Below are 113,806 nucleotides of genomic sequence, written 5' to 3' on the forward strand. Positions count from 1 at the left end.
CGTGGGGGGGGGGGGGTGTGGGGGGGGGGGGGGGGGGGGGGGGGGGGGGGGGGGGGGGGGGGGGCGGGGGGGGGGGGGGCGGGGGGGGGGGGGGGGGGGGGGGGGGGGGGGGGGCCCGGGCCCCCCCCCGCCCCCCCCGCTTCGGCCCTGAACGGGCCTCGTCCTCAATCGCCGGACAGGTCGGTTGGTGCCACCGACCGGCGCGGCAAGGCCCCGCACAGCGCCGCGCACACCACGAACCCGCCCGTCACCCAAGGCATCGCCGCAGCCAGCGCATCGGTCAGCCCCGACCCCGCATGGTCGAAGAACACGGTCCCGACGACCGCCGCCCCCACCGCTCCCCCGAACTGCTGAGCCGTGGAGAAGATCCCGGACGCGCCGCCCGCCAGCTCGCCCGGCACGGCGGACAGCACCACGTTCACCAGCGGCACCACCAGGAAGCCCAGCCCGGCACCGGCGATCACCAGGCCCGGCACCAGCGGCCACGCCCCGGTGTGCTCGGCGGGTGCGTCGGCCACCGCCGCCCACACCCAGCCGAAGCCGCCCGCCATCATCAGCGCACCGGTCCCGAGCACCAGCCGCCCGAACCGCACCGCGAGCCCGTCCGCGGCAGGCGCCGTAAGGAATCCGCCGACCGAGAAGGCCACGGTCACCACACCGGCCTGCATCGGCGTGTACCCCTCGCTCCCCTGCAGCCAGATCGCGAAGACCAGGAAGAACCCCTGCATGCTCACGGAGAACAGCAGCTGCACCAGCACCCCCACCGAGAACGCCGGCAACCGGAACGCCCCGGCCGGCAGCAGCGGCACCGTCCCCGCCCCACGCCGCCGCCCCGCCTCGAACACCCCGAGCCCGACGACGGCGCAGACACCCGCGGCCAGGCAGGCCCAGCCCCACACCGGCCACCCGTTCTCCCGCCCCTGCACGAGCGGCAGCACGATCGCCACCAGCCCGCCCGCGAGCACCAGGCTCCCCCACGCGTCCGGCCGCCCGGCCGCCCGCTCCTTGGTCGACGGCACCAGCACCAGCCCCGCCGCCAGCGTCCCCACCGCCACCGGCACGTTGACCAGGAACACCGACCGCCAGCCCCACCCGAACAGATCGGCATCGGTCAGCAGCCCGCCGAGCAGCAGCCCCACCGCCGAGGCGAACCCGGCGACGGCCCCGTACATCCCGAAGGCGGCCCCGCGCTCCTTGCCCCGGAACAGCGTGCGGAACGATCCGAGCACCTGCGGCATCAGCACCGCCGCCATCACCCCCTGCACGGCGCGCGCGGCGATCAACTGCCCAGGAGACTGGGCGAGTCCGCACCCGAGACTCGCCAGTCCGAACCCCGCGGTCCCGGCGAGGAACAGGCCCCGGCGCCCGAAGCGGTCCCCGAGGTGCCCGGCCACGATCAGTGTGGCGGCGAAGCCCAGCAGGTAGGCGGAGACCAGCCACTGCAGCGCGGTGTGCGAGGCGTGCAGGTCGCGGCCGATGGACGGGATCGCGACGTTCACGATCGTCACGTCCAGCAGGTCCATCAGCGCCGCGATCATCATCACGACGGCGGCCGCCCAGCGGCGCGGATGCGGGTCCGCCGCGGTGGGCGGGGATGCGGCAAGGGTCGTCGACATGAGGTCTCCCGTTGGCTCGGATTCGCCGGTTCCGGATTCGTCGGCCCGGATTCGTCGGCCCGGATTTATTTCGTTCGGCCTAACGAAAGACTTGCATCAGCCCGCCCCTGATCGCAAGTAGTTAGTTCGACCGAACGAAATATTTGCTAGGCTGACCCCATGAGCAGGAGCGAGACGGACCGGGAACCCGGGCGCGAGGCGCAGACGGCGGGTCACGGCCCGGTGCCCAACCTCGAGGCGGTCGTCCCGTGGGACGACAAGCGGCGGGCCGAAACGCTGCTGCGGCTGTTCACGGTGGGCCGGGAGCACAGCGGGATGACGGTGATGTTCCATTCCGCGGTGGCCGCCAAGCAGGGCCTGAACACCACGGAGGAGAAGGCCCTCGACCTGCTGGAGCGTTACGGCCCGCTCACCGCGAAGGACCTCTCCGAGCGCACCGGACTTGCGCCCGCGTCCGTCACCGGGCTGGTCGACCGCCTCGAGGGCAAGGGATTCGTACACCGCGTCAAGCACCCGACGGACAAGCGGCGCGTGCTCGTCGAGCTGAACCGGGAGAAGATCGCCCATCTCTTCGCGTTCTTCGAGGAGTGGGCGCGCGAAATCGCCGAGGCGTGCGAGGAGTTCAGCACGGACGAGCTGGACATCGCGATCCGCTTCCTGCAGACGATGACGGAGCAGCAGCGCAAGGCCGCCGCCCGCCTCACCGACTGAGCGCGCCTAGCCCCCGTACACCGCCCCCGGCACCTCGGCCTCCGCGAGCAGTTTCAGCGCCGCCTCTCCCGCCTCCCCCGGGCTCCACCGCGCCCCCTTGTCGGCGCTCGGTCCAGGGCGCCAGCCCGACATGACCGTGATCCGGCCGCCTTCGGCCTCGAAGACCCGCCCGGTCACGCCCGCGCTCGCGGCGGAGCCGAGCCAGACGACGAGGGGGGAGACGTTCTCGGGGGCCATCGCGTCGAAGCCGGCCGCCGGCGCCGTCATCGTCTCGGCGAAGGTGCGTTCCGTCATGCGCGTGCGGGCCGCGGGCGCGATCGCGTTGACCTGGACGCCGTAGCGGGCGAGTTCGGCCGCGGCGACGAGTGTCAGCCCGACGATGCCGGCCTTCGCGGCGCTGTAGTTACCCTGCCCGACCGACCCCAACAGCCCCGCTCCGCTGCTGGTGTTGACGATCCGGGCCACGGGTGTGCGTCCCGCCTTGGCCTCGGCCCGCCAGTGCGCGGCGGCGTGCTTCAGCGGCAGGAAGTGGCCCTTGAGGTGGACGCGCAGGACTGCGTCCCAGTCGTCCTCGTCGAGGTTGACCAGCATCCGGTCGCGCAGGAAACCGGCGTTGTTGACCAGGGTGTCGAGCCGGCCGTACGTCTCCAGGGCGGTCGCGACCAGGGACGACGCCCCTTCGGTGGTCGCGATGTCGCCGCCGTGGGCGACCGCCTCGCCGCCCGCCGCACGGATCTCGGCGACGACGGCCTCGGCCGGGCTGCCGGCCCCGGGCACCCCGTCAAGACCGACACCCAGGTCGTTCACGACGACCCGCGCGCCCTCCGCCGCGAACGCGCGCGCGTGTGCGCGCCCGAGCCCGCGGCCGGCACCGGTGACGACGACGACCCGCCCGTCGCAGATTCCGCTCATCTCAGGCCTCCTTGTTGGCGGTTGCCGCATCCAGGAACGCCAGCCGCTCCCCTCCCCCGTGCACCAGCAGACTCGCCCCGCTGATGTACGCGGCCGCGTCGGAGGCGAGGAACACGGCGGCCGCGCCGACGTCGGCCGGCGTGGCCAGCCGGCCGAGCGGCACCGTGCGCGAGACCGCCTCGATGCCGTCCTCGCCGCCGTAGTGGAGGTGGGCCAGCTCGGTGCGGACCATGCCGACGACGAGTGTGTTGACGCGGACCTCGGGCGCCCACTCCACGGCCATCGAGCGGGCGAGGTTCTCCAGGCCCGCCTTGGCCGCCCCGTACGCCGCCGAACCGGGCGAGGGACGGCTGCCGCTGACGCTGCCGATCATCACGACGGCGCCCTTCACCCGCCTGAGGTGCTCGTACGCGGCCAGAGAAGCCGTCAGCGGAGCGAGGAGGTTCAGCTCCACGACCCGTGCATGGCGCTCGGCGTCCGCGTCGGCCAGCAGCCGGTAGGGCCCGCCGCCCGCGTTGTTGACGAGGACGTCGAGCCGGGGCAGCGCGGCGAAGAAGGCGCGCACGGCGGGCGGGTCGCGCAGGTCGAGGGGAGCGAACTCCACATCGGCAAGGGGCACTTCGGGCGGTCTGCGCGCACAGACGACGACCTCCGCGCCGGCCTCGGCGAAGGCCTTCGCGATCCCGGCACCGACGCCCCGGGTGCCTCCGGTGACGACGACGGTCCTGCCGCTCAGCTGCGGCCGGCGCAAGTTATCCACAGGCCTTCCCGCTCCGATCCGACGGCTGCTAGCTTCGAAGCCTCACACCTAACAAATGTTTGGTGGAAAGGCGTTGGTTGGAAAGGTAGCTGATGCGCTCATGGGTGTCTCCACCTCGTCCCCGGAAAACGGGCCCGAAAAAAACGGCATCGCCGTCGTCACGGTCGACTTCCCGCCGGTGAACGCGCTGCCGGTGCAGGGCTGGTTCGCCCTGGCCGACGCCGTGCGCACGGCGGGCCGCGATCCGCAGGTGCGGTGCGTGGTGCTGGCTGCCGAGGGGCGTGGGTTCAACGCGGGCGTGGACATCAAGGAGATACAGGCACAGGGCTCGAGCGCGCTGGCGGGCGCCAACCGAGGCTGCTTCGAGGCGTTCGCGGCGGTGTACGAGTGCGAGGTGCCGGTGGTGGCGGCGGTGCAGGGGTTCTGCCTGGGCGGGGGCATCGGGCTTGTGGGGAACGCGGACGTGATCGTGGCGAGCGAGGACGCCACGTTCGGCCTGCCGGAGCTGGACCGGGGCGCCCTGGGCGCGGCCACGCATCTGGCCCGGCTGGTCCCGCAGCACCTGATGCGGGCGCTGTACTACACCTCGCGCACGGCGAGCGCGGCCGAGTTGCACGCGCACGGCTCGGTGTGGCGTGTCGTGCCGCGCGAGGAACTGCAAGCGGCCGCCCTGGAGTTGGCGCGCGAGATAGCCGCCAAGGACGGCGAGCTGATCCGGCTCGCCAAGTCCGCCATCAACGGCATCGACCCCGTCGACGTACGCCGCAGCTACCGCTTCGAGCAGGGGTTCACCTACGAGGCGAGCGCGGTCGGGGTGGCCGACCGGGTCCGGGACACATTCGGCAAGGAAGGGAAGGAGGGCGCGTAGGTGAGCGACAAGACGATGACCGCCGAGGAGGCCGTCTCCCGTCTGGAGAGCGGCATGACCCTCGGCATCGGCGGCTGGGGCTCGCGCCGCAAGCCGATGGCCCTGGTCAGAGCGCTGTTACGGTCGGACGTCAGCGACCTCACGATCGTCTCGTACGGCGGCCCGGACGTCGGCATGCTCACGGCGGCCGGGCGGGTGCGGAAGCTGGTGACGGCCTTCGTCACCCTCGACTCGATCCCGCTCGAACCGCACTACCGCGCGGCACGCGAGCGCGGCGCCCTCGAGCTGACGGAGATCGACGAGGCGATGTTCATGTGGGGGCTGCACGCGGCGGCGAACCGGCTGCCGTTCCTGCCGGTGCGGGCCGGGATCGGTTCGGACGTGATGCGGGTCAACCCCGGCCTCAGGACGGTCACTTCGCCCTACGGGGACGGGGAGACGTTCGTGGCGGTGCCCGCCCTGAGGATGGACGCAGCCCTGGTGCACGTGAATCGCGCCGACCGGCTGGGCAACGGACAGTATCTGGGCCCGGACCCGTACTTCGACGACCTGTTCTGCGAGGCGGCGGACATGGCGTACGTCTCGTGCGAACGGATCGTCGACACGGCCGAGTTGACGAAGGATGCGGCACCGCAGACCTTGCTCGTCAAGCGGCACACGGTCACCGGTGTCGTCGAGGCCCCGAACGGCGCGCACTTCACGTCCTGCGCGCCGGACTACGGCAGGGACGAGGCCTTCCAGAAGCAGTACGCGTCCACGCCCTGGCCGGAGTTCGCGGCACGCTACCTCGACGGGGACGAACAGGCCTACCAGTCCGCCGTCCAGGCCTGGCAGGGGGAACAGCGATGACCAGCGCCCCACTGCTCGCACCCACTCGCGCCGAGTACTGCGTGATCGCCTGCGCCGAGGCCTGGCGCGACGCGGGTGAGATCCTGGCGAGCCCGATGGGCCTGATCCCGTCGGCGGGAGCCCGGCTGGCCCGGCTCACCTTCTCCCCGGACCTGCTGCTGACCGACGGCGAGGCGATGCTCGTCCGCCCGGACGGGACACCCGAGGGCTGGCTGCCGTACCGCCAGCACCTCGCCCTGGTCTCCAGCGGCCGACGGCACGTGATGATGGGCGCGAGCCAGATCGACCGGTTCGGCAACCAGAACATCTCGTGCATCGGCGACTGGGAGCGGCCGAAGCGGCAGCTGCTCGGGGTGCGGGGCGCGCCGGTCAACACCCTCAACAATCCCACCAGTTACTGGGTGCCCAGACACTCCCGGCGAGTCTTCGTGGAGAAGGTCGACATGGTGTGCGGAGTCGGGTACGACCACGCGGCCGCCCATCCAGACACGGCCCGCTTCCACCGCATCCCGCGCGTCGTCTCCAACCTGGGCGTTTTCGACTTCGCGACCCCCGACCATTCGATGCGGCTGGCCTCGCTGCACCCGGGGGTGACTCTCGACGAGGTGCGGGAGGCGACCGGATTCGACCTGGTCGTCCCGGACAAGGTGCGGCCGACCCGCGAACCCACCGCCGAGGAACTGCGGCTCATCCGGGAGGTCATCGATCCCGCCAACACCCGTGCCAGGGAGGTCGGTTCGTGATGGAGACGGCGCTGACCCGGCTGGTCGGAATCCGCCATCCGATCGTGCAGACGGGCATGGGCTGGGTGGCCGGCCCGCGCCTGGTCTCCGCGACGGCGAACGCGGGCGCGCTCGGCATCCTGGCCTCCGCGACCATGACCGTCGACCGGCTGCGCGAGGCGGTACGGGAGGTGAAGTCCCGTACGGACGCGCCGTTCGGGGTCAACCTCCGCGCGGACGCGGGCGACGCGCACGACCGGGTCCGCCTGATCATCGACGAGGGCGTCCGGGTCGCCTCCTTCGCCCTTGCCCCCTCGCCCGAGCTGATCGCGGAGCTGAAGGAGGCCGGCGTGGTCGTCATCCCCTCCATAGGCGCCCGGCGGCACGCCGAGAAGGTCGCGGCCTGGGGCGCGGACGCCGTGATCGTGCAGGGCGGTGAGGGTGGCGGGCACACCGGTGAGGTGGCGACGACGGTGCTGTTGCCGCAGGTGGTGGACGCGGTGGACATACCGGTCGTGGCGGCGGGCGGTTTCTTCGACGGGCGGGGGCTGGTCGCGGCGCTGGCGTACGGGGCGGCCGGGGTCGCGATGGGCACGCGGTTCCTGCTCACCTCCGACTCGACGGTGCCGGACGCGGTGAAGGCGAGATACCTGGCGGCGACGGTCAGGGACGTCACCGTCACCACGGCGGTGGACGGGCTGCCGCACCGGATGCTGCGCACGGACCTGGTGGACTCCCTGGAGCACTCCGGCCGTGCGAGGGCTCTGCTGCATGCCGTGCGCCGGGCGGCGGGGTTCCGGAAGCTGTCCGGCCTCACCTGGCGGCAGATGGTGCGCGACGGGCTCGCCCTGAAGCACGGCAAGGAGCTGTCCTGGAGCCAGGTGCTGCTCGCCGCGAACACCCCGATGCTGCTCAAGTCGGCGATGGTGGACGGTCGTACGGACCTCGGGGTGATGGCGTCCGGACAGGTCGCCGGGGTCATCGAGGACCTGCCGTCGTGCGCGGAGCTGGTGGAGCGGGTGATGGCCGAGGCCGCGGAAATCGTCGGCGCGCTGTCGGCGGGCGGTGCTTCAATGCGCGCATGACGGAGACGATCAGAGAGCCCTGGGGGCTCAGTGTGTTCGGGGCGGGCAGCGTGCGGGCCGAGCCGCAGCTGGTGCGGGTGAAGCTGACGGTGGATGTGCTGGAACCCTTGCCGGACAAGGCGTTTCAGGAGGCGGGCGCGGCGGTGGCGCGGCTGCGGGAGGTACTGCGCGGACACGGGATACCGGACGCCGCGGTGTCCGGGTCGCGGCTCAAGCTCCAGTCGGAGTACGACGGTTACGGCGGCGACCGCAAGTTCCTCGGCTACCGCTGCCAGGCCTCGTACGCCATCGAGACCCCGGCGCTCGACGACCTCCAGCAGCTGATCGTGGACGCGGTCGACGCCGGTGCGCACCGGATCGACAGCGTCGAGTTCGACGTGCACGACAAGCCGGCGCTGCGGGACGAGGCGCGCCGGAAGGCGGTGGCCGCCGCCCGCCGCAAGGCCGAGGTGTACACGCAGGCGGCGGGCGTGCCGCTCGGTCCGGTGGTGCATGTCCAGGACGTGGACTCGGAGTCGTACGAGTTCCGTCAGTACCGGGGCCACGGCGGCGGGGGCGGCAACTCGGCGGGCGATCTCGCGCCGGGCATGGTGGAGGTGTCCGCGGGCGTGGTGCTGGGCTTCTCCCTCGGACGGTGACGGGCGGCGGCTGCCGCGGTCCAGGCGTCAGATCCGTTCGATGATCGTCACGTTCGCCTGGCCGCCGCCCTCGCACATCGTCTGCAGTCCGAACCGGCCACCGGTGCGCTCCAGTTCGTGCAGCAGGGTGGTCATGAGCTTGACGCCGGTCGCGCCCAGCGGGTGGCCGAGGGCGATGGCGCCGCCGTTGACGTTGACCTTCTCGGGGTCGGCGCCGGTCTCCTTCAGCCAGGCCAGGACGACCGGCGCAAAGGCCTCGTTGATCTCGACGAGGTCGATGTCGTCGATGGTCAGGCCGGTCTTCTTCAGGGCGTGGGCGGTGGCCGGTATCGGCGCGGAGAGCATGCGGATCGGGTCCTCGCCGCGTACGGAGAGGTGGTGGACGCGTGCGCGGGGTGTCAGCCCGTGCTCGCGCACCGCCCGCTCCGAGGCCAGCAGCATCGCGGCCGCACCGTCGGAGACCTGCGAGGAGCAGGCGGCGGTGATCGTCCCACCGTCGAGGACCGGCTTGAGCCCGGCCATCTTCTCCAGGGAGGTGTCCCGGCGCGGCCCCTCGTCGACGGCGACCTCGCCGTAGGCCACGGTCTCCCGCTCGAAGCGGCCCTCGTCGATGGCTCGCAGCGCCCGCCGGTGCGACCGCAGCGCGAACTCCTCCTGGTCCTGGCGGCTGATCCCCCACTTGGCGGCGATCGTCTCGGCGCCGACGAACTGGTTCACCGGCTGGTCCCCGTACCGCGCGCGCCAGCCCTCGCTGCCGGCGAAGGGGCCGGCGGTGAATCCGAGGGACTCGGCGGCCTGGCGGGTCGCGAAGGCGATCGGGATCTGCGACATGTTCTGGACGCCTCCCGCGACCACCAGGTCCTGGGTGCCGGACAGCACGCCCTGGGCCGCGAAGTGCACCGCCTGCTGCGAGGAGCCGCACTGCCGGTCGACCGTCACGCCCGGCACCTCCTCGGGCAGCCCGGCCGCCAGCCAGCAGGTCCGCGCGATGTCCCCGGCCTGCGGCCCCACGGTGTCCAGACAGCCGAACACGACGTCCTCGACGGCGGCCGGGTCCACGCCGGAGCGCGCGACCAGCTCCTTGAGCACATGCGCGCCGAGGTCGGCCGGGTGGACCCCGCTCAGCCCGCCCCCGCGCCGCCCGACGGGCGTACGGACCGCTTCGACGATATAGGCCTCGGCCATGGCAACTCCCCAGACTCCCCGATGAGTTATGTGCGTACGGCGATCCCGTCCAGCACCATCGACAGGTACTGCCGGGCGATCTCCTCCGGGCTGTGCTGTCCGCCGGGCCGGTACCAGGACGCGGCCACCCACACGGTGTCGCGCACGAACCGGTAGGTGAGGCGGACGTCGAGGTCGGCCCGGAACACCCGGGCGGCGACCCCGCGCTCCAGCGTGGACAGCCACGCCTTCTCGAACTTGCGCTGTGACTCGGCGAGGAACGCGAACCGCTCCTGCGCGACCAGCTGCTTGCTCTCCTTCTGGTAGATCGCGACGGCGGCGCGGTGCCGGTCGATCTCCCGGAACGACTCGGTGACCAGCGCCTCCAGGGTCTCCCGCGGTCCCAGCTCGGCGTCCAGGACGGTGTCGTAGCCGCCCCAGAGCTCGTCGAGGAAGGTGCGCAGGATCTCCTCCAGCATCGATTCCTTGGAGTCGAAGTGGTAGTAGAGGCTGCCCGCGAGCATGCCCGCGTGGTCCGCGATCTTGCGTACGGTGGTGGCGTTGTAGCCCTGCTCGGCGAAGACCTCGGCGGCGGTCTCGAGGAGTTCGCGGCGGCGCGCGGGCGCGGCGGTCACCTGGGGCTTCTTCTTGGTCGGCACGGTCCCATTGTCGTCCTACGCATGCTGACTGCTGACGGAGACGACTTCTCCGGTCATGTACGAGGAGTAGCCCGACGCCAGGAACACGATCACGTTGGCAACCTCCCAGGGCTCGGCGTAGCGCCCGAAGGCCTCGCGCGCGGTCAGTTCCTCCAGCAGTTCGGGCGTCGTCACCTTCACCAGGTGCGGGTGCATGGCGAGGCTGGGCGAGACGGCGTTGACCCGCACCCCGTACTCGGCGGCCTCGATCGCCGCACACCGGGTCAGCGCCATCACGCCCGCCTTCGCGGCGGCGTAGTGCGCCTGCCCGGCCTGGGCGCGCCAGCCGACGACGGAGGCGTTGTTGACGATCACGCCGCCCCGCCCCTCCGTGTGGAAGCGCCGCAACGCCGCCCGTACGCACCGGAACGTGCCGTTCAACGTCACGTCCAGCACCTTCGACCACTGCTCGTCGCTCATGTCGACGAGATCCGAAGTGCCGCCCAGACCTGCGTTGTTGACGACTACGTCCAGCCGCCCGTGCTCCCGCACGGCCGTGTCGAAGAGCTCCCGTACCTGCGCCTCGTCGGTCACGTCGCACGCCATTGCGCCCACCGCCTGCGCGCCGAACTCGCCGGCCAGCTCGGCCTCGTACTCCTTGAGCCGCCGTATGTGCGCGTCGCTGATCAGCACGCGCGCGCCCTCCTCGAGGAAGCGCCGTGCGGTCGCGCCGCCGATGCCCGCGCCCGCCGCCGCGGTGATGACGGCGGTGCGGTCTTTCAGCAGCCCGTGACCGGGAACCGGGGCCGGAGTCTCGACCGTTGTCATGGCACCACGCTAATCTACCAAACACTTGTTAGGGAAGGAGGGCGACGACCGTGGACCTCACTCACTCCCCCGCCGACGCGGCCTTCCGGGCCGAGGCCCGGGCCTGGCTCACCGCGCATGTGCCCGCCGACCCGCTGCCGTCCCTGGAGACCGCGGAGGGCTTCGCCGCCCACCGCGCCTGGGAGGCCGAGCTGGCCGCGGACCGCTGGTCGGTCGTCAACTGGCCCACGGAGTACGGCGGGAGGGACGCGGGCCTGCTCGGCTGGCTGGCCTTCGAGGAGGAGTACTGGGCGGCGGGCGCACCCGGCCGCGTCGGCCAGAACGGGATCAGCCTGCTCGCACCGACCCTCTTCGACCACGGCACGCAGGAGCAGCGAGCGCGCGTGCTGCCGTCCATGGCGACCGGCGAGGTGGTCTGGGCGCAGGCGTGGTCGGAGCCCGAGGCCGGGTCCGACCTGGCCTCCCTCAGATCAAGGGCCGTACGCACGGACGGCGGCTGGCTGCTGAGCGGGCAGAAGACCTGGTCATCGCGGGCCGCCTTCGCCGACCGCGCCTTCGGCCTGTTCCGCAGCGACCCGGCGGCTCCGAAGCCCCACCACGGGCTGACGTACCTGATGTTCGACCTGCGCGCGCCCGGCGTCACGGTCCGTCCGACAGGCCGCCTCGACGGGAAACCGGCGTTCGCCGAACTCTTCCTGGACGAGGTGTTCGTACCGGACGAGGACGTGATCGGCGAGCCCGGCGAGGGCTGGCGGATCGCGATGTCGACGGCGGGGAACGAGCGGGGGCTGATGCTGCGCTCCCCCGGCCGTTTCCTCGCGGCGGCGGACCGGTTGCTCAACCTCTGGAAGGAGCAAGGAAGTCCACAGCACGCGCACGACCAGGTGGCCGACGCCCTGATCGGCGCCCGCGCATACCAGCTCTTCACCTACGCGGCGGCCTCCCGCTTCCTGGACGGCGACGCGATCGGCCCGGAGTCCAGCCTGAACAAGGTGTTCTGGTCGGAGTACGACATCGCACTGCACGAGACGGCGCTCGATCTGCTGGGCGGGGAGGGCGAGTTGGCGGACTCGGACTGGGCCGAGGGCTATGTCTTCTCCCTCGCCGGCCCGATCTACGCGGGCACGAACGAGATCCAGCGGGACATCATCGCCGAGCGGCTGCTCGGCCTGCCGAAGGGACGCCGCTGATGCGCTTCCTGCTCGATGCAGAACAGCGGGCGTTCGCGGACTCGTTGGGCGCGATGCTGACAGCGGCCGACACGCCTTCGGTCGTACGGGACTGGAGCCGGGGCGAGCATGCGGGCGGACGGGCGCTGTGGTCCCGTATCGCAGACGCGGGTGTGTTCGCGCTGGCGGTTCCCGAGGAGTACGGCGGGCTGGGCGCCGGGGCTGTCGAACTCGCCGTCGCCTTCGTCGAGTTGGGGCGTCATGCGGTGCCGGGGCCACTGGTGGAGACGGTTGCCGCGGCCACGGTGCTCGCCGGCCTGGACGACCCGGGCCCGGCCAAACGGCTGCTGCCCGCGCTGGCCACCGGCGAGTCGACGGCCACGCTGGCGACGGGGGCGTACGCACTGGACGCGGACGTCGCGGACGTACGCCTGACGCTGTCAGGGACGAACACCGAACTGCGCCTCGCCCCGCCACCGGACGGTGCCCGCCCCTCCCTCGACCCCGCCCGCCGCCTCTTCCCCACCCCGTCCGGCGGGGAACTCCTCGCCGCCGGCCCCCAGGTCGCCGAAGCCGCCGCCCGTGCCCTCGGCCACGCCCGTCTCGCCACCGCGGCCCAGGCCCTCGGCGTCGGCCTCGCCCTGCTCGACCGGACCGTCGCGTACGTCAGGCAGCGCAGCCAGTTCGGCGTGCCCATCGGCTCCTTCCAAGCCGTCAAGCATCAACTGGCCGACGCGAAGATCGCGTTGGAGTTCGCGCGCCCCCTGCTGTTCGGTGCCGCGCTGAGCATGGCCCCCGCCGAGGTCGCCGCCGCCAAGGTCACGGCGTGCGAGGCGGCGTACGCCACCGCCCGTACGGCGCTGCAGCTGCACGGCGCGATCGGCTACACCGCGGAGTACGACCTGTCCCTGTGGCTGACCAAGGCCCGCGCCCTGCGCACCGCATGGGGCGGGCCGCGGGAGTGCCGGGCCCTGGTCGTCGGGGGCGGTGGTCAGTGGTGATGATCGCCGCTGGTGAGCTCCTGGTACTCCTCCGCCGTCGGCTTCGGGATGTGCGACTCGGACCCGAACATGACCCGCGCCAGCCGGGCCCGCATTCGCTGTCCGGCCTTGACCGGCCGGCGCACGCCGTTCGCGTCGACGAGCGGACCGATCTCGTACGGCGGGGCCTGCTCGTGCTGGGTGAGGGTGTGCAGCTGGTCCTGCGGGAGCGGTTCGTGGACCTCGACGAACTCGCCGTGCGGCAGCCGCCTGATGGTGCCGGTCTCCCTGCCGTGCAGCACCTTGTCCCGGTCCCGGCGCTGCAGGCCCATGCAGACCCGTTTCGTGATGAGGAAGGCGGCGACCGGCGCCACGAAGACCGAGATCCGCACGAACCAGGTGATCGCGTTGATGGAGAGGTGCAGATGGGTGGCGACGATGTCGTTGCCGCCGCCGATCAGCAGCACCGCGTACAGGCTCAGCCAGGCCACACCCAGACCGGTGCGGACCGGCACGTTGCGCGGCCGGTCCAGGATGTGGTGCTCGCGTTTGTCGCCGGTGACCCAGGCCTCGACGAAGGGGTACAGGCCGAGGGCCAGCAGGATCAGCGGGAACAGCGAGAAGGGGATGAAGACGCCCAGCTCCAGGGTGTGGCCCCAGAGGTTGATCTCCCATCCCGGCATCACCCGGATCAGTCCCTCGGAGAAGCCGAGGTACCAGTCGGGCTGCGCGCCGGTGGTCACCAGGTCCGGCCGGTACGGCCCGAAGGCCCACACCGGGTTGATGCTCGCGATGCCGCCCATGATCGCCAGCACGCCGAAGACGAGGAAGAAGAAGCCGCCCGCCTTGGCCATGTAGACCGGCAGGAAGGGCATGCCGACGACGCTCTTCTGGTCCCGTCCGGGCCCCGGGTACTGGGTGTGCTTGTGGTAGAAGACCAGGATCAGATGGGCGACGACCAGGCCCAGCATGATCCCCGGCAGCAGCAGGACGTGGATCGGGAAGAGCCGCGGGATGATGTCGTGCCCCGGGAACTCCCCGCCGAAGAGGAAGAAGGACAGGTACGTCCCGACGATCGGGACGGACAGGATCGCGCCGTCGGCGAAGCGGATGCCGGTGCCGGACAGCAGGTCGTCGGGGAGCGAGTAGCCGGTCAGGCCGGTGATGATGCCGAGCATCAGCAGGGTCCAGCCGAACAGCCAGTTCAGCTCGCGCGGCTTGCGGAAGGCTCCGGTGAAGAACACCCGCATCATGTGCACCAGCATGCCGGTGACGAAGACCAGCGCCGCCCAGTGGTGGATCTGCCGGATCAGCAGCCCGCCGCGCACGTCGAAGCTGATGTCGAGCGTGGACTCGTAGGCCCGGGTCATCGGGACGCCGTTGAGCGGGACGTACGAGCCGTGGTAGATCACCTCGACGCCGCTCGGCTCGAAGAAGAGGGTGAGATAGATGCCGGTGAGGATCAGGATGAGAAAGCTGTAGAGGCAGACCTCCCCCAGCATGAAGGACCAGTGGTCCGGGAAGACCTTGCGCATATTGGCCTTGGCCAGCCCATAGAGCCCCAGCCGCCCGTCGGCCCAGTCCGCGACCTTCTCGCCCTTGCTCGGCGGCTCCCTGCGGGTGGAGCCCGCCGTCTCGTTCCCCGTTCGTGCGCCGTCCATAGGTTCGTCGCCTCCCCGTCGGATCATCCTCAGGGTGGCACGACGGGGAGGCCAAGCCAACGGTGCGGACGGCCGAGGGGGTGACTCAGGCCCGTACGATGCCCTGCGCTCGCGCGGCGACCAGCCACTTCGGGAACTCCCCGACCAGCCGGTCGTACAGCTCCGCGTCGGACACCTTGCCCGGATCGGCGCCCGCGTGGAAGAACCCGGCGTTGTCCACGGCCCGCCTGGCCGGCACCGCCAGCTCGTCCAGTTTCCGCAGGAAGTCGAACTGCTTGCTGCCCGGGTCCCCGAAGCCCACGAACTGCCAGAACAGTGGCAGCTTCGCCGCCTTGCACAGATAGCGTTCCGCGGCGAGCTTGTTGATCGGGCCGCCGTCGGTCTGGAAGACGACGAGAGCGGGGGCCGTGGAGCCGCTGTCGAGGTAGTGGTCGATGACCGCGTCCATGGCCAGGTGGTAGCTGGTCTTGCCCATGTGCCCGAGCCCGGCCACGATCTTCTCGACACGGCCCTCGTGGTCGGCCAGCGCGATGTCGGTCTCGGCGTCGACGTCGGTCGAGAAGAAGACCACCGGCACGCGTCCGTCGTCGTCGAGGTGCGCGGACAGCCCGAGCACCCGGTCGGCGAGCGCCTGCACACTGCCGTTCCGGTAGTACGGCTTCATCGAACCGGAGTAGTCGACGACGAGGTACACCGCGGCCCGCAGCCCGTCCAGCCCGTGCTTCTCGAGCGACACCCCGGCGCTCTTGTACAGGCTGACCAGCGCGGGCGCGGTCTCCTCGACCTTGCGGAGACTGATCGCGGCCATGCTCCCCCCTTCGTTCGTGCCGAGGTTACGTCACACCGGCCCCACCACTCCCACCGTGCAGAGGCATTGGCTATTTTGATCGCCGCCGTCCCCACCGGCTCGCCGCCCGTCCCACCCCCTACCGAGGAGCCGGCAGTGGAACCCGAGTCCGCCGTCACCACCTGCTACCGCCACCCCAAGGTGGAGTCGCACGTCCGCTGCACCCGCTGCGACCGCTACATCTGCCCCGACTGCATGCGCGAGGCGGCCGTCGGCCACCAGTGCCCGGAGTGTGTGAAGGAGGGCGCCCGGTCGGTACGGCAGGCACGCACCGCGTTCGGCGGCCGGATCACGACGGCGCCGCTGGTGACGTACATACTGATCGGCCTCAATGTCCTCGCCTACCTGGGCGAGCTGGTGCGGCCCTCGATCGTGGACCGGTTCGAGATGCTGGGCCGCGGGCTGATGGGGCCCGACGGCGGCCACTACGTGTGGCTGGCCAACTACCCCTCCGACTACCACCTCGAAGGTGTCGTCGGTGGTGAGTGGTACCGCCTGCTGACCGGCGCGTTCCTGCATCTGCCGCCCACCGGGGGGTCGTTCGGGATCCTGCACATCGTGATGAACATGGTGTCGCTGTGGAACATCGGCCGGGTGGTCGAGTCCCAGCTCGGCCGGATCCGCTACATCACCCTCTATCTGCTCTCGGCGTTCGGCGGCTCGGTCCTGGTCCTGCTGATCGCGCCCGACACCCCCACGCTCGGCGCGTCCGGCGCGATCTTCGGACTCGGCGCCGCGTACTACGTCATGGCCCGCCGCCTCGGCGCCGACATGAGCACCGTCAACCGTTTCGTGGCGGGCCTGCTGCTGTGGCTGCTGATCTCCGCCGGCCTCACGTCCTGGCAGGGCCACCTCGGCGGCCTGCTGGCGGGCGGTGTGGTGACCCTGGCGTACGCGTACGCTCCGCGCGACAGCCGCCGCAACCTCGTCCAGGCGGGCGCTTGCGTGGCCCTGCTGGCCCTGCTGGTGATCCTGACGATCGCGAAGGTCACGGAACTGACAGCGTGAGCGGCCTGGGAATCGCCCGGGAATGACCTGGCCGTACCCTCTCCGCTATGCAGCGTTTTTCCGGGGGCCGCCCCCCGGGCCCCCGATATGCCGGTCTCCTGCTGTTCGCCGCGGTCCCCGTCGTCGTCACGGCCACGGTGTACTTCCTCATGCCCGCGGACTCGGACGACGGCGCCGCCAAGGCTCCCAGGTCCGCGGCCGAGCAGGCCCGCCAGGACGCCAAGGCCCGGGCCGAGCAGGAGCAGGCGCAGGACGACGAGGTGATCGCCGACCTGCCGCCGGGCCTGGCCGCGCCCGCCAAGAAGGAACTGGCGCAGGAGCTCGTGGCCAGCGCCGAGAACTCGACCCTGAACTGGCGCAGCGCGTACGGCTACATCGAGGACATAGGCGACGGCCAGGGCTACACGGCCGGCACCGTCGGCTTCTGCACCGGCACCCACGACCTGCTCACCCTGGTCGAGCGCTACACCAGGGCCCACCCCGACAACGGACTGGCGAAGTACCTCCCCGCCCTGCACAAGGTCGACGGCACGGACTCGCACAAGGGCCTGGACCCCGGCTTCAGCACGGCCTGGAAGGCGGAGGCGAAGCTGCCCGCCTTCCGCAAGGCCCAGGACGCCGAGCGCGACCGGGTCTACTTCGACCCGGCCGTCCGCCTCGCCAAGCTCGACGGCCTCGGCACGCTCGGCCAGTTCGTCTACTACGACGCCATGGTCTTCCACGGCCCCGGCACCGGCCCGACCAGTTTCTACGGCCTGCGCGAGCGCGCGATGCACGAGGCGGACACCCCGTCGGAGGGCGGCTCGGAGAAGTCGTACCTCGACATCTTCCTGGACGTCCGCCGGGCGGCCATGAAGACCAAGCGCGCCGGCATCGACACCACCCGCATCGACACGGCCCAGCGGCAGTTCCTGTACGACGGGAACCTGGGGCTCAAGACACCGCTGGTGTGGAAGGTGTACGGCGAGACGTACAAGGTCGCCTGACCGGCACCCCACTTCTCCCGCAGCACCTCCGCCCCCGGCGTGGGGCTGGAGGCCGCATCCGGCCGAGGACATGCGGCGGCGCCTGCCCATCGTCCGGTCGGGGACTGGAAGGGCAGGCGCCGTCTGTGTTCCGTACGCCTTTGTACGGGACGTTTTTGAGGGACCGTCAGATCCCTTGTGTCACCGTCAGACCATCAGCGAACGGTCCGTCGGCCGGATCGGTGCCGGCAGGTCGCTGGCTCCGGTCAGGAAGCGGTCGCAGCCGCGGGCGGCCGAGCGGCCCTCCGCGATCGCCCACACGATGAGGGACTGGCCGCGGCCCGCGTCGCCGGCGACGAAGACGCCGGGGACGTTGGTCTGGAAGCCGGCGTCGCGGGCGATGTTGCCGCGCTCGTCGAGGTCCAGGCCGAACTGCTCGACCAGGCCGTTCTCGCGGTCGGTGCCCGTGAAGCCCATGGCCAGCGTCACCAGCTGGGCGGGGATCTTGCGCTCCGTGCCCGGCTTCTGGGTCAGCTTGCCGTCGACGAACTCGACCTCGACCAGGTGCAGCCACTGGACGTTGCCGTCCTCGTCGCCCTCGAAGTGGGTCGTCGAGACGGAGTAGACCCGCTCGCCGCCCTCCTCGTGCGCGGAGGTGACCTTGTAGAGCATCGGGAACGTCGGCCAGGGCTGGCCCGGGTTCCGCTCCTCGCCCGGGCGGGGCATGATCTCCAGCTGCGTCACCGAGGCCGCGCCCTGGCGGTGGGCGGTGCCCACACAGTCCGCACCGGTGTCGCCGCCGCCGATGACCACGACGTGCTTGCCCTCGGCCGAGACGGGCGAGACCACGTAGTCGCCCTCCTGGACCTTGTTCGACAGGGGCAGGTACTCCATGGCCTGGTAGATGCCCTTGAGCTCGCGGCCCGGCACCGGCAGGTCACGCGCGGTCGTCGCACCGGCGGCGATGACGACGGCGTCGTAGCGCTTCTTGAGGTCGGTCGCCTTGAGGTCGCGGCCGATCTCGATGCCGGTACGGAAGCGGGTGCCCTCCGCGCGCATCTGCTCGATACGGCGGTTGATGTGCCGCTTCTCCATCTTGAACTCGGGGATGCCGTACCGGAGAAGGCCTCCGATGCGGTCCGCGCGCTCGTAGACGGCGACGGTGTGGCCGGCCCGCGTGAGCTGCTGGGCGGCGGCCAGGCCCGCCGGGCCCGAGCCGATCACCGCGACGGTCTTGCCGGACAGGCGCTCCGGGGCCTGCGGTGCGACGTCACCGCTGTCCCACGCCTTGTCGATGATCGAGACCTCGACGTTCTTGATGGTCACCGCGGGCTGGTTGATGCCCAGCACACAGGCCGACTCGCAGGGGGCCGGGCAGAGGCGACCGGTGAACTCCGGGAAGTTGTTGGTCGCGTGCAGACGCTCCGAGGCGGCGGCCCAGTCCTCGCGGTAGGCGTAGTCGTTCCACTCGGGGATCAGGTTTCCGAGCGGACAGCCGTTGTGACAGAACGGGATGCCGCAGTCCATGCAGCGGCTGGCCTGCTTGCTGATGATCGGCAGCAGGGAGCCGGGGACGTAGACCTCGTTCCAGTCCTTCAGGCGCTCCTCGACGGGACGGGACTTGGCGACCTCGCGGCCGTGGTTCAGAAAGCCCTTCGGGTCAGCCATTGATCGCCGCCTCCATCATCTTCTCGGTGATCTCGGACTCGGAGAGTCCCGCCTGCTCGGCGGCGTCCTTGGCGGCGAGCACTGCCTTGTACGTGCTGGGGATGATCTTGCTGAAGCGCTCGACGGCGGTGTCCCACTCGGCGAGCAGCTTCTCGGCGACCGTGGAGCCCGTCTCCTCCTGGTGCCGGCGCACGACGTCGTGCAGCCACTGCTTGTCGGTGTCGTCGAGGGCCTCCACGGCGCTGACGTTGCCGACGTTGACGTTGTCGATGTTCAGGTCGACGACGTACGCGATACCGCCCGACATGCCGGCCGCGAAGTTGCGGCCCGTCTCGCCGAGGACCACCGCACGACCGCCGGTCATGTACTCGCAGCCGTGGTCGCCCACGCCCTCGGAGACGACCGTCGCGCCGGAGTTGCGGACGCAGAACCGCTCGCCCGTACGACCGCGCAGGAACAGCTCGCCGCCGGTCGCGCCGTAGGCGATGGTGTTGCCCGCGATCGTCGAGAACTCGGCGAGGTGGTCGGCACCCCGGTCCGGACGGACGATGACGCGGCCACCGGAGAGGCCCTTGCCGACGTAGTCGTTGGCGTCGCCCTCCAGGCGCAGCGTGACACCGCGCGGGAGGAAGGCGCCGAAGGACTGGCCCGCGGAGCCGGTGAAGGTGATGTCGATGGTGTCATCGGGCAGGCCCGCACCGCCGAACTTCTTCGTCACCTCGTGGCCGAGCATGGTGCCGACCGTGCGGTTGATGTTGCGGATGGCGACCTGGGCGCGCACCGGCTGGGCGTCGGTGGCGCTGGACGCGGCCAGGGCGTCGGCGGCGAGCTTGATCAGCTCGTTGTCGAGCGCCTTCTCCAGGCCGTGGTCCTGCTCGATGATCTGGTGGCGCACCGCGCCCTCGGCCAGCTCGGGCACGTGGAACAGCGGCTCGAGGTCCAGGCCCTGCGCCTTCCAGTGGTCGACCGCGCGGGTCACATCGAGCGCCTCGGCGTGGCCGACGGCCTCCTCGATGGAGCGGAAGCCCAGCTCGGCGAGGATCTCGCGGACCTCTTGGGCGATGTACTGGAAGAAGTTGACGACGTACTCGGCCTTGCCGGAGAAGCGGTCGCGCAGGGTCGGGTTCTGGGTGGCGATGCCGACCGGGCAGGTGTCCAGGTGGCAGACGCGCATCATGATGCAGCCGGAGACGACGAGCGGCGCGGTCGCGAAACCGAACTCCTCGGCGCCGAGCAGCGCGGCGATGACGACGTCACGGCCGGTCTTCAGCTGCCCGTCGGTCTGTACGACGATGCGGTCGCGCAGGCCGTTGAGCAGCAGGGTCTGCTGGGTCTCGGCGAGGCCGAGCTCCCAGGGACCGCCCGCGTGCTTCAGAGAGGTAAGGGGAGAAGCACCCGTACCACCGTCGTGACCCGAGATGAGCACGACGTCCGCGTGCGCCTTCGACACACCCGCGGCGACCGTGCCGACGCCGACCTCGGAGACCAGCTTGACGTGAATCCGCGCCTGCGGGTTCGCGTTCTTCAGGTCGTGGATCAGCTGGGCCAGGTCCTCGATGGAGTAGATGTCGTGGTGCGGCGGCGGGGAGATGAGGCCCACGCCCGGCGTCGAGTGACGCGTCTTCGCGACCCACGGGTACACCTTGTGGCCGGGCAGCTGACCGCCCTCACCGGGCTTGGCGCCCTGGGCCATCTTGATCTGGATGTCGTCCGCGTTGACCAGGTACTCCGAGGTCACACCGAAGCGGCCGGAGGCGACCTGCTTGATGGCGCTGCGCCGGGCCGGGTCGTAGAGACGGTCCGGGTCCTCGCCGCCCTCACCGGTGTTGGACTTGCCGCCCAGCTGGTTCATGGCGATGGCGAGAGTCTCGTGCGCCTCGCGCGAGATGGAGCCGTACGACATGGCGCCGGTGGAGAAGCGCTTGACGATCTCGGAGACCGGCTCGACCTCGTCGATGGAGATCGGCGCGCGGCCTTCGACACCGGACTTGAAACCGAACAGGCCGCGCAGCGTCATCAGGCGCTCGGACTGCTCGTTCACGCGCTCGGTGTACTTCTTGAAGATGTCGTAGCGGCCGGTGCGCGTGGAGTGCTGCAGACGGAAGACCGTCTCCGGGTCGAACAGGTGCGGCTCGCCCTCGCGGCGCCACTGGTACTCGCCGCCTATCTCCAGCGCACGGTGCGCGGGCGCGATGCCCGAGGCCGGGTACGCCTTCGCGTGGCGGGCGGCGACCTCCTTGGCGATGACGTCGATGCCGACGCCGCCGATCTTGGTGGCCGTGCCGTTGAAGTACTTCTCGACGAAGGCGTCGTCGAGACCGACGGCCTCGAAGACCTGGGCGCCGCGGTAGGAGGCGACGGTCGAGATGCCCATCTTGGACATGACCTTCAGAACGCCCTTGCCGAGGGCGTAGATCAGGTTGCGGATGGCCTGCTCGGCCTCGATGTCCGAGAGGAAGGTGCCGGCGCGGACCAGGTCCTCGACCGACTCCATCGCCAGGTACGGGTTCACGGCCGCGGCACCGAAGCCGATGAGCAGCGCGACGTGGTGGACCTCGCGGACGTCACCGGCCTCGACCAGCAGACCCACCTGAGTGCGCTGCTTGGTGCGGATGAGGTGGTGGTGCACGGCCGCGGTGAGCAGCAGCGACGGGATCGGCGCGTGCTCGGCGTCCGAGTGGCGGTCCGACAGGACGATCAGCCGGGCGCCGTTCTCGATCGCGGCGTCGGCCTCGGTGCAGATCTCCTCGATGCGGGCGGCGAGGGAGTCGCCGCCGCCGGAGACCCGGTACAGACCGGACAGGGTCGCGGCCTTGAAGCCCGGCATGTCGCCGTCGGCGTTGATGTGGATGAGCTTGGCCAGCTCGTCGTTGTCGATCACCGGGAAGGGCAGGGTGACCGAGCGGCACGAAGCGGCGGTCGGCTCGAGGAGGTTGCTCGCGGGGCCCAGGGACGAGCGCAGCGAGGTCACGAGCTCCTCGCGGATCGCGTCCAGCGGCGGGTTGGTGACCTGCGCGAACAGCTGGGTGAAGTAGTCGAAGAGCAGACGCGGGCGCGAGGACAGCGCGGCGATCGGCGAGTCCGTGCCCATCGAACCGATCGGCTCGGCACCGGCCTTGGCCATCGGCGCGAGGATGACGCGCAGTTCCTCCTCGGTGTAACCGAAGGTCTGCTGGCGGCGGGTGACCGAGGCGTGCGTGTGCACGATGTGCTCGCGCTCGGGCAGGTCGGACAGCTCGATCTCGCCGGCCTCCAGCCACTCCGCGTACGGGTGCTCGGCGGCGAGGCCGGCCTTGATCTCGTCGTCCTCGATGATGCGGTGCTCGACCGTGTCGACGAGGAACATACGGCCCGGCTGCAGCCGGCCCTTGCGGACGACCTTGGCGGGGTCGATGTCGAGGACGCCGACCTCGGAGCCGAGGACGACCAGGCCCTCGTCGGTGACCCAGTAGCGGCCGGGGCGAAGGCCGTTGCGGTCGAGGACCGCGCCGACCTGCTTGCCGTCGGTGAAGGTGACACAGGCCGGGCCGTCCCAGGGCTCCATCATCGTGGAGTGGAACTGGTAGAAGGCGCGCCGGGCCGGGTCCATGGAGTCGTGGTTCTCCCACGCCTCCGGGATCATCATCAGCACGGAGTGCGGCAGCGAACGCCCGCCCAGGTGCAGGAGTTCGAGCACCTCGTCGAAGGTCGCCGAGTCGGAGGCGTCCGGCGTACAGATCGGGAAGACACGCTCCAGACCCTTGTCCCCGAACAGGTCCGAGACCAGCTGGGACTCGCGGGCGGCCATCCAGTTGCGGTTGCCCTTGACGGTGTTGATCTCACCGTTGTGCGCGACGAAGCGGTAGGGGTGCGCGAGCGGCCACGACGGGAAGGTGTTCGTGGAGAAGCGCGAGTGGACCAGGGCGACGGCCGAGCCGAAGCGGCGGTCGGACAGGTCCGGGAAGAAGGGCTCCAGCTGACCGGTGGTCAGCATGCCCTTGTAGACGATGGTGCGGGCCGAGAGCGACGGGAAGTAGACACCGACCTCACGCTCGGCGCGCTTGCGCAGCGCGAAGGCCTTGCGGTCGAGGACGATGTCCTTCGACGAACCGTCCGTGACGAAGATCTGGCGGAAGACCGGCATCGTCGAACGGGCGGTGGCGCCCAGCAGTTCGGGCGCGACCGGAACCTCGCGCCAGCCGAGGACGGTGAGGCCCTCGTCGGCTGCGATCGTCTCGATCTGTGAGACGGCCTCGGCCGTCCCCTCCTCCGGCAGGAAGGCGATACCGACCGCGTAACCGCCCGCCTCGGGCAGCTCGAATCCGGCCACCTCGCGGAAGAACGCGTCGGGAACCTGGGAGAGAATGCCGGCGCCGTCGCCGGAGTCGGGCTCGGAGCCGGTGGCGCCGCGGTGCTCGAGGTTGCGCAGAACCGTCAGGGCCTGTTCAACCAGGGTGTGGGACGCCTCGCCGGTGAGGGTTGCGACGAAACCGACGCCGCACGCGTCGCGTTCGTTGCGGGGGTCGTACATACCCTGCGCAGCAGGGCGAGCATCCATGAAGGACCAGTTCTGGCCATTCGCGGAGTGCTGGGACGGCTGGCGCGGCGTACGCATCGGCTCTCCCGTCGTCGTCTCAAGTGGCATATTCGCGTTGCCGAGGGACGACGCTGGCCCTCTGCGGAGTGCAAAATTTCGTGCAGGTTACATGATGGAGCGGTTCTCGGGAACCGGATACCGCGTTCCAGCATGCGGACACCGCGGGGTCGCGGTGGGGTACCGCGCTCGGCGGTGGAAGCTATGGGGACCGATGCGGACAGATCGGTGTCCGTCGGCCCGTGAGCGAGGGGAGCGTCGTCGCCACCCCGCGGTCGCGCGGCAGGCCTCATTGCCCACAGCGCTTACGGCTCATGCCCGGTGGTTAAGCATTCGAAACCAGCGAGTAACGGCTACTTATGCGGCCCAACGCATAACTTGTAGCCGCCCTATCCTACGGCCGTTCCGAACAGACTGCCCAGGGCGTACGTCACACCGGCCGCCGCACCACCCAGAGCGAGCTGCCGCAGACCGCTGAACCACCAGCTCCGCGCCGTCACCTTGGCCACCACAGCACCGCACGCGAACAGCCCGAAGAGCGCGAGCAGCAGGGCCGGCCACAGCACGGTCGCACCGAGCAGATACGGCAGTACGGGCAGCAGGGCGCCCAGCGCGAAGGACCCGAACGACGACACGGCCGCGACCAGCGGCGACGGCAGATCACCGGGGTCGATGCCGAGCTCCTCGCGGGCGTGTATCTCCAGGGCCTGCTCGGGATCCTGCGAAAGCTGCCGGGCGACCTCGCGGGCCAGCCCGGGCTCGACGCCTCGGGACTCGTAGAGCGCCGCGAGCTCGGCCTCCTCGTCCTTCGGGTGCTTTCGCAGCTCGGCGCGTTCCACATCCAGCTCGGCCTCGACGAGCTCGCGCTGCGAGGCGACGGACGTGTACTCACCGGCCGCCATCGAGAAGGCACCGGCGGCGAGCCCCGCAAGCCCGGTCAGCACGATGGCCTGCTGTCCCACGGCACCGCCGGCGACACCGGTCATCAGCGCGAGGTTGGAGACCAGCCCGTCCATCGCCCCGAAGACGGCGGGGCGCAGCCAGCCGCCGTTCACATCCCGGTGCGTGTGGTTGTCGCGGTGCGCCTCGTGCAGCGCGGCCTCGGTCTCGATGATCGCCATGTGCGGGAGCCTCCAGGGAAGCTAAGCCAAAGCTAAGTTTGGACAAGTTCTACTCTTCGACAACGCTGAATCTACAACCCGAATTCCACTCCTGCCAGCAAGGAAAGGCTGGGCTAACCTGCGCTTTTACATCCAGACGCTCATTCGATACGTCGACTGCACACATGTCGACCGGGTGACGCTCAGCCTTGTCCGGCTCTCCCGACGACCTCTCGGTGGGACACATGCGCAAAGGGTTCCGCGCCCCGCGTGGCGGCCCTGCGAGCAGCCCGGAGGAGAGGCCGCGTATGGCATCGATCGCCTGCATTCCCTCGGTCCCGTCCCCCGGGAACGCCGCCGAACTCCGCGAACGGGCCCGCGGCGCACTGCTCGGCCTGGCCGTCGGGGACGCCCTCGGGGCACCCGCGGAGAACCTGAAGCCGTCGGAGATCCGCGCCCGTTGGGGCCGTATCACCGGATATGTGACCGAGAAGCCGTCGGGCACGGACGACACGGAGTACGCGATCTTCTCCGGACTCCTGCTGGCCCGGCACGGCTCGGCCCTCACCCCGGCACACGTGGAGGCGGCCTGGCACGAGTGGATCGCCGACCGCGACGAGGGCCCCTTCCGGGGCGCGGGCTTCAGCGAGCGCGGCACGCTCGAGAACCTCCGCCGCGGCCTCGCGGCACCCATCTCGGCGCAGCACCGCCACGCCTGGAGCGACGGCCTCGCCATGCGCGCGGCCCCCTTCGGGGTCTTCGCCGCGGGCCGCCCCGCCGAGGCGGCCCGCCTCGCGGCGATCGACGGCTCGGTGAGCCACGACGGCGAGGGCATCTACGGCGGCCAGGCGGTCGCGGCGGGTGTGGCGGCGGCGATGGCGGGCGCACCGACGATCGCGGTGGTGGCCTCCGCGCTGGCCGTGGTCCCGGACGACTCCTGGACGGCCCGCTCCCTGCGCCGCGCCGTGGCCGTCGCCCACCGCGGCGAACGCGCGGTCCGCTCGGCGGTCGTCATCGGCGGCTACCCGTGGACCGACCTGGCCCCGGAGGCGGTCGCCCTGGCCTTCGGCGCATACGCGGCAGCCGACGGCGACTTCCGACAGGCCGTCCTCACGGCGGTGAACATGGGCCGCGACGCGGACACGACGGCCGCGGTGGCGGGCGCACTGGCGGGCGCGACACAAGGCGTCTCCGCGATCCCGCCGGAGTGGGCGGCAGCGATCGAACCTGCCCGGGGGAGCTGTCTGCCGGCGATGGCGGGGCATCACGTACTGGAGGTGGCAGATCTACTGGTGAACACGACCGCCTTCGCCTTGGCGGCGCCCGACGGGGCGGAGGCGGCCCGATGAGACCGCCGGGGCCGTGGGACGAGGGGGCGGACACCACTACGCCGGGCGCCACCGGACCGGGCGCCACCACGGCGGGCGCCACCGGCCCGGGCGCCGCCACTCCCGACGCCACCGCACCGGGCGCCACCACTCTCGGCACCGCCACTCTCGGCACCGCCACTCCGGGTGCCACCGCACCGGGCGCCACCACCGCGGGCACCGCCGCACCGGGCACCACCACCGCAGGCACCGCCGGACCGGGCGCCGCCACTCCCGACGCCGCCACTCCGGGTGCCACCGCACCGGGCGCCACCACTCCCGACGCCACCACTCCGGGCCCCACCGGGCCAACGATCACGGCGAAGCCGCACGAACCCGCGGTCGCCGACGGCGGGGGTGCCCCACCGGGGCCACCCGCACCCGACGACGAAAGTTGCACGGGCGGTGCGGGTGGGAGTGAACCCGCCGACGGCGAAGCCGAGGCGGGCGACGGCGCCCAGCGCCCGCAGGGAGCCGCCGAGGCCAAAAGAACCGTCGGCCTCCTCCTGGGGCTCGCCGCAGGCGACGCCGCAGGTTGGCCCGCCGCCCGCCACAGAGCCATCCGCCTGCCGGACTGGACCCGCCGCCTCACCCGTGAACTCGACACCTTCGCCGAGCAGAACGCCACGACCACCCTCCCCGTCCCCATCGCCCTGAACCAACCCCCGGAACCCCTCCTCCTCGGCCCCTCCGACGACGCCGAGTGGGCGGCCTTCGCCGCAGAAGCCCTCCTCCGCGCCGGAGACGACACCGCCCTGGGCGACCTCTCCCGCGAACGCCGTACGAGAGCCGCGATCGACCTGACCTGGAACGCGGTAGCCAGCGAAATCGCCGCCGCAGCGGACCGCGCACCGGAGGTCGAGTCCGCCGTCCTCCCCCTCCGCGCCCGCATCTCCGTCCGCGCAGGCCTCGGCAACCTCGCCGCCGGTCTGCGCCCGCCCGCCACCGGCCACGACAACCCCCACTACTTCGACGACGCGGCCTGCGTAAGGGCCTGCGTCCTCGCGGTGGCCCACCCCGGCGACCCCCGACCCGCCGCCGACCTGGCCGAGTTCGACGCCCGCTACACCCAGGACGGCGACGGAGTGCACGGAGCACGGGCGATGGCGGCGGCGCTGGCGCTCGCCCTGGTCGGCGCGGACGTCGGGGCGTGCGTGACGGCGGCCCTCGCCGAGCTCCCCGAGGGCACGGAGATCGGCCGCAACGCCCGCCACGCACTCGAGCTGGCCCACTCCGCCGACAACGCCTTCGCCCTGATCCCGCTCCTCGAACACCACATCGTCGACCACGTCTACAGCTACGGCATCGCCGCCGCCGAAACGGTCCCGGTCGCCCTCGCCCTGGCCACCGCGGCCCACGGCCGTATCTCGGAGGCGGTCCCGGCCGCGGCCTGTCTGTCCCGGGTCGCCGACTCGGCCCCCGCCCTGGCCGGCGCCCTCACCGGCGCGCTGGGCGGCGGCGACTCGATCCCGCCCTCCTGGCGGGAGGCCTGCCGCACCCTCTCCGGCTGCGTACTCCCCCGCCTCACCGGCACCGATCTGGTGGAACTCGCCGAACTCCTGGAAGCCGCGCAACCGGCCCGACCGAGAGGATGATTCGGGCCATGACGCCCAAACAAACAGAAACCAGTCTCGAGGACCGGATCACCGGGGCGCTCGTGGGCGCGGCGGTCGGCGACGCCCTCGGCGGCCCTGTCGAGGGCTACTCCCCCGACCAGATCCTCGAACGTCACGGCGGCCGCGTCCACGGCATCGTCGGCCCCTGGAACGGCGACGCCTGGCGCACCGCCCGCCCCGTCGCGCCGTACCACAAGGGCGACGGCCACGTCACCGACGACACGTTGCTGACGCACGCGCTGGTACGGGTCTACGACCGGGTCCGCGACCACCTCGACGCTTACGCCATCGCGGACCACCTGGTCCCGGACCTCATGACGACCCCGCGCTGGATCCCGGAGCTGGAGGCGGAGGCCCTGCCCCTCCACCGCATCTTCCTGGCGGAGAAATGGCTCGTGGCGCGCCTCCACTACGGCCACCTCGACCCTCGTGAGGCCGGCGTCGGAAACATCGTCAACTGCGGTGCCGCGATGTACATGGCCCCCGTCGGCCTGGTCAACGCGGCCAACCCGGCGGGCGCATACGCCGAGGCCCTGGACATCGCGGGCGCCCACCAGTCGTCGTACGGCAGAGAGGCGGCGGCAGTCTTCGCGGCGGCGATGGCTGCGGCCTGCGCACCGGGCGCCACCCCCGACTCGATCGTCACCACCGCGCTCTCCCTGGCCAAGGACGGCACCCGCACGGCGATCGAGCAGGTCTGCGAAGTGGCCTCCCACCACACGGACTTCGAGTCGGCGCTGGTCCCACTCCGCGAGGCGGTGGCCCCCTACGACACGGTCGGCCCGGACTACCGACACCCCTCCCTGGCCGCCCGCCGCCCCTCCCGCCTCCACGCGATCGAGGAACTGCCCATCGCCCTGGGCATGTTGACGGTCTCCGGCGGCGACTACCGCCACGCGGTCCTGGGTTCGGTCAACTACGGCCGCGACTGCGACTCCATCGCGACGATGGCGGGCGCCCTGGCAGGCGCCCTGGGCTCCCCGGTCCCGGAGACGTGGTCGAAGACGGTCGCGGAATCCAGCCGCCTGGACCTCTGGGAACCGGCAACCACCCTCACGGAGGTGACCCGGGAGATCTTCGAACGAGACGTACGCCGCCGCAGGGCCCACGAGTCGGCGTTCACGGAGATCGGAGGCCTGAGATGCTCCGACTGACGTGGGTCCAGCCGGAGGACCTGATCGGCCATGAGCTGCAACAGGCGGCCCTGGACGGCCGGGAACCCTCGACGATCGCGGCACGGTGGCGAGCGGCGGGGGGCACCGAAGCCCCGGCGCGAGCAGGCGCATCACCGGAACCGGCATCACGCTACCTACGCCTGCTGGCAAAGGACTTGCTGGACGAACTGGCGGACCTGCCAAGCAGGTTGCAGGAAGCCGAACCTACGGACCTCACAAGGATCAAGTCCCTGTGCCCGGACTGGCCGAGCGCCCCCACCCCCACGGCACCCCCCACCCAGCAGCACCTCGAAGCCGCCTGGCTGGGCCGAGCCGCCGGCTGCCTCCTCGGCAAACCGGTCGAGAAGCTCCCCCTCGAAGCCATCCGCCAACTCGCCGAATCCACCGGCAACTGGCCCCTGAACACGTACTTCACCGCCCGTGGTGTCCCTGAAGACCTCACCGCGAAGTACCCCTGGAACCGCCGCTCGGCGACAACCTCCCTCGCCGAGAACATCGACGGCATGCCCGAGGACGACGACCTCAACTACCCCCTCCTCAACCTCCTCCTGCTCCAACGCCACGGCAGAGCTTTCACCACCACGGACGTAGCAACCCTCTGGCTCGACGAACTCCCCGCCGGCCGCACGTTCACCGCCGAACGCATCGCCTACCGCAACCTGCTCCTCGGCCTGGAACCGCCCCGAACGGCCCGCCACCGCAACCCCTTCCGCGAATGGATCGGCGCCCTCATCCGCGCCGACATCCACGGCTGGACCAACCCCGGCAACCCGGCCGCAGCAGCGGAACAGGCCCATAGAGACGCCACCCTCACCCACACCGCCAACGGCGTCTACGCGGCGATGTTCACGGCAGCCGTCATCGCACAGGCCACCACCGGCACCCACGACATCCACGCCTGCCTGCGCACCGGCCTCACGGTCGTCCCCCCGCACTCCCGCCTCGCCGGGGCCGTCGCCCACGCCGTCCAACTCGCCCGTTCCACCGCCGACTTCGACACCGTCGTCGACGAACTCCACGCCACCCACGCCGCCAGACACCACTGGGTGCACGCCGTCCCCAACACCGCCCTCGTCGCCGCCGCCCTCACCCACGCGAACGGCGACTTCACCGGCTCCATCTGCCGTGCCGTCTCCGGCGGCCTGGATACCGACTCCAACGGCGCCACCGCGGGCAGCATCGCCGCCGTCCTCGCCGGCACCCCCGCCGCCCTCCCCGACCGCTGGACGGCGCCCCTCAAGAACCGACTCGCCACCTCCATCGGCGACTTCAACGGCATCGGCTTCGACACCCTCGCCCAGCTCACCCACCGGGAGGCATCCCGCCCATGACCCACGCCGACGTACCGCCCGGACACCGAGGCGCCGTAGACGTCATGAACGCCGCCCCCCTCACCGGCCTGCGCGTCCTCGACCTCGCCACCCTCTTCGCCGGCCCGCTCGCCGCGACGATGCTCGGCGACTTCGGCGCGGAGGTCATCAAGGTCGAACACCCGACGAAGCCCGACCCGTCCCGCGGCCACGGGCCCTCCAAGGACGGCGTCGGTCTCTGGTGGAAGCTCCTCGGCCGCAACAAGCACACCGTCACCCTCGACCTGTCGAAGCCGGGCGGCCGCTCCACCCTCCTGCGCCTGGCCGCCACCGCCGACGTCGTCATCGAGAACTTCCGCCCCGGCACCCTGGAGAAGTGGGACCTGGGCTGGGCGGAGCTCTCCGCCGCCAACCCGCGCCTGATCCTCACCCGGGTCACCGCCTTCGGCCAGTTCGGCCCCTACGCGCACCGCCCCGGCTTCGGCACCCTCGCCGAGGCGATGAGCGGCTTCGCCGCGATCACCGGCGAGCCGGACACACCCCCGACGCTCCCGCCCTTCGGCCTCGCCGACTCCATCGCGGGCCTGGCCACGGCCTACGCCGTCATGACCGCGCTGTCCGCCCGAGACCGCACCGGCGAGGGCCAGGTCGTCGACATGGCGATCATCGAACCGATCCTCACCGTCCTCGGCCCCCAGCCCATCTGGTACGACCAGCTCGGCCACGTCCAGCCACGCACCGGCAACCGCTCCCAGAACAACGCCCCGCGCGGCACCTACCGCACCGCCGACGGCACCTGGGTCGCCGTCTCGACCTCCGCCCAGTCGATCGCGGAACGCGTGCTGCGCCTGGTGGGCCGCCCCGAGCTGATCGACGAGCCGTGGTTCGCGACCGGCGCCGACCGCGCCCGCCACGCCGACGTCCTGGACGAGGCGGTCGGCACCTGGATCGCCGAGCGCCCCCGCGACGAGGTCCTCGCGGCCTTCGAGAAGGCGGAGGCCGCGGTGGCACCCGTCCAGGACGTACGGGAGGTGATGACCGACCCGCAGTACGCGGCCCTGAACACGATCACCACCCTCGACGACCCCGACCTCGGCCCCCTCCGCATGCAGAACGTCCTCTTCCGCCTCTCCGCCACCCCCGGCGCGATCCACTGGGCGGGCCGCCCGCACGGCGCGGACACGGAGACGGTCCTGACGGAACTCGGCCTGACCCCGGCCGAGCTGACGGCCCTGCGCGAGGAGGGCGCCGTATGAACGCGCCCCCGCTCGCGCCCCCACTCACCTGGCTCTACGCCCCCGGCGACCGCCCGCACATGGTCGCCAAGGCCCTGGTCTCCGGCGCCGACGTCATCGTCATCGACCTGGAGGACGCGGTCGCCCCGGACCGCAAGGACTACGCCCGCGCCGCCACCGCCGAACTCCTCACCACCCCGCAGCCGCTCCCGGTCCACGTCCGCGTGAACGCCCTGGACGGCCCCCTGGCACCGCGGGACCTGGAGGCGGTGGCCGCACTCCCCGGAACCTCGGGCCTACGACTGCCGAAGGTGACGTCTCCCGAACAGATCATCCGCATCGCGGAACGCACCGCCCCCGCGACCGGCGGCGCCCCCGCCCTGTACGCCCTCCTGGAAAGCGCCCTGGCCGTCGAGCACGCCCATGCCATCGCCGCGGCCCACCCCGCCCTGCACGGTATCTCCCTCGGAGAGGCGGACCTACGGGCCGACCTGGGCGTACGCGAGGACGCGGGCCTCGACTGGTCCCGCTCCCGCATCGTCGTCGCCGCGCGGGCGGCGGGCCTGCCCCCGCCGCCCCAGTCGGTCCACCCGGACATCCGCGACCTGGAGTCCCTGGCAGCCTCCTGTGCCCACGGCCGCGCCCTCGGCTTCCTCGGCGGCGCCGCCATCCATCCCCGCCAACTCCCCGTCATCGAACGGGCCTACCTGCCCACGAAGCGGGAGGTCGAGGAGGCAGAGGAAATCGTGAAGGCGGCGGCACGAAACCAGGGCGCCCAGGCACTCCCGGACGGAAAGTTCATCGACGCGGCAGTGGTGGCGGCGGCACAACGCACCCTGTCACTCGCCGGCCGAAACCAAAGATGAGGGCGCCCGCACTCTGCGGGCGCCCTCATCTCCGTACGACCAACCGTCAGCTCTTCTTCGCCGACTCTGCGTCGTCCTTCGCCTCTTCCTCGGCGCTTTCGGCTTCCTCTGGGGAGCCCTCCGCGTCCGCCTTCGGCTCCGAGGAATCCGCCTCGTCCTTCTTGAAGGACACGGCGGCCTCGCCGTCGGCCTCGGCCGCTTCCTCCGCGGCGCCCGGCTCGACCACGGTCTCCCGCCCCGGCCGCTTCTTCGCCGACACCACGATGTACGTCACCGCGAGCAGGAACACGACCAGCGCGGTCCAGTCGTTCAGCCGCAGGCCCAGGATGTGGTGGGCGTCGTCGACGCGCATGTACTCGATCCACGCCCGGCCCACGCAGTACGCGGCGACATACAGCGCGAACGCCCGTCCGTGCCCGAGCTTGAAGCGCCGGTCGGCCCAGATGACCAGGAACGCGACGCCGATGCACCACAGGGACTCGTACAGGAACGTCGGGTGGTAGTACCCGGGCACCCGGCCGTCCGCCGAGGACGTGATGTGCAGCGCCCAGGGAACGTTGGTCTCCTTGCCGTAGAGCTCCTGGTTGAACCAGTTGCCCCAGCGGCCGATCGCCTGCGCGAAGGCGATGCCGGGTGCGACGGCGTCGGCGTATGCGGGCATCGGGATGCCCCGGCGCCGGCAGCCGATCCAGGCACCCAGCCCTCCGAGCGCGATCGCGCCCCAGATGCCGAGGCCGCCCTCCCACACCTTGAAGGCGTCCACCCAGTCACGGCCCTCGCTGAAGTACAGCTCGTAGTCCGTGATCACGTGGTAGAGGCGACCGCCGACGAGGCCGAACGGCACCGCCCAGACAGCGATGTCGGCCACCGTGCCGGCCCGCCCGCCGCGGGCGATCCAGCGCTTGTTGCCGAGCCAGACCGCGACGAAGACGCCGATGATGATGCAGAACGCGTAGCCGCGCAGCGGAATGGGGCCGAGATACAGCACCCCGCGCGACGGGCTCGGAATGTAGGCAAGTTCTTCCATGGCAAGGTCGACGCTACCGTGCCGGACCGCGCCCACGGCAAGCAGCCCGGCTACGGGTCCATAACAGGCGGGTGTGAAACCGCCTTACCCCTTGTTCGCCGCCAGCACCATCTGCTTCAGCTTCGCGGGCGTCAGCGTCTGGTCCTGGTAGATGTTCTTGCCGCCCAGCAGCACGGTCGGCGTGCCGCTGAAGCCGCCGGACTTGAAGGCGGCGTTCGACTTGTCGACCCAGGCATCGTGCTTGCCGTCGTTGACGCAGGTGCGGAAGGTCGCCGTGTCGAGGCCCTTCACCTTGCCCGCCAGCTCGATCAGCTTGCTGTTGTTGCCGAAGGCGTCGTCGGTCTCCTTGGGCTGGTTCTCGTAGAGCACGTCGTGGTAGTCGCGGAACTTTCCGGCGTCCTGGGCGCAGGCCGCGGCATTGCCCGCGCGCAGGGAGCCGGTGCCGCGGAGGTTGTCGTCGATGAGCCTGACCAGGTGGTACTCGATTCTGAGCTGACCGGAGTCCGTCAGCTCGTGCAGCGTCGAGCGGTACGCCGTCTCGAAGGCCTGGCAGGCCGGACAGCGGAAGTCCTCCCAGATCGTGAGGGTCGGTTTGGCGTTGTCCTTGCCCACCGGGATCGCCAGGCCGTCCTTGCCCTGCGCGCCGGAGGGCGCCACGGCCGGGCCCGAGGCCTTGGAGTCCTTGTCCTTGCCCGCGTTCGCGGCGACCACGCCGATCACCGCCGCGAGGCCCAGGACGCAGACGACGCTCGCGCCGACGATCAGCGTCCGCCGTCGCTTCTCCGCGGACTTCTGCTTCTCACGCTCGACCGCCAGCCGCTCGCGGGCGGTGCGCTTTCCGTCACGATTCTTCTCGCTCACACCCCCAGAACGAACCGGGAAGGCGCATTGCGCCTCCCCGGTCCCAGGACCACTCGTTCGAGTGACCGAATTTTCCGTTACGAGCAGTAAAGCGAGTGGATCTACGCCTGCCCGCGCACACCCTTGGCGAGCTCACCGGCGAGCGAGCGGACGGCCTCGACACCGGCCGCGTCGTCCGGCGCGTCCAGCATTCGCTTGACGAAGGCCGAGCCGACGATCACGCCGTCGGCGAAGCCGGCCACCTCGGCGGCCTGCTCGGTGTTGGAGACGCCGAGCCCGACGCAGACGGGCAGGTCGGTGCCGGTGGCGCGGGTCCGCTCCACCAGGTCCTGCGCCTGTGCGCCGACCGATTCGCGCGTACCCGTGACGCCCATCAGCGAGGCGGCGTACACGAAACCGGAGCCCGCCGCGGTGATCTGGGCGAGCCGCTCGTCCTTGCTGCTGGGTGCGACCACGAAGACCGTGGCGAGCCCGTGCTTCTCCGCGTGCTCCCTCCAGAGCGCCGACTCCTGCACCGGCAGGTCGGGCAGGATGCAGCCCGCCCCGCCGGCCTCGGCGAGCTCGGCGGTGAAGCGCTCGACGCCGTAGCGGTCGATGGGGTTCCAGTACGTCATGACGAGGATCGGCTTGCCGGTGGCCTCGTAGGCCTCCTTGACCGTGCGCATGACGTGCGCGATCTTGACGCCGCCGCGCAGGGCGATGTCGTCGGCGGTCTGGATGACGGGGCCGTCGAGGACGGGGTCACTGTGCGGCAGACCCACCTCGACGACGTCCGCACCGCCGTCGAGGACGGCCTTGATCGCCTCGATGCCGCCGTCCACGGTCGGGAACCCGGCGGGGAGGTAGGCGATGAGCGCCGAACGCCCCTCGGCCTTCGCGCCGGCGAGGGTTTCCGTCAACAGCTGGATGTTCCCGCTCACTTGGCGTCCCCCTCGATCTCGGCGGTGTCGGCGGCGTTGGCAGCGACCTCGGCGTCGGTGTCGTACAGGCCGAAGTAGCGGGCGGCCGTGTCCATGTCCTTGTCGCCGCGGCCGGACAGGTTTACGACGATCAGGCCGTCCTTGCCCAGCTCCTTGCCGACCTCGAGGGCACCGGCCAGCGCGTGGGCGCTCTCGATGGCCGGGATGATCCCCTCGGTGCGCGACAGCAGACGCAGGGCCTGCATCGCCGCATCGTCGGTGACCGCGCGGTACTCACCGCGGCCGGTGTCCTTGAGGTAGGAGTGCTCGGGCCCGATGCCCGGGTAGTCCAGACCGGCCGAGATCGAGTACGGCTCGGTGATCTGGCCCTCGTCGTCCTGCAGGACGTAGGAACGGGAGCCGTGCAGGATGCCGGGCTCGCCCGCGGTCAGCGTGGCCGCGTGCTCGCCGGTCTCGACGCCGTGCCCGGCCGGTTCGCAGCCGATGAGGCGTACATCGGTGTCCGGGATGAACGCGTGGAAGAGACCGATGGCGTTGGAGCCGCCGCCGACGCAGGCGACGGCGGCGTCGGGCAGGCGCCCGGCGCGCTCCAGGAGCTGGCGGCGGGCCTCGACGCCGATGACACGGTGGAAGTCGCGGACCATGGCCGGGAAGGGGTGCGGGCCGGCGACCGTACCGAAGAGGTAGTGGGTGTGGTCGACGTTGGCGACCCAGTCGCGGAACGCCTCGTTGATGGCGTCCTTGAGCGTACGGCTGCCGGACTTCACCGCGACGACCTCGGCACCGAGCATGCGCATGCGGGCCACGTTCAGGGCCTGGCGCTGGGTGTCGATCTCGCCCATGTAGATGGTGCACTCGAGGCCGAACAGCGCGCAGGCGGTGGCCGTCGCGACACCGTGCTGGCCGGCGCCGGTCTCGGCGATGACCCGGGTCTTGCCCATGCGCTTGGTGAGCAGGGCCTGGCCGAGGACGTTGTTGATCTTGTGGGAGCCGGTGTGGTTGAGGTCTTCCCGCTTGAGGAAGATCCTTGCGCCGCCGGCGTGTTCGGCGAACCTCGGCACCTCGGTGAGGGAGCTGGGGCGGCCGGTGTAGTGGACCAGCAGGTCGTCGAGCTCGCGGGCGAACTCGGGGTCGTGCTTGGCCTTGTCGTACTCGACGGCCACCTCGTCCACGGCGGCGACGAGGGCCTCCGGGATGAACTTGCCGCCGAATGCGCCGAAGTAGCCTTCGGCGCTGGGGACTTGACCCTCCGGGTCGGGGATGAAGAACTCGCTGGGCATGCGGAAACCTCACGGTGAGTGTTTGAAATGACACTAATCGCCGTGGGGGCGGGGGTTGTCAGTCGGCCTCAGGCCGTCAGTGGCTTGTCGCGCAGTTCCCCGCGCCCCTAAGGGCGCGCTGCCATCGACGGCCGTTCACCTGCCCGGGTTCGTCACCGATGACGTACCGGACCCGTCGGCCGTGCACCCTGCGCGCGGGCGCGCGGCAACCGCGGGGCCGGCAGCCGCGCGCCAGGCAGGCATATCGGTCCGAGGTCGTCAGGGTGATCGGGAGAGTCATCGGGGCAAGCCTATCGAAAGATCAGCTGCGGCCGTGCCGCAGTGCCGGGTGCTCGCCCGCTGCCACCAGGTCGGAGACCGCGGACTTCGGGTCCTTGCCGGTGACCAGGGACTCGCCCACCAGGACCGCGTCGGCGCCGGCGTTGGCGTAGGCGATGAGGTCGTGCGGGCCGCGGACGCCGGACTCGGCGATCTTGACGATGCCCTCGGGGATCTCGGGCGCGACGCGCTCGAACGTCCCGCGGTCGACCTCCAGGGTCTTCAGGTTGCGCGCGTTGATGCCGATGACCTTGGCGCCCGCGTCGACCGCGCGCTCGACCTCGTCCTCGTCGTGCACCTCGACGATCGGGGTGAGTCCGATGGACACCGCGCGCTCGATGAGGGACTCCAGGGCCGGCTGGTCGAGGGCGGCCACGATCAGCAGCGCGAGGTCGGCGCCGTACGCGCGCGCCTCCCACAGTTGGTACGAGGTGACGATGAAGTCCTTGCGCAGGACGGGGATGTCCACGCGCGCACGAACCGCCTCCAGGTCGGCCAGCGAGCCGCCGAAGCGGCGCTGCTCGGTCAGGACGGAGATGACGGCCGCGCCGCCCGCCTCGTAGTCCGCGGCGAGTCCGGCCGGGTCGGCGATCGCGGCCAGCGCGCCCTTGGAGGGGCTGGAGCGCTTGACCTCGCAGATGACCTTGACGCCGTCGCCCTTGAGGGCGGCCAGCCCGTCCTTGGCCGCGGGAGCCTTCGCCGCGCGCTCCTTGAGCTCGTCGAGGCTGACGCGCGCCTGCCGCTCCGCGAGGTCGGCACGGACTCCGTCGATGATCTCGTCGAGCACACTCACGCGAGAGGCCCCCTTTCAGACGGTTGACTGTTCAAGCGGTTGACCCAAGGGAAAAACCGATGGTCACTGCGATGGTATCCGGAGGAGGGCGTAGGCCTCGCATCCGGTTGACGCCGGTCCCACTACCTGGACATTCGCCCATTGATCAAGGATGTAGCCAGCCACCGAACGGCAGGTTCCGGACAACGGTGAAGACCAGCAACAACGTCCCAAGGGTCCACAGGTGCACCGGCCCGAGTTCGATCCGCAGCCGCCGTCCGCGCGCGGCGCGCACCACCCATACGGTCCACAGCACGGCGAAGCCCAGATAGCCGACGACGGCGAGCGCGTTGTCCTGGAGGGCCGCCAGGAGGTCCCCGTGGATGAAGGAGTGCGCACTGCGCAGGCCGCCGCAGCCGGGGCAGTAGATCCCGGTGAGCCGGTAGAGGGGGCAGACGGGGTAGTGGCCGGGCTGGTTCGGGTCCACCGCCGCCACGTAGGCGAAGGCCCCGGCGACGGCCGCCAGCACCCCGGCGGGGACGGCGAGCCGCGCCACCGTGGATCCGGTGGCGGGTGGCGTCACGGACTGGCTCTCGGCGTTCACGTCTCGCATTCTCCCCCCGAACGGGCCGCACGCACGCGTGAGGGGCGATCCGGTATCGGATCGCCCCTCAGCAGCCTTGTGCGCAGCGGTCGTACGCGAGTCAGCTCTTCGCGGTCACGGCCTGGCTCTCGGCCAGCGCCTCCTGGAACTTCTCGTGCGTGTCCTTGGGCTGGCCGAGGCCCATCGCACTCATGATCCAGCCGACGACACCGCCGATGACCACGATCGCCATGCCGGCCCAGAAGCCTGCGGGCTCGGCCATCACCATGAAGGCACCCGAGACGCAGAAACCGATGAAGGCGATCGTGACACCGGTCCAGGCGGCCGGGGTGTGACCGTGGCTGCTGCCCGCCATGACTTGCTCCTCGTTGCTGTGTACGTGTCTGAGCCGGATGCTCAACCCACATTGTTCCGTACGCGCGCGCGTGCGCTGCTCGGGGGTCGCCCCTCGCGCGTGGCGCTAGGCGCCGGTGGGATCCTCGCCGCGGTCGAGCGCCTTCCAGAGGTCCTCGGGGCGGTCGGGGTCGAAGGCGGCGGGCCTGCGGCGGGGCTTGGGGGCGCCGCCGCGTTCGTAGCGGCCGGACATCGCGGGCCAGTGGCGGCCGTAGCGCAGGGCGAGCAGTCCGGCCAGCAGGATCAGCGCGCCGCCGGCCGCGGCGACGTACGGCCAGGCGGTGTGGCTGAGCGCGTGCACGGTGGCCGAGGTGTCGCCGGCGGCCTTGGCGGCCTGCTCGTCGAGCGCGGAGCTGTCGGAGGCGCCGAGGAGGGCGGCGGCGACGGTGCCGGCGCCGCAGAGCGCGAGCAGGGCCGAGACCAGCAGGCGGCCCGCCTTGCGGACGGCGAAGACGGCGACGAGCGCGGCGAGGCCCACTATGGCGAGCGCCGCAGGGACGCCCGTGACGTCGCTGCCCTTGGCGGTCAGCGGGAAGGCGCCGCCGGCCACCGTGGCAGTGCCCTCCGACCAGCGCTGACGGGTGGCCAGCAGTGCCACGGCCGCGCCGAGGGCACCGCACAGCAGGGCGATGGCGAGGCTCCGGCGGCCGGCGCGCGCGGACCCCTCGGCTTGGGAACGGGGGTGAGGAACAGCAGTCACGTACCCCACTATCGCCCGAACCCCGGGCGAACCGTCACCCGGGGGCACGTGAGAAGCGCCCCACTGTGCCCGAAGGTGCCCTACTTGCCGAGCCGGTTGGCCGTGTGGACCGCGCGGAGCACGGCCGCCGCCTTGTTGCGGCACTCCTGGTCCTCGGCGACGGGATCGGAGTCGGCGACGATGCCGGCGCCCGCCTGGACGTACGCCGTGCCGTCGCGGAGCAGGGCGGTGCGGATGGCGATGGCGGTGTCGGAGTCGCCCGCGAAGTCCAGGTAGCCGACGCAGCCGCCGTACAACCCCCGCCGGGACGGCTCGAGTTCGTCGATGATCTGCATCGCGCGGGGCTTGGGGGCGCCGGAGAGGGTGCCCGCGGGGAAGCAGGCGGTCAGGACGTCGAAGGCGGTGCGGCCCTCGGCGATCTTGCCGGTGACGGTCGAGACGATGTGCATCACGTGCGAGTAGCGCTCGATGGACATGAAGTCGACGACCTCGACCGAGCCGGGCTCACAGACCCGCCCCAGGTCGTTGCGCCCCAGGTCGACCAGCATCAGGTGCTCGGCGCGCTCCTTGGGGTCGGCGAGCAGCTCGTCGGCGAGGGCCTGGTCCTCCTGCGGAGTCGCGCCGCGGTGTCGCGTACCGGCAATGGGGTGGACCATGGCCTGCCCGTCCTCGACCTTGACCAGGGCCTCGGGGGACGAGCCCACGACGTCGAACCCGTCGAAGCGGAACAGGTACATGTACGGCGACGGGTTGGTCGCCCTGAGGACCCGGTAGACGTCCAACGAGCTTGCCGTACAAGGTGTTTCGAAGCGCTGGGACGGTACGACCTGGAATGCCTCCCCGGCCCGGATGCGCTCCTTGATGTCTTCGACGGCCTCCTGGAAGTCGGGGCCGCCCCAGAGTGCGGTGTACTCGGGGAGCTCGGAGGGCGGGAGGACCGCGGGCGGCTGGACGATCGCGCGGGAGAGGTCGGCCTCCATGGCGTCGAGACGGGCGACCGCGTCCGCGTACGACTCGTCCACGCCTGTGTCGAGGTCGTTGTGGTTGATCGCGTTGGCGATCAGCAGGACCGAACCCTCCCAGTGGTCCATGACGGCCAGATCGCTGGTGAGGAGCATGGTCAGCTCGGGGAGCTTGAGGTCGTCGCGCTCCCCGGGGCCGATCTTCTCCAGGCGGCGCACGATGTCGTAGCCCAGGTAGCCGACCATGCCGCCGGTGAAGGGCGGCAGGCCCTCCTGGTGGGGCGTGTGCAGGGCCTCGATGGTGGCGCGCAGGGCGGCGAGCGGGTCGCCGTCGACGGGGACGCCGACGGGCGGGGTGCCGAGCCAGTGGGCCTGACCCTCGCGCGCGGTGAGCGTGGCGGCCGACCGTACGCCGACGAACGAGTAGCGAGACCAGGAGCGGCCGTTCTCCGCGGACTCCAGCAGGAAGGTGCCGGGGCGCTCGGCGGCGAGCTTGCGGTAGAGGGCGACCGGGGTGTCGCCGTCGGCCAGGAGCTTGCGCGTGACGGGGATGACACGGCGGTCGGTGGCCAGCTTGCGGAACGTCTCGAGATCCATGGCGGCTGACCTTACTGATCCGAGGCGACGGCACCGGAATCGGCGCCGTCCTTGAGGAGCACGTCGGCGTCGAAGCAGGTGCGCGCGCCGGTGTGGCAGGCGGCGCCGACCTGGTCGACCCTGACCAGCACGGTGTCGGCGTCGCAGTCGAGGGCGACCGACTTGACCCACTGGAAGTGGCCGGAGGTGTCGCCCTTGACCCAGTACTCCTGGCGGCTGCGCGACCAGTAGGTGCAGCGGCCGGTGGTGAGGGTGCGGTGCAGCGCCTCGTCATCCATCCAGCCGAGCATGAGCACCTCACCGGTGTCGTACTGCTGGGCGATGGCGGGGACGAGCCCGTCGGCGCTGCGCTTGAGGCGCGCGGCGATCTCCGGGTCGAGGCTGCTGGGCGACGGCGTGCTGGTCATGGGTGCCATTGTGCCGCGCGCAACTGACAGTGACGGGGTGCTGTCCACTGGGCGGACCTTCGAGCGGGTCGTAGGCTGACTGCATGTCGACTTTCGCCAAGCGTGAACGACTTCTCCTGGCCGACCTGTTGGAGGCCGAGGGCCCGGACGCCCCGACTCTCTGCGAGGGCTGGCGGACCCGTGACCTCGCCGCGCACGTGGTGGTGCGCGAGCGCCGCCCGGACGCCGCCGGCGGCCTCCTGATCAAGCAGCTCGCGCCGCGCCTGGAACGGGTGATGGCCGAGTTCACCGCGAAACCGTACGAGGAACTGATCCAGCTGATCCGTACGGGCCCGCCGCGCTTCTCGCCGTTCCAGCTCAAGCAGGTAGACGAGCTGTCGAACACGGTCGAGTTCTACGTCCACACCGAGGACGTCCGGCGTGCGCAGCCGGACTGGACGCCGCGCGAGCTCGACGGGGTCTTCCAGGACGCCCTGTGGTCCCGCCTCGAGCGCTCCGCCCGCCTGATGGGCCGCAGCGCCCCGACCGGCCTGGTGCTGCGCCGCCCGGACGGGCAGACGGCGGTCGCCCACCGCGGGGCGCCCGTGGTGACGGTGACCGGCGAACCGTCGGAGCTGCTGCTGTTCTCCTACGGCCGGCAGAGCGAAGCCAAGGTGGAGCTGGACGGCGACAAGGACGCGGTCGCGAAGCTGCACGAGGCCAAGCAGCTGGGCATCTGAGGTCAGCGGGGCAGTTCGGCGCGGCGCAGGTCGCGGACGCACAGCGCGACCACGCCGCCCAGCCCGCACAGGACGGCGCTGACGACGAAGACGGGGCCCGTGCCCCAGGCGCCGATCGCGGCGGCGGACAGCGGCATGCTGAGCGGGGTGAGGCCGAGGCTGACCAGGCTGGCTACGGCGGTGACACGGCCCAGGTAGGCGGGGTCGGCCTGGGTCTGCAGCAGGGCCCCGCACATGGCGCCGCTCAGCCCCGTGAGCAGCCCGATCAGCAGGGCCGTGCCGACGGCGACGGCGACGGTCGGTGCGAACGCGAGGCCGCCGACGGCGACGGAACCCGCCAGGATCGACCAGCCGGCGACGCGCCCGGCGTGCGGCAGCCGCCCCCGTACGGTCAGCAGCAGCGAGGCGGCGCCCGCGCCGACGCCGAACCCGGCGAGCACCCAGCCCATCCCGGCGGCGCCCCAGCCGCGCTCGTCGGAGAGCAGGGTCAGGCCCACGTTGAGCGGTCCGACGAAGCCGAGGTCGCCGAGGGCGATGGCCAGCATCAGCGGTGCCAGCACCCGGTGGCGGCGGACGTAGCCGAGTCCGGACACCAGGTCGGCCCAGGCGGTCCCGCCGCGCGGACCCGCGGTGTCGTCCGGCGGCAACTCCCGTATCCGTACGGAGACCAGCAGCGGCACCGACACCGCGATCAGCAGGCCCGCGAGTCCGAACGCGGCCGCCGCGCCGCCCAGCGCCACGCCGAGCCCGCCGAGCGGAGCGCCGACGACGCTCGCGAACCGGATCGCGAGCCCCCGCATGCCCTGCACGCGCGCGAGCTGGTCACGGCTCGTCACGCGCGCGGGGAGCGCACCGACGGCCGGCACGAACACGGCGTCGACGGTGCCGAAGACCAGCGCGAGCAGGGCCAGCGGCCACAGGCCGGGCTTCGTGAGGAACAGCAGCGCGGCCACCGCGAGGACGGCGACACAGCGCACGGCGTCACTGCCGATGACGACCCGCCTCGGGCCCAGCCGGTCGGCGACCACTCCCCCGCCCAGCATCAGCAGGGCCCGGGGCACGGCACTCGCCGTCATCACGAGCCCCGCCTGCGAGGGTGTACCGGCCTGTACGGCTGCCCAGGACAGGGCGAGGTAGTACACGCTGTCGCCGACCATGGAGGACGTGTAGGCGGCGAGCCAGCGCAGGACGTTGCCGTCGCGGTGGGCGCCGCGCTGTCCGGCAGCGATGGTGAGCGTCGAAGCCACGGTGGTCCTCTCAGGTACGGAACGGGAAGGCATACGTGTGCACGGCGACGTTCTCGCGCCCCTCGGTGTCACCGGCGGCGTCGGCGGCCCGGCCCTGCTGGTCGTACTTGTGCAGGAGCGCGAGCATTTCCTTGTTCAGCTCGGCCAGTTCGTCCGCCGTGAGGCGCAGCGCGGACTCGGTGGACTCGGCCGTCCGGTTCCACTCGGGGCTCCAGTGAGCGCGCTCGTCCAGCCAGCGTCGGTACATGTCCATGCGCTGCTCGGCGAGGAGCCTGCTGGCCGCAGCGTGCGCCGCTGCCTCCTCGGGGGCGTCACTGAAGTCCTCCTGGTGGATGCTGACGCCGTCCGAGGCGGGCTGCCACCACCGCTCCCGGCCGTCCGCGCTCTGCGGTTCGGCCTCCTCGATGAGCCCGTGCTCGGCGAGCTTGCGCAGGTGGTAGCTGACCAGTGAGACGGCCTCGTCGACCTGCTCGGCCAGCTGTGAGGCGGTGGCGACCTGCATCAGCGTCAGATTGCGGAAGAGCTTCATCCGCAGCGGGTGCGCGAGCGCCTTCAGCGTCCCCACGTCCGTGATCCGGCGGTCCCGCTCCTTGCTCGTCATGACCCCACCGTAGATACGAAAGGAAAGTTGCGCAATAGATTTTGCGCAACTTCTCTTTCGCATCTGCCTGCAAGTAAGCCCCGGCCGCCTGGTGGCCGGGGCTTACCTCAACGCTTCAGAGCGTCACCGCACGGGATGTCCCGCCTCTCGCAACGCGTCCTTGACCTCACCGATCCGCAGATCACCGAAGTGGAAGACGGAAGCCGCCAGCACCGCGTCCGCCCCCGCCACGATCGCCGGCGCGAAATCGGCCAGCTTGCCCGCGCCGCCCGACGCGATCACGGGGACCGTCACGTGCTTGCGGACCGCCGCGATCATCTCCAGGTCGTAGCCGTCCTTCGTGCCGTCCGCGTCCATCGAGTTGAGCAGGATCTCGCCCGCGCCCAGCTCCGCGGCCCGGTGCGCCCACTCGACGGCGTCGATACCGGTGCCCTTGCGGCCGCCGTGGGTGGTGACCTCGAAGGACCCGCTCTCGGTGCGCCGCGCATCGACCGACAGCACCAGCACCTGCCGGCCGAACCGCTCGGCGATCTCGCGGATCAGGTCCGGACGGGCGATCGCGGCGGTGTTCACACCGACCTTGTCCGCGCCCGCCCGCAGGAGCTTGTCCACGTCCTCGGCCGTGCGGACACCGCCGCCGACCGTCAGCGGGATGAAGACCTGCTCGGCGGTGCGGCGCACCACGTCGTACGTCGTCTCACGGTTGCCCGAGGACGCGGTGATGTCCAGGAACGTCAGCTCGTCGGCGCCCTCGGCGTCGTACACCTTGGCCATCTCGACGGGGTCGCCCGCGTCGCGCAGGTTCTGGAAGTTGACGCCCTTGACGACCCGGCCGTTGTCCACGTCCAGGCAGGGGATGACTCGTACGGCAAGGGTCATGCTGGGGTTTCTCCTCGGAACGCCTCCACCTCGACCTCGACGACCAGGCTGGGGTCCACGAAGCCGGAGACGATGATCATGGATGCGGCGGGCCGGACGGCGTCGAACAGCTCCTTGTGAGCGCGTCCGACGTCGTCCACGTCCCGGGCATGGGTGATGTACATGCGCGTACGCACGACGTCGTCACGGCCGAGCCCCAGCTGCTCCAGCGCCGCGAACGCGACGTTGAAGGCGTTGATCGTCTGTTCGTACGGACCGCCTCCGGCGATCTGGCCGTCCACTATCGAGGTGCAGCCGGCGACCAGCACCAGGCCGTTCGGCAACTCCACCGCACGGGAGTAGCCGAAGGCGTCCTCCCAGGGCGCACCGGTCTTGACACGCCGTACGTCGCTCACTGGGCTACCGCCTCCAAGGCCTCTTCCAGGGTGAACGCCTTCGCGTACAGGGCCTTCCCGACGATGGAGCCCTCGACACCGAGGGGTACCAGTTCGGCGATGGCGCGCAGGTCGTCGAGGGACGACACGCCGCCGGACGCCACGACCGGACGGTCCGTCGCCGCGCAGACGTTGCGCAGCAGCTCCAGGTTGGGGCCCTGCAGGGTGCCGTCCTTGGCGATGTCGGTGACGACGTAGCGGGCGCAGCCCTCCTTGTTGAGGCGCTCCAGCGTCTCGTAGAGGTCGCCGCCGTCGCGGGTCCAGCCGCGGCCGCGCAGCGTCGTGCCGCGTACGTCCAGACCCACCGCGATCTTGTCGCCGTGCTCGGCGATGACCTTGGCGACCCACTCCGGGCTCTCCAGGGCGGCCGTGCCGAGGTTCACCCGGGTGCAGCCGGTGGCCAGGGCGGCCGCCAGCGAAGCGTCGTCCCTAATACCGCCGGACAGCTCCACCTTGATGTCCATCGCCTTGGCGACCTCGGCGATCAGCTCACGGTTGTCGCCGGTGCCGAACGCGGCGTCCAGGTCGACCAGGTGCAGCCACTCGGCGCCCGACCGCTGCCAGGCAAGGGCGGCCTCCAGCGGGGAGCCGTACGAGGTCTCCGTGCCGGACTCGCCGTGCACGAGGCGGACGGCCTGGCCGTCGCGGACGTCGACGGCGGGGAGGAGTTCGAGCTTGGCCATGGTCTACAGGGTTCCGATCCAGTTGGTGAGCAGCTGCGCTCCGGCGTCGCCGGACTTCTCGGGGTGGAACTGGGTGGCCCACAGGGCGCCGTTCTCGACGGCGGCCACGAAGGGCTTGCCGTGCGTCGTCCAGGTGACCAGCGGGGCCTTCATCGCCGGGTTCGCGGTCTCCAGGGTCCAGTCGTGGACGGCGTAGGAGTGCACGAAGTAGAAGCGGGCGTCCGCTTTCAGGCCGGCGAACAGCTCGGAGTCGGCCGGTGCCTCGACGGTGTTCCAGCCCATGTGGGGCACGATCTCGGCCTGCAGCGGCTCGACGGAGCCGGGCCACTCGGCGAGGCCCTCGGTCTCCACGCCGTGCTCGATGCCGCGCGCGAAGAGGATCTGCATGCCGACGCAGATGCCCATGACCGGCCGGCCCCCGGACAGCCGGCGGTCGACGATCCAGTCGCCGCGCGCCTCCTTCAGGCCCTGCATACAGGCGGCGAAGGCGCCGACGCCCGGCACCAGCAGGCCGTCCGCGTTCATGGCCCGGTCGAAGTCACGGGTGATCTCGACGTCGGCTCCCGTGCGGGCGAGGGCGCGCTCGGCGGACCGTACGTTCCCGAAGCCGTAGTCGAAGACCACGACCTTCTTGGGGCTGCTCAATTCCACACCTCCAGCCTCAGGACACCGGCGACGAGACACATCGCGGCGCTTATGGAGAGCAGCACGATGAGGCTCTTCGGCATCTCCTGCTTGACGAAGGAGATGATGCCGCCGACCAGGAAGAGGCCGACGACGATCAGGATCGTGGAGAGGCCGTTCACAGCGCGCCCTTCGTGGACGGAAGGATGCCGGCCGCGCGCGGGTCGCGCTCCGAGGCGTAGCGCAGGGCCCGCGCCAGCGCCTTGAACTGGCACTCCACGATGTGGTGCGCGTTGCGCCCGTACGGCACGTGCACGTGCAGCGCGATCTGGGCCTGGGCGACGAAGGACTCCAGGATGTGCCGGGTCATCGTCGTGTCGTACTCGCCGATCATCGGCGCCATGTTCTCGGGCTCGGTGTGCACGAGGTAGGGGCGGCCGGACAGGTCGACGGTGACCTGGGCGAGCGACTCGTCAAGCGGCACCGTGCAGTTGCCGAATCGATAAATCCCCACCTTGTCGCCGAGCGCCTGCTTGAACGCGGCGCCGAGCGCGAGGGCGGTGTCCTCGATGGTGTGGTGGGAGTCGATGTGCAGGTCGCCCTCGGTCTTCACGGTCAGGTCGAACAGACCGTGCCGGCCGAGCTGGTCGAGCATGTGGTCGTAGAAGCCGACGCCTGTCGACACATCGACCTTGCCGCTGCCGTCGAGATCGATCTCGACGAGCACCGACGTCTCCTTGGTGACCCGCTCCACACGTCCTACGCGGCTCATGCGCTCTGCTCCTTCTTCAGTTCACGTACCGCGTCGAGGAACGCGTCGTTCTCCTGCGGGGTTCCGGCGGACACCCGCAGCCACCCCGGAATGCCGTTGTCCCGGACCAGCACACCCCGGTCGAGGATCTTCTGCCAGGCGGTGTGGGAGCCACCCTCGCCCTCGAACAGCCCGAACTGCACGAAGTTGGCGTCGGACTCCACGACCTCGAAGCCGGCCGCCCTGAGCTCGCCCACCAGCCGGTCCCGCTCCGACTTCAGCTGCTCGACGTACTTCAGCAGCGTGTCGGTGTGCTCCAGCGCGGCCAGTGCGGTCGCCTGGGTGACGGCCGACAGGTGGTACGGCAGCCGTACGAGCTGGACGGCGTCGACGACGGCCGGGTGCGCGGCGAGGTAGCCGAGGCGCAGGCCCGCGGCGCCGAAGGCCTTCGACATCGTCCGGGAGACGACGAGATTCGGCCGGCCTTCGAGCAGGGGCAGCAGCGAGTCGCCGTGGCTGAACTCGATGTACGCCTCGTCGACGATCACCATCGACGGCTTCGCGGCCTGTGCGGCCTCGTACAGCGCAAGGACCGTCTCGCGCGGAACCGCGTTGCCCGTGGGGTTGTTGGGGGTCGTGATGAAGACGACGTCCGGCTTGTTCTCGGCGATCCACCGCTCGGCGGCGGGGAGGTCGATCGAGAAGTCCTCGCTGCGCGGACCCGAGATCCAGCCCGTGCCGGTGCCTCGTGCGATGAGGCCGTGCATCGAGTACGACGGCTCGAAGCCGATGGCCGTACGGCCGGGTCCGGCGAAGGTCTGCAGCAGCTGCTGGATGACCTCATTGGAGCCGTTGGCGGCCCAGACGTTGGCCAGGCCGAGCTCGTAACCGGACGTGTCCGTCAGGTACTTGGCGAGCTGCGTGCGCAGCTCCACGGCGTCGCGGTCCGGGTAGCGGTTGAGGTCGCGGGCGGCCTCGCGGACGCGCTCGGCGATGCGCTCGACCAGCGGCTCGGGCAGCTGGTAGGGGTTCTCGTTGGTGTTCAGCCGTACGGGGACGTCCAACTGGGGCGCGCCGTAAGGGGACTTGCCGCGCAGCTCGTCCCGTACGGGGAGATCGTCGATGCCGGTCACTTGCTCTCGGGAACCTTCCATCCGAACCGGGCCTTCACTGCCGCGCCGTGCGCGGGCAGGTCCTCCGCCTCCGCCAGCGTGACCACGTGATGCGCGACCTCGGCCAGCGCGTCCTTCGTGTAGTCGACGATGTGGATGCCACGCAGGAAGGACTGGACGGACAGGCCCGAGGAGTGGCAGGCGCAACCGCCGGTCGGGAGCACGTGGTTGGACCCGGCCGCGTAGTCGCCGAGCGAGACCGGCGCCCAGGGGCCGATGAAGATCGCGCCCGCGTTGCGTACGCGGTCGGCCACGGCGGCGGCGTCCGCGGTCTGGATCTCCAGGTGCTCGGCGCCGTACGCGTCGACCACCCGCAGCCCCTCGTCGACGCCGTCGACGAGGACGATCGCGGACTGCCGGCCCTTGAGGGCAGGGACGATCCGGTCCTCGATGTGCTTGGTGGCCGCGACCTGCGGCTCCAGCTCCTTCTCGACCGCGTCCGCGAGCGCGACGGAGTCGGTGACCAGGACGGCGGCGGCCAGCGGGTCGTGCTCGGCCTGGCTGATCAGGTCGGAGGCGACGTGCACCGGGTCGGCCGTGTCGTCGGCGAGGATCGCGATCTCGGTCGGGCCGGCCTCGGCGTCGATGCCGATCTTGCCGGTGAAGTAGCGCTTGGCGGCGGCGACCCAGATGTTGCCGGGGCCGGTGACCATGTTGGCGGGCGGGCAGGACTCGGTGCCGTACGCGAACATCGCCACGGCGGTGGCGCCACCGGCCGCGTACACCTCGTCGACGCCGAGCAGGGCGCAGGCGGCGAGGATCGTCGGGTGCGGGAGGCCGCCGAACTCGGCCTGGGCGGGCGAGGCGAGGGCGATGGACTCGACGCCGGCCTCCTGGGCCGGGACGACGTTCATGACCACGGACGACGGGTAGACCGAGCGCCCGCCGGGCGCGTACAGCCCGACCCGCTCGACCGGCACCCACTTCTCGGTGACCGAACCGCCGGGCACGACCTGGGTCGTGTGGGTCGTACGCCGCTGCTCGCGGTGGACGAGCCGGGCGCGCCGGATGGACTCCTCCAGGGCGGCCCGCACGGCCGGGTCGAGCTCTTCGAGCGCCTTTTCGAGCGCCTCGGCGGGCACCCGCACCCGGTCGAGCCTGACCCCGTCGAACTTCTCGGCGAAGTCGATCAGCGCCGCGTCGCCCCGATGATGCACGGCTTCGCAGATCGGACGCACCTTCTCGAGGGCGGCCTGAACGTCGAAGTCGGCTCGGGGCAGCAGGTCGCGCAGGGCGGGGCCCTCGGGGAGGGCGTCGCCGCGCAGATCGATTCGGGAGATCACGGGCTCAATTCTCTCAGACCCGGGTTCGCCGTCGTCCGCGCGTATCAATGGCTGATACAGAACCCCGGCGGAACCCGGAAGATCGCCTTCACGTCCTGTGCTTCGGGTGTTACCCAGCGGGCATGAACGGTTGTGCGAGCACAGGACTGGAGGAGTAGTGACCGAGGGGGCCGGCCTGCGTGCCGGAGACGCCGGAGATCTGCCGGACGATCTGACCGCCGCCGAGGCCGGCATGTGGCAGGCCTTCCGCAACGGCAGCGTGTACGACCTGAGCAGCGGGGACGCGGTCGTTGACGATCCGCACGGCGGACATCCGTGGGGACCCGACCGGACCGTGCGGGCGCGGATCGTGTGCTGGCTGCTGCTGGACGGCCCGCCCGCGCTCGCGGGCCGGGTGTCCTCGCTGAAGCTGCGCGGCGTGCAGATCAGCGGCACCCTCGACCTCGCCGGCGGCACGGTGGTGCCGTACGTGGAGATGCGCGGCTGCCGTTTCGAGCGGGACGTCCTGCTGCCGGAGGCCCGCTTCACCACCGCGCGTCTGGTGGACTGCTCGGTGCCCCGTCTGGAGGCGGCCCGGGTCCACACGGAGGGCGATCTGCACCTCCCGCGCTGCCGTTTCCTGGGCGGCGTACGGCTGACCGACGCGCACATCGGCACGGATCTGCTGCTCAACCAGGCCATCGTCCAGCGCGACCGCAGCGGCCGCTCCATCGCCGCCGACGGCATGACCGTGGGCCAGGACCTGCAGGCCGAGCTGCTGGAGTCGCACGGCGAAGTGAGCCTGCGCAGCGCCAAGATCGGCGTGTCGCTGAGCCTGCGCGGCGCCCGCCTGTCCAACCCGTACGGCCGGCTCGCGCTGAACGCCCCCCAGCTGACCGTCGGGCGCACGCTGTACCTGACCCCGGCGGGCGTCGGCGCGTCGATGCTGAGCGGCGCGACCCCCGCGCGCGGGACGCGCATCCAGCGGGTCGAGTGCGAGGGCGGGGTGCGCCTGGACGACGGGCGGTTCGGGGACGCGGTCGACCTGGAGCGGGCCCGGTTCGCCTTCACCGACGACCAGGAGCTGTCGCTGCGCCGCGTGCAGACGCCCGAGCTGCGCTTCCTCGGGGAGCGGCCGCAGCGCGGCAAGGTCGTGCTGTCGGGCGCGCGGGTGGTCAACCTGGTCGACCGGGCGACCGCGTGGCCGGCACCGGGCAACCTCCACATGGGCGGTTTCACCTACGAGAACCTGGTGCCGCAGGGCCCCTTCCCGCTGACCGAGCGGCTGGACTGGGTGGCCGCCGCGACCGCCGAGTACAACCCGGAGCCGTACGAACGACTGGCCTCGGTGCTGCGGGCCGGCGGTGAGGACGAGGACGCGCGCGAGGTGCTGCTCGCCAAGCAGCGCCGGCGCCGCGAGAGCCTGCCGATCGCCGCCAAGCTCTGGGGGTACGCGCAGGACTGGACGGTGGCCTACGGCTACCGGCCGGGCCGGGCCGCCGTATGGATGGCGCTGCTGTGGGCGGCGGGCTCGCTGGCCTTCGCCCACGCGAGCCATCCGCCGGTACAGCCCGGGCAGCAGCCGCCGTGGAACCCGGCCCTGTTCGCCCTCGACCTGCTGCTCCCGGTCATCGACCTGGGCCAGGTCGGCGTCTGGCGGCTGAGCGGCGGCTGGCAGTGGCTGGCCGCGGCGCTGATCCTGCTGGGCTGGATCCTGGCGACGACGGTCGCGGCGGGGGCCACGAGGCTGCTGAGACGCAACTGAAGTCCTGGGAGAACCTGGCCTCGCAGACACCACCGCACAGGCGTTGAACAGTGCAGTCACCCTTTGCCTGCACTTGACCAATCGGCGTACAACTTTCCACGAGTTGCCGATGGGCCCTGGCGCCGGGTTGACCTGCAGCCTTTCAATGGTCGACACCATGGCTCTGCTGCACCCCTTCAGCCGCACGGCCCGGACCCCCCGGACCGCTCCGCGCCCCGTCGCCGGACTCCCCACCGACAACGAGGTGCTGCTCGACGCGCCCGACGACCGCCTCGGACCCGCGCTGGTCGCGGCCGCCCGCGGTGAGCACCGGCCCGCGGCCGAGCTGCTGGCCGGCACGCGCGCGCGTGCCGAGTGGGAGTACCGCGACCGGTACATCAGACGCCTCGCGGCCTTCGCGCGCTCGCGCCCCGAGTGGCTGCAGAGCTGGTCGGCCGCCGCCCCGCACGACCCGGACGCACTGCTGGTGGGCGCCCAGGTCGCGGTGGACCGCGCCTGGGACTCGCCCGCACGCGCGGAGCTGCTGCGCGAGGTGAGCCCGCTGATCACGGCCGCCGCCCGCGGCGACGACCGCGACCCGGTGCCCTGGCGCCTCGCGCTGGACCACGCGCGCGGTGCGAACGCCGGCCACAAGTACTTCGGTGAGCTGTGGGAGGCGGCCATACGGCGCGCCCCGCACCACTACGGCTGTCATGCGGCGGCCCTGCGTTACCTGGCCGCCTCCTGGCAGGGCTCGCACAGCGAGTGCTTCGACTTCGCCGACCGGGCGGCGCAGGACGCTCCGCCCGACTCGCTCATCCAGGCGCTGCCGTCGCGCGCGGCCTTCGCCTGTCTGACCGACGGGCGCGGCGTCGAGGTGCCGCGGGAGCGGCTGGACGCGGCCGCCGACCGGGCGATCGCCCTCTCCGTCCGCTTCCCGGCGGCCGACCCGTGGCCGGCCGAGGTCCGCAACAAGCTGATGTACGTCCTCGTACGCCTGGAGCGCTGGCAGGACGCCCTCACCGAGGCCCACCGGATCGGCCCGTACGCCACGTCCTTCCCCTGGGACCGCTTGTCGGACGATCCGCTGGCCCTCTTCCTGAAGGTGCGCGCCGACGTCCGCGCCCGCTCGGCGCCGCCCGCGGACCCGTCCCGGTATCCACAGAATGAGCGTGCCGGACGGGCCCGCCCCGGCGACCACTAGGCTTTTGCGTCGTGACCACCGTCCGTCTTCCGCTCTTCCCCCTGAACTCGGTGCTGTTCCCGGGGTTGGTGCTTCCGCTGAACGTCTTCGAGGAGCGCTATCGCGCCATGATGCGCGAGTTGCTGAAGACTCCCGAGGACGAGCCGCGCCGCTTCGCCGTCGTGGCGATCCGCGACGGCCACGAGGTGGCGGCGAGCGCGCCCGGCATGCCCGACCCCACGGCGCTGCCCGACCGCGGCCCCGCGGCCGGCTTCGGCCCCGACCCGGTGAAGTCGTTCCACACGACGGGCTGCGTGGCGGACGCGGCGACCATCCGGGAACGCGCGGACGGCACCTTCGAGGTCCTGGCGACGGGAACGACCCGGGTGCGCCTGGTGTCGGTGGACGCGTCGGGCCCGTATCTCACGGCTGAGCTGGAAGAGCTCCCGGAGGACCCGGGCGACGAGGCGGGCGCGCTGGCCGAGGGCGTACTGCGCGCGTTCCGCCAGTACCAGAAGCGCCTGGCGGGCGCGCGGGAGAGGTCGCTCTCGACGGGCGCCGACCTCCCGGACGAGCCCTCGGTCGTGTCCTACCTGGTGGCGGCGGCGATGATGCTGGACACGCCCACCAAACAGCGCCTGCTCCAGGCCCCGGACACCGCGTCCCGCCTGCGCGACGAACTGAAACTCCTTCGCGCCGAGACGGCGATCATCCGTAGCCTGCCGTCACTGCCGGCGTCGGACCTGACGCGCGGCCGGACGAGCCTCAACTGAAACGGGCCGAGGATGGCGAAGAAGTCCAAGAACCAGCAGCAGGGCGGCACGCCGGCGACGGTGGCCCTGACGTCGGCGGGAGTGCCGTACACGATCCACTCCTACGACCACGACCCTTCCCACCCCTCGTACGGCGAGGAGGCGGCGGAGGCGATGGGTGTGTCGCCGGACCGCGTCTTCAAGACCCTGGTCGCGGACGTGGACGGCGCCCTGACGGTGGCCGTGGTCCCGGTGGCGGGTTCCCTGGACCTGAAGGCGCTGGCCTCGGCGGTGGGCGGAAAGCGCGCGGCGATGGCGGACCCGTCCCTGGCGGAACGCACCACGGGCTACGTCCGCGGCGGCATCTCCCCCCTGGGCCAGCGCAAGAAGCTCCGCACGGTCCTGGACGCCTCGGCCGCGGCCCACTCCACGATCTGCATCTCGGCGGGCCGCCGGGGCCTTGAGGTGGAGCTGTCCCCCGACGACCTCGCCAGGCTCACGGCAGCGGTAATGGCTCCCATCGGGCGTGCGTGACCCCTCGACGACCCTCCCTCGCTCGGTTAAGAACGAGGGACATGTCGAAGAAAACGCGGAAACGCAAGTGGCGCACCAAGAAGGGCCGCTCGAACCACGGCCACCGTCCGGCGTGACTCCTACGTGACTGGCACTAAGGCAGCGGAGCCCCGTACGGATCCGTCTGGACGGGGCTCTGCTGATACGGCTCCGGGTCCCTGGGGCCGAACAGCGCGGTCAGGCCGAGGTGCACGACCAGCGCGGCCAGCGACCAGGCCAGCACCGCGCCCTTCGCCCCCAGCTTCAGCGGCGCCGAGAAGGTGACGCCCTTGCCCACCTGCTTGGCATGGGCGATCACGTCCTGCGCGGGCCCGAGCCAGATCCCCACCTTCCAGGCGAGCAGCGACCCGAGCAGTCCCCCGACCCCCAGGGCCACGACCAACGGCACTCCGCCACGTCGGCGCCAGAGAAAGGCCGCCAGCGCACTCACCGCACCGAACGCCAGCGCGAGCAGGGTGAACGTTCCGTCCACCCCGATCGCCTGCTCCCCCTCGCTGTCGGCGAGGTAGACGACCCAGCTGCCGTCCACCACGTCCCCGACCAGCGGCACATGCGGCGCCAGCCACCACCACAGCACCCCGAGCAGCACCCCGCCGAGCGCCACCGCCACCGCGATCACGGCGGCCTCCCGCACTTCGGTCTTCATTCCGGGCCCGTCCTGTCCGTACGTGCCGTCCCAGGCGGCGTCATGGGGCGCGGGCCCCGCATACGCGCCTGCGGGCAACTGCCACGCGTTGTTCGGAGCCTGGGCAGGCTGCGAAGATCGTTCATGCGGCGGCGGAGGCGGAGTCAACGGTGCGGTCACCCTGACATCGTGCCAGGCCCGCCTGTGCGGCGCGTCACCGGACGGCCGCCCGACGATAGGCCCAGGTGGCGACGGCGAGCGAGACGACCCCGACCCCGGCGCACACGGCGAGGTCCCCGACCACGAAGGCCCAGTCGGGACGCTCCCCGAAGGTCCGCGCGAAGGCCTCGACCCCGTAGGTCGACGGCAGCAGATCGCGCGCGAACCGCACCACCTCCGGCATCCGGTCGGCCGGCAGCACCCCCAGCAGCAGCGCCGCGGACATGCCCAACTGCCCGAGCAGCGTGGCCAGTTCCGGCCGCGGCGCCAGCAGGCCGAGCGCGGCGCCGAGCCCGGCCAGCGAGGCCCCGGCGAGCGGGATCACCGCGGCGAGCACCCACAGGTTCCCCAGCGGCAGCCCGAACAGCACACCCCCGAACGCGGCGGTCACCACGGTCCCGGGCACGGTGAACGAGGCGTACGCCCCGGCCGCCCCCAGCACCACGGCCGCCGGCGGCACCGGCAGCGTCGCGTAGTGGTCGAGCCCGCCGCTGCCGCGCAGCTGGCCGAAGTACTGCGCGAGCAGGTTCAGCCCGACGTACGCCACCACCAGCACGGACGAACCCGCGACCACGAACCGGGCGGCGTCGCTCCCGGCGTCCACGACCCCGCGCATCATGATCAGGATGCCGACCGACTGGAAGGTCGCCACGAACAGCAGCGGGATCCGCGCCACCCGGGCCCGGGACAGCTGCGCCCGGTACACCGCGCACAGGGACGGCCACAGCCTGGCCCGCGGCGCGAGCTCGGCCTCGCCCAGGGCGGTCTCGTCGGCGGCCCGCGCACCGCCCGCCAGGACATCGGCGGATACGACACTCACCTCGAGCTGCTCCTCTTCGCTCCAGCGGTCACCCGGTCGGTCACCCGGTCCGCTCCGCAGACGCATACGGATTCGGCGGCTCGTGTGCTCATGCCTTCACCAGCCCCTGCCCATGGCCGCCCAGCGACAGGTACACGTCCTCCAGGCTCGGCGTGGCCAGCGTGAAGTCGTCCAGCGCCGCGAACGCGCTGCCGCCGGTGACGGTGGCAACGACCGCGCGGGCCTCCTCGGGGGCGAGCCTGAGCGTCCAGCGGCGCCCGGACGCGACGGCCCGCTCCTGGAGCGCGGCGACCTCCGGGACGTGCAGCGGCGCGGCCTCGCGCCACACCAGCTCGACCCGTACCTCTCCGGCGACCTGCTCCTTGAGCCCGGTCGGGGTGTCACAGGCGATCACCCGCCCCTGGTCGAGCACGGCGACCCGGTCGAGGACCGTCTCGGCCTCGATGACGTTGTGGGTGACGAGCAGCACGGTCGCCCCGCGCTCGGCCCGCCGCCGGTCCACGGCCGCCCACACGGCCCGTCGGGCCACCGGATCCATCCCGGTGGTCGGCTCGTCGAGCACCAGCAGCGGCCGCTCCCCGACCAGCGCGGCGGCGACACACGCGAGCCGCCGCTGCCCGCCGGACAGCTTCTTCAGCGGCCGCCCGGCGATCGCCGTGAGCCCGAGCTCCTCGAGTACGGCGTCCCGCTCGTCCCGTGCCTGGCGGGCCTCGAGGCCGCGCAGCCGCCCGGTCGTCTCGGCGGCCAGGGCCACGGTCAGCTCGTCCAGCGCGGTCGACTCCTGCCCGAGGTAGGCGAGGATCCGCGCGGCCCGCTCCGGGTGCCGCACGATGTCGTGCCCGAGGATCTCCACGCGGCCTGCGTCGGGCCGCATCAGCCCGGTCAGCTGCCGTACGAGAGTGGTTTTTCCGGCGCCGTTCGGCCCGAGGAGCCCGAAGATCTCACCGCGCCGGATGTCCAGCCGTACGTCGTCGGTGGCCCGTACCGCGGGAGTCCCCGGGGTGCCCCGGCGTCCTCGTACGGCCGGATAGGTCTTGGTCAGTCCGCGCACCGCGCACACGACGTCCCCGCCGTGCCGAAGTGCCTGTGCCGCGCGCGTACTCACAAAGGACGAGGGTACGGGGTCCACGGGCCCCGCCCGGTCTCGGGTGGGTCCATAACGGCAAATCCGCCGGTAAAGAACTACTCACCCGCGGGGGCGTGCTCCGCGGCCGTCCGCACGTCGATCTCCCGCCAGAACCCGGCCCGGATGGCGTACCGGTCGTGCTCGTCGATCTGGTCGTCCTTGTGCGCGAGCAGGCCGAACCGGGCGGCGTAGCGCAGCAGCTCCCCGTCGATGCGGTGCGGGACCCGCGGGTACATCCCGGACAGCTTCTGCAGATGGCTCGGGTCGCCCAGCCGCTCCATCCACCGCCGCGCGAACACCTGCCCCACCTCGTACGGATCGCCGCCGACCGTGGTGATGTCCTCCTCCCGGTCGGCCCACCGCTGCTCCGCGGTGGTCAGCTGCGCCAGCGTCGGCATCGAGGCGACGTCGGGCGGCTCGGCGGCGGGCCGGTCGACCCAGCCCTTGTCGGAGGACCAGCGCAGCGTCGCGTTGGCGGGTTGCGGAGCCGGGTGCACGCCGGGGGCGCGCAGGGCGGCCAGGTCCTTGGGCGTGGGTACGCCCTTGGGCGCGGGGACCCGCTCCTGCGTGCCGTTCTCCGAGGCAGCGGGCGCGTGCTCGCCCTCCTCGGCGGTCCGCTCGGGCGCGGGGGCAAGCGCGGAGTCCGGCAGCGGCGCGGAGAGGATCGCGGCGATCTCGGGCCGGGGCACGGGAGGCGGCGCACACACCCCGCCGAGTTCCTTGGCCCGTACGGCCTTGGTGATCCACGTCCGGTCGAGAACGCGCCGCTCGTCCGCCTCGGCGACCAGGTCCTCGGACTGGTTGTAGTCCCCGTCGGCGGCCTGCACGGCCCACAGGTGTACGGCGACGCCGTGCTCCTTGGCGGCCATCATGCCCGGCAGCAGATCGCCGTCGCCGGTGACCAGGACGACGTCGGAGCAGGCGCGGTTGCGGGCCAGCTCGGTGAGCTCGGCGTGCATGGCGGCGTCGACGCCCTTCTGGGCCCAGCGTCCGTCGCTGCGGGTCAGGGCACCGAGCCGGACGGTGACCCGGGGCATCACGCGCAACCTGCGGTGCTCGGGCTGCGGGACGCGGTCGGGGGCGCCGTCGAACCAGTAGATGCGCAGCAGCGGCCGCTCGGTGTCGGACTCGGCGCGTTCGCGCAGGCCCTGGATGAGGGCGGTGTGGTCGACGGTGATGCGGGAGCGGGAGGGCTCCCCGGCGAGGAGACTGGCGGCGGCCCCCAGCAGATACCCGGCGTCCACCAGGACGATGCAGCGGTCCACGGGATCCACCCTCTTTCCGGGAGGTTTGCTTCGGGCTTCCTTCGAGTCTGCCCGACTGCGCGGGGGTTAACGGCCCGAACTCGATCTTCGGCGTGGCGTTTCGGGCCCCGGCCGCCGGCCTCGCGCACCGACAAGCCCTGTAACAGACGGTAATTATCCGAAATGCATTCCTTGTCAGCCTATGTGAATCTGGTCCCGGCCCTGGCCCCTAGATCCCCCACAGGAGGCAGAACCATGGCCAAGAACAAGAACCGTGAGCGAAAGCAGCAGCCGCAGCCCGAGCGCGCTCAGCAGGCGGCCCAGCACTCCTCGATCGAGTCGCAGACCGAGCAGCGCGCGTCCCAGGTGACTCCTGGTGACATGGCGCGCAAGGGCAAGCAGAAGCGCTTCGGCCACAACTGACATCTGCATATCGGGTTGTTGAGACCCAGGCACACGTCAGGGGCGCACCCGGCACCGGGTGCGCCCCTCGCGCATGCATGTCGCTCAGCCGGCCAGGCAGGACGGTCCGAGCAGCACCTTCAGGTCACCGAACAGCGCCGGATCCGGCTTCACCCGATGCCGGTCGAGGCGCAGCACCGTGGTCCTGGTCGGGCCCTGGAGCTTGATCCGCACCTCGCTGTCGCCCTTGTGGTGGCTGAGGATCTCGCCGAGGCGGCTGACCATCGGCGGGGTGACCCGGGTGGCCGGGATGGTGAGGATCACGGGCGCGTTGGTGCCCGCGTTCGACAGGTCGGGGACCTGGAGCTCCATCGCGACCAGGCGCGGCACGTCCTCGCGCTTGTCGAGGCGGCCCTTGACGAACACCACGGCGTCCTCGACGAGTTGGGTCGACACCAGCTGGTACGTCGCCGGGAAGAACATGCACTCGATGGAGCCGGCGAGGTCCTCGACGGTGGCGATCGCCCAGGCGTTGCCCTGCTTGGTCATCTTGCGCTGCAGGCCCGAGATGATGCCGCCGATGGTGACGACCGCGCCGTCCGCGTGCTCACCTCCGGTGAGCTGGGCGATGCCCGCGTCGGCCTTGTCGGACAGCACGTGCTCCAGACCGAAGAGCGGGTGGTCGGAAACGTACAGGCCGAGCATCTCCCGCTCCTGGGCGAGCAGATACGACTTCTCCCACTCCTCGGTGGTGAACTCGACGTCGAGTCCGAAGCCGGGCTCGCTGCTCTCCTCCTCGCCCATCCCGCCGAAGAGGTCGAACTGGCCCTCGGCCTCCTTGCGCTTGACCGCGACCACGTTGTCGATCATCGGCTCGAACTGGGCGGTGAGGCCCTTGCGGGTGTGCCCCAGGGTGTCGAACGCGCCCGCCTTGATCAGCGACTCCGTGGTGCGCTTGTTGCAGGCGACCGCCTCGACCTTGTCGAGGTAGTCGGGGAAGGAGGCGTACTTCCCCTTGGCCTTGCGGGACTTGATGATCGACTCGACCACGTTCGTACCGACGTTGCGCACGGCCTCGAGGCCGAAGAGGATCACGTCGTCGCCCTGCGCGGCGAAGTTGTGCACCGACTCGTTGACGTTCGGCGGGAGCACCTTGATGCCCATGCGGCGGCACTCGTTGAGGTAGACGGCCGACTTGTCCTTGTCGTCCTTGACCGAGGTGAGCAGCCCGGCCATGTACTCGGCGGGGTGGTTCGCCTTCAGGTAGGCGGTCCAGTACGAGACCAGGCCGTACGCGGCGGAGTGCGCCTTGTTGAAGGCGTAGCCGGCGAAGGGGACCAGCACGTCCCACAGGGCCTGGATGGCCTCGTCGCTGTAGCCCTTGTCCCGGGCGCCCTTCTGGAAGAGGACGAAGTTCTTGGCCAGTTCGTCGGGCTTCTTCTTGCCCATCACGCGGCGCAGGATGTCGGCCTCGCCGAGCGAGTACCCGGCGATGATCTGGGCGGCCTTCTGCACCTGCTCCTGGTAGACGATCAGGCCGTAGGTGACCGCCAGGACCTCTTCGAGCGGCTCCGCCAGCTCCGGGTGGATCGGGGTGATCTCCTGGAGCTTGTTCTTGCGCAGCGCGTAGTTCGTGTGCGAGTCCATGCCCATCGGGCCCGGACGGTAGAGCGCCGACACGGCGGAGATGTCTTCGAAGTTGTCGGGCTTCATCAGGCGCAGCAGGGAGCGCATGGGGCCGCCGTCGAACTGGAAGACGCCCAGGGTGTCGCCGCGCTGGAGGAGCTCGAAGGTCTTCGGATCGTCGAGCGGCAGGGCCAGCAGGTCGAGCTCGATGCCCTTGTTGGACTTCACCATCTTGACGGCGTCGTCCATGATCGTCAGGTTGCGCAGGCCGAGGAAGTCCATCTTCAGCAGGCCGAGCGACTCGCACTGCGGGTAGTCCCACTGCGTGATGGTCACGCCGTCGGTGTGCCGCACCCAGATGGGAGCGTGGTCGACGATGGGCTCGCTGGACATGATCACGCCGGCGGCGTGCACGCCCATCTGCCGGACCAGGCCCTCGACGCCCTTGGCGGTGTCGATGACCTTCTTCACGTCCGGCTCGTTCTCGTACATCCCCCGGATCTCGCCCGCCTCGTTGTAGCGCGGGTGGGAGGGGTTGGTGATGCCGTCGAGGTCGATGCCCTTGCCGAGGACATCGGCGGGCATGGCCTTGGTGAGGCGGTCGCCCATCGCGTACGGGTAACCCAGCACGCGCGCGGAGTCCTTGATGGCGTTCTTGGCCTTGATCTTGCCGTACGTGCCGATCATGGCGACCTTGTCGGCGCCGTATTTCTCCGTCACATACCTGATCACCTCGACGCGCCTACGCTCGTCGAAGTCGATGTCGACGTCGGGCATGGAGACGCGCTCGGGGTTGAGGAACCGCTCGAAGATCAGGCCGTGCGGGATCGGGTCGAGGTCGGTGATGCCCATGGCGTACGCGACGATCGAGCCGGCCGCGGAGCCTCGGCCGGGGCCGACCGCGATGCCGTTGTTCTTGGCCCACATGATGAAGTCGGCGACCACGAGGAAGTAGCCCGGGAACCCCATCTGGATGATGACGTCCATCTCGTACTCGACCTGCTTCTGGCGGTCCTCGGGGATGCCGCCGGGGAAGCGGCGCTCCATGCCGCGGCGGACCTCCTCCCGGAACCAGGTGACCTCGGTGTAGCCGTCGGGGATGTCGAACTTCGGCATGAGGTTCTTCGCCTCGAACATGCCGCTGGTGTCGATCTGTTCGGCCACCAGAAGGGTGTTGCGGCAGCCCTCCTGCCAGGCGTCCGAGGAGTCGATGGCGTACATCTCGTCCGTGGACTTCAGGTAGTAGCCGGTGCCGTCGAACTTGAAGCGGTCCGGGTCGGAGAGGTTCTTGCCGGTCTGGATGCACAGCAGGGCGTCGTGGGCGGTCGCCTCGTGCGCGTACGTGTAGTGCGAGTCGTTGGTGACCAGGGGCGGGATGCCGAGCTTCTTGCCGATCTCCAGCAGGCCGTCGCGGACCCGGTGCTCGATGTCGATGCCGTGGTCCATCAGCTCCAGGAAGTACCGGTCCTTGCCGAAGATGTCCTGGTACTCGGCGGCCGACTTCAGTGCCTCGTCGAACTGGCCGAGGCGCAGCCTGGTCTGCAGCTCGCCCGAGGGGCAGCCGGTGGAGGCGATGAGCCCCTCGGACCACTGGGAGATGGTCTCCTTGTCCATACGGGGCCACTTCTGCAGCCAGCCCTCGGCGTACGCGTCCGAGGAGAGCCGGAAGAGGTTGTGCAGACCTGTCGCGTTCGCCGCCCAGATCGTCTTGTGGGTGTAACCACCGGAACCGGAGACGTCGTCGCGCTTCTGGTGCGGCTGGCCCCACTGGATCTTGCGCTTGTTGCGCCGCGACTCGGGGGCGACATACGCCTCGATCCCGATGATCGGGGTGACGCCGGCCTTCGTCGCGGAATGGAAGAAGTCGTACGCGCCGTGGAGGTTGCCGTGATCGGACATGGCGATGTGGGTCATGCCCATCTCATTGCACGCGTTGAACATGTCCTTCAGCCGCGCGGCACCGTCCAGCAGCGAGTACTGGGTGTGGACGTGCAGGTGCGTGAACGGCGGCTTTGACACGGCGTGGCCTCCAAGGAAAACGCTCGGCGACAGGCTGGCGGACAGTCTGGGGGACAGCGTCGAAGTCTATGCCTCGGCACTGACACTCGCGGGGGTTACCCGCGTACCTTGCTGCGAGGGTCACGGGCACTTCCGCGTACCTTCGCCCGTTGAAGACGACAGAAACCCTGTCGCACATGTCATGCACCAGGAGGCACCCAGCGATGTCGGTCCCCCAGCTCAACGGCGAGCAGCGCGGCGAGGAGATCCTCACCGTCTTCGAGACCGCCTTCGGCGAGCTCCTGGCCGCCGACCCGGCCGCGTTCCGGGTGAAGTTCCGCAAGATGGCGGCCTCGGCCTTCGCGTTCTACCGGGGTACGGCGTGCCTCTTCTACCACGACCTGGACGCGGAAAAGCGAGGCGGCCCGTACCTGGACGAGCGCACCTCGCGCGTGTGGATCCACGGCGACCTGCACGCGGAGAACTTCGGCACGTACATGGACGCGAACGGCCGCCTGATCTTCAACGTCAACGACTTCGACGAGGCCTACGTCGGCCCCTTCACCTGGGACCTCAAGCGCTTCTCCGCCTCCGTCGCGCTGATCGGCTACGCGAAGGCGCTCGGCGACGACCAGATCACGGAGCTGGTGGAGGTGTACGCGGGCGCGTACCGCGAGCGCATCCACGCCCTGGCGACCGGCGCCAAGAGCGACGAGGTGCCGCCCTTCACCCTGGACACCGCGCAGGGCCCGCTCCTTGACGCGCTGCGCGACGCCCGCTCGCTGACCCGCTTCGGGCTGCTCGACTCGATGACCGAGATCCGCGACTTCGAGCGCCGCTTCGCCCCCGGCGGCGGCTCGATCGAGCTGGACGCGGCCACCCGCTACAAGGTCCTCGCGGCCTTCGACGGCTATCTGGAGACGCTGCCGGACGCCTCGCTGGCCCGCCCGGACTCGTACCGCGTGAAGGACGTGGTCGGCCGCCGCGGCATCGGCATCGGCTCGGCCGGGCTGCCGTCGTACAACATCCTTCTCGAGGGCCACAGCGACGCCCTGGAGAACGATGTGGTGATCTACATCAAGCAGGCCCAGACCCCGGCCGTCTCCCGGCACATCACCGACCCGGCGATCCGCGACTACTTCCAGCACGAGGGCCACCGCACGGTGATCTCGCAGCGCGCCCTGCAGGCGCACGCGGACCCGTGGCTGGGCTGGACCGAGTTGGACGGCGCGGGCCAGCTGGTCGCCGAGGTCTCGCCGTACGCGGTCGACCTGGACTGGGGCGACATCGACGATCCGGAGGAGATCGCGGCCGTCGTCGCCGACCTGGGCCGGGCCACGGCCACCATGCACGCGGCGGCGGACGACCAGTCCGGCGAGTCCCTCGTGCCCTTCTCCACCGAGCGGGCCATCGACGCGGCGATCGCGGCCGACGAGGACGGCTTCGCGGGCCTGCTCGTGGACTTCGCGCACAGCTACGGCGCACGCGCGCGTGCCGACCACCAGATCTTCGTGGACCTGTTCCGCAACGGCCGGATTCCGGGTCTCTAACAGTCCGTAATCTCACAGGCAGCTTTTAGGGGTCCCTTACCGGGCCACGTGACAGACTCTCCACGCTATGGACATATCCGGGACCCGCATCAGAGCGCTTCGCGCGGCGCTGTTCACGGCCTTGGTCGTGACGCTCAGCACCGCGTCGCACGTGCTGCTGTCGCGGGTCCCGCTGCCGTTGAACACGGTGGCCGCGGTCGCCGCCACCGTGTTCGTGGTCGCCTACGCCCTGGCCGGCCGCGAGCGCGGCTTCGCCCGGATCGCCGCCCTGCTGATCCCGCTGGAGCTGGCCGCCGACACGGTCTTCACCACCGGCCAGCACGTCTGCTACGGCCGCGCGGGCGGCCCCGTCGCCGGCCCCCTGCGCTCCGTCGGCTGGGACCTGCTCTGCGGCAGCAACACGCAAGTGAGCACCCCACTGGCCCGGGTGACCGGCACCGGCACCGACCGCGTGACGGCGCTGCTCGCCCACGCCGACCCGGCCACCGCCTGGCTGCTGCTCGGCGCGCACATCGGCGTCGGCCTCCTCGCGGCCGCCTGGCTGCGTCGCGGCGAGCGGGCGCTGACCCAGCTGCTGCGCGCGGTCGCCGCGACGGCTTGGACAGCGGTCCGACCTCTGCAGCTGGCGGTCGCCGCGGTGACCGTCCGGCCCGCCTCGGCGGTACGGCGCGTACGGCGCCCCGGCCTGCGTTCCGCGGTCGTCCGCGACCGGATCCTCGTGCACTCCCTGGGACGGCGTGGACCGCCGTGCTCGGTCGCTTCCGTCTGATCAGCACTGAGCACAAGCAATCCCCCACACGTATCCCGCGTACAGCATGTGCGCGTCCCATATGGAGATCATCGAGATGAGCAAGCGGAACAGCCAGGCGTCGAAGACGGCGGCCCGGGAGCGGCTGCGGGCCGAGCGCGAGCGCCAGGCAAAGCGGGCCAAGGCCAAGCGGCAGATCATCGTCGCCGCTTCGGTCGTCGCCGTCCTCGCGGCGGCGGGCGGCATAGGCTACGCCGTCGTCCAGGCCAACAAGCCCACCCACTGGGAGGCCGTGAAGGACGACAAGGTCGTCGCGCCGGCCAACACCACGGGCAAGGACGGCACGACGGTCGTCATCGGCAAGGCGAGCGCCAAGAAGACCCTCAAGATCTACGAGGACCCGCGCTGCCCCGTGTGCGCCCAGTTCGAGCAGACCGTCGGCTCGACCTTCAAGAAGGACCTCGACGCCGGCAAGTACAAGTTCCAGTACGTCGGCGCCACGTTCATCGACAACAAGGACAACGGCGAGGGCTCCAAGAACGCGCTGAGCGCCCTGGGCGCCGCCCTCAACGTCAGCGACCAGGCCTTCCTCGACTACAAGACCGCGCTGTACTCGACGAAGTGGCACCCGGACGAGACGCAGGACAAGTTCAAGGACGACAGCTACCTCATCAAGGTCGCCCAGACCGTCCCCGCGCTGAAGGACAACACGAAGTTCCAGACCGCGGTCAAGAAGGGCACCTACGACGCCTGGGCGATGGCCATGTCGAAGACCTTCGACGACAACAAGGACGGCGTGACCGGCACCCCGGGCTTCGTCATGGACGGCAAGCAGCTCAACGGCGGGACCCCGCTCCTGACGGTGGCCGACTTCAACAAGGTGGTCGGCGCCGCGCTCAAGGCCTGAACCGAAGGTCAGTAACCAACCGCGCAACCGGCCCCGTAACCAACCGCGGGGAGAAGAGCGGGCGAACTTTTACGAGTTCGCCCGCTCTCGTTCATACCGATCAGTAACCTGATCGCTCGTGACCAGTCGATACAGAACACCCGGGAGCGCCGCCTCGCAGGCCGAGGGCGCCAACTCGCTTTCCCCACGCCGCCGTACGGTCGTCAAGGCCGCGGCGGCCACTGCTGTCCTGGCCGGCCCGCTCGCCGCCGCCCTGCCGGCCCGGGCGGCCGCCGAGACCCCGCAGTTCCTGCACGGCGTGGCCTCCGGTGACCCGCTGCCCGACGGCATCCTGCTGTGGACCCGGGTGACGCCCACCTCCGACGCGGTCCCCGGCTCCGGGCTCGGCGCGGACACGGAGGTCAGCTGGATCGTCGCCAAGGACAAGGCGCTGACGAACATCGTCGCCAAGGGCTCGACCACGGCGAGCGCCGCCTCCGACCACACCGTCAAGGCGGACATACGGGGCCTGCAGCCGGCCACCGACTACTGGTTCCGCTTCTCCGCAGGCGGCACGGACTCCCCGGTGGCGCGCACCCGCACCGCGCCGGCGGCGGACGCTGCCGTGACCGGCCTGCGCTTCGGCGTGGTCTCCTGCGCCAACTGGGAGGCCGGCTACTTCGCTTCGTACCGCCATCTCGCGGCCCGCGGCGACCTCGACGCCTGGCTGCACCTCGGCGACTACATCTACGAGTACAAGTCCGGCGAGTACGCGGCCCGCGGCACGGTCGTCCGCCCGCACGCGCCGACGAACGAGATCATCACGCTCGCCGACTACCGCACCCGGCACGGCAAGTACAAGACCGACCCGGACCTGCAGGCCCTGCACCACAAGGCGCCGGTCGTCGCGATCTGGGACGACCACGAGTTCGCCGACAACGCGTGGTCCGGCGGCGCGGTCAACCACACCGAGGGCGCCGAGGGCACCTGGACCGATCGCAAGGCGGCCGCCAAGCAGGCCTACTTCGAGTGGATGCCGGTCCGCCCGGCGATCGCGGGCACCACCTACCGCCGGCTGCGCTTCGGCAAGCTCGCCGACCTGTCGCTGCTGGACCTGCGTTCCTTCCGCTCGCAGCAGGCGTCCACGGGCTCCGGCTCGGTCGACGACCCGGACCGTACGATCACCGGGCGTGCCCAACTCGACTGGCTGAAGGCCGGGTTGAAGGCCTCCGACACCACCTGGCGGCTCGTCGGCAACTCGGTGATGATCTCGCCGTTCTCCTTCGGCTCCCTCTCCGCCGACCTCCTCAAGCCGCTCGCCAAGCTGCTCGGTCTGCCGCAGGAGGGCATCGCCGCCAACACCGACCAGTGGGACGGCTACACCGACGACCGCCGCGAACTGCTGGCCCATCTGACCTCGAACGCGATCCGCAACACCGTGTTCCTCACCGGCGACATCCACATGGCGTGGGCCAACGACGTGCCGGTGGACGCCGGAACGTACCCGCTGTCGGCCTCGGCCGCCACGGAGTTCGTCATCACCTCGGTGACCTCCGACAACCTCGACGACATCGTGAAGGTCCCCGAGGGCACGGTCTCCGCGATCGCCTCGCCGATCATCAGGGCGGCCAACCGGCACGTCCACTGGGTCGACACCGACCGCCACGGCTACGGCGTCCTGGACATCACCGCCGACCGCGCGCAGATGGACTACTACGTCCTGTCCGACCGCACGAAGGCCAACGCGACCTCGACATGGGTGCGTTCGTACCGCACCCGCACGGGCACGCAGAAGGTCGAGCGGACGTACGACCCCGTCTAGGTCACAACCTCACAGGGTCTCGAGGAAGCCGAGCGCCACCCGCCAGGTGGCCTCGGCGGCCTCCTCGTCGTAGTCCGGCAGTTCGGGGTCGGTGTAGAGGTGGCCGGCTCCCGCGTATCTGTACACCTCGACGTCCGCGCCGGCTCTGCCCATCTGGAGATACCAGGCGCTCAGCCAGTCGTCCGTCTCGAACGGGTCCGGCTCGGCCACGTGCAGCTGCACCGGCAGATCGTCGACCGCGACGTTCGGCGCGATGTCCGACGTGCCGTGCAGAAGCAGCAGCCCGCGGGCCTTCTCGTCGCCGAGGGCGAGGGTCTGCGCGATGGAGGCGCCGAGCGAGAACCCGGCGTACACAAGGCCCCGCTCCGAATAGGGCGCCGCGGCCAGCACGGCTCTCTTGAGCAGCTCGTCCTTGCCGATCTCGTCGTTGAAAGCCATGCCCTCCTCGACCGTCTCGAACGTACGCCCGCCGAAGAGGTCCGGAGTCCACACCTCGTGCCCGGCGCCGCGCAGCCGGTCCGCGGCCTGGCGCACCGCGGGCCTCAGGCCGAAGGTCGAGTGGAAGAGCATGATGTTCATGAGGCCATGGTGCCAGCCGGTACTGACAACGCCGTCCGGCGGCCGTACCCACATCGAGCCCGAAGTCACATGTTCATGACCGCACGAGGGCGGTTAGGTTCGCAGGCATGGAGAACGTACTCCGCCCGCTGTCCGTGATCGGCGGTTCGGTGGTGCTCACGCTGCTCATCGGCTGGGGCACCGACCTGCTGCTGCGCAAGGCCGACGAGCGGCACGGCGAGACCCCGCTGTGGGGCCTGCTGCGCCGCGGTCGCATCCCCTACCAACTCGTGCTCTGTGCGGCCCTGCTCAGAGGGTCGTACGACGAGGCGCAGGTGCTGGAGGAGCACCGGGTCGCCATCGGCCAGGTGCTGACGCTGGTGCTGATCGGGTCGGCCGCATGGCTGGTGATCCGTATCGCGGCGGCCATAGTGGAAACGTCCTACAGTCGTTACGCCCGCGCCCACCGCGACCCGGCCCGGGTCCGGCGCGTGCGCACCCAGGTGTCGCTGATCATGCGTGTGGTCTCCGCGATCGTCGGCGTGGTGGCGGCCGCCTCGATGCTGCTGACGTTCCCGGCGATGCGCGCCGCGGGCGCCTCGCTGCTGGCCTCGGCCGGCATCCTCGGCATCGTCGCCGGTGTCGCCGCCCAGTCCACGCTCAGCAACATGTTCGCGGGGCTGCAGATCGCCTTCGGCGACATGGTGCGCATCGGCGACACGGTCGTGGTGGACGGCGAGTGGGGCACGGTCGAGGAGATCACGCTGACGTTCCTGACCGTGCGGACCTGGGACGAGCGCCGGATCACCATGCCGGTGTCGTACTTCACCTCGAAGCCCTTCGAGAACTGGTCCCGCGGCGGCACCCAGATGACCGGCATCGTCTACTGGCACCTCGACCACTCGGCACCGGTGGAGCTGATGCGCGAGCGGCTGCGCGACATCCTGCGCGAGTGCCCTGCCTGGGACGGCCGCGACTACGGCCTCGCCGTCACCGACACCACCCCGAACACCATGCAGGTACGGGCCCTGGTGACGGCCAAGGACGCGGACGACATATGGACGGTACGGGTCACGGTCCGCGAGCAGATGGTCCGCTGGCTGTACGAGCACCATCCGTACGCCCTGCCCCGCGTCAACACGGCGGACGCGGCCGTGCCCCTCGGCCGCCGCTCCCCCGACGGCTCCCCGGACGGCGCGGCGCGCCGCGCGCACGAGCCGCCGAGGACGGGCCGCGGCTGAGACCCTACGCGATGCGCGCGGGCCTCAGTGCCCGCGCTCCGCACCGCCGTTGACCTGGATGACCTGCGAGGTGACGTGCCCCGCGCCCGGGGAGGCGAGCCAGTGCAGGGTCGCCGCGACGTCCCCGGGCGTGCCGGCCCGCTTGTTCGAGGTGTCGGCGATGAGCCGCTCGCGCCGGGCGGGGTCGATCTGCGGCCCGAAGAACTCGGTGTCCTCGATGTAGCCCGGCGCCACCACGTTCGCAGTGACCCCGCGCGGCCCGAGCTCCCGGGCCAGGTCGTGGGCGTACGGATGCAGCGCCGCCTTGGCGCCGCCGTACGCCCCGCTGCCGGACCCCCGGTAGGCGGCGATGGAGCTGACGAACAGCACCCGCCCGCCCGGCGAGGCGAGCCGGTCCTTCAGCGCCTCGGTCAGCAAGGCCGCGGTCAGGGTGTTGATGCGGAAGTTCACGGTCCAGTTGTGCGCGACCCGGTCGAGGGGATCGTCGCTCTCGGACCCGGGCTCGAGATGCCCGGCGCCGCCGGCACCGTGGATCAGCACGTCCACGGTCCCGAACTCCCGCGCCACGAAGTCGGCGACCCCACGCACATCGGCCGGATCACTGAGATCCGCCGCGTAGGTCGACGCCCCCGGCACCGCGGCCTTCTCCAGCACCTCGGCCCGCCGCCCGAGCAGCAGGACCTGATCCCCGTCCGCCGCGAAGACCTGCGCCGCCGCGAGCCCGATCCCCGTACCGCCACCACTGATCACGACATTACGAGCCATGATCCGACCCTACGCACGGGAAGCCGCCGGCGTCGAACCACTTCACGGACTTGAAAGGTCACCGCAGACTACGCACGTCGAGATGGCGAAGCACCCGGTCCACGATCTCCGGATCGGCTCCGGCCTCACTGCGCGCCGCCAGCACCTCGTGCCGCGCCGCGCTCAGCATCTCGCCCTGGATCCGCCGCACCCGCTTCAGCCTGCGCGCTCGGTGTTCGTGCGCCTCGCGCCGCTCCTCGTCGCCCATGTCCGGGCTGATCCGCACCCCGATGTCGAAGGCCCGCCGCAGCATCTGCTCGGACAGTTCCTCCGGCAGCTCCTCGACCTGCTCGATCTCCCGCAGGCGCCGTTTGGCCGCCTTGGCCGCGCGGACGGCGAGCTCCTTCTCGAAGTCCTTCTCGCGCTCGGTGTCGGCCTGCACCCCCAGCCGCTTGACCAGCCACGGCAGGGTCAGCCCCTGCAGCACCAGCGTCCCCATGATCACGCCGAACGCGATGAACACGATCTCGTCGCGGTCGGGGAAGGGCGAACCGTCGTCGGTCGTCAGCGGAATGGCCAGGGCCAGTGCCACCGAGGCCACTCCCCGCATCCCCGACCACCACATGACGACGGTCTCCCGCCAGCTCATCGGGATGTCCTCGTCGTGGTCCCGCTTCGCGTGCAGCCGCTTGGTGAGCCAGGTCGCCGGCATCAGATAGAGAAGCCGTACGACGACCACCACGGCCAGCACCACGCCCGCCCAGCCGAGCATCTCGCCCCACCGCCCGGACGCCGTGCGGATCGCGTTGTGCAGCTCGAGGCCGATCAGCCCGAAGGCGACACCCGTGACGAGCGTGTCGACGATGTCCCAGAACGCGTGCCCGGCCAGCCGTGTCATCACGTCGTCGGGGTCGGTGGCGTACTCGGCGAGGAACAGCGAGGTCGTGAGCACGGCGAGCACACCCGAGCCGTGCAGCTCCTCCGCGAGAACGTACGAGGCGTACGGCACGAGCAGGGTCAGCCCGATCTGCAGGGTCGGCTCGCCCAGCAGATCCATGAGCTTGTTGGCGCCCCAGCCGAGCGCGAGCCCCATCGCCACGGCCACCACGGCGGAGAGCACCAGGTCGATCGCGGCCCGCCCCGGTGTGAAGGCGCCGCTGAGGGCGGCGGCGATGGCCACGTGGTACAGCACGATGGCCGTCACGTCGTTGAACAGCCCCTCGCCCTCCAGGATGGACACGAGTCGGCGCGGCAGCCCCAACTGCCCTGCGACCGCGGTCGCGGCGACCGGGTCGGGCGGCGCGACCAGCGCGCCCAGCGCCACCGCGGCGGCAACGGGCAGCCCCGGCACGATGGCGTTCGCCACGACGGCCACGCACACGGTGGTGACGAACACCAGCGCCACCGCCAGCAGGAAGATCGGCCGCCGGTTGGCCGCGAACTGCCGCCAGGACGTGCGCCGCACCGCTGCGTACAGCAGCGGTGGAAGCAGCAGGGGCAGGATCAGATCCGGCGGAACATCGACGTTCGGCACGAAGTCGAGTACGGCGAGGACGATCCCGAGGAGCGTCATCAACACCGGCGCCGGCAACCCGAACCGGTCGCCGACCGGGACACTCACCAGGGCCCCGAGCAACAGCACGAACAACAGGGCCAACTGATCCACGGTCAGTACTCCGGGAAGGTCGACGTAAGGGCAGCAGACATCAAGCCTGCCACGCCGTCTTCCCCACCAGCCTCTTCCGCTCCCGGGCTACAGAGCGCGCCGCATCGCCCGGTGCGGGATGCCCGCCTCCGGGTACTCCGGCCCGTACGCCTCGTACCCCAGCCGCTCGTAGAACCCCAGCGCATGCGTCTGCGCGTGCAGATCCACCGCCGCCAGCCCACGCGCGCGTGCCGCGTCCTCGATGGCCCGTACCAGGGCAATACCGACACCCAGCCCGCGCGCCTCCTTGGCGACGGCGAGCCGGCCCAGCGACCCCAGAGTCAGGTCACCGTCGACCTTGGCCGCAGCCTTCTCCCCGTGCAGCAGCCGCCCGGTGCCGAGCGGCATCCCGTCCTCGCGCACGGCCAGCACATGCACGGCCACGGCGTCGTACTCGTCGTACTCGAGATCCTCGGGCACGCCCTGCTCGCCGACGAAGACCTCCTTGCGTACGGCGAAGCAGGCCTCCAGGTCGGCGGGGTCCTCGGCGACCCGCACCACGTACGCGTGCGTGCCGCTCATCCGTAGGTCTCCTCCCGGACCTGGTCCAGGGCCTTCTGCAGATCGGCGGGGTAGTCGCTGGCGAACTCCACCCACTGCCCGTCCCCGGGGTGCTCGAAGCCCAGTCGTACGGCGTGCAGCCACTGGCGGGTCAGGTGCAGCCGCTTGGCGAGCGTCGGGTCGGCGCCGTACGTCAGGTCTCCGACGCAGGGATGGCGGTGGGCGGCCATGTGGACGCGGATCTGGTGGGTGCGGCCGGTCTCGAGCTTGACGTCGAGGAGCGAGGCGGCGCGGAAGGCCTCGATGAGGTCGTAGTGCGTGACGGAGGGCTTGCCGTCGGCCGTGACCGCCCACTTGTAGTCGTGGTTGGGGTGGCGGCCGATGGGCGCGTCGATGGTGCCGCTGGTCGGGTCGGGGTGGCCCTGGACGAGCGTGTGGTAGCGCTTGTCGACCGTGCGCTCCTTGAACTGGCGCTTGAGCGAGGTGTACGCGCGCTCCGACTTGGCGACCACCATCAGCCCCGAGGTGCCGACGTCGAGCCGGTGCACGATGCCCTGGCGCTCTGCGGCACCGGAGGTGGAGATCCGGTAGCCGGCCGCGGCCAGTCCACCGATGACGGTCGGCCCGGTCCAACCGGGGCTGGGGTGGGCGGCGACACCGACCGGCTTGACGATCACGACCACGTCATCGTCGTCGTACACGATCTCCATGCCCTCGACCGGCTCCGCGACGATCTGCACGGGCGCGGGCGCCTGCGGCATCTCGACCTCGAGCCAGGCCCCGCCGTGCACCCGCTCGGACTTCCCGACCACCGAGCCGTCGACCGTGACCTTCCCTGCGGCAGCGAGCTCCGCGGCCTTTGTACGGGAGAAGCCGAACATCCGGGAGATGGCGGCGTCGACGCGCTCGCCCTCCAGGCCGTCGGGCACGGGCAGGGTACGGATCTCGGGAAGCGTGCTCACCCGTCGAGTATGCCGGACGGCTCCGACAGGCCCGAACGAGCCTGTGGAAAACCGGGGCTCAGTCCTTGTGGACGGTGCCGTCCGGGTCGAGGCCCTTGAAGGACAGCAGCACGATCAGGATGCCGCCGCAGACGATCGCCGAGTCGGCCAGGTTGAAGACGGCGAAGCCCTTGGGGGCGATGAAGTCGACGACCGCGCCCTCGAAGACGCCGGGCGAGCGGAAGATCCGGTCGGTGAGATTGCCGAGCGCACCGCCCAGCAGCAGGCCGAGCGCGATCGCCCAGGGCAGGCTGTAGAGCTTGCGGGCGAGCCGGGCGATCACCACGATCACGGCCGCCGCGATCATCGTGAAGATCACGGTGAAGGCCTCGCCGAAGCCGAAGGCCGCGCCCGCGTTGCGGATCGCCTCGAACCGCAGCCAGTCCCCGATGATCTGGATCGGCGCGTGGTGCTCCAGCTTGGCGACCACCAGCAGCTTGCTGCCCAGATCCAGCAGGTACGCGAAGGCAGCGACCGCGAACAGCACGGCGATCTTGCGCTTGCCCTTGGGCCGCGCGGTCTCGTCCTGCTCCGGTCCGGCCCCCGCCGCCTCTGGGGAATCCGGCGTACCGATGATGCGCTCCGCCTCTGCCACGTGAGTCCCTCAACCTAGGTACCTGACTGAGGACGAGGGTACGGCACGCGCGCGTACCCCCTCAGTACCGGCGTTCCTGCTTCTGCTTGCACTCGACGCAGAGGGTGGCGCGCGGGAAGGCCTGCATACGGGCCTTGCCGATCGGGTTGCCGCAGTTCTCGCACAGACCGTAGGTGCCCGCGTCCAGCCGCTGCAGGGCGTGCTCGGTCTGGGTGAGCATCTCGCGCGCGTTGGCCGCGAGCGCCATCTCGTGCTCGCGCGTGATGTTCTTGGCGCCGGTGTCCGCCTGGTCGTCGCCCGCACCGTCCCCGGAGTCCCGCATCAGGCCCTGCAGGGCCTGTTCGGACGAGGTGATCTCGTCGCGCAGCCGCTGCTCCTCGGACTGCAGCTCGGCACGTGCCTCCTCGACCTCCTCCGGGGTCCAGGGGTCCTCGCCGGGGCGCACCGCGAGCTCGCCCGGCTCCACCGCCGCCGCGACCCGCGCCTTGGGTACGGCGGTCTTCGCCGCCGTGGCCGTGCCAGGAGTCTTCTTCGCAACCACCGTCGTGGCTCCCGTCTGCTCCGCGGCCTGAGCCGCACCCAGCTTCTTGGCCGTACTCTTCTTGCCCGCACTCTTGGCGACAGCACCCTTCTTGCCTGCCGCGCTCTTCTCGGTCGCACCCTTGGCGACAGCACCCTTCTTGGCTGCCGCACTCTTCTCGGCCGTGTGCTTCGCAGCCGGGCTCTTCTCGGCCGTACTCTTCGCCGCCGCCCTCTTCTTCGCCGTACTCTCCGCTGCTGCGCTCTCCCCGACCCCGCCCTTCGCAGCCGCCGTCTTCCTGGCTGCGCTCTTCTTGCTCGCGCCGTGCTCGACCGCGGTCTTCCTGCCGGCGTTCACCGATTCGGCGACGCCCTCAAGGGCAGCGGTTTTCCTGCCTGCGGCCTTCTTGGCTGCCGCCTTCCTTGCGGCCGCCCCCCTCGTCACGGCCTTCTTGGTGCCCGTCTTCGCGGCGACTGTCTTCCCCGCGGCCTTCTTCGCAACCGCCTTCTCGACTTCCTCCCCAGCCGCCGTCCCCGTGCCTCCGGGTCTCTCGGCCCCGCCCTCCTCCACCGCCGTCTTCGAAGACGCCGCACTGGAAGCAGTCGGTGTCTTGGCGGCGGCCTTCCTCCCGGCAGTCGTCTGCTTGCCCTTGCCGACGGCCCGAGAAGCGGCCGCCTTCCCCCCGCCAGCGTCCCCCCGCACCGACTTCACCAGCTTCCCCGCCCCAGCCGGCGCAGCCGCCCGCGCGCTCTTCTTCCCGCTCACATCCTTGGCCGCATCGCCGGAGGCCTGTGTGGACCTGCCGGACGCCGACTGCTGTACGGCGGTCTTCTTCGCCACCATGGCCGCGGCCCCTTCACATATTGTGATCTTGCACGCGAATCGTGCTGGGACGATAAATCGACTTCAGTCCCGCGGCAACGGGGCACACCGCCCGATTCGCCCGGCTCGCACCTGCCGCTGAGCGAGCCTGCATGCGTTGTGCCCAGCTCCCCGCGGGGTAATCCGCCGGACCGTTCGTCCCAGGATCCGAACACGCGTACCGCTCCATTCGGGTCATCTCCATCCGTACGGCACCCCCACGACCGGCGTCCCGAAAACCGGTCGGCCGCTGTCTGCGCGGCGCCGTACACTGGGCGGAGCGAAAAGCGTGGATGGGGACGAGTAGCGCCGTAGGCAGCCCAGAGCGACCCGGGGACGGTGGAAGCCCGGGGGCGAGCGCGACGTGAAGATCACCCCGGAGCCGTCGGAAGAAAGCCGCAGCCGAAAGGCGGCGGCCGGTAGAACCGGCATCGCGACCCCAATGAGGGGGCTCACCGTTGCGCGGGATGCACCGGGGAGCCAAGGAGGGTGGTACCGCGGGAGCGCGCCGAAACCGGCGTACAGAAGACAGCTCTCGTCCCTCCGGACGGAAGGCAGCAAGTCCGCCGGAGGAAGCTCGCTGATGACAACGCCGACGTACCGCCAGGTGCCCGCCCAGGTCGACCTGCCCGCGCTCGAGCACACCGTGCTCGACTTCTGGCGCGAGCAGAAGATCTTCGCCAAGACCCTGGAGCAGTCCGAGGGCCGCCCCGAGTGGGTCTTCTACGAGGGCCCGCCCACCGCCAACGGCATGCCGGGCGCCCACCACATCGAGGCACGCGTCTTCAAGGACGTCTTCCCCCGCTTCCGCACCATGCGCGGCTATCACGTGGCCCGCAAGGCCGGCTGGGACTGCCACGGCCTCCCGGTGGAGCTGGCGGTCGAGAAGGAGCTCGGCTTCAGCGGCAAGAAGGACATCGAGGCGTACGGCATCGCCGAGTTCAACGCCAGGTGCCGCGAGTCCGTGACCCGCCACACCGACGCCTTCGAAGAGCTCACGACCCGCATGGGCTACTGGACCGACCTCAACGACCCGTACCGCACGATGGACCCCGAGTACATCGAATCGGTCTGGTGGTCGCTCAAGGAGATCTTCGACAAGGGCCTGCTGGTCCAGGACCACCGCGTAGCCCCCTGGTGTCCGCGCTGTGGCACGGGCCTGTCGGACCACGAGCTGGCGCAGGGCTACGAGACGGTCGTCGACCCGTCCGTGTACGTCCGTTTCCCCCTCACCTCCGGTCCGCTGGCCGGCGAAGCCGCGCTCCTGGTCTGGACGACGACCCCCTGGACGCTGGTCTCCAACACGGCGGTCGCCGCGCACCCCGAGGTCACCTATGTCGTGGCGACCAACGGCGAGGAGAAGCTGGTCGTCGCCGAGCCGCTCGTCGCCAAGGCGCTCGGCGAGGGCTGGGAGACCACCGGCCAGTCCTTCACCGGCGCCGAAATGGAGCGCTGGACGTATCAACGTCCGTTCGAGCTGGTGGAGTTCCCGGCGGAGGCGCATTTTGTCGTCAACGCCGAGTACGTCACGACCGAGGACGGTACGGGCCTGGTGCACCAGTCCCCCGCCTTCGGTGAGGACGACCTCAAGGTCTGCCGCGCCTACGGCCTGCCCGTCGTGAACCCGGTCCGCCCGGACGGCACGTTCGAGGAGGACGTCCCCCTGATCGGCGGCGTCTTCTTCAAGAAGGCGGACGAAAAGCTCACCGAGGACCTCCAGCAGCGCGGCCTCCTCTTCCGGCACATCCCGTACGAGCACAGCTACCCGCACTGCTGGCGCTGCCACACCGCGCTCCTCTACTACGCGCAGCCGTCCTGGTACATCCGCACCACGGCCGTCAAGGACCGCCTCCTCCAGGAGAACGAGAACACCAACTGGTTCCCGGACACGGTCAAGCACGGCCGGTACGGCGACTGGCTGAACAACAACATCGACTGGGCGCTGTCCCGCAACCGCTACTGGGGCACCCCGCTGCCGATCTGGCGCTGCGAGGACGACCACCTCACGTGTGTCGGCTCCCGCGCCGAGCTCACCGAGCTGACGGGCAGCGACCAGTCCGAACTGGACCCGCACCGCCCGTACATCGACGACGTCACCTTCGCCTGCCCGAAGTGCCAGAAGACGGCCACGCGCGTGCCGGAGGTCATCGACGCCTGGTACGACTCCGGTTCGATGCCGTTCGCGCAGTGGGGCTACCCGTACAAGAACAAGGAGTTGTTCGAGGCCCGCTACCCGGCGCAGTTCATCTGCGAGGCCATCGACCAGACCCGCGGCTGGTTCTACACGCTGATGGCCGTCGGCACCCTGGTCTTCGACAAGTCCTCGTACGAGAACGTGGTCTGCCTCGGCCACATCCTCGCCGAGGACGGCCGCAAGATGTCCAAGCACCTGGGCAACATCCTGCAGCCGATCCCGCTGATGGATCAGCACGGCGCGGACGCGGTGCGCTGGTTCATGGCGGCCGGCGGCTCCCCGTGGGCGGCACGCCGGGTGGGCCACGGCACCATCCAGGAGGTCGTCCGCAAGACGCTGCTGACGTACTGGAACACGGTCGCCTTCCAGGCCCTGTACGCGCGCACCGCCAACTGGGCGCCCAGCGAGGCCGATCCGGCCGCGGCGGACCGTCCGCTCCTGGACCGCTGGCTGCTGTCCGAACTCCACGCGCTCACCGACCAGGTGACACAGGCTCTGGAGGCGTACGACACCCAGCGCGCCGGCAAGCTCCTGTCGGCGTTCGTCGATGACCTGAGCAACTGGTACGTCCGCCGCTCCCGTCGCCGCTTCTGGCAGGGCGACAAGGCGGCGCTGCGCACCCTGCACGAGGTCGTCGAGACGGTCACGAAGCTGATGGCCCCGCTGACCCCGTTCATCACCGAGCGGGTCTGGCAGGACCTGGTCGTGGCGGTGACCCCGGGCGCCCCGGAGTCGGTGCACCTGTCCTCCTGGCCGGAGGCGGACCTGACGGCGATCGACCCCGAGTTGTCGAAGCAGATGGTCCTCGTCCGCCGTCTCGTCGAGCTGGGCCGCGCCACGCGCGCGGAGTCGGGCGTGAAGACCCGCCAGCCGCTGTCCCGTGCGCTGGTGGCGGCCGTCGGTTTCGAGTCCCTCGACCGCGAACTGCACGCGCAGATCACGGAGGAGCTGAACGTGAGCTCCCTCGCGTCGCTCTCCGAGGTCGGCGGCTCCCTGGTCGACACGACCGCGAAGGCCAACTTCCGCGCCCTGGGCAAGCGTTTCGGCAAGCGCGTCCAGGACGTGGCCAAGGCCGTGGCGAACGCCGACGCGGCCGCGCTCTCCCTCGCCCTGCGCGAGGGGACAGCATCGGTCGAGGTCGACGGCGAGACGATCACTCTCGCTCCCGACGAGGTGATCATCACGGAGACCCCGCGCGAGGGCTGGTCGGTGGCGTCGGACTCCGGTGCGACGGTCGCCCTCGACCTGGAGATCACCGAGGAGCTGCGCCAGGCGGGCCTCGCCCGTGACGCGATCCGCCTGATCCAGGAGGCCCGCAAGAACAGCGGCCTCGACGTGGCCGACCGCATCGCGCTCCGCTGGACGTCCACGGACCCGGCGGTCATCGCCGCGCTGACCGAGCACGCCGACCTGATCGCCGACGAGGTCCTGGCGACGGACTTCGCCCAGGGCGAGGCGGACGACAGCTACGGCGACCCGTTCACCGACGAGGGCCTGTCCCTGACGTTCCGCCTGCGCAAGGCGTAAGCACACAGCCCAGGAGGGCCCGGTCTCCCCGCGGGGGGCCGGGCCCTTTCTGCATGCGCCGCCCGCCCGCAGAGAGCCGAGCCGCAGCCGCTCCAACAGTGGCCGTACGAGGCTCCCCCGGCGTGGCGATCAACACGCGTAAAAGGGGCGGGGCCCCGGATCGAATCCGGGGCCCCGCCCTGTTGAACGCTGCCGATGCCTACGGCGTACTAGTGGCCGTGGCGGCCGTCAGTTGTCGTCCTCGTCGATCAGGAACCCGCGCATGGGCGAGGGAGCCTGGCCCATCGGCGACGGACCCTGCGGGCGGACCGGAGCCATGGGCTGGGTCATCGCCGGGGACATCTGCTGCTGACCGCCGTAGGACGGAGCAGCGGGAGCCGGGCCGCCACCCATGGTCGGGTTGCCGTACGACGGGGCGCTCGCGCCGGCCGGGGCCATCGAAGGCGCCGGGGACGGCGGAAGCGACGCGGTCGCCGGGGTGCGCGGCGGAGCCAGCGAGTCGTCGGCCTGCGTCTCCAGCTGACGCAGCTGGGACTCGAGGTACGACTTCAGGCGCGTACGGTACTCGCGCTCGAAGCCGCGCAGGTCCTCGACCTTGCGCTCCAGCGTGGCGCGGGCGGACTCCAGGGAGCCCATCGCGACGCGGTGCTTCTCCTGCGCGTCCCGCTCGAGCGCATCCGCCTTGGCACGGGCGTCACGCTCGAGACCCTCGGCGCGCGAACGCGCCTCACCGACGATCTTGTTGGCCTCGGAACGGGCCTCGGCGATCGCCTGGTCGGCGGTCTGCTGGGCCAGCGAGAGGACACGGGCGGCGCTGTCGCCACCGGGGCCCTGACCGGGGCCGCCCATCGGACCGCCCATGGGGCCGCCCATCGGACCGCCCATCTGCTGCTGCATGGGGGGCTGGCCGCCCATCGGGCCGCCCATGGGGCCCTGCCCCATCGGACCCTGGCCCATCGGACCGGGACCCTGGGGACCACCCTGACCACCGCCGGGACCGGCGGGCAGCTGCGGGGCACCGCTAGGCAGCTGGGGCGGACCACCCATGGGGCCACCCATCTGCTGCTGCGGCGGGCCCGATATGCCGGCGGGCACCGGAGCGCCCGGACCGCGCATGCCCTGCTGCGGCATACCGCCCTGCGGAGGCATGCCCTGCTGCTGATCCTGCGGACCGCCGGGACCCTCCGGGGGCTTGCGCATGTTCTGCTGGTTCTGGGCAGCAGCACGCGTGGCCGCAGCCAGTTTGGCGCGCAGGTCCTCGTTCTCGCGGAGCAGGCGCGTCAGTTCGGCTTCGACCTCATCGAGGAAGGCATCGACCTCGTCCTCGTCATAGCCTTCTCGGAGGCGGACGGTCGTGAACTGCTTGTTCCGCACGTCCTCGGGGGTCAACGGCATCTCTTCACCTCAACGTAGTCGTCGGCATCGGCAAGACGGTAGGTCACATCGCTCACAGCCGGCTCACGATCGAGATCAGGATGTAGACGATGATCATCAGTACGAAGAAGGACAGGTCGAGCGCCACGCCCCCGAGACGCAGCGGCGGAATGAACCGCCGCAGAAGCTTGAGCGGTGGATCGGTGACAGTGTAGGTGGCCTCCAGAACGACCACCATCGCCTTGCCGGGCTGCCATGAGCGGGCGAACTGGAAGACGTAGTCCATGACCAACCGGAAGATGAGCACGATGAGGAAGCACATCAGCGCGATGTAGACGACATCCAGGACCACGCCCATGTTCGGTGCTTCCCTCTCCCCTGTTTCCGTGCTGCTCGGTACTGCTTTGTACTGCGGTTTCCGGTCGTGCGTCTCAGCTCTGGTTGAAGAACCCGCCCTCTGCGATACGGGCCTTGTCCTCCGCCGTGACATCGACGTTAGCAGGCGACAACAGGAACACCTTCTGCGTCACCCGCTCGATGCTGCCGTGAAGACCAAACACCAAACCGGCCGCAAAGTCGACAAGTCGCTTCGCGTCTGTGTCATCCATCTCAGTCAGATTCATGATCACCGGGGTGCCCTCACGGAAGTGTTCCCCGATGGTACGGGCCTCGTTGTAGGTCCGCGGGTGAAGTGTGGTGATCCGGTACGGCTCTCGTTCCGACACGACCTTGGGCATGATCACCGGTGCGTTCTTCTCCAGGCTTGCGCGCTCTTGTGTGATGGACGCCACGGGCGCGATGCGCGCCGGACGGCTGGATTCCGCGGGTAGCGAAGCGGAACGTGCGACCGGTTCGCGTGTCGCGGACGACTGCACGATTCGCACCTCTTCGTCCCTTTGGGGCTGATGTGCGACGTGCGACTGGTGGGAGGGTTCGTGCCGTCGGTGGTCCCGCTCGGGCTCGGGGTCCAGTTCGGGCTCGAAGTCGTCATCGGGGTCGAATCCCCGGCCGTCGTACCCATCGTCCTCCACGAGGCCGAGGTAGACCGCCATCTTGCGCATCGCGCCGGCCATGCTCTGAGTCCTCCGCTCTGTGGTGGATCGGCTGACGACTGCCAAGTGCCCGCGATCCACGAGGTCGTTGCGCCCACCTTCGGCGGCATTGACCATATTTTCTGCTGTGGTCCGACTTCTTGGCGACGTTACCCGAGCCTGGGGCGGACTCCGAGTACCGCGGTACCGACGCGTACATGTGTCGCTCCGGCGGCCACGGCCTGTTCGAGGTCCGCACTCATTCCTGCCGACACCATGTTCGCAGCCGGATGGGCTCGGCGCAGGTCGGTCGACAAATCCATCAACCGCTCGAACGCCGCCAGTTCGCGCCCCGCGTAGGGTCCGGTGAGCGGCGCCACGGTCATCAGACCGTCCAGCCGCAGACCCGGTGCCCGCGCGACGAGCTCGCCCAACTCTTCGATTCCGCCGGGCCCGACGCCCCCGCGCTGCCCGCGTCCGCTCTCGTCCGCGTCGAGCGCGACCTGGATCAGGCAGCCGAGTTCGCGCTCCTGCCGCACCGCCTCCTTCGAGAGCGCCCCGACGAGCCGGTCGCGGTCGACGGACTGCACCACATCGGCATAACCGGCCACGGAACGCACCTTGTTGGTCTGCAACTGACCGACAAAGTGCCATGTGAGAGGCAGATCCGAGCATTCGGCGGCCTTGGGGGCCGCGTCCTGGTCCCGGTTCTCGGCCACGTGTCGTACACCGAGCTCCGACAGAATCCTCACATCACTGGCCGGATAGGTCTTGGTGACCACGATCAGGGTCACTTCTTCACGCTTGCGCCCGGCCGCCGTGCACGCGGCCGTGATGCGCTCCTCAACTTTCGCCAGATTTGCGGCGAGTTCGCCTTTACGGTCCGTCATGCCCCATCAGTCCAGCCAGACATATCCCGCGAGTCGCCCTGTGCTGCGCTCGCGGCGGTACGAGAAGTGATCGGCCGACTCCAGCGTGCACACCGGCGACTGCTCCCGGTCGCGCACCCCGAGTCGCTCGAGCTGTGCGTGCACTCCGGCGGTCACGTCGACCGCGGGAGTACCCCAGCTCGTCTCCGCGTGCGCCGCCGGCTCGACGGCGGCCACATCGGCGCGCATCGCCTCGGGCACCTCGTAGCACCGGCCGCAGACGGCGGGTCCGGTGCGGGCGACGATCCGGCCCGGCTCGGCTCCGAGTTCGGTCATGGCCCGTACGGCGGCGGGGACGACCCCGGCGATCATGCCGGGCCGGCCCGCGTGGGCGGCGGCCACGACACCGGCGACCGGGTCGGCGAGCAGGACGGGCGTGCAGTCGGCGGTGAGGACGGCGAGGGCGAGACCCCGATGCACGGTGACGATCGCGTCGACCTCCGGCACGGGCCGGTCGCCCCAGGGCCCGTCGACCACCGCCACGTCCGCGCCGTGCACCTGGTTCATCCAGACCACCCGAGCCGGTTCCAGGCCAAGGGACTTGGCGGCCAGCTCACGATTGGTCCGTACGGCTTCGGGGTCGTCGCCGACCGCTCCGCCGAGATTGAGCTCCTCGTACGGAACGGCGCTCACCCCGCCCCACCGGTCGGTGAAGGCGAAGTGCGCGCCGCTCACGATGTCGCGCTGTCTTATCACGTCAGAAGGATCACTTGAGGAAGTCCGGCACGTCCAGCTCCTCGGCCGCGCTGTCCGTGTAGGACCGCGACGGCGGGACCGGCGGGGCGACCGGGACGTCGTTCGCCGGCTCGGGCGTGGGCTCCGGGTCCTCCTTCGGCGTGACGCTGCCGAGCGAGCCGAAGGACGGGCGGCTCTCGGACTGCCGTACCGGAGTGGGCTCTTCGCGGCGGTTCGAGGAGGACGACGAGCCGAGGACGGTGTCCCGGCGGGCCGGCGGCTGGCCGCCGTCGAAGCCGGCGGCGATCACCGTGACGCGGACCTCGTCGCCGAGGGCGTCGTCGATCACCGCGCCGAAGATGATGTTGGCCTCGGGGTGTGCGGCCTCGCTGACCAGCTGGGCGGCCTCGTTGATCTCGAACAGGCCGAGGTCGGAGCCGCCGGAGATGGAGAGCAGCACGCCGCGGGCGCCGTCGATGGACGCCTCGAGCAGCGGCGAGGAGATCGCCATCTCGGCCGCGGCCACCGCGCGGTCGTCGCCGCGGGCCGAGCCGATGCCCATGAGGGCCGAACCGGCCTCGGACATCACGGACTTGACGTCGGCGAAGTCGAGGTTGATCAGACCGGGCGTGGTGATCAGGTCGGTGATGCCCTGGACACCGGAGAGCAGGACCTGGTCGGCCGACTTGAACGCGTCGAGCACCGAGACCTGGCGGTCCGAGATGGACAGCAGCCGGTCGTTCGGGATGACGATGAGGGTGTCGACCTCTTCGCGGAGTTCGGCGATGCCGTCCTCGGCCTGGTTGGCGCGGCGCCGGCCCTCGAAGGTGAACGGGCGGGTGACCACGCCGATGGTGAGGGCGCCCAGGGAGCGGGCGATGTTGGCCACGACGGGCGCGCCGCCGGTGCCGGTGCCGCCGCCTTCACCGGCCGTGACGAAGACCATGTCGGCCCCCTTGAGGACCTCCTCGATCTCCTCGCGGTGATCCTCGGCGGCCTTGCGGCCGACGGCCGGGTTGGCTCCGGCGCCGAGTCCGCGGGTGAGTTCGCGACCGACGTCGAGTTTGACGTCGGCGTCGCTCATCAACAGCGCCTGCGCGTCGGTGTTGATGGCGATGAACTCGACGCCCTTGAGACCGACCTCGATCATCCGGTTGATGGCATTGACACCACCGCCGCCGACACCGATGACTTTGATGACTGCGAGGTAGTTCTGCGGTGCTGCCACGTCGAAGGCCTCTCGCCTCGAGTTACGTGTCGCCGTATCGCGGGTCATGCGATCCGACGACGGATGCCGAATGGGACGGTCCGTAGCGCCGACCCGAACCCTAACGTTGAAGTTTAGGGTTACCAGTGTGTCCGTTCCTTGAAGTCTTCTGAACAGGACACTAAGTCGACAAGTGGCGCACGTTCAACGAACACGCCGAACCTCCCGTTTTTCTTTTCACCCTATGTGATCAGCCGTAGCGCTGCCCAACCAGGGTGCTGGCCTGCGCGGATGTGCGTCAACTCCCCGATGACGCAGGGGCGGTGGGAACCGAGACGTCGAAGTACCGCGCATCCGGCGCCGCTTTCATGAGAGCGGTGAGCGTACGGGCCTTCAGAGCACCCCTCTCACCACTCCCCCACAAGACGGTCCGGCCGTCGCCCAACTCCAGCGAGATGTCGTCGTAGGAGCGCACTTTGACGGTCCGGGTGTCGCGGGCGACGGCGTCCGGAACAGCGCCTGCGACGCGCACCGCCTCGCGCACCAACCGGTCCTCGTCGAAGCGTCGCAGGGTTGCGGCGGACGAGCCCGAGGCGGACAGGGCCAATTCCAGTGCGGGAACGCCTTTCGGAGCCCGAGAAACCGTGGCGAAACGGACACCTTCGTCGTCCACTTCGACGAAGTTTCCGCCCTTTTGGACAATCAGAACCGGAGTGCGTTCAACCACTTTCAGGCCGATTCCATGGGGCCAGGAACGGACCACGTCAACCGTGTCAATTCGGGGCAGTTTCGCGCGCAGTCGCGTCTCAATCACACCGGTGTCGACGGAAATCAGCGGCGCCCCGACGGGGACTTCGGCGGCCTCGCGCACCTGCGCGGGTGTCAGAACCCGGGTTCCGGAGACCGACACCCGTTCCACGCGCAGCCATTGAGAGCCGTACAACAGCCATACGCTGCCCGCGCCGAGGAGAACGAGCACGACGGCAAGAATGATGATCGTACGAGGGCGGAGCAGCCTCAACCTCCGTGCCGGAGGCGGGCCGGACGACTCCTGCTGGCGTTCACCGCGTTCGGCGGTGGTCGGTCCGGCCACGCTCCCTGCCCTTCGTTCATGCGGTCCTAGTGATGTGCACGACGGGCGGCGATCGCCTCGTACACCATGCCGACGAGCAGTTCGTCGGCGTCCCGGCGGCCGAACTCCGCGGCGGCGCGGGACATCTCGTACAGCCGGTGCGGGTCGGCGAGCACGGGCAGGACGTTGGCCCGTACCCAGTCGGGCGTCAGTTCCGCGTCGTCGACCAGCAGTCCGCCACCGGCCTTCACCACCGGCTGGGCGTTCAGCCGCTGTTCGCCGTTGCCGATGGGCAGCGGGACGTAGGCGGCCGGCAGTCCGACGGCGGAGAGTTCGGCGACGGTCATCGCGCCCGCGCGGCAGAGCATCATGTCGGCAGCGGCGTACGCGAGGTCCATCCGGTCCAGGTAACTTACCGGGATGTACGGGGGCATTCCCGGCATCTGCTGCACATGCGGCAGTTCGTTCTTCGGGCCGACCGCGTGCAGGATCTGGATGCCGGCCTGCTGCAGCCAGGGCGCGACCTGCTGGACGACCTCGTTGAGGCGGCGGGCGCCCTGCGAGCCGCCGGAGACCAGCAGCGTCGGCAGGTTGGGGTCGAGCCCGAACATCGCGCGGGCCTCGGGGCGGGCGGCGGCCCGGTCGAGGGTGGCGATGGTGCGGCGCAGCGGGATGCCGATGTAGCGGGCGTCACGCAGCTTGCTGTCCGGGGTGGAGACGGCGACCCTGGCCGCGTAGCGCGAGCCGATCTTGTTGGCAAGGCCGGGGCGGGCGTTGGCCTCGTGGATCACGATCGGCACGCCGAGGCGCTTGGCGGCGAGGTAGCCGGGCAGGGCCACGTACCCGCCGAAGCCGACGACCGCGTCGGCCTTGGTGCGCTCGAGGATCTGCTCGGTCGCCTTGATCGTGCCGCGCAGCCGGCCCGGGACGGTGATCAGTTCGGGCGTCGGCTTACGGGGCAGTGGCACCGCCGGGATCAGCGCGAGCTCGTAGCCCCGCTGTGGAACGAGCGTGGTCTCAAGGCCGCGCTCCGTGCCCAGGGCCGTGATCCCCACGGTGGGGTCCTGCCTGCGCAGGGCGTCCGCGAGGGCGAGCGCGGGCTCGATGTGGCCGGCGGTCCCCCCACCGGCGAGTACGACATGCACCGAAATTCACCGCTCTCCGGACGAGCGCGCCGCCGAGGCACGCCGTCGCATCGTGTTCCATCTCCGAGGCCCCCGTGCCGACGCGGCGCCTCCCGCCCGCTTTCTACCAAAGCGAGGTTGCCGCATCGACAGCGCCGCCCGCGCAGCGGGCTCGTCACGCGCGAACGCGATCAGCAGCCCGATGGCGAACATGGTCGGCAGCAGGGCGGATCCTCCGTAGGAGAACAGCGGGAGGGGGACACCGGCGATCGGCAGCAGGCCGAGCACCGCACCGATGTTGATCACCGCCTGCGCGGTGATCCAGGTGGTCACGCCTCCCGCGGCATACCTGACGAAGGGGTCCTCCGTGCGTCCGGCCACGCGGATACCCGCATAGCCTAGAGCCGCGAAGAGGGCGAGCACCGACAGCGTCCCCGAGAGGCCCAGTTCCTCACCGGTGACGGCGAAGATGAAGTCCGTGTGCGCTTCCGGGAGTTGGCCCCATTTTTCCACACTCGCGCCGAGTCCGGATCCGAAGATTCCGCCGGATGCGAGCGCGTAGATCCCGTGCACGGCCTGCCAGCAGTCGACCGGTCCGGACTGGGGCGAGGTCGCGCCGATGCAGGAGAGGCGGGCCATCCGGTTCGGGCTGGTCTTGATGAGGATCACACCGATCACGGCGGCGATCGACAGCACTCCGGCGAACAGCCGCGTGGGCGCACCGGCCAGCCACAGCAGACCGAACAGGATCGCCGTGAGGATGATCGCCGTACCCATGTCGCCGCCGAGCATGATCAGCCCGAGCAGCATGAAGGCGGCCGGCACGAGCGGCACCAGCATGTGCTTCCACTGGTTCAGCAGCTTCTTGTCCTGCTTGCGGGCGAGCAGGTCGGCGCCCCACAGCACGAGGGCCAGCTTGCCGAACTCGCTGGGCTGGATCTGGAAGGAGCCGCCGAGCGAGATCCAGTTCTGGTTGCCGTTGACCGACATCCCTATCCCCGGCACCTGCACCAGCGCCATCAGGAAGACGGCACCCGCGAGGATCGGGTAGGCCAGCGCGCGGTGCAGCTTGACCGGCATCCGGGAGGCGATCAGCAGCAGTACGCCGCCGATCGCGGCCGCGAGGAGCTGCTTGCGGAAGAAGTACGAGCCCGGCAACGACATCTGCAGCGCGGTGATCTGGGAGGCCGAGTAGACCATCACCAGACCGAGCACGGTGATCAGCAGACTGCCGCCGAGGATCAAGTAGTACGCGGTCAGCGGCCGGTCCCAGGCACGCTTGGCGTTGAGGTACAGACGGAGTAGGGGGTTGTCACGGGTCGACCGGGGAGCGACGGGACGTCTGACGGACCGCTGCACGGGCGGACGTCCGGTACGACTACTGGGCATCAGCGCCTCCGCTACGTCGGTCAGGAGCCGAGTTCGCGAACCGCCTCCGCGAACGCGTCACCGCGCTTGTTGTAGTTGGCGAACATGTCCATCGAGGCGCAGGCCGGGGCCAGCAGCACCGTGTCGCCTTCGCCGGCGAGCCGCTTGGCCTCCTGGACAGCCGCGAGCATCGCCCCAGTGTCGGTCCGGTCGAGGTCGACGACGGGTACTTCCGGCGCGTGTCGCGCGAGGGCTTCGCGGATCAGGGCGCGGTCGGCGCCGATGAGCACGACCCCACGAAGTCGCTTTGCCGACTTGGCGACCAGCTCGTCGAAGGTCGCGCCCTTGGCGAGCCCGCCCGCGATCCAGACGATGGACTCGTACGCCGCCAACGAGGCTTCCGCGGCGTGCGTGTTGGTGGCCTTGGAGTCGTCGATGTACGCGACCCCGTCCACGTCGGCCACATGCGCGATGCGGTGCGCGTCCGGGGTGAAGTTCCTGAGGCCGTCGCGTACGGCCGCGGCGGGCACCCCGAAGGCGCGCGCGAGGGCCGCCGCCGCAAGTGCGTTGGCGATGTTGTGCGGGGCCGGCGGGTTGACGTCGGAGACCTCGGCGAGCTCCTGGGCGTTCTTCTGCCGGTTCTCTACGAAGGCGCGGTCGACCAGGATGCCGTCCACGACGCCCAGTTGGGACGGGCCCGGGGTGCCGAGGGTGAAGCCGATGGCCCGGCAGCCCTCCTCGACGTCGGCCTCGCGCACCAGGTCCTCGGTGGCCTTGTCGGCGACGTTGTAGACGCAGGCGACCCGATTGCCCTCGTAGATACGGCCCTTGTCGCGGGCGTACGCCTCCATGGAGCCGTGCCAGTCGAGGTGGTCCGGCGCCAGGTTCAGCACGGCGGCGGAGTGGGCGCGCAGCGAGGGCGCCCAGTGCAGCTGGTAGCTGGACAGCTCCACGGCGAGGACGTCGTACTGCTCCTCGCCGAGCACCGCGTCCAGGAGCGAGACGCCGATGTTGCCGACGGCGGCTGTGCGCAGGCCCGCCGCCTTCAGGATCGACGCCAGCATCTGGACGGTGGTGGTCTTGCCGTTGGTGCCCGTCACTGCCAGCCAGGGGGCCGCGTCGGGGCCCCGGAGCCGCCAGGCGAGCTCCACGTCGCCCCAGATCTCCAGGCCGGCTTCGCGAGCCGCGACGAACAGCGGCTTGTCCGGCTTCCAGCCCGGTGTGGTGACGACGAGTTTGGTGCCCTCCGGCAGGGTTGCGCCGTCGCCGAGGCGCACGGTGACGCCCAGGGCCTCCAGTTCGGCGGCCTGCTCACGCGCGCGTGCGTCGTCGCCGTCGTTGACGACCGTGACGACGGCCCCGCGCGCGTGCAGCACCTTGGCCGCCGGGATACCGGAGACGCCGAGCCCGGCGACGGTGACGTGCTTGCCCTGCCAGTCGGTCACTTGTCCGCTGCCCATCCCGCGTAGAAGAGGCCCAGTCCGACGATCACACAGATGCCCTGAATGATCCAGAAGCGGACCACCACGAGAACCTCGGACCAGCCCTTGAGTTCGAAGTGGTGCTGGAGTGGCGCCATCCGGAAGACGCGCCTGCCGGTGAGGCGGAAGGAGCCGACCTGGATGACCACCGACATGGTGATGAGGACGAACAGGCCGCCCATGATGGCCACCAGCAGCTCCGTGCGGGAGAGGATGGCCAGGCCCGTGAGGACACCGCCGAGCGCGAGCGAACCGGTGTCGCCCATGAAGATCTTGGCCGGCGAGGTGTTCCACCACAGGAAGCCGAGGCAGGCGCCCATCAGCGCGGAGGCGATGACCGCGAGGTCGAGCGGGTCGCGCACCTCGTAGCAGGCGCCCGGGTTGGTGAGGGTCTGCGCGTTGGCGCAGGACTCCTGGAACTGCCAGACGCCGATGAAGGTGTACGCGCCGAAGACCAGGACGGAGGCGCCGGTGGCGAGGCCGTCCAGACCGTCGGTGAGGTTCACGCCGTTCGACATCGCGAGGATCATGAACAGTGCCCAGACGACGAACAGCACCGGGCCGATCGACCAGCCGAAGTCCGTGATGAACGACAGCTTCGTGGAGGCCGGGGCGTTGCCGCGGGCGTCCTGGAACTGCAGGGCGAGCACGGCGAAGCTGATGCCGACGATCAGCTGGCCGGCCATCTTCGCCTTGGCCCTGAGGCCCAGCGAACGCCGCTTGACGATCTTGATGTAGTCGTCGAGGAAGCCGACCAGGCCCATGCCGACCATCAGGCCGAGCACCAGCAGGCCCGAGTAGCTCGGGGCGTAGCCGGTGATCACCTTGGAGAGGAAGTACGCGGCGACCGTCGCCAGGATGAAGGCGATGCCGCCCATGGTCGGCGTACCGCGCTTGCTGGCGTGCTCGCGTGGGCCGTCGTCCCGGATGTACTGGCCGTAGCCCTTGCGGGCCAGGAGCTTGATCAGCAGCGGGGTGCCGACCAGCGTCAGGAAGAGGCCAATGACTCCCGAGAACAGGATCTGCTTCATCATCGGGCAGCAACCTCACCCTCGGCACCGGTCTCGAGCAGCGCCTGGGCAATGCTCTCGAGCCCCACCGAACGGGACGCCTTCACGAGTACGACGTCCCCCGGGCGCAACTCGCTGCGCAACAGGTCGATCGCCGCCTGTGCGTCGGACACGTGCACCGACTCCTCACCCCACGAACCCTCGTTATATGCGCCCAGTTGCAGCCAGGACGCTTCCCTGCCCCCGACCGCGACGAGCTTGCCGACATTGAGCCGGACGGCGAGCCGTCCGACCGCGTCGTGCTCGGCGAGCGCCTCGTCCCCGAGCTCGGCCATCTTGCCGAGCACCGCCCAGGTCCGCCGCCCCCGGCCCATGGCCGCGAGCGCGCGCAGGGCGGCTCGCATGGACTCGGGGTTCGCGTTGTAGGCGTCGTTGACGATGGTCACGCCGTCCGGTCGCTCGGTGACCTCCATGCGCCAGCGGGAGAGGGAGCCCGCCTCGGAGAGCGCGGTGGCGATCTCTTCCGCGGACATGCCCAGCTCATGGGCGACGGCGGCCGCGGCGAGCGCGTTCGACACGTGGTGCTCACCGTACAGGCGCATGGTCACGTCGCTTGCACCGGAGGGTGTGTGGAGCCTGAAGGCGGGCTGTCCCGTGTCCGTGAGTCGCACGTTCTCGGCGCGTACGTCCGCTTCGTCGGCCTCTCCGAAAAGGATCACCTTCGCCTTCGTACGGGATGCCATGGCCCGTACGAGGGGGTCGTCCGCGTTGAGGATCGCGGCACCGTCTTCCGGAAGGGCTTCTACGAGTTCGCCCTTTGCCTGCGCGATCTGCTCGCGGCCGCCGAACTCGCCGATGTGGGCGGTGCCGACGTTGAGGACGAGGCCGATCTTCGGGGGCGTCAGATCCGTGAGGTAGCGGATGTGGCCGATGCCGCGGGCGCCCATCTCCAGCACGAGAAACCTGGTCTCGTCGGTGGCGCTGAGTGCGGTGAGCGGCAGCCCGATCTCGTTGTTGAGCGAGCCGGGCGTGAACACGGTGGGCGCCTTGCGCTGCAGGACCTGGGCGATCAGGTCCTTGGTGCTGGTCTTGCCCGCGGAGCCGGTCAGGGCCACGAGGGTCGCGCCGAGGCGTCGTACGACATGACGGGCGAGGGCGCCGAGGGCGCTCTGGACGTCCTCGACGACGATCGCGGGGACGCCGACCGGGCGCGACGCGAGCACCGCGACCGCACCCGCTTCGACGACCTGCCGGGCGAAGTCGTGGCCGTCCACGCGTTCGCCGACGAAGGCGACGAAGAGGCTGCCGGGCTCCACCTCGCGGGAGTCCCGGACCACCGGAGCGGTGACCTGGACGGACGTATCCGGTATGTCGTGCGTCTGCCCGCCGACGACTGCTGCGATCTCGGCGAGAGAGAGGGCGATCACAAGTTCATCCCTGGGTCTTCTGGATGGCTTCTCGAAGCACCTGGCGGTCGTCGAAGGGACGGACCACCCCGGCGATGTCCTGGCCCTGCTCATGGCCCTTGCCCGCGACCAGCACGGTGTCCTTGGGCCGTGCTCGGGCGACGGCGGCGGCGATCGCGGCGGCCCGGTCCTCGAAGACCTGGACCTCACCGCGTTCGTGTACTGGCACGGACGCCGCGCCCTCGAGCATGGTTGCGAGGATCGCGAGGGGGTCCTCGGAGCGGGGGTTGTCGGAGGTCAGTACGGCGGTGTCGGCGAGGCGGGCCGCGGCGGCGCCCATCGGCGCGCGCTTGGTCTTGTCCCGGTCGCCTCCGCAGCCGAGCACGACGTGCAGCTTGCCCTCGGTGACCTTGCGCAGGGCGCGCAGGACCGACTCCACGGCGTCCGTCTTGTGCGCGTAGTCGACGACCGCGAGATAGGGCTGGCCGGCGTCCACGCGCTCCAGACGCCCGGGCACACCCGGCACGGCCGCGACGCCGTCGGCGGCGGTCTGCGGGTCGAGCCCGGCGGCGGCGAGGGCGACGATCGCGGCGAGGGTGTTGGCCACGTTGAAGGGGCCCGGGAGCGGCGCCTTGGCCTCGATGCGCTCGCCCTGGGGGCCGATCACGGTGAAGGTCGAGTCGAGTTGGCCGATCTCGACGTCCTCGGCACGCCAGTCGGCGTCCGGGTGGCCCTCGGCGGAGAAGGTGACGACCGGGACGGAGGCCTCGTGGACCAGCCTGCGGCCGTACTCGTCGTCGAAGTTGACGATGCCGAGTTTGCTGCGTTTCGGCGTGAACAGCTGCGCCTTGGCCCGGAAGTAGTCCTCCATGTCGGAGTGGAACTCCATGTGTTCCGGGCTGAGGTTGGTGAACACGCCGATGTCGAAGACGCAGCCGTCGACCCGGCCGAGCACCAGCGCATGGCTGGAGACCTCCATGGCGACCGCCTCGACGCCGCGCTCGCGCATGACGGCGAACAGGGCCTGCAGGTCGGTGGCTTCGGGGGTGGTGCGCTCGGACTTGATGCGCTCGTCACCGATGCGCATCTCGACCGTGCCGATCAGGCCGGTGTTGCTCTTGGTCTTGAGACCGCCCTCGACGAGATAGGCGGTGGTGGTCTTGCCCGACGTGCCGGTGATGCCGATCTGGAGCAGGTCGCGGCCCGGGTGACCGTAGATCGTGGCCGCCAGCTCGCCCATCTGCCCGCGCGGGTCGTCGACGACCAGGACCGGAAGGCCCGTTGCCGCGGCGCGTTCGGCGCCGGTCGGGTCGGTCAGTACCGCTGCGGCGCCGAGGCCGGCGGCCTGCGTGACGAAGTCGGCGCCGTGCAGGCGGGCGCCCGGGAGGGCGGCGTACAGGTCGCCGGGGCGGACGGCGCGCGAGTCATGGGTGATGCCCGTGACCTCGGCGGTGCCGTCCGGCGCGGCGGCACCCAGCTGATCGGCGAGCTCCGCGAGGGGTGTCGCGGAAACCTGCACCGGCCTGGGCGGCCCCGGGTATGTCACGGATGCGCCCTTCTGGGTGGTTTGGGACTGATCAGCGTGTGGCACGGCGGTGAGCGTACCGGGCGCACCCGCTTGCGGGCGAAGTGAGGGGCGGGGGCCGCCCGGGTTGCCGGAGTCGGGAGTGATCATGGTCACGGAGCGTTCCTGGCTGGTTGCGCTGATCAGGACTAGAAGGTGACGGGCAGGTTCGCGGCCTTCGCGCCGGTGGGCGGGACCTGGAGGGTCTTCAGTGCGAACTCCATCACTTCCTTGTAGATGGGTCCGCAGATCTGGCCGCCGAAGTAACTGCCGCTCGTGGCGTTCTGGATGGCGCAGTAGACGGTGATGCGCGGGTTGTCCGCGGGGGCGAATCCCGCGAACGACGAGGTGTAACCGTGGTACTTGCCGGTGGCCGGATCCACGCGGTTGGCCGTACCCGTCTTGCCCGCGACCCGGTAGCCGGGGATGCGCGCCTTGTTGCCGGTGCCCTCCCGGTCGTCCACGACCGACTCCAGCATCTGGGCGAGGGTCCTCGCCGTCTTGGCGCTGACGACCCTTGTCTTCTTGGGCTTGGCGGCCGGTGTGAAGCGTCCGTCCGGTCCCTTGGTGCCGCGTACGAGCGTGGGTTCGACGCGTACGCCGCCGTTGGCGATCGTCGAGTAGACGGAGGCCGCCTGCATCGCGGTGACGGACACGCCCTGGCCGAAAGGAATCGTGTACTGCTGCGAGGTCGACCACTTGTCGGGCGGCGCGAGGATGCCCTTGGTCTCGCCGGGGAAGCCGAGTCCGGTGTAGCTGCCGATGCCGAACTTGCGCAGGTAGGAGTAGAGGACCTGGTTGGCCTGCTTCTGCGTCTTGCCGAGCTGGCCGGTCGCCAGGATGGTGCCGATGTTGCTGGACTTGGCGAGCACGCCGTTGAGCGTGAGGTCCCAGGTGTCGTGGTCGATGTCGTCCTTGAAGAGCCGGTCGCCGCGGTGCAGCCGGTTCGGCACGACGACGTGCGTCAGCGGCGTGGCGACGTTCTCCTGCAGTACGGCCGCCATCGACATGACCTTGGCGGTGGAGCCGGGCTCGAAGGCGTCCTCCACGGCCCAGTTGTGCAGGGCGTTCCCGCTCGCCTTGGACAGGTCGTTCGGGTCGAAGCCGGGCGAGTTGGCCATGGCGAGGATCTGGCCGGTCCGGGTGTCCTGCACTATCACGTAGCCGCGGTCCGCCCCGGACTTCCTGACCTGCTCGGAAATCGCGTTCTGCGCGGCCCACTGGATGTCGCGGTCGATGGTGAGCTCGACATCGGTGCCGGGCACCGCAGGGGTCTCGTTGGAGCCCGCGGTGGGCACCAGACGGCCCCCGGACTGGGCGTAGCGGATCTTGCCGTCCTTGCCGGCCAGTTGGCCGTTGAGCTGCTGCTCGACGCCACCGCCGCCCTGGCCCGAGTCGTTGACCCAGCCCAGTATCCCGGCGCCGAGGTCGCCGTTGGGGTAGATGCGCTTGGTGCTGGGGGTCGAGAAGACGCCGGCGAGGGCGTTGACGGTGGACTTGTCGGTCTGGGCCTTCGCGTTGAGCGCGGCCTTCAGGTCCTTGATCTGCGTCCACACCTGCGGGATCTGCCGGCGGGCGAGCAGGACGTAGCGCAGCCCCTTGTTCTTGGGGCGGAGCTTCTGGACGAGCTTGTCCTGGTCCATGCCGATGATCGGCGCGAGGAGCGCGGCCGCCTGCTCCGGCCCGTCGTCGACCTTCAGCTGTTTGCGGGTGAACATCGTGGGGTCGGCCGTGATGTCGTACGCGTCCACGCTGGTCGCGAGGGCGACGCCGTTGCGGTCGGTGATGCCGCCGCGCTCGGCGGGCAGGATCTGGCCGACGTACCGGTTCTGCTCGGCCTTGGCGGCGTACGCGCTCGCGTCGACCGCTTGCACCTGCAGCAGCCGTACGACGAAGGCGATCAGCACCAGTGTCAGCGCGAGGCTGACCATGCGCAGCCGGGGGCGGGGGCTGCCCAGCTTGAGGATCTTGGGGGCGCCGGGACGGGCCGGTGCCGGGCGGCGGGCCGGGCGGGCGCCGGGGCCCGGGCGGCGCCGGCCGGAGGCGGGCCGGTCGGCACGCGCGGGGCCGGGCACGCGGCGGCGCGGCGGTTCCCTGTCGGACACTTCCGTCACCTGCCGATGGTCGGGGTCGTCGGGGTGGTTTCCGAGACGGGGATCTCGGCGGGGGACGTGCCGGGGACCGTGGTGAAGACGACCGCCTCCGGCGAGCGCAGCACGAACGGTGCCCCGGCGTAGCCCGCCCCGGCAGCGGTCGAGGGGACGCCCTTCACGGTGCCGTCGGGACTCAGGAAGGCGGGATCGCCACCCGGAATCATGCCGAGCTCGCGGGCGCGGCGCTGGAGGGCCTCCGGCGCCGAGTAGGAGTCGATGTCCCGCTGGAGCGCCTGTTCCTCGTCGGTGAGGTTCTTGGTGTCCTTCTGCAGGTCGTCGAGCTTGAACGAGCCCTCGCTGAGCGCGGAGTTCAGCACCAGGAGCCCGATCAGCCCGCCGCCGAGAAGGAGTACGACGAGGAGAACGAAGGGGGTGCGCGCCGCCTGTCCACGAGTCCCCGGTCCGGGGAAGAGCCGTGCGAGACGAGCGGCCCGCCCCCTCAGTTCGGGTTTCCTGCTCACTCGGCCTCCAGTGAGTCCGGTTTTCCAACCCGCCAATGCGCCAAGTCGTTCACACCCGGCTCACTCACTCACGTCCTCCCTGATGCGCTGGGCGCCGCGCAGTCGCGCAGGCGCCGCCCGCCGGTTCTCGGCGACCTCTTCCTCGGTGGGAAGTTCGGCACCGCGCGTGAGCAGCTTGAGCCGGGGTTGGTACTGCTCGGGGACGATCGGCAGCCCGGGGGGCGCGGTGTTGGCGGCGCCGGCCGCGAACACCTGCTTGACCAGGCGGTCCTCGAGCGAGTGGTACGACAGCACGGCGATCCGTCCGCCCACGTCGAGGGCCTTCACGGCGGCCGGGATCGCCCGTTCCAGGACGGAGAGTTCGCCGTTGACCTCGATGCGCAGCGCCTGGAAGGTGCGCTTGGCGGGGTTGCCGCCGGTGCGCTTGGCAGCCTGCGGCAGCGCGTCCCGGATCAGCTCGACGAGCCGCGCGCTGTTGCTGAACGGCTCCTTCTCGCGCTCGCGCACGACGGCGGCGACGATCCGCTTGGCCTGCTTCTCCTCGCCGTACGCGCGCAGGATGCGGACGAGTTCACCCGCCGGATAGGTGTTGAGGACCTCTGCGGCGCTCATGCCGGTCGTCTGGTCCATGCGCATGTCGAGCGGGGCGTCCTGGGCGTAGGCGAAGCCGCGGTCGGCCTCGTCGAGCTGCATGGAGGAGACGCCGAGGTCGAACAGGACGCCCTGCACGCGCGCGATCCCGAGCCTTTCCAGTACGTCCGGGAGTTCGTCGTAGACCGCGTGCACCAGGGTGGCGCGCTCGCCGAAGGGCGCGAGCCGCTCGCCGGACAGGCGCAGCGCCTCCTTGTCGCGGTCGAGGGCGACCAGCCGCGCCTCGGGGAACTGCGTCAGCAGGGCCTCGCTGTGGCCGCCGAGGCCCAGGGTGCAGTCGACGACCACCGCGCCCGGCCGCTGCAGGGCGGGGGCCAACAGGTCCAGGCACCGCTGGAGCATCACCGGGACGTGTCGACTCTGGCTCAAGGGGCCCTCTCAGGTCCGGCGCGGCCGTACGCACCGCCGGGTCCCCGCCCGCTCGTGAAGGGGAGGTCTGCCGGCGCCAAGAGCGTCAGCCGACCGCGAGCGGGAGGAGGCCGAGCCGTACGTACGCGCCGCGCACGTGGGGAGACCGTCCGTGCCTGGGGCCTCCGGGAAAATCAGTCCAGCAGGGAGAGCCTCGCCTCCCGCTTCGCGTCACTTTAGTCCACGGTGTCTCGCGGTCAATCAACCGGCCTGCGCGTCGCGGACCTGCATGAGTGCGAAGCGGCATATCCGGGAAAATCACCCGTACGGCTTCGCCCCCGCCACCTATGTGGGTTACCTCACAAGAGGACCGTGATGACGCTCTTTTCCCGCTCTCACACCAGGACCGGATCGCATGTGACCAGTACCGTCATAGGTATGACGACTTCTGCATCCGTTCCCACCGAGTCCGAAGGCGCCATACACGGCGGCACCGTCACCGACCGCCTCGTGGAGGCGAACGGACGGTACGCCGCCGCATTCACCGACCCCGGGATGGACGCCCGCCCCGTTCTGCACGTCGCGGTCGTGGCCTGTATGGACGCCCGTCTCGACCTGCACGCCGCGCTCGGCCTGGAGCTCGGCGACTGCCACACCATCCGCAACGCGGGCGGCGTGGTCACCGACGACGTGATCCGCTCGCTCACCATCAGCCAGCGCAAGCTCGGCACCCGCAGCATCGTCCTGATCCATCACACCGGCTGCGGCCTCGAGGCGATCACCGAGGACTTCCGCACCGAGCTGGAGATGGAGGTCGGCCAGCGTCCGGCCTGGGCGGTCGAGGCCTTCCGGGACGTCGACCAGGACGTACGGCAGTCCATGCAGCGCGTGCGCACCTCGCCGTTCCTCCTGCACGCCGACGACGTGCGCGGCTTCGTCTTCGACGTGAAAACGGGTCTGCTGCGCGAGATCGACCCGACATAACGGCTCCCGGCCCTTCTCGTTTTTCGCAAAACCCGCGCATCCTGGAGCCCAAGCGCCGTAAAACCCGACATATCGCAGCCAGTTGTCCACAGTCGAGTGACACGAATCGGTAACGGCAGCAAGAATGCGGTGTGTGGCATCACGCGGAACTTTCCACGCGTGGTGTCCGTGTTCCAGGGGTGGGCCGGTCCGCACAGCAGAGCGTCGGCCCGGAGAAAGAACGGGCCGAGGAGGGCCGGGTGACGACCTATGACGATCGAGCGAGCCTTACAGATCTGACTGCCACTGTGGAGCGAGTCCGCAGTTCGGTGGAAGGAGTGATCGAGGGCAAGCCCGAGGTCGTACGGCTTTCGCTGACCGTACTGCTCGCTGAAGGACATCTTCTGATCGAGGATGTTCCTGGCGTGGGCAAGACCATGCTGGCCAAGGCGTTGGCCAAGTCCATCGACTGTTCGGTGCGACGCATCCAGTTCACGCCGGACCTGCTGCCCTCGGACATCACGGGTGTGTCCATCTGGGACCAGCAGCGCCGGGAGTTCGAATTCAAGCCGGGCGCGATCTTCGCGCAGATCGTGATCGGCGACGAGATCAACCGCGCCTCGCCGAAGACGCAGTCGGCGCTCCTGGAGTCGATGGAGGAGCGCCAGGTCACCATCGACGGGACGACCTACGAGCTGCCCAGCCCCTTCATGGTGGTGGCCACGCAGAACCCGGTCGAGATGGAGGGCACCTACCCGCTGCCCGAGGCGCAGCGCGACCGCTTCATGGCCCGGGTCTCGGTGGGCTACCCCAGCGTGGAGGCCGAGCTGCAGATGCTCGACGTGCACGGCGGAGTGTCCCCGCTGGAGGACCTGCAGCCGGTGGCGCACGCGCACGACATCGTGAAGCTGATCGAGGCGGTCCGCGGCGTCCACGTCGCGGAAACGGTCCGGCGCTACGCGGTGGACCTGGTCGCCGCCACGCGCAACCACCCCGACCTCAGACTCGGCGCCTCGCCGCGCGCGACGCTGCACCTGCTGCGCGCGGCGAAGGCGTCCGCAGCCCTGAGCGGCCGGGAGTACGCCCTGCCGGACGACGTGCAGGCGCTCGCCGTCGCCGTCCTGGCCCACCGTCTGCTGCCCACCGCGCAGGCCCAGCTCAACCGGCGTACGGCGGAGCAGGTCGTGCAGGAGATCCTGCAGCGCACCGCGGTGCCCGCGGCGCCCCAGCAGCAGAGCGGCTTCGGCGGCCTGGGCCACGGCGCTCCGGCGTACCCCCAGCAGCCGCCGCGGAGGCTGTGATGACCTCCGGGGGGACGGGGCACGCGGAGGCCGACCGGGGCGACAAGGGCGGCATCCGTACGGCCCTGGCGGGTCTGACCACCCGCGGACGCTCCTTCCTGGCGGCCGGGATCGCGGCCGCCATCTGCGCCTACGTCCTGGGCCAGAGCGACCTGCTGCGGGTCGGCCTGCTGCTCGCCGTGCTGCCGCTGGTGTGCGCGCTGTTCCTGTACCGCACGCGCTACCGAGTGGCCGGCAGCCGCCGCCTCTCCCCCGCGCGCGTGCCCGCCGGCAGCGAGGCCCGCGTCCATCTGCGGATGGACAACGTCTCGCGGCTGCCCACGGGCCTGCTGATGCTCCAGGACCGGGTGCCGTACGTGCTGGGCCCGCGGCCCCGCTTCGTGCTGGACCGGGTGGAGCCGGGCGGCCGCCGCGAGGTGTCCTACCGCGTCCGCTCCGACCTGCGCGGCCGCTACCCGCTGGGCCCGCTGCAGCTGCGCCTGACCGACCCGTTCGGCATGTGCGAGCTGACCCGTTCCTTCTCGTCGTACGACACCCTGACGGTGATCCCGCGCGTGGAGGCGCTGCCTCCGGTACGGCTGACCGGCGAGGCGAAGGGGTACGGCGACGGGCGGCAGCGCTCGCTGGCCCTGGCGGGCGAGGACGACGTGATCCCGCGGGGCTACCGCTACGGCGACGATCTGCGCCGCGTCCACTGGCGCCTCACCGCCCGCTACGGCGAGCTGATGGTGCGCCGCGAGGAGCAGCCCCAGCGCTCCCGCTGCACGGTGCTGCTGGACACCCGGGGCATCGCCTTCGAGGGCGCGGGCCCGGACTCGGCCTTCGAGTGGGCCGTGTCGGGTGCGGCGTCCGTCCTGGTGCACATGCTCGAACGAGGCTTTTCCGTACGGCTGTTGACGGACACGGGCACCTCGGTGCCGGGCGAGGGTGCCGAGGGGTTCGCGGGCGCGAGCCAGGAGACGGCCGACTCCGCGGGGCTGATGATGGACACCCTCGCGGTGGTCGACCACTCGGACGGCACGGGTCTGTCCCGGGCGTACGACGTGCTGCGCGGCGGGAACGAAGGGCTGCTGGTGGCCTTCTTCGGCGACCTCGACGAGGAACAGGCGGCGGTGGTCGCCAAGATGCGGCAGCGCAGCGGAGGCGCCGTCGCGTTCCTCCTGGACAGCGATGTGTGGGTGCGGGAACCGACCGATGTGGCCGGGCCGTTGGACAGGCGTGAGGAGCGGCTGCGGATGCTGCGGGAGGCCGGCTGGACGGCCGTGAGCGTGCCGCGGGGCGCTTCGCTGAGCGAGCTGTGGCGGCAGGCGGACCGCGACCGCGCGGGTCTCGCGGCGACGGGCGGGACGAACGGTGAGGGGGCGAGGTCATGAGCGGGCGGGCACGACTGGCGCTGTGCGCCTGGGCGGCCACGCTGATGGCGTCCTGCGCCCTGCTGCCGCTGGTCTCACCGGCCACCTGGATCCTGCAGGTGGCGTTCCTGCTGGGCGTGCAGACGGGCGTGGGCGCGGTGACCCGCCGGGTGCCGCTCGCGCGGCCGCTGACGGTGGCGGCGCAGGCGCTCGTCACGCTGATGCTGCTGACGCTGGTCTTCGCCCGGCAGCAGGCGTTCATAGGGCTCGTCCCCGGCCCGGAGGCGTTCCGTCACATCGCCGACCTGCTGCAACAGGGCGGCGACGACATCGCGCGGTACGCGATCCCGGCGCCGCTGGAGTCCGACGGCATCCGGCTGATGCTGATCGGCGGAGTCATGATCATCGGGCTCGCCGTGGACACCCTCGCGGTGACGTTCCGCAGCGCGGCTCCGGCCGGGCTGCCGCTGCTCGCGCTGTACTCCGTCGCCGCCGGGCTGTCCGACGGCGGCGCGGACTGGCTGTGGTTCCTGGTCGCGGCGGCCGGCTATCTCCTCCTGCTCCTGGCCGAGGGGCGGGAGCGGCTCTCCCAGTGGGGCCGGGTCTTCGGCGGCGGGCCACGCGCTCCGGGCGGGGAGCCCGGCGCGGTGGCGCCGATCCGCACCGGGCGGCGCATAGGCGTGGTCGCACTGGGCCTCGCCCTGGTGGTGCCGGCCGCCCTGCCCTCGATGAGCGGCGGCCTGCTGGACGCCGCCAGGACGGGCGTGGGCTCCGGCACCGGAGGCGGCGGCACCATCTCCGCGGTGAACCCGCTGGTGTCGCTGCGCGACAGTCTGAACGTGGACGAGGACCGCCAGGTCCTGTCCCTGAAGACCAACAGCAACGACATCTCGAACCTGTATCTGCGGATCGTGTCGCTGGACGACTTCGACGGCAACACCTGGAAGCCGTCCAAGCGGCACATCGTCGCCGTGCCGAACGACTTCCCGACGCCGAACGGCCTCGGCCCGGACGTCAAGCGCGCGGAGATCCAGACCCGTATCTCGGCCGCCGACTGGTACGCCCAGGACTGGCTGCCGATGCCCTATCCGCCCAGCGGCGTGGACATCGAGGGCAAGTGGCGTTACGAACCGGTGGGCATGACGCTCGTCGGCGACCACGGCCAGACCACACGCGGCAAGACCTACCTGGTCAAGAGCCTCGACGTGCAGCCGACTGCGGAGCAGCTCGCCAACGCGCCGGAGCCGCCCGCCTCGCTGGAGCGCGACTACACCAAGGTGCCGGACTCGGTGCCCGCGGTCGTCGCACAGACCGCCCGCAAGGTCACCAAGGGGGCGGCCAACCCCTATGAGAAGGCGGTCAAACTCCAGGACTACTTCGCCCTGACCGGCGGCTTCCAGTACAGCACCCAGGTGCAGGTCGGCACCGGCCCGCAGGCGATCGCCAAGTTCCTGAAGGACAAGGAGGGCTTCTGCGTCCACTTCTCCTTCGCGATGGCGGCGATGGCCCGCACCCTGGGCATACCGGCCCGGGTCGCGGTGGGCTTCGCCCCCGGTACTCCGCAGGCGGACGGCTCGGTCTCGGTGGGCCTGAAGGACGCGCACGCGTGGCCCGAGCTGTACTTCGAGGGCGTGGGCTGGACCCGCTTCGAGCCGACGCCGAACCGGGGCGTGACTCCCTCGTACACGCAGTCGGACACGCCGGGCAACAGCCTCCCGGATGTCGTGCGGCCCTCGCAGACTGCGGGTTCGTCCTCCTCGACGGCCCCCTCGGCGAGCACCAGCTGCTCGGTGCAGGACAAGAAGGACCAGGCATGCGCCGGCGCGCTCCCGCTGGACACGGCCAAGCCGGGTGCCGACGGTCCCCCCTGGTACCAGATCGCCGCGTGGACGCTGCTTGGTCTCCTGGTGGTCGCGCTGCCGCTGCTGCCCATGCTGTGGCGGCTGCGACGGCGTTCGGTGCGGCTGGCCTCGGCCCAGCACGCCTCGTCCGGCCTGACGTTGGGCAAGGGCGAGCGCAGGAGACGGGGCGCGGGTGAGACGACCACGGACGACGTCGATGTGTCGGCCCCGCCGATGTCGGTGCAGGCGGACGCGCGGTTCGCCGCGGAGGTCGCCGCCGGGTACGTCCTGGCCGTCTGGCGGGAGCTCACCGACACGGCCTGGGACTACGGCATCGTGCCGGACGACGCGCTGACCCCGCGGAAGGCGGCCGCGCGGATCGTGCGGCTCGGGGAGCTGGACCCGGCGACGGCCCAGTCGGTGCACCGAGTGGCCGGTGCCGTGGAACAGGTGCTGTTCGCGCCGGAGCCGCAGGCGGTGCCGGGACTCGCCGAGGAAGTGCGCAGGATGCGGGCGGCGCTGCGGGCGAGGGTCAACTGGACCACGCGGGTGCGTGCGATTGTGGCGCCTCGGTCGGCGATCCGCGCGGTGTGGGACGTCATGGACCGCTGGACGGCCTTCAAGGCCCGCACGGCCGAGAGCTGGTCGAGCGTGCTGGTGCGGCTGCGGCGCCCGTCCGGGCAGCAGAGCGGCTGACGGTGCGAACGTTCGGCCCCGGTCCCGGCTCTTCTCCGGGGCCGGGGCCGACTCCTGTGGTCCCGGCACCGTGCACCTGTTCCGGGCCCCTGTTCCGGGCGCGCGTGAGGGGGTGACCACCCACCCTCGGGTGGTCACCCCCTCAACTACATCTGGGAGCTGCTCGTCGAGCGAAGAGGCGCTAGTGGCCCTGCTCGTCGCGGCGCCGCTGCCAGCGCTGCTCGATCCGGTCCATCATGGAGCGCTTCTGCCGGCCCTGACGGCGCGCGTGCGGGGCACCTGCGGCGGGCTGCTCGCCCGGCTTGGGGGCCTTGCGCCAGCCGGTCACAGCGAGAACCGCGCAGCCCAGCATGACGAGGAAGCCCACCACGCTCAGCCAGACCTGCTTGGCGACCATTCCAGCCATGAGGAGCGCGATACCCACGAGGAAGCCCGCGACCGCCTGGTAGACCCGCCGCCGGGTGTACGTACGCAGCCCGCTTCCCTCGAGCGCCGACGCGAACTTGGGATCTTCGGCGTACAGCGCTCGCTCCATCTGCTCGAGCATGCGCTGCTCGTGCTCCGAGAGCGGCACGGAGTCCTCCTCATCGTGCGGTCGCCGGGGCGACCCGGGGGTCCCTTCAGGATAGGCAGGGAATCGCCCCCGTGAAACCCGCCCCTCTGCGCCAATTGGCCAACCGGAACCCGCCATGGACGTCCCGGCTCGCTGAATCTTGCATTCCCCAGCGGCCGACCCGTCATGCCGGGCGGTCTCCCTCGATCATACGGCGCTGGACGCCCGATCGGGGGGCCTGTGGCGTACTCCATCCGCACCCAAGTCCCTGATCAGCGGCGCGACGCGGGAGGCGGCTCAGGCCTCGGCCGCCCCCGGTGTCTCACCGAGCACGTGGAGCTGGGTGGCCACGGAGTGGAAGGCGGGGAGTTCGGCCGCCGCCTCCTCGAGCTTCAGCAGTGCCTCCACGGCGCCGGGCTCGGTGTCCACGAGGACGCCCGGGACGAGGTCGGCGAAGACCCGCACGCCGTGCACGGCGCCGACCCTGAGGCCCGCGCCCTCGACCAGTCCGGTCAGCTGCTCGGCGGTGAAGCGGCGCGGCACGGGGTCGCCCTCGCCCCAGCGGCCGTTCGGATCGGCGAGGGCCTGCCGGGCCTCCTTGAAGTGGCCGGCGAGGGCCCGCGCCAGCACGGCGCCGCCGAGGCCGGCGGCGAGCAGGCTGAGGACGCCCTCGGACCGCAGGGCGGCCACCGCGTTGCGCACGCCCTCGGCCGGGTCGTCGACGTACTCCAGGACGCCGTGGCACAGCACGACGTCGTAGCCGCCGCGCTCGACCACGTCGAAGAGCCCGTGGGCGTCGCCCTGGACGCCCTTCACGCGGTCGGCGACGCCGGCCTCGGCGGCGCGGCGCTCCAGCGCGAACAGCGCGTTCGGGCTGGGGTCGACGACGGTGACCTGGTGGCCGAGGCGGGCGGCCGGCACCGCGAACTTGCCGCTGCCGCCCCCGGTGTCGAGGACGTCCAGCGCCTGGCGTCCCGTGGCCTTGACCCGGCGCTCGAGGGCGTCCTGGAGGACCTCCCAGACCACGGCGGTACGGAGGGAGGCGCGGGGACGCGTGGGGTCCGACACGGCAGTTGACTCCTCGGCGCGGCACCGCCCCTTGCACGGCGGAGCGAACGGGACGCCTCCCCGGCCCGGGGTGCGGGAGGAAGGCTTCAGGCGCCCTCCACCCTATTGCCTCCGCGGCCGCACCCGGCCACCACGGTGACGTGCCCCGGCGGACGTCTCACACGGCGGACGCCGCCGAAGTCCCGTACGGCGGACCGGTCAGCCGGTGTCCGGGAAGTCGCGGTCGCCCTCCGGGTCGGCCTGCGGGTGGTCGGCGTCCTGGCGCGGCTGTGGGAGGACCGGCTGGAGAACCAGCATCCGCTCGACGAGGCGCAGGAACATCGCCACGTCGCGTATCAGGTCGTCGGCGTCCCGGCGGCTGGCCGCGCCCTGGATGCCGGCCTCGGCCCGGGCGCGGCGCCGGGCCCCGGAGGCGAACAGCGCGCTCCACTCGGTGAGTTCGGGCGCGATTTCGGGGAGCACTTCCCAGGCGCTCCTGATGCGAGCCCTGCGTCGGGAGCTCGGCTCCGGGCGGCCTCGCGCGGCGAGCACGGCGGCGGCCGTGCGCAGGGCGGCGAGATGGGCCGTGGCGTAGCGCTCGTTGGGCGTTTCGAGGACGGCTGCCTCGTCCAGTCCGGCGCGGGCCTGGGCGAGCAGGTCGAGGGCGGCGGGCGGGGCGGCGGTCCGGCGCAGCACCGGGTGCACGTCGCTGGCCGGACCGGTCAGTGAGGGGGCAGGGCCGGTGGCGCGGCGCCGGCGGGCGGCTGCTGCGTGGTAGCTGGCCATGACGAACCTCCTGTCGTCTTTGTGACGGCGCTGTGGCCGTATGTGTCCATCGTGCGGTATGGCACTGACAATCCGTTCTGACCTGCGCCTTTGCTTCGATCTAAGGTTCGGGATAGTTTTTGCACTGACCAGTCAGTTCAAATTCAGGGGATGGGGGGACCGTGTCCGGAACCGGTGTCACGGCCCATGGCCTCGGGCTCAGGGGCCCTCGCGGCTGGGCCTTCCGCAACGTCACGTTCGACGCGGAGCCCGGCACGCTGATCGCGATCGAGGGACCGTCCGGCTCGGGCCGTACGTGCCTGCTGCTCGCGCTCACCGGGCGGATGAAGGCCACCGAGGGGACGGCGACCGTGGGCGGGGCACGGCTGCCGAAGCAGTTGGCGGCGGTGCGCCGCGTCAGTGCACCGGCCAACGTCGCCGGGGTCACCGACCTCGACCCGGCGCTCACCGTCGGGGAGCACCTGCGCGAACGGGCGCTGCTGCAGCGGAGGTTCGGCGACTCGCTGCGCGCGCTGCTGCGGCCGCGTGCCGAGCGGGCTGCTCAGGCTCAGCTGCGGATCGACACCGCGCTGGCTGCCGCCGGGCTGGACCGGGCGGCGCTGCCCAAGGGCACCCGGACGGCCGTACGGGATCTCGAGCGGCTGGAGGCGCTGCGGCTGTCCATCGCGCTGGCCCTGCTCGGCCGTCCCCGGCTGCTCGGCGTCGACGACACCGACCTCAAGCTCTCGGACGCCGAACGGGCCGAGGCCTGGGCGCTGTTGAGGTCGATCGCCGAGTCCGGGACGACCGTCCTGGCGGTGTGCAGCGAGGCTCCCGAGGACACCGTCGTCGTCACCACCGCGGGGAAGGAGAAGGCCGATGCGCTCGCCGAAACTGGCCGCTCTTGAGCTCAGGCGCTTCGGCAGGGGCAAGCTGCCGAGGGCCGCCCTGGTGGCGCTCCTGGTGCTGCCGCTGCTGTACGGCGCCCTGTACCTGTGGTCGTTCTGGGACCCGTACGGCCGTCTGGACCGCATCCCCGTGGCGCTCGTCAACGACGACAAGGGGGCGACGGCCGACGGCAGGAAGGTCGAGGCAGGCGACGACATCACCGAGGGGCTGCGCGACAGCCAGGTCTTCGACTGGCACGAGGTGAGCGCCGACGAGGCACGCGCGGGCGTGGAGGACGGCAGGTACTACCTGTCGCTGACCATGCCGGCCGACTTCAGCCGGCGGATCGCCTCCAGCGCGGGCGACTCCCCGGAGACGGGCGCGCTCCAGGTGCGTACGAACGACGCGAACAACTACATCGTCGGGCAGATCTCGCGGACGGTGTTCAGCGAGGTGCGGACGGCTGCGTCCACCAAGACGTCGCGGACCTTCCTGGACAAGATCTTCATCTCGTTCTCCGACATCCACGGTGCGACGGTGAAGGCGGCGAACGGCGCCGACAAGCTCAACGGTGGCATCGGGAAGGCGGAGAAGGGCTCGAAGGACCTCGCCGACGGGCTGACGGACGCCAAGGACGGCAGCGGCAAGCTGTCCAAGGGCCTGAAGAAGCTCGACACGGGCGCGGGCGACCTGGAGGACGGTTCGAGGCAGGTCGCGGCGGGCACGCAGACGCTCGCCGACAAGGTCAACGGGGTCGACAAGAAGGTGGGCCCGTTCCTGAAGGACAACGAGAAGACCATCGGGGACACCGCCCAGCTGGTCGCAGACTCCTCGAAGGCGATCCGCGACAACCTCGACACCCTGGTGAAGACGGCTCCGGCCGCCGCCAAGGGCGCCCACACCGCCTCCGACACGCTGGACGACGTCTACAAGGCGCGCTGCGAGGACGCCGTACTGCCGGATCCGGCCTGCTCCGACCTGAAGAAGGCGAGGGACGCGGCCGCGGACGTCGCGACGGTCGCCGACGACCTGAACACGCTCATCGGCGACCAGGACGGCGATCTGAAGAAGCTCGACAAGAGCCTGGCCACCCTGCAGACGCAGGCTCAGGCGCTTGCCGACCGCGCGCCGCATCTCTTCGAGGACCTCGACGACGCCGTATCGAAGATCAACAAGCTGAACGAGGGAGCCGGGAAGGTCGCCGCGGGCGCGAAGAAGCTGCACAAGGGGCTCGGCACGGCCGACAGCGGCGCCGGAGACCTGGACGAGGGCGTCGGCAAGCTCAAGACGGGCGCCGAGACCCTCAACGGCGGCATGTACAAGCTCGTCGACGGCTCCGGGAAGCTCGCGGGCGGGCTGCACGACGGCGCCGGGAAGATCCCCGACTACGCCAAGAAGGACCGCGATCAGCGCACCGAGGTCATGGCCGATCCGGTCCAGCTGGTCTCCAAGGACCTGCACAAGGCGCCCAACTACGGCACCGGGTTCGCCCCGTACTTCATCCCGCTCTCCCTGTGGGTGGGCGCGATGGTGGCGTACATGCTGATCCCGCCGATGAACCGGCGCGCGCTCGCCGCGGGCGCCTCGGCGTGGCGGATCGCGCTGGCGGGCTGGCTTCCGGTGGTCGCGGTCGGCGTGCTGCAGACGGTGGCCCTGATGTCGGTGCTGCACTGGGCGATCGGTCTGCAGATGGTGCGGGCGGCCGGCACGGTGGGCTTCCTGTGCCTGGTGACGGCGTGCTTCGCGGCGATCGTGCAGTGGCTCAACGCACGCTTCGGGGCGGCGGGCCGGATCCTCGTACTCGCCCTGCTGATGCTGCAGTTGACGTCCGCGGGCGGCACCTACCCCGTGCAGACCAGTCCGGGCTTCTTCAACGCGATCCATCCCTTCCTGCCGATGAGTTACGTCGTGGAGGCTCTGAGGAGGCTCATCACGGGCGGCGGCCTGGGACCGGTGTGGCACGCGTGCGTGGTGCTCGTCGCGTTCACCGCGGGCGCCCTCGCGCTGACCGCGGTGTCGGCCCGCCGGCGTCAGGTGTGGACGCTGGACCGGCTGCACCCGGAGCTGAGCCTGTGAGCACGCAGGTGACTTCTCCGGGGACGGCTCCTGTGACAATCAGGACCATGGAAAGCAGCAGCGCCACGCCGGGCGTCAGCACCCGCCGCGAGGCCACCCGGCAGAAGCTCTACGAGGCGGCCGTCACTCTCATCGCCGAGCAGGGCTTCTCCGCGACCACGGTGGACGAGATCGCGGAACGGGCCGGGGTCGCGAAGGGCACGGTCTACTACAACTTCGCGAGCAAGTCCGTCCTCTTCGAGGAGCTGCTGCGGCACGGTGTGGGACTTCTCACCGCCTCCCTGAGGGAAGCGGCCGAGCGGACGGCCCGGGACGGCGGCAGCAAGGTGGACGCCCTGGACGCGATGGTCCGGGCCGGCCTCGTCTTCATCGACCGCTATCCGGCCTTCACTCAGCTGTACGTGGCCGAGCTGTGGCGCACCAACAGGGCCTGGCAGTCCACGCTGATGGTGGTGCGGCAGGAGGCCGTGGCGGTCGTCGAGGGTGTGCTGCGCGAGGGTGTGGACAACGGCGAGTTCAGCGACGAGATCGATGTGTCGCTGACAGCTTCCGCGCTGGTCGGCATGGTTCTGGTGGCCGCGCTGGACTGGCAGTCCTTCCAGCCGGAGCGCTCCCTGGACGATGTCCACGCGGCGCTGTCCCGGCTGCTCCAGGGGCGCGTGAGCGGTCACCGCCAGGAGCGCTGAACGACATACGAAAGCGCCGGTCCGATGTGGCCGCGTCCCCCGCGGGCCACCTCGAACCGGCGCCTTCTCGTACTCCCCCGTACTTCCCCCTGGTCCCCCCGTTGGGCCCCCGTTTCGGTCGTTCCCCCGGGTCCCCCGTGCCTCGCTCCCGCCGACAACCGCCGGCGGAAGGAGCGGATCCGGTGCCGCCCCGTTCCGGCGCCCCGTGTCGCCGGTTCCGGAGCCGTGCCCCTTTTCCGTGTCTCCACTGTCTCGTTCACGCAGGTCGGGGCCCATCCGCGCGCGTACTCAACTCACTCACTAGGTACGGATACTCAGCCCTGCGCACTCACCCCCAGAACGCTCCGTTGCCCACTGGTTACGAACGCCCCCGCGCCGGTACTCCCCTCATCCGCACCACTCGTGCCGTGACTGTCAGTGGCGGTCGATAAAGTCGCAGGCATGGGACGGATTGCGGTGATCGGCGCCGGGATGGGCGCGATGGCGGCCGCCGCCCGGCTGGCCGTCGCGGGCCACCGGGTGGCGGTGTACGAGCGCACGGAGACATACGGCGGTGCGGTGGGCCGGTTCGAGCGGGACGGGTTCGGCTTCGACACCGGCCCCGGGCTGCTGACGCTGCCGGCTGTGTACCGCGACCTGTTCATCAAGACCGGCAAGCAGCCGCTGGAGGAGTGCGTCGAGCTGGTCCAGGTCGACCCGTCCTCGAGGCACGTCTTCGCGGACGGCACAGAGGTGTCGCTGCCGAACGCCTCGCGCGCGGGCGTCGTCGCCGCCCTGGACGAGGCGCTCGGGGCGGGCGCGGGCGCACGCTGGGGCGACTTCCTGGTGCGGGCCCGCGAGGCCTGGGACCGCACCCGCCGGCCGCTGCTGGAGGAGCCCCTGTGGCCCAACTGGTCGGTGCTGGCCGAGCGCGAGCCGTACCCGGCGGTCCCGCACAAGCGGCTGCTGCGCACACGTCGGGCGACCACGCTCGCCGAGATCGGCGCCTGGGAGCTGCGCGACCCGCGCCTCGCGGCGCTGCTGGACGGCTACGCCCTCGCGTACGGCGTCGACCCGGGCACCGCCCCGGCGAGCGCGGCCGTGCTGCCGTACATGGAGCATGCCTTCGGCACCTGGTATGTGCAGGGCGGCATACGGGAGTTGGCGCGGGCGCTGTACGAGCGGTGCCTGGCGCGGAAGGTCGAATTCGTCTTCGGCGCGGAGGTCACCGGGGTCCTGGAGAAGGACGGCCGCGCGGCCGGCGTGGAGCTGGCCGACGGGACGGTGACGGAGGCGGACACGGTGGTCGGTGCGGGCCCCTGGCGGCTGCGCGGCCTCGTGCCGGGGCGGGAGCTGTACGGGGCGAAGGACCTCGGACCCGGCGCCGAGGACCTGCACCCGGGCCGGGTGGTGGTCTGCCTCGCGCTGCGCGGCGGACGGGAGCCCGATGCCGTGCACCGCACGGTGGTGCACGCGCCGGCCGCGGCGGACGAGCTGTCCCTGTTCGGTCCGGGCAGGACGCCCGAGCGGCCCACGGTCCGGGTCGACCGCCCGGACGACCCGGTCCTGCGCCCCGACGCCGAGCATGAGTCCGTGGTGCTGACCGCGACAGTGCCGTCCGGGACGGGGTACGACTGGACAGCGCCGGGAGCCGCCGACGCCTTCGCGGACCGGATGGTCGCCGCCGCCGAGCGCGCGGTACCGGGGCTGCGGGAGCGGACGCTGTGGCGGGAGGTCCGTACCCCCGTGCACACCGAGCGGGAGACGGGGGCCGAGGGTGGCGCCGTCCCCCCGCCCTCGCTGGCGTCCGCCGAGGGAACCCTGCACCCGTCCAACTGCACTGCGATACCGGGCCTGTTCACCGCCGGTGGCTGGTCGCATCCCGGCGGCGGACTGGCGCACGCGGGTATGTCGGGCGCGCTGGTGGCGGGGCTGGTCGTGGAGGGGCCGGAGTTCCGGGGCTCTCAGTGAGCGCCTGCCGCTGAGGGGGCCTCAGAAGGAGGGAGCCTCAGAAGCGGTACTGCTCGTCGTACCCGGCGCCGCCCTGCTGCTGTTGCTGCTGCTGTCCGTTGCCCTGGTACGGGTACGGCTGCTCCTGCGGGAGTTCGCCGCCGTAGGTCTCGTCGGTGCGCTGCTGCGGGACCCAGACGCCGCCGGACGGGGTCTCGCCGCCGTAGGTGCCGGTGGCGTACTGGTCCTGGCCGTAGGCCTGCTGGCCGTACTGCCCGTACGAGGTGTCGTAGCCGCCGCCGTAGGTCTGGGTGCCGATGTACGGGTCGGAGTAGGCGGCGTACTGCTGCTGACCGGTGGTGTCGTAGCCGTACTGCTGCTGGTCGTAGCCGGAGTAGCCGTCGTACGCGTAGTTCTGGTCGACGCCCTGGGCGGCCGTCGCGTACTGGCCCTGGCCGGTGTTCGCGTCGGCGGCGGCCGCGTACGCGGAGTCGTTGTATATGCCGTAGGAGCCGGTGTCGTCGGGCAGGGGCTGCGGCTCGTACACGGCGGTGGTCTCGGCGGCCGCGGGCCGGGCGGGGGTGAAGACGTCGTCGCGGTCGTACTCGTCGTCCTGGCCGTAGGCGACGCTGTCGCGGTTGTACGAGCCGGTGTCGCCGTAACCGCCTTCGCCCGGCTCCAGGTCGGAGACCTCCAGCGTCGGGTCCTGGCGGTCGGGCTCGCCGCGGCGGCGCTTGCTGCTGCCGCCGAGGCCCGAGCGGCTGACCGCCCAGCCGGAGGCGAAGCCGCGGCGGAACGACAGCGTGACGTAGGTCTGGCCGACCGCGAAGGCGGCCGCGCCCAGGCCGATGACGATCACGGAGGGGATCAGCACACCCACCACGACGCCCAGGAAGCCGGCGAAGGCGAGCAGCCGCCAGCGCAGCCGCGCCTTGTACTGCAGCAGCACCTCACCGAGCAGCCACAGCGCGACGATTCCGAACGCGATGTAGAGGACCGTCCAGCCCATGTACGCCCCTCTCCCAGTCGCCGCTACGCAGTGTGTCGTATACCCGTGCGGCCGGTCTAGGCCTGCGGTGGGTGGTGCAGGCCCAGGTTTTCGTAGATTTCCAGCGTCGCCGTGGAGTTGTTGAGCGTGATGAAGTGCAGTCCGGGCACTCCCTCGGCCAGCAGCCGCGCGCAGAACTCCGTGGCGAATTCGATGCCAATGGAGCGTACAGCGGTCGGATCGTCTTTTGCTGTGAGGATCCGCTCTTTCAGGGCGGAGGGGATGTGGGCGTTGCTGAGCTGTGGCAACCGCTCCAGCATCTTCACACTGGTCACCGGCATGACCTCGGGGATGACGGGCGTCTCGCAGCCGGCCGCGGCGACTCGGTCACGCAGCCGCAGATAGGACTCGGGCTGGAAGAACATCTGCGTGATGGCGTAGTCGGCGCCGGCCCGGCACTTGTCGACGAAGTGGGTGACGTCCGCGTCCCAGTCCGCGGAGCGCGGGTGCATCTCCGGGAAGGCCGCGACGCCGACGCAGAAGTCGCCCGACTCCTTGATGAGCCGGACGAGTTCGGCGGCGTAGGTCAGGCCCGTCGGGTGCGGCACCCAGTCGCCCATGGGGTCGCCGGGCGGGTCGCCGCGCACGGCGAGCATGTTGCGGATCCCGGCGTCGGCGTACTGGCCGATGATGTTGCGCAGCTCGGCGAGGGAGTGGTTGACCGCGGTGAGGTGGGCGACCGGGGTGAGCGTGGTGTCGGCGGCGATCTGCTCGGTCGCCTTCACCGTGCCCGCGCGGGTAGAGCCGCCCGCGCCGTACGTCACGGAGACGAAGCTCGGGGCCACGGCCTCGACCCTGCGGAGCGCGTTCCAGAGGTTCCGCTCGCCCTTCTCCGTCTTGGGAGCCCAGAACTCGAACGAGTACGTCGCCTTGCCGGTCGCGAGCATGTCGCGGACGGTGCGCGCGTGGTCAGTCCTGGTGGATGCGGTTCCGAGGGCCATACCCGCAGGTTAGCCAGGGGCAGACGGTCCCCCAACCGGACGTCGGAAATTTGCCCGATTTGTCGAGTTGTTGTCCACCCCTTGGACAAACGTGAGACAACCGGAGGCAGTGGGCCGTCCCTAGGCCTGCCGCAGCCGCTTCGTGAACTCCGCCGCCGCGGCGCCCGGGTCGTCCGCCCCCGTGATCGCGCGGACCACCACGACCCGGCGGGCGCCGGCCTCGAGCACCTTGTCCAGGTTGCCGAGGTCGATGCCGCCGATGGCGAACCAGGGGCGGTCGGTGCCGAGGCCCGCGGTGTGGCGGACCAGGTCGAGGCCGGGTGCGTGGCGGCCGGGCTTGGTGGGGGTCGGCCAGCAGGGGCCGGTGCAGAAGTAGTCGACGCCCTCCTGGACGGCGGCTGCCTCGGCTTCCGCCTCCGCGTGCGTGGAGCGGCCTATGAGGACGTCGCCGCCGAGGATCGCACGGGCCGCGGGGACCGGGAGGTCGCCCTGGCCGAGGTGGAGTACGCCGGCGTCGGCGGCGTGGGCGACGTCCGCGCGGTCGTTGACGGCGAGGAGCTTGCCGTGGCGGGCGCAGGCGTCGGCGAAGACCTTGAGGTGCTCCAGCTCCTCGGCCGCCTCCATGCCCTTGTCGCGCAGCTGCACGATGTCGACGCCGCCCGCCAGGACGGCGTCCAGGAACTCGGGCAGGTCGCCCTGCTCCCTGCGGGCGTCCGTGCAGAGGTAGAGCCGGGCGTCGGAGAGCTGGGCGCGAGCGTCGGCGCCGGACGTGACGGGCATGCAGGGTCCCCCGGTGTCGGTGGTATACGGGCCGCGGACCGGTGCGGTCGGCCGCGACCGGGCCGTAGTGAACCACAGGCATGGCTCGCTCGGCCGCGGTGGATCGCGGCCGTGGCCCTCGCCGGCCACGGCCCGTACGCCGGACGGTGTTCAGTCGGCCTGTTCGGTCAGGCCTGTTCGGGTCAGACGGCGAGCGCCTGGGCCCGGCGCTTCACCTCCGTGCCGCGATTCTCGCTGAGCGCCTGCGCGGGGGTGCCGGGCAGGCTGTCGTCGGGGGTGAAGAGCCACTCCAGCATCTCTTCGTCGGAGAAGCCGTCGTCCCGCAGGAGCGTCAGGGTCCCGGTCAGGCCCTTGACGACCTTCTGCTCGGCCCCGTCGATGAAGGCGGCGGGGACGTGCAGTGCGCGGTTCTCGCCACGGCGTACGGCGATGAGCTGGCCCTCCTTGACCAGCTGCCGCACACGCGTCACCTCGACATCGAGCATCTCTGCGATGTCGGGGAGGGTGAGCCAGGCGGGGACGAGAGCATCGATCTTTGCGTCAATCTCGGTCACGGAACAAGCCTGCCATCCCGCACTGACAGTCGGAAGCCGGGATCGTCCGACCAGCGGTTTCGCGTTACGCCGTGGCCGCCTTCAAGGGCCGTGCCGGATCCGCCAGCAGCCCCGGATCCATCGGCGTACCCGCCTCTATCAGCCGCCTGCCCTGCGCCAGGTCCCGCGGCCTGCCCACCGCCAGCAGGGCGACGAGGCGGTTGTCACGGAGCCAGCAGACGGA

Annotated in this window: 104 protein-coding genes (1 of these 104 cut by a window edge); 36 read left to right on the top strand and 68 right to left on the bottom strand. The window is 70.9% G+C overall.

Annotated elements, in window-relative coordinates; all coding sequences use genetic code 11:
* Window positions 1-164 precede the first annotated feature (164 nt).
* A complete protein-coding gene (locus ACFY1L_RS25635) occupies window positions 165-1,616 on the bottom strand; it encodes an MFS transporter (protein WP_388828691.1) in 1,452 nt (483 codons plus the stop codon).
* Window positions 1,617-1,775: 159 nt separating this feature from the next.
* Here ACFY1L_RS25635 and ACFY1L_RS25640 point away from each other — a divergent pair, with 159 nt between their 5' ends.
* Window positions 1,776-2,327 carry a MarR family winged helix-turn-helix transcriptional regulator gene (locus tag ACFY1L_RS25640; RefSeq protein ID WP_388828694.1) on the top strand — a complete coding sequence of 184 codons (552 nt, stop codon included), beginning with the start codon at window positions 1,776-1,778 and terminating at the stop codon, window positions 2,325-2,327.
* Between the two features lie 6 nt (window positions 2,328-2,333).
* On the opposite strand, the gene ACFY1L_RS25645 is transcribed toward ACFY1L_RS25640, so the two are convergent.
* Together ACFY1L_RS25645 and ACFY1L_RS25650 are read right to left on the bottom strand one after the other, a co-directional pair.
* Window positions 2,334-3,239 (bottom strand): SDR family oxidoreductase, encoded by a 906-nt coding sequence (locus ACFY1L_RS25645; protein WP_388828697.1) that lies wholly within the window; start codon window positions 3,237-3,239, stop codon window positions 2,334-2,336.
* A gap of 1 nt (window position 3,240) precedes the next feature.
* Window positions 3,241-3,999 carry an SDR family oxidoreductase gene (locus ACFY1L_RS25650; RefSeq protein WP_388828700.1) on the bottom strand — a complete coding sequence of 253 codons (759 nt, stop codon included), beginning with the start codon at window positions 3,997-3,999 and terminating at the stop codon, window positions 3,241-3,243.
* A gap of 100 nt (window positions 4,000-4,099) precedes the next feature.
* Here ACFY1L_RS25650 and ACFY1L_RS25655 point away from each other — a divergent pair, with 100 nt between their 5' ends.
* The 5 genes from ACFY1L_RS25655 to ACFY1L_RS25675 are packed head-to-tail and all read left to right on the top strand — an operon-like array spanning window position 4,100 to window position 8,161.
* Window positions 4,100-4,867 (top strand): enoyl-CoA hydratase family protein, encoded by a 768-nt coding sequence (locus ACFY1L_RS25655; protein WP_388828702.1) that lies wholly within the window; start codon window positions 4,100-4,102, stop codon window positions 4,865-4,867.
* On the top strand, window positions 4,868-5,716 hold the full coding sequence (locus tag ACFY1L_RS25660) for a CoA transferase subunit A (RefSeq protein ID WP_388828705.1): 849 nt from the start codon (window positions 4,868-4,870) through the stop codon (window positions 5,714-5,716). It begins immediately after the preceding gene.
* Window positions 5,713-6,459: a CoA-transferase subunit beta gene (locus tag ACFY1L_RS25665; protein ID WP_388828708.1), complete on the top strand. Its 747-nt coding sequence runs from the start codon at window positions 5,713-5,715 to the stop codon at window positions 6,457-6,459. The genes ACFY1L_RS25660 and ACFY1L_RS25665 overlap by 4 nt, the downstream gene beginning before the upstream one ends.
* Window positions 6,459-7,523 (top strand): NAD(P)H-dependent flavin oxidoreductase, encoded by a 1,065-nt coding sequence (locus ACFY1L_RS25670; RefSeq protein WP_388829846.1) that lies wholly within the window; start codon window positions 6,459-6,461, stop codon window positions 7,521-7,523. The genes ACFY1L_RS25665 and ACFY1L_RS25670 overlap by 1 nt, the downstream gene beginning before the upstream one ends.
* Window positions 7,520-8,161, top strand: a complete 642-nt coding sequence (locus tag ACFY1L_RS25675) for an SIMPL domain-containing protein (protein WP_388828711.1) — start codon at window positions 7,520-7,522, stop codon at window positions 8,159-8,161. Before ACFY1L_RS25670 ends, ACFY1L_RS25675 begins: the two co-directional genes overlap by 4 nt.
* A 27-nt stretch (window positions 8,162-8,188) precedes the next feature.
* On the opposite strand, the gene ACFY1L_RS25680 is transcribed toward ACFY1L_RS25675, so the two are convergent.
* From ACFY1L_RS25680 to ACFY1L_RS25690, 3 genes are read right to left on the bottom strand one after another with little or no spacing between them, the layout of a single operon-like run.
* Complete coding sequence (locus ACFY1L_RS25680) at window positions 8,189-9,346, bottom strand: acetyl-CoA C-acetyltransferase (RefSeq protein ID WP_388828714.1); 1,158 nt, start codon at window positions 9,344-9,346, stop codon at window positions 8,189-8,191.
* 26 nt (window positions 9,347-9,372) lie between these two features.
* On the bottom strand, window positions 9,373-9,984 hold the full coding sequence (locus ACFY1L_RS25685) for a TetR/AcrR family transcriptional regulator (protein WP_388828717.1): 612 nt from the start codon (window positions 9,982-9,984) through the stop codon (window positions 9,373-9,375).
* Window positions 9,985-9,999: 15 nt separating this feature from the next.
* Entirely contained in the window at window positions 10,000-10,791 is a 792-nt protein-coding gene (locus ACFY1L_RS25690; protein ID WP_388828720.1) for an SDR family oxidoreductase, read from the bottom strand.
* 50 nt (window positions 10,792-10,841) lie between these two features.
* On the opposite strand from ACFY1L_RS25690, the gene ACFY1L_RS25695 reads away from it, so the two are divergent.
* Window positions 10,842-11,981 carry an acyl-CoA dehydrogenase family protein gene (locus ACFY1L_RS25695; protein ID WP_388828723.1) on the top strand — a complete coding sequence of 380 codons (1,140 nt, stop codon included), beginning with the start codon at window positions 10,842-10,844 and terminating at the stop codon, window positions 11,979-11,981.
* Window positions 11,981-12,961 (top strand): acyl-CoA dehydrogenase family protein, encoded by a 981-nt coding sequence (locus tag ACFY1L_RS25700; RefSeq protein WP_388828726.1) that lies wholly within the window; start codon window positions 11,981-11,983, stop codon window positions 12,959-12,961. The genes ACFY1L_RS25695 and ACFY1L_RS25700 overlap by 1 nt, the downstream gene beginning before the upstream one ends.
* Here ACFY1L_RS25700 and ACFY1L_RS25705 read toward each other — a convergent pair.
* Together ACFY1L_RS25705 and ACFY1L_RS25710 are read right to left on the bottom strand one after the other, a co-directional pair.
* Window positions 12,952-14,601: a cytochrome bc complex cytochrome b subunit gene (locus tag ACFY1L_RS25705; protein ID WP_388828729.1), complete on the bottom strand. Its 1,650-nt coding sequence runs from the start codon at window positions 14,599-14,601 to the stop codon at window positions 12,952-12,954. The genes ACFY1L_RS25700 and ACFY1L_RS25705 overlap by 10 nt on opposite strands.
* Window positions 14,602-14,686: 85 nt before the next feature.
* Window positions 14,687-15,409, bottom strand: a complete 723-nt coding sequence (locus ACFY1L_RS25710; protein WP_388828732.1) for a vWA domain-containing protein — start codon at window positions 15,407-15,409, stop codon at window positions 14,687-14,689.
* Window positions 15,410-15,544: 135 nt separating this feature from the next.
* On the opposite strand from ACFY1L_RS25710, the gene ACFY1L_RS25715 reads away from it, so the two are divergent.
* A complete protein-coding gene (locus ACFY1L_RS25715) occupies window positions 15,545-16,456 on the top strand; it encodes a rhomboid family intramembrane serine protease (protein WP_388828734.1) in 912 nt (303 codons plus the stop codon).
* A gap of 47 nt (window positions 16,457-16,503) precedes the next feature.
* Window positions 16,504-17,442, top strand: coding sequence for a chitosanase (locus ACFY1L_RS25720; protein WP_388828737.1), 939 nt, complete (start codon window positions 16,504-16,506; stop codon window positions 17,440-17,442).
* A gap of 186 nt (window positions 17,443-17,628) precedes the next feature.
* Here the strand turns inward: ACFY1L_RS25720 and ACFY1L_RS25725 are convergent, their stop codons facing one another.
* The 3 genes from ACFY1L_RS25725 to ACFY1L_RS25735 form a co-directional block, all read right to left on the bottom strand.
* Window positions 17,629-19,089, bottom strand: coding sequence for a glutamate synthase subunit beta (locus ACFY1L_RS25725; RefSeq protein ID WP_388828740.1), 1,461 nt, complete (start codon window positions 19,087-19,089; stop codon window positions 17,629-17,631).
* Window positions 19,082-23,683 (bottom strand): glutamate synthase large subunit, encoded by a 4,602-nt coding sequence (gene gltB, locus ACFY1L_RS25730; protein ID WP_388828743.1) that lies wholly within the window; start codon window positions 23,681-23,683, stop codon window positions 19,082-19,084. Before gltB ends, ACFY1L_RS25725 begins: the two co-directional genes overlap by 8 nt.
* Before the next feature lie 368 nt (window positions 23,684-24,051).
* Entirely contained in the window at window positions 24,052-24,783 is a 732-nt protein-coding gene (locus tag ACFY1L_RS25735) for a VIT1/CCC1 transporter family protein (protein ID WP_388828746.1), read from the bottom strand.
* A 287-nt stretch (window positions 24,784-25,070) separates the two neighbouring features.
* Between ACFY1L_RS25735 and ACFY1L_RS25740 the strand changes: the two genes are divergently transcribed.
* Genes ACFY1L_RS25740 through ACFY1L_RS25765 form a run of 6 tightly spaced genes read left to right on the top strand, consistent with a single transcriptional unit; the run spans window position 25,071 to window position 32,331 of the window.
* The gene (locus ACFY1L_RS25740) at window positions 25,071-26,111 is read left to right on the top strand and encodes an ADP-ribosylglycohydrolase family protein (protein ID WP_388828748.1); all 1,041 of its coding nucleotides are present in this window, start codon (window positions 25,071-25,073) and stop codon (window positions 26,109-26,111) included.
* A complete protein-coding gene (locus tag ACFY1L_RS25745) occupies window positions 26,108-27,724 on the top strand; it encodes an ADP-ribosylglycohydrolase family protein (protein ID WP_388828751.1) in 1,617 nt (538 codons plus the stop codon). Before ACFY1L_RS25740 ends, ACFY1L_RS25745 begins: the two co-directional genes overlap by 4 nt.
* A gap of 8 nt (window positions 27,725-27,732) precedes the next feature.
* A complete protein-coding gene (locus ACFY1L_RS25750; RefSeq protein WP_388828754.1) occupies window positions 27,733-28,899 on the top strand; it encodes an ADP-ribosylglycohydrolase family protein in 1,167 nt (388 codons plus the stop codon).
* Window positions 28,887-30,251: an ADP-ribosylglycohydrolase family protein gene (locus tag ACFY1L_RS25755; protein WP_388828757.1), complete on the top strand. Its 1,365-nt coding sequence runs from the start codon at window positions 28,887-28,889 to the stop codon at window positions 30,249-30,251. The genes ACFY1L_RS25750 and ACFY1L_RS25755 overlap by 13 nt, the downstream gene beginning before the upstream one ends.
* Window positions 30,248-31,486 (top strand): CaiB/BaiF CoA transferase family protein, encoded by a 1,239-nt coding sequence (locus ACFY1L_RS25760; RefSeq protein ID WP_388828760.1) that lies wholly within the window; start codon window positions 30,248-30,250, stop codon window positions 31,484-31,486. The genes ACFY1L_RS25755 and ACFY1L_RS25760 overlap by 4 nt, the downstream gene beginning before the upstream one ends.
* Entirely contained in the window at window positions 31,483-32,331 is an 849-nt protein-coding gene (locus tag ACFY1L_RS25765) for an HpcH/HpaI aldolase/citrate lyase family protein (protein WP_388828763.1), read from the top strand. Before ACFY1L_RS25760 ends, ACFY1L_RS25765 begins: the two co-directional genes overlap by 4 nt.
* Before the next feature lie 46 nt (window positions 32,332-32,377).
* Here ACFY1L_RS25765 and lgt read toward each other — a convergent pair whose 3' ends face one another.
* The 11 genes from lgt to hisI form a co-directional block, all read right to left on the bottom strand.
* Window positions 32,378-33,358: a prolipoprotein diacylglyceryl transferase gene (lgt, locus tag ACFY1L_RS25770; RefSeq protein ID WP_388828766.1), complete on the bottom strand. Its 981-nt coding sequence runs from the start codon at window positions 33,356-33,358 to the stop codon at window positions 32,378-32,380.
* Window positions 33,359-33,442: 84 nt separating this feature from the next.
* Window positions 33,443-34,219, bottom strand: coding sequence for a DsbA family protein (locus ACFY1L_RS25775; RefSeq protein ID WP_388828769.1), 777 nt, complete (start codon window positions 34,217-34,219; stop codon window positions 33,443-33,445).
* 101 nt (window positions 34,220-34,320) lie between these two features.
* A complete protein-coding gene (gene trpA, locus ACFY1L_RS25780; protein WP_388828774.1) occupies window positions 34,321-35,139 on the bottom strand; it encodes a tryptophan synthase subunit alpha in 819 nt (272 codons plus the stop codon).
* Window positions 35,136-36,419 (bottom strand): tryptophan synthase subunit beta, encoded by a 1,284-nt coding sequence (gene trpB / locus ACFY1L_RS25785; protein WP_388828777.1) that lies wholly within the window; start codon window positions 36,417-36,419, stop codon window positions 35,136-35,138. Before trpB ends, trpA begins: the two co-directional genes overlap by 4 nt.
* Before the next feature lie 76 nt (window positions 36,420-36,495).
* Window positions 36,496-36,699 carry a tryptophan biosynthesis modulator TrpM gene (gene trpM / locus ACFY1L_RS25790; protein ID WP_388828780.1) on the bottom strand — a complete coding sequence of 68 codons (204 nt, stop codon included), beginning with the start codon at window positions 36,697-36,699 and terminating at the stop codon, window positions 36,496-36,498.
* 21 nt (window positions 36,700-36,720) lie between these two features.
* Entirely contained in the window at window positions 36,721-37,530 is an 810-nt protein-coding gene (trpC, locus tag ACFY1L_RS25795) for an indole-3-glycerol phosphate synthase TrpC (protein WP_388828783.1), read from the bottom strand.
* A gap of 145 nt (window positions 37,531-37,675) precedes the next feature.
* A complete protein-coding gene (locus ACFY1L_RS25800; RefSeq protein ID WP_388828786.1) occupies window positions 37,676-38,122 on the bottom strand; it encodes a DUF2752 domain-containing protein in 447 nt (148 codons plus the stop codon).
* A gap of 91 nt (window positions 38,123-38,213) precedes the next feature.
* Complete coding sequence (locus ACFY1L_RS25805; RefSeq protein WP_388828789.1) at window positions 38,214-38,468, bottom strand: HGxxPAAW family protein; 255 nt, start codon at window positions 38,466-38,468, stop codon at window positions 38,214-38,216.
* A gap of 105 nt (window positions 38,469-38,573) precedes the next feature.
* Entirely contained in the window at window positions 38,574-39,215 is a 642-nt protein-coding gene (locus ACFY1L_RS25810; protein WP_388828792.1) for a TIGR02234 family membrane protein, read from the bottom strand.
* A 71-nt stretch (window positions 39,216-39,286) separates the two neighbouring features.
* A complete protein-coding gene (locus ACFY1L_RS25815; protein ID WP_388828795.1) occupies window positions 39,287-40,765 on the bottom strand; it encodes an anthranilate synthase component I in 1,479 nt (492 codons plus the stop codon).
* A gap of 11 nt (window positions 40,766-40,776) precedes the next feature.
* Window positions 40,777-41,172, bottom strand: a complete 396-nt coding sequence (gene hisI, locus ACFY1L_RS25820; RefSeq protein WP_388828798.1) for a phosphoribosyl-AMP cyclohydrolase — start codon at window positions 41,170-41,172, stop codon at window positions 40,777-40,779.
* Between the two features lie 83 nt (window positions 41,173-41,255).
* Between hisI and ACFY1L_RS25825 the strand changes: the two genes are divergently transcribed.
* Window positions 41,256-41,891: a TIGR03085 family metal-binding protein gene (locus tag ACFY1L_RS25825; protein ID WP_388828801.1), complete on the top strand. Its 636-nt coding sequence runs from the start codon at window positions 41,256-41,258 to the stop codon at window positions 41,889-41,891.
* 2 nt (window positions 41,892-41,893) lie between these two features.
* Here the strand turns inward: ACFY1L_RS25825 and ACFY1L_RS25830 are convergent, their stop codons facing one another.
* The 10 genes from ACFY1L_RS25830 to hisD all read right to left on the bottom strand — a co-directional run bounded on the left by ACFY1L_RS25830 (window position 41,894) and on the right by hisD (window position 49,565).
* Window positions 41,894-43,171, bottom strand: coding sequence for an MFS transporter (locus ACFY1L_RS25830; protein ID WP_388828804.1), 1,278 nt, complete (start codon window positions 43,169-43,171; stop codon window positions 41,894-41,896).
* Window positions 43,149-43,739: an ArsR/SmtB family transcription factor gene (locus ACFY1L_RS25835; protein ID WP_388828806.1), complete on the bottom strand. Its 591-nt coding sequence runs from the start codon at window positions 43,737-43,739 to the stop codon at window positions 43,149-43,151. Before ACFY1L_RS25835 ends, ACFY1L_RS25830 begins: the two co-directional genes overlap by 23 nt.
* A 123-nt stretch (window positions 43,740-43,862) precedes the next feature.
* The gene (gene hisF, locus ACFY1L_RS25840) at window positions 43,863-44,618 is read right to left on the bottom strand and encodes an imidazole glycerol phosphate synthase subunit HisF (RefSeq protein WP_388828809.1); all 756 of its coding nucleotides are present in this window, start codon (window positions 44,616-44,618) and stop codon (window positions 43,863-43,865) included.
* A complete protein-coding gene (locus tag ACFY1L_RS25845; protein WP_388828812.1) occupies window positions 44,615-45,013 on the bottom strand; it encodes a RidA family protein in 399 nt (132 codons plus the stop codon). The genes hisF and ACFY1L_RS25845 overlap by 4 nt, the downstream gene beginning before the upstream one ends.
* Window positions 45,010-45,735 carry a bifunctional 1-(5-phosphoribosyl)-5-((5-phosphoribosylamino)methylideneamino)imidazole-4-carboxamide isomerase/phosphoribosylanthranilate isomerase PriA gene (gene priA / locus ACFY1L_RS25850; protein ID WP_388828815.1) on the bottom strand — a complete coding sequence of 242 codons (726 nt, stop codon included), beginning with the start codon at window positions 45,733-45,735 and terminating at the stop codon, window positions 45,010-45,012. The genes ACFY1L_RS25845 and priA overlap by 4 nt, the downstream gene beginning before the upstream one ends.
* Before the next feature lie 3 nt (window positions 45,736-45,738).
* Complete coding sequence (gene hisH, locus ACFY1L_RS25855; protein WP_388828818.1) at window positions 45,739-46,386, bottom strand: imidazole glycerol phosphate synthase subunit HisH; 648 nt, start codon at window positions 46,384-46,386, stop codon at window positions 45,739-45,741.
* Window positions 46,377-46,541 (bottom strand): hypothetical protein, encoded by a 165-nt coding sequence (locus ACFY1L_RS25860; protein ID WP_388828821.1) that lies wholly within the window; start codon window positions 46,539-46,541, stop codon window positions 46,377-46,379. Before ACFY1L_RS25860 ends, hisH begins: the two co-directional genes overlap by 10 nt.
* Window positions 46,538-47,131, bottom strand: a complete 594-nt coding sequence (gene hisB / locus ACFY1L_RS25865; protein ID WP_030932889.1) for an imidazoleglycerol-phosphate dehydratase HisB — start codon at window positions 47,129-47,131, stop codon at window positions 46,538-46,540. The genes ACFY1L_RS25860 and hisB overlap by 4 nt, the downstream gene beginning before the upstream one ends.
* A complete protein-coding gene (locus ACFY1L_RS25870; RefSeq protein ID WP_388828824.1) occupies window positions 47,128-48,243 on the bottom strand; it encodes a histidinol-phosphate transaminase in 1,116 nt (371 codons plus the stop codon). The genes hisB and ACFY1L_RS25870 overlap by 4 nt, the downstream gene beginning before the upstream one ends.
* Window positions 48,240-49,565 (bottom strand): histidinol dehydrogenase, encoded by a 1,326-nt coding sequence (gene hisD / locus ACFY1L_RS25875; RefSeq protein WP_388828827.1) that lies wholly within the window; start codon window positions 49,563-49,565, stop codon window positions 48,240-48,242. The genes ACFY1L_RS25870 and hisD overlap by 4 nt, the downstream gene beginning before the upstream one ends.
* Before the next feature lie 157 nt (window positions 49,566-49,722).
* Here hisD and ACFY1L_RS25880 point away from each other — a divergent pair, with 157 nt between their 5' ends.
* The 4 genes from ACFY1L_RS25880 to ybaK all read left to right on the top strand — a co-directional run bounded on the left by ACFY1L_RS25880 (window position 49,723) and on the right by ybaK (window position 53,757).
* Window positions 49,723-51,309, top strand: coding sequence for an oxidoreductase (locus ACFY1L_RS25880; protein ID WP_388828830.1), 1,587 nt, complete (start codon window positions 49,723-49,725; stop codon window positions 51,307-51,309).
* Window positions 51,310-51,454: 145 nt separating this feature from the next.
* Entirely contained in the window at window positions 51,455-52,492 is a 1,038-nt protein-coding gene (locus tag ACFY1L_RS25885; RefSeq protein ID WP_388828833.1) for a hypothetical protein, read from the top strand.
* An 11-nt stretch (window positions 52,493-52,503) separates the two neighbouring features.
* Window positions 52,504-53,244: an LON peptidase substrate-binding domain-containing protein gene (locus ACFY1L_RS25890; protein ID WP_388828836.1), complete on the top strand. Its 741-nt coding sequence runs from the start codon at window positions 52,504-52,506 to the stop codon at window positions 53,242-53,244.
* A 12-nt stretch (window positions 53,245-53,256) separates the two neighbouring features.
* Window positions 53,257-53,757, top strand: a complete 501-nt coding sequence (ybaK, locus tag ACFY1L_RS25895; protein ID WP_388828839.1) for a Cys-tRNA(Pro) deacylase — start codon at window positions 53,257-53,259, stop codon at window positions 53,755-53,757.
* Between the two features lie 133 nt (window positions 53,758-53,890).
* Here ybaK and ACFY1L_RS25900 read toward each other — a convergent pair whose 3' ends face one another.
* The 4 genes from ACFY1L_RS25900 to ACFY1L_RS25915 all read right to left on the bottom strand — a co-directional run bounded on the left by ACFY1L_RS25900 (window position 53,891) and on the right by ACFY1L_RS25915 (window position 57,851).
* Entirely contained in the window at window positions 53,891-54,601 is a 711-nt protein-coding gene (locus tag ACFY1L_RS25900) for an AAA family ATPase (RefSeq protein ID WP_388828842.1), read from the bottom strand.
* A gap of 34 nt (window positions 54,602-54,635) precedes the next feature.
* Window positions 54,636-55,460 (bottom strand): ABC transporter permease, encoded by an 825-nt coding sequence (locus ACFY1L_RS25905; protein WP_361256285.1) that lies wholly within the window; start codon window positions 55,458-55,460, stop codon window positions 54,636-54,638.
* Between the two features lie 88 nt (window positions 55,461-55,548).
* A complete protein-coding gene (locus tag ACFY1L_RS25910) occupies window positions 55,549-56,520 on the bottom strand; it encodes an ABC transporter ATP-binding protein (protein WP_388829849.1) in 972 nt (323 codons plus the stop codon).
* A gap of 122 nt (window positions 56,521-56,642) precedes the next feature.
* On the bottom strand, window positions 56,643-57,851 hold the full coding sequence (locus ACFY1L_RS25915) for an NYN domain-containing protein (protein ID WP_388828846.1): 1,209 nt from the start codon (window positions 57,849-57,851) through the stop codon (window positions 56,643-56,645).
* Between the two features lie 234 nt (window positions 57,852-58,085).
* On the opposite strand from ACFY1L_RS25915, the gene ACFY1L_RS25920 reads away from it, so the two are divergent.
* On the top strand, window positions 58,086-58,253 hold the full coding sequence (locus ACFY1L_RS25920) for a hypothetical protein (protein ID WP_388828849.1): 168 nt from the start codon (window positions 58,086-58,088) through the stop codon (window positions 58,251-58,253).
* An 84-nt stretch (window positions 58,254-58,337) separates the two neighbouring features.
* Here the strand turns inward: ACFY1L_RS25920 and dnaE are convergent, their stop codons facing one another.
* Window positions 58,338-61,877, bottom strand: a complete 3,540-nt coding sequence (gene dnaE / locus ACFY1L_RS25925; RefSeq protein ID WP_388828852.1) for a DNA polymerase III subunit alpha — start codon at window positions 61,875-61,877, stop codon at window positions 58,338-58,340.
* Between the two features lie 203 nt (window positions 61,878-62,080).
* Between dnaE and ACFY1L_RS25930 the strand changes: the two genes are divergently transcribed.
* The 4 genes from ACFY1L_RS25930 (at window position 62,081) to ACFY1L_RS25945 (ending at window position 66,862) form a co-directional block, all read left to right on the top strand.
* Window positions 62,081-63,406: a DUF2252 domain-containing protein gene (locus ACFY1L_RS25930; RefSeq protein WP_388828855.1), complete on the top strand. Its 1,326-nt coding sequence runs from the start codon at window positions 62,081-62,083 to the stop codon at window positions 63,404-63,406.
* A 67-nt stretch (window positions 63,407-63,473) separates the two neighbouring features.
* A complete protein-coding gene (locus ACFY1L_RS25935) occupies window positions 63,474-64,175 on the top strand; it encodes a hypothetical protein (protein ID WP_388828858.1) in 702 nt (233 codons plus the stop codon).
* A 76-nt stretch (window positions 64,176-64,251) separates the two neighbouring features.
* Complete coding sequence (locus ACFY1L_RS25940) at window positions 64,252-65,061, top strand: thioredoxin domain-containing protein (protein WP_388828861.1); 810 nt, start codon at window positions 64,252-64,254, stop codon at window positions 65,059-65,061.
* 118 nt (window positions 65,062-65,179) lie between these two features.
* Window positions 65,180-66,862: an alkaline phosphatase D family protein gene (locus ACFY1L_RS25945; protein WP_388828864.1), complete on the top strand. Its 1,683-nt coding sequence runs from the start codon at window positions 65,180-65,182 to the stop codon at window positions 66,860-66,862.
* A gap of 9 nt (window positions 66,863-66,871) precedes the next feature.
* On the opposite strand, the gene ACFY1L_RS25950 is transcribed toward ACFY1L_RS25945, so the two are convergent.
* Entirely contained in the window at window positions 66,872-67,441 is a 570-nt protein-coding gene (locus tag ACFY1L_RS25950) for a dienelactone hydrolase family protein (protein ID WP_388828867.1), read from the bottom strand.
* Window positions 67,442-67,548: 107 nt separating this feature from the next.
* Here ACFY1L_RS25950 and ACFY1L_RS25955 point away from each other — a divergent pair, with 107 nt between their 5' ends.
* Window positions 67,549-68,661, top strand: a complete 1,113-nt coding sequence (locus ACFY1L_RS25955) for a mechanosensitive ion channel family protein (protein WP_388828870.1) — start codon at window positions 67,549-67,551, stop codon at window positions 68,659-68,661.
* Window positions 68,662-68,685: 24 nt separating this feature from the next.
* Here the strand turns inward: ACFY1L_RS25955 and ACFY1L_RS25960 are convergent, their stop codons facing one another.
* From ACFY1L_RS25960 to ACFY1L_RS25985, 6 genes are all read right to left on the bottom strand, one after another.
* Window positions 68,686-69,426, bottom strand: coding sequence for an SDR family NAD(P)-dependent oxidoreductase (locus tag ACFY1L_RS25960; RefSeq protein ID WP_388828873.1), 741 nt, complete (start codon window positions 69,424-69,426; stop codon window positions 68,686-68,688).
* Between the two features lie 58 nt (window positions 69,427-69,484).
* Complete coding sequence (locus tag ACFY1L_RS25965) at window positions 69,485-71,071, bottom strand: Na+/H+ antiporter (RefSeq protein WP_388828876.1); 1,587 nt, start codon at window positions 71,069-71,071, stop codon at window positions 69,485-69,487.
* A gap of 87 nt (window positions 71,072-71,158) precedes the next feature.
* Window positions 71,159-71,632: a GNAT family N-acetyltransferase gene (locus ACFY1L_RS25970; RefSeq protein WP_388828879.1), complete on the bottom strand. Its 474-nt coding sequence runs from the start codon at window positions 71,630-71,632 to the stop codon at window positions 71,159-71,161.
* Window positions 71,629-72,573: an RluA family pseudouridine synthase gene (locus ACFY1L_RS25975; RefSeq protein WP_388828882.1), complete on the bottom strand. Its 945-nt coding sequence runs from the start codon at window positions 72,571-72,573 to the stop codon at window positions 71,629-71,631. Before ACFY1L_RS25975 ends, ACFY1L_RS25970 begins: the two co-directional genes overlap by 4 nt.
* A 58-nt stretch (window positions 72,574-72,631) precedes the next feature.
* Window positions 72,632-73,207, bottom strand: coding sequence for a signal peptidase II (gene lspA, locus ACFY1L_RS25980; RefSeq protein WP_388828885.1), 576 nt, complete (start codon window positions 73,205-73,207; stop codon window positions 72,632-72,634).
* A gap of 61 nt (window positions 73,208-73,268) precedes the next feature.
* A complete protein-coding gene (locus ACFY1L_RS25985) occupies window positions 73,269-74,570 on the bottom strand; it encodes a TraR/DksA C4-type zinc finger protein (protein ID WP_388828888.1) in 1,302 nt (433 codons plus the stop codon).
* Window positions 74,571-75,171: 601 nt separating this feature from the next.
* Here ACFY1L_RS25985 and ileS point away from each other — a divergent pair.
* Complete coding sequence (gene ileS / locus ACFY1L_RS25990) at window positions 75,172-78,309, top strand: isoleucine--tRNA ligase (protein ID WP_388828891.1); 3,138 nt, start codon at window positions 75,172-75,174, stop codon at window positions 78,307-78,309.
* 228 nt (window positions 78,310-78,537) lie between these two features.
* On the opposite strand, the gene ACFY1L_RS25995 is transcribed toward ileS, so the two are convergent.
* The 16 genes from ACFY1L_RS25995 to rsmH form a co-directional block, all read right to left on the bottom strand.
* Entirely contained in the window at window positions 78,538-79,704 is a 1,167-nt protein-coding gene (locus ACFY1L_RS25995) for a DivIVA domain-containing protein (protein WP_388828894.1), read from the bottom strand.
* 52 nt (window positions 79,705-79,756) lie between these two features.
* Window positions 79,757-80,041, bottom strand: a complete 285-nt coding sequence (locus tag ACFY1L_RS26000) for a YggT family protein (RefSeq protein WP_067014924.1) — start codon at window positions 80,039-80,041, stop codon at window positions 79,757-79,759.
* Between the two features lie 73 nt (window positions 80,042-80,114).
* Complete coding sequence (locus tag ACFY1L_RS26005; RefSeq protein WP_388828897.1) at window positions 80,115-80,756, bottom strand: cell division protein SepF; 642 nt, start codon at window positions 80,754-80,756, stop codon at window positions 80,115-80,117.
* A 128-nt stretch (window positions 80,757-80,884) separates the two neighbouring features.
* On the bottom strand, window positions 80,885-81,604 hold the full coding sequence (locus ACFY1L_RS26010; RefSeq protein ID WP_388828900.1) for a YggS family pyridoxal phosphate-dependent enzyme: 720 nt from the start codon (window positions 81,602-81,604) through the stop codon (window positions 80,885-80,887).
* Between the two features lie 6 nt (window positions 81,605-81,610).
* Window positions 81,611-82,339 (bottom strand): peptidoglycan editing factor PgeF, encoded by a 729-nt coding sequence (gene pgeF / locus ACFY1L_RS26015; protein WP_388828903.1) that lies wholly within the window; start codon window positions 82,337-82,339, stop codon window positions 81,611-81,613.
* A gap of 10 nt (window positions 82,340-82,349) precedes the next feature.
* Complete coding sequence (gene ftsZ / locus ACFY1L_RS26020) at window positions 82,350-83,546, bottom strand: cell division protein FtsZ (RefSeq protein WP_388828906.1); 1,197 nt, start codon at window positions 83,544-83,546, stop codon at window positions 82,350-82,352.
* Between the two features lie 277 nt (window positions 83,547-83,823).
* Entirely contained in the window at window positions 83,824-84,618 is a 795-nt protein-coding gene (locus ACFY1L_RS26025) for a cell division protein FtsQ/DivIB (RefSeq protein WP_388828908.1), read from the bottom strand.
* Window positions 84,619-84,644: 26 nt separating this feature from the next.
* Window positions 84,645-85,742, bottom strand: a complete 1,098-nt coding sequence (gene murG, locus ACFY1L_RS26030) for an undecaprenyldiphospho-muramoylpentapeptide beta-N-acetylglucosaminyltransferase (RefSeq protein ID WP_388828911.1) — start codon at window positions 85,740-85,742, stop codon at window positions 84,645-84,647.
* A 6-nt stretch (window positions 85,743-85,748) separates the two neighbouring features.
* A complete protein-coding gene (gene ftsW, locus ACFY1L_RS26035) occupies window positions 85,749-87,110 on the bottom strand; it encodes a putative lipid II flippase FtsW (RefSeq protein WP_388828914.1) in 1,362 nt (453 codons plus the stop codon).
* A gap of 20 nt (window positions 87,111-87,130) precedes the next feature.
* Window positions 87,131-88,549 (bottom strand): UDP-N-acetylmuramoyl-L-alanine--D-glutamate ligase, encoded by a 1,419-nt coding sequence (murD, locus tag ACFY1L_RS26040; RefSeq protein WP_388828917.1) that lies wholly within the window; start codon window positions 88,547-88,549, stop codon window positions 87,131-87,133.
* The gene (gene mraY / locus ACFY1L_RS26045) at window positions 88,531-89,601 is read right to left on the bottom strand and encodes a phospho-N-acetylmuramoyl-pentapeptide-transferase (protein ID WP_123970380.1); all 1,071 of its coding nucleotides are present in this window, start codon (window positions 89,599-89,601) and stop codon (window positions 88,531-88,533) included. Before mraY ends, murD begins: the two co-directional genes overlap by 19 nt.
* Window positions 89,601-91,007 (bottom strand): UDP-N-acetylmuramoyl-tripeptide--D-alanyl-D-alanine ligase, encoded by a 1,407-nt coding sequence (gene murF, locus ACFY1L_RS26050; RefSeq protein WP_388828920.1) that lies wholly within the window; start codon window positions 91,005-91,007, stop codon window positions 89,601-89,603. Before murF ends, mraY begins: the two co-directional genes overlap by 1 nt.
* 4 nt (window positions 91,008-91,011) lie before the next feature.
* Entirely contained in the window at window positions 91,012-92,532 is a 1,521-nt protein-coding gene (locus tag ACFY1L_RS26055; RefSeq protein WP_388829852.1) for a UDP-N-acetylmuramoyl-L-alanyl-D-glutamate--2,6-diaminopimelate ligase, read from the bottom strand.
* Window positions 92,533-92,699: 167 nt separating this feature from the next.
* The gene (locus tag ACFY1L_RS26060; RefSeq protein ID WP_388828923.1) at window positions 92,700-94,655 is read right to left on the bottom strand and encodes a peptidoglycan D,D-transpeptidase FtsI family protein; all 1,956 of its coding nucleotides are present in this window, start codon (window positions 94,653-94,655) and stop codon (window positions 92,700-92,702) included.
* 5 nt (window positions 94,656-94,660) lie between these two features.
* Window positions 94,661-95,164 (bottom strand): septum formation initiator family protein, encoded by a 504-nt coding sequence (locus ACFY1L_RS26065; RefSeq protein ID WP_388828926.1) that lies wholly within the window; start codon window positions 95,162-95,164, stop codon window positions 94,661-94,663.
* A gap of 60 nt (window positions 95,165-95,224) precedes the next feature.
* Window positions 95,225-96,184: a 16S rRNA (cytosine(1402)-N(4))-methyltransferase RsmH gene (gene rsmH / locus ACFY1L_RS26070; protein ID WP_388828929.1), complete on the bottom strand. Its 960-nt coding sequence runs from the start codon at window positions 96,182-96,184 to the stop codon at window positions 95,225-95,227.
* A gap of 354 nt (window positions 96,185-96,538) precedes the next feature.
* On the opposite strand from rsmH, the gene ACFY1L_RS26075 reads away from it, so the two are divergent.
* From ACFY1L_RS26075 to ACFY1L_RS26090, 4 genes are all read left to right on the top strand, one after another.
* Entirely contained in the window at window positions 96,539-97,147 is a 609-nt protein-coding gene (locus ACFY1L_RS26075; protein WP_388828932.1) for a beta-class carbonic anhydrase, read from the top strand.
* A 239-nt stretch (window positions 97,148-97,386) separates the two neighbouring features.
* Window positions 97,387-98,427 carry an AAA family ATPase gene (locus ACFY1L_RS26080; RefSeq protein ID WP_388828935.1) on the top strand — a complete coding sequence of 347 codons (1,041 nt, stop codon included), beginning with the start codon at window positions 97,387-97,389 and terminating at the stop codon, window positions 98,425-98,427.
* Entirely contained in the window at window positions 98,427-99,800 is a 1,374-nt protein-coding gene (locus ACFY1L_RS26085) for a DUF58 domain-containing protein (protein ID WP_388828938.1), read from the top strand. The genes ACFY1L_RS26080 and ACFY1L_RS26085 overlap by 1 nt, the downstream gene beginning before the upstream one ends.
* A complete protein-coding gene (locus ACFY1L_RS26090; RefSeq protein ID WP_388828941.1) occupies window positions 99,797-102,316 on the top strand; it encodes a DUF3488 and DUF4129 domain-containing transglutaminase family protein in 2,520 nt (839 codons plus the stop codon). Before ACFY1L_RS26085 ends, ACFY1L_RS26090 begins: the two co-directional genes overlap by 4 nt.
* Window positions 102,317-102,497: 181 nt before the next feature.
* Here the strand turns inward: ACFY1L_RS26090 and ACFY1L_RS26095 are convergent, their stop codons facing one another.
* The 3 genes from ACFY1L_RS26095 to ACFY1L_RS26105 form a co-directional block, all read right to left on the bottom strand.
* Window positions 102,498-102,890 (bottom strand): DUF3040 domain-containing protein, encoded by a 393-nt coding sequence (locus ACFY1L_RS26095; RefSeq protein WP_099928183.1) that lies wholly within the window; start codon window positions 102,888-102,890, stop codon window positions 102,498-102,500.
* A gap of 276 nt (window positions 102,891-103,166) precedes the next feature.
* Window positions 103,167-103,937, bottom strand: coding sequence for a methyltransferase (locus ACFY1L_RS26100; protein ID WP_388828945.1), 771 nt, complete (start codon window positions 103,935-103,937; stop codon window positions 103,167-103,169).
* 198 nt (window positions 103,938-104,135) lie between these two features.
* Complete coding sequence (locus tag ACFY1L_RS26105) at window positions 104,136-104,702, bottom strand: SAV_6107 family HEPN domain-containing protein (RefSeq protein WP_388828948.1); 567 nt, start codon at window positions 104,700-104,702, stop codon at window positions 104,136-104,138.
* A 161-nt stretch (window positions 104,703-104,863) separates the two neighbouring features.
* Here ACFY1L_RS26105 and ACFY1L_RS26110 point away from each other — a divergent pair, with 161 nt between their 5' ends.
* The 4 genes from ACFY1L_RS26110 (at window position 104,864) to ACFY1L_RS26125 (ending at window position 110,281) form a co-directional block, all read left to right on the top strand.
* A complete protein-coding gene (locus ACFY1L_RS26110) occupies window positions 104,864-105,589 on the top strand; it encodes an ATP-binding cassette domain-containing protein (protein ID WP_388828951.1) in 726 nt (241 codons plus the stop codon).
* Entirely contained in the window at window positions 105,561-107,645 is a 2,085-nt protein-coding gene (locus ACFY1L_RS26115) for a YhgE/Pip family protein (protein ID WP_388828954.1), read from the top strand. The genes ACFY1L_RS26110 and ACFY1L_RS26115 overlap by 29 nt, the downstream gene beginning before the upstream one ends.
* A 47-nt stretch (window positions 107,646-107,692) precedes the next feature.
* Complete coding sequence (locus ACFY1L_RS26120; protein ID WP_388828961.1) at window positions 107,693-108,331, top strand: TetR/AcrR family transcriptional regulator; 639 nt, start codon at window positions 107,693-107,695, stop codon at window positions 108,329-108,331.
* A gap of 441 nt (window positions 108,332-108,772) precedes the next feature.
* Window positions 108,773-110,281, top strand: coding sequence for a phytoene desaturase family protein (locus tag ACFY1L_RS26125; protein WP_388828965.1), 1,509 nt, complete (start codon window positions 108,773-108,775; stop codon window positions 110,279-110,281).
* 37 nt (window positions 110,282-110,318) lie between these two features.
* On the opposite strand, the gene ACFY1L_RS26130 is transcribed toward ACFY1L_RS26125, so the two are convergent.
* From ACFY1L_RS26130 to ACFY1L_RS26150, 5 genes are all read right to left on the bottom strand, one after another.
* A complete protein-coding gene (locus tag ACFY1L_RS26130; RefSeq protein WP_388828968.1) occupies window positions 110,319-111,269 on the bottom strand; it encodes a hypothetical protein in 951 nt (316 codons plus the stop codon).
* A gap of 56 nt (window positions 111,270-111,325) precedes the next feature.
* Entirely contained in the window at window positions 111,326-112,249 is a 924-nt protein-coding gene (gene metF, locus ACFY1L_RS26135) for a methylenetetrahydrofolate reductase [NAD(P)H] (protein ID WP_388828971.1), read from the bottom strand.
* A 120-nt stretch (window positions 112,250-112,369) separates the two neighbouring features.
* A complete protein-coding gene (thiE, locus tag ACFY1L_RS26140) occupies window positions 112,370-113,029 on the bottom strand; it encodes a thiamine phosphate synthase (RefSeq protein ID WP_388828974.1) in 660 nt (219 codons plus the stop codon).
* A gap of 182 nt (window positions 113,030-113,211) precedes the next feature.
* Window positions 113,212-113,583, bottom strand: a complete 372-nt coding sequence (locus tag ACFY1L_RS26145) for an Rv2175c family DNA-binding protein (protein ID WP_329340128.1) — start codon at window positions 113,581-113,583, stop codon at window positions 113,212-113,214.
* A 64-nt stretch (window positions 113,584-113,647) separates the two neighbouring features.
* A protein-coding gene (locus ACFY1L_RS26150; protein WP_388828977.1) for an NAD(P)/FAD-dependent oxidoreductase crosses the window boundary here: on the bottom strand, window positions 113,648-113,806 show its 3' portion. The gene runs 1,083 nt beyond the window's last position; only the last 159 of its 1,242 coding nucleotides appear in the window; its start codon lies beyond the right edge, outside the window — the gene reads right to left on this strand; the stop codon is at window positions 113,648-113,650.

The organism is Streptomyces sp. NPDC001663, from assembly GCF_042893105.1.
In the GTDB taxonomy this organism is placed as follows: domain Bacteria; phylum Actinomycetota; class Actinomycetes; order Streptomycetales; family Streptomycetaceae; genus Streptomyces.

What these genes read in the sequence shown, in the direction of transcription:
- ACFY1L_RS25930 (WP_388828855.1), top strand. Translation starts at nt 62,081, where the DNA reads ATGTCGGTCCCCCAGCTCAACGGCGAGCAGCGCGGCGAGGAGATCCTC.
- ileS (WP_388828891.1), top strand. Translation starts at nt 75,172, where the DNA reads ATGACAACGCCGACGTACCGCCAGGTGCCCGCCCAGGTCGACCTGCCC.
- ACFY1L_RS25805 (WP_388828789.1), bottom strand. Translation starts at nt 38,468, where the DNA reads ATGGCGGGCAGCAGCCACGGTCACACCCCGGCCGCCTGGACCGGTGTC.
- ACFY1L_RS25675 (WP_388828711.1), top strand. Translation starts at nt 7,520, where the DNA reads ATGACGGAGACGATCAGAGAGCCCTGGGGGCTCAGTGTGTTCGGGGCG.
- murD (WP_388828917.1), bottom strand. Translation starts at nt 88,549, where the DNA reads ATGGGCAGCGGACAAGTGACCGACTGGCAGGGCAAGCACGTCACCGTC.
- ACFY1L_RS25825 (WP_388828801.1), top strand. Translation starts at nt 41,256, where the DNA reads ATGTCGACTTTCGCCAAGCGTGAACGACTTCTCCTGGCCGACCTGTTG.
- ACFY1L_RS25740 (WP_388828748.1), top strand. Translation starts at nt 25,071, where the DNA reads ATGGCATCGATCGCCTGCATTCCCTCGGTCCCGTCCCCCGGGAACGCC.
- hisB (WP_030932889.1), bottom strand. Translation starts at nt 47,131, where the DNA reads ATGAGCCGCGTAGGACGTGTGGAGCGGGTCACCAAGGAGACGTCGGTG.
- ACFY1L_RS25640 (WP_388828694.1), top strand. Translation starts at nt 1,776, where the DNA reads ATGAGCAGGAGCGAGACGGACCGGGAACCCGGGCGCGAGGCGCAGACG.
- ACFY1L_RS26125 (WP_388828965.1), top strand. Translation starts at nt 108,773, where the DNA reads ATGGGACGGATTGCGGTGATCGGCGCCGGGATGGGCGCGATGGCGGCC.
- ACFY1L_RS25655 (WP_388828702.1), top strand. Translation starts at nt 4,100, where the DNA reads ATGGGTGTCTCCACCTCGTCCCCGGAAAACGGGCCCGAAAAAAACGGC.
- thiE (WP_388828974.1), bottom strand. Translation starts at nt 113,029, where the DNA reads ATGCCCGTCACGTCCGGCGCCGACGCTCGCGCCCAGCTCTCCGACGCC.
- ACFY1L_RS26000 (WP_067014924.1), bottom strand. Translation starts at nt 80,041, where the DNA reads ATGGGCGTGGTCCTGGATGTCGTCTACATCGCGCTGATGTGCTTCCTC.
- lgt (WP_388828766.1), bottom strand. Translation starts at nt 33,358, where the DNA reads ATGGAAGAACTTGCCTACATTCCGAGCCCGTCGCGCGGGGTGCTGTAT.
- ACFY1L_RS26120 (WP_388828961.1), top strand. Translation starts at nt 107,693, where the DNA reads ATGGAAAGCAGCAGCGCCACGCCGGGCGTCAGCACCCGCCGCGAGGCC.
- hisI (WP_388828798.1), bottom strand. Translation starts at nt 41,172, where the DNA reads ATGACCAGCACGCCGTCGCCCAGCAGCCTCGACCCGGAGATCGCCGCG.
- ACFY1L_RS25710 (WP_388828732.1), bottom strand. Translation starts at nt 15,409, where the DNA reads ATGGCCGCGATCAGTCTCCGCAAGGTCGAGGAGACCGCGCCCGCGCTG.
- ACFY1L_RS25755 (WP_388828757.1), top strand. Translation starts at nt 28,887, where the DNA reads ATGCTCCGACTGACGTGGGTCCAGCCGGAGGACCTGATCGGCCATGAG.
- ftsW (WP_388828914.1), bottom strand. Translation starts at nt 87,110, where the DNA reads ATGCCCAGTAGTCGTACCGGACGTCCGCCCGTGCAGCGGTCCGTCAGA.
- ACFY1L_RS25835 (WP_388828806.1), bottom strand. Translation starts at nt 43,739, where the DNA reads ATGACGAGCAAGGAGCGGGACCGCCGGATCACGGACGTGGGGACGCTG.
- trpM (WP_388828780.1), bottom strand. Translation starts at nt 36,699, where the DNA reads ATGACTCTCCCGATCACCCTGACGACCTCGGACCGATATGCCTGCCTG.
- ACFY1L_RS25700 (WP_388828726.1), top strand. Translation starts at nt 11,981, where the DNA reads ATGCGCTTCCTGCTCGATGCAGAACAGCGGGCGTTCGCGGACTCGTTG.
- ACFY1L_RS25940 (WP_388828861.1), top strand. Translation starts at nt 64,252, where the DNA reads ATGAGCAAGCGGAACAGCCAGGCGTCGAAGACGGCGGCCCGGGAGCGG.
- ACFY1L_RS25725 (WP_388828740.1), bottom strand. Translation starts at nt 19,089, where the DNA reads ATGGCTGACCCGAAGGGCTTTCTGAACCACGGCCGCGAGGTCGCCAAG.
- priA (WP_388828815.1), bottom strand. Translation starts at nt 45,735, where the DNA reads ATGGCCAAGCTCGAACTCCTCCCCGCCGTCGACGTCCGCGACGGCCAG.
- ACFY1L_RS26085 (WP_388828938.1), top strand. Translation starts at nt 98,427, where the DNA reads ATGACCTCCGGGGGGACGGGGCACGCGGAGGCCGACCGGGGCGACAAG.
- ACFY1L_RS25970 (WP_388828879.1), bottom strand. Translation starts at nt 71,632, where the DNA reads ATGAGCGGCACGCACGCGTACGTGGTGCGGGTCGCCGAGGACCCCGCC.
- ACFY1L_RS25760 (WP_388828760.1), top strand. Translation starts at nt 30,248, where the DNA reads ATGACCCACGCCGACGTACCGCCCGGACACCGAGGCGCCGTAGACGTC.
- gltB (WP_388828743.1), bottom strand. Translation starts at nt 23,683, where the DNA reads ATGCGTACGCCGCGCCAGCCGTCCCAGCACTCCGCGAATGGCCAGAAC.
- ACFY1L_RS25720 (WP_388828737.1), top strand. Translation starts at nt 16,504, where the DNA reads ATGCAGCGTTTTTCCGGGGGCCGCCCCCCGGGCCCCCGATATGCCGGT.
- ACFY1L_RS25635 (WP_388828691.1), bottom strand. Translation starts at nt 1,616, where the DNA reads ATGTCGACGACCCTTGCCGCATCCCCGCCCACCGCGGCGGACCCGCAT.
- ybaK (WP_388828839.1), top strand. Translation starts at nt 53,257, where the DNA reads ATGGCGAAGAAGTCCAAGAACCAGCAGCAGGGCGGCACGCCGGCGACG.
- ACFY1L_RS26115 (WP_388828954.1), top strand. Translation starts at nt 105,561, where the DNA reads ATGCGCTCGCCGAAACTGGCCGCTCTTGAGCTCAGGCGCTTCGGCAGG.
- ACFY1L_RS26105 (WP_388828948.1), bottom strand. Translation starts at nt 104,702, where the DNA reads ATGGCCAGCTACCACGCAGCAGCCGCCCGCCGGCGCCGCGCCACCGGC.
- metF (WP_388828971.1), bottom strand. Translation starts at nt 112,249, where the DNA reads ATGGCCCTCGGAACCGCATCCACCAGGACTGACCACGCGCGCACCGTC.
- mraY (WP_123970380.1), bottom strand. Translation starts at nt 89,601, where the DNA reads ATGAAGCAGATCCTGTTCTCGGGAGTCATTGGCCTCTTCCTGACGCTG.
- ACFY1L_RS25745 (WP_388828751.1), top strand. Translation starts at nt 26,108, where the DNA reads ATGAGACCGCCGGGGCCGTGGGACGAGGGGGCGGACACCACTACGCCG.
- ACFY1L_RS25800 (WP_388828786.1), bottom strand. Translation starts at nt 38,122, where the DNA reads ATGCGAGACGTGAACGCCGAGAGCCAGTCCGTGACGCCACCCGCCACC.
- ACFY1L_RS25995 (WP_388828894.1), bottom strand. Translation starts at nt 79,704, where the DNA reads ATGCCGTTGACCCCCGAGGACGTGCGGAACAAGCAGTTCACGACCGTC.
- ACFY1L_RS25765 (WP_388828763.1), top strand. Translation starts at nt 31,483, where the DNA reads ATGAACGCGCCCCCGCTCGCGCCCCCACTCACCTGGCTCTACGCCCCC.
- ACFY1L_RS26075 (WP_388828932.1), top strand. Translation starts at nt 96,539, where the DNA reads ATGACGCTCTTTTCCCGCTCTCACACCAGGACCGGATCGCATGTGACC.
- ACFY1L_RS25735 (WP_388828746.1), bottom strand. Translation starts at nt 24,783, where the DNA reads ATGGCGATCATCGAGACCGAGGCCGCGCTGCACGAGGCGCACCGCGAC.
- ACFY1L_RS25670 (WP_388829846.1), top strand. Translation starts at nt 6,459, where the DNA reads ATGGAGACGGCGCTGACCCGGCTGGTCGGAATCCGCCATCCGATCGTG.
- ACFY1L_RS25885 (WP_388828833.1), top strand. Translation starts at nt 51,455, where the DNA reads ATGGTCGACACCATGGCTCTGCTGCACCCCTTCAGCCGCACGGCCCGG.
- ACFY1L_RS25750 (WP_388828754.1), top strand. Translation starts at nt 27,733, where the DNA reads ATGACGCCCAAACAAACAGAAACCAGTCTCGAGGACCGGATCACCGGG.
- ACFY1L_RS26090 (WP_388828941.1), top strand. Translation starts at nt 99,797, where the DNA reads ATGAGCGGGCGGGCACGACTGGCGCTGTGCGCCTGGGCGGCCACGCTG.
- trpB (WP_388828777.1), bottom strand. Translation starts at nt 36,419, where the DNA reads ATGCCCAGCGAGTTCTTCATCCCCGACCCGGAGGGTCAAGTCCCCAGC.
- ACFY1L_RS25950 (WP_388828867.1), bottom strand. Translation starts at nt 67,441, where the DNA reads ATGAACATCATGCTCTTCCACTCGACCTTCGGCCTGAGGCCCGCGGTG.
- hisF (WP_388828809.1), bottom strand. Translation starts at nt 44,618, where the DNA reads ATGACCCTTGCCGTACGAGTCATCCCCTGCCTGGACGTGGACAACGGC.
- ACFY1L_RS25935 (WP_388828858.1), top strand. Translation starts at nt 63,474, where the DNA reads ATGGACATATCCGGGACCCGCATCAGAGCGCTTCGCGCGGCGCTGTTC.
- ACFY1L_RS26005 (WP_388828897.1), bottom strand. Translation starts at nt 80,756, where the DNA reads ATGGCCGGCGCGATGCGCAAGATGGCGGTCTACCTCGGCCTCGTGGAG.
- ACFY1L_RS25645 (WP_388828697.1), bottom strand. Translation starts at nt 3,239, where the DNA reads ATGAGCGGAATCTGCGACGGGCGGGTCGTCGTCGTCACCGGTGCCGGC.
- ACFY1L_RS26010 (WP_388828900.1), bottom strand. Translation starts at nt 81,604, where the DNA reads ATGACGGACCGTAAAGGCGAACTCGCCGCAAATCTGGCGAAAGTTGAG.
- ACFY1L_RS25985 (WP_388828888.1), bottom strand. Translation starts at nt 74,570, where the DNA reads ATGGTGGCGAAGAAGACCGCCGTACAGCAGTCGGCGTCCGGCAGGTCC.
- ACFY1L_RS25665 (WP_388828708.1), top strand. Translation starts at nt 5,713, where the DNA reads ATGACCAGCGCCCCACTGCTCGCACCCACTCGCGCCGAGTACTGCGTG.
- ACFY1L_RS26130 (WP_388828968.1), bottom strand. Translation starts at nt 111,269, where the DNA reads ATGGGCTGGACGGTCCTCTACATCGCGTTCGGAATCGTCGCGCTGTGG.
- ACFY1L_RS25955 (WP_388828870.1), top strand. Translation starts at nt 67,549, where the DNA reads ATGGAGAACGTACTCCGCCCGCTGTCCGTGATCGGCGGTTCGGTGGTG.
- ACFY1L_RS25690 (WP_388828720.1), bottom strand. Translation starts at nt 10,791, where the DNA reads ATGACAACGGTCGAGACTCCGGCCCCGGTTCCCGGTCACGGGCTGCTG.
- ACFY1L_RS25705 (WP_388828729.1), bottom strand. Translation starts at nt 14,601, where the DNA reads ATGGACGGCGCACGAACGGGGAACGAGACGGCGGGCTCCACCCGCAGG.
- ACFY1L_RS25815 (WP_388828795.1), bottom strand. Translation starts at nt 40,765, where the DNA reads ATGGATCTCGAGACGTTCCGCAAGCTGGCCACCGACCGCCGTGTCATC.
- ACFY1L_RS25680 (WP_388828714.1), bottom strand. Translation starts at nt 9,346, where the DNA reads ATGGCCGAGGCCTATATCGTCGAAGCGGTCCGTACGCCCGTCGGGCGG.
- ACFY1L_RS25920 (WP_388828849.1), top strand. Translation starts at nt 58,086, where the DNA reads ATGGCCAAGAACAAGAACCGTGAGCGAAAGCAGCAGCCGCAGCCCGAG.
- ACFY1L_RS25960 (WP_388828873.1), bottom strand. Translation starts at nt 69,426, where the DNA reads ATGGCTCGTAATGTCGTGATCAGTGGTGGCGGTACGGGGATCGGGCTC.
- ACFY1L_RS25830 (WP_388828804.1), bottom strand. Translation starts at nt 43,171, where the DNA reads ATGCCTTCCCGTTCCGTACCTGAGAGGACCACCGTGGCTTCGACGCTC.